Origin of the sequence: Rhodococcus sp. B10, assembly GCF_011770055.1 — a bacterium.
GTDB classification, from domain to species: domain Bacteria; phylum Actinomycetota; class Actinomycetes; order Mycobacteriales; family Mycobacteriaceae; genus Rhodococcoides; species Rhodococcoides kyotonensis_B.
On record NZ_JAAFYV010000005.1, the window covers coordinates 57,672 to 173,014 of the forward strand.

Sequence of the window (115,343 nt, forward strand, 5' to 3'; positions counted from 1 at the left end):
TTGATCGATCAGAATCCTCCCGAGCCACGCACACACAGCTCCACTTCGCTGTTGCAGACCCTGGGCGATAGGTTCGCAGCCAGTCCTAGGCTGGATGGTTTGCTTCGCGTCGAGGTCGTCGCGGTGGACTCAAACCACGCGCAACACGTGCTGTTCGACAGCGCTCAGACTCCGACAATCGAACTGCTCAGGCCTACAGAACTACTCGCGGGGCGCTTCCGTCGACCGGCGACCGACCTCACTCGCCGCGTGGAGGACGGTTTGTCCATTGTCGTGCTGCCGGGTGAGCTGGTCGATGCAGATCTTGCGGAGCGAACTTCGACGGTGAACGATGTACAGCCGCGTTTGGTATGGATCGAAGGGGCGGATAGCAGCGTAGAACTGGCACCCACTCACAGTGCCTGGTCAGCTTCACGGACGGTTGCCGAGACAGTGGCGTCCCATGTCCTCGAGTCCGTTGTCGGAAACTTCGTTGCAACCGTTGTCGAAGCGTCCAAATACACCGCTGCGGAATGGGCTGCGTCGTCGGAAGTAAGTTCACTTGTCGACGGTATGTCCTATGTCGTTGCGTAAAGCTCTGCAGCGGAGGGAAATTCGATGTGCTAGGTGCAGTAAGGCTGTATCGGGTACCTACCAGTACGTCTGGGAGGACTACTTCTGCTCCGGTTGCGCGAGAGAATCTTGCAGCAGTTGTTCGTCGTGCGGTGACCTGACGTTCTCTCGTGGCAATCTGTCGTCCAAGTCCAGCCCGGATGCCCGGAGCTGGTGCAGGCTCTGCTCCGCTTCGATTGTCGGACTTGATGTGAGTGCAGGCACCGCATTGTCCTCCTTTCGAGAAACGCTGTCGTCGACCGGTTTGAGGTTCGGCGTCAAAGGGCTCGCAGTGGATCTCGTCCCGCTCAGTCGGCAGGAACACGGGTTGTCGGACATCATCATGGGGATGACCGACAGCTCTTTCGACGGGGCGCGGTGGGACCACCGTGTCAAGATCAGCAAGTATGTTCCCAATTTTTTGTTCGGCGCTGTCCTCGCTCACGAATTGGGCCATGTCTGGATCGCAAATTCTCGGTTCGAGATTGCTCCAACTCACGAACAGTCAGAGGGCATTTGCGAGCTGTTTGCGCATATCTGGCTCCTGGCATCGGGTTTCGATGCGCAGACCGAGCGATGGATCGCCCGGGCGGTGAAACGGAGTGACGCATACGGCAACGGGTACCGGTGGGCTGCATCCGCCTTCGGTGTCCACCGCGGCCCTTCAGTGCAAGCAGATATCACCGACCACTTCGGCGCGAAAGATCGGAACAACCCACGATGACCGTCGACAAAGCATCGCTGACGATCGAAAGCACCTTGGGTGAAGGTGGTTTCGGCACGGTCTACCTGGTCAAGACATCGTCGGGATCGAATCAATTCGCGTACAAAGAGTTCAAGAAAGTCTCCGCGGACGAGCTCGCGAATCTCGACTTGCTCGTGACGTTCCGGAAGAAGCTGTCTGCACCGGAGAAGGCCGAACTCGACTCCTTCGCGGCATGGCCACTCGAGCTCGTAACCAGCAAAGGGGCGACTGTCGGATATCTGATGGAGGTTCTGTCCGATCGCTTCATCGAGCAGTCGATCGTTCAGACGTCAGGAACCGGAAGCAGCCCACGTTCGCTCGACTGGCTTGCGAAGCCGGACCATGCGGCACGTAACGGTGCTTCGCTGGTTGTGCCCGAAGACGACATCGCGACCCGAACAATGTTCGCCGCTAAGCTTGTCTACGCGTTCAATTTCTTGCACAAACGCGGCATCGTGTTCGGCGACGTAAGTCTCCGGAACATTCTCCATGCAGACGCCCCAGCCGAAATCAAGCTCATCGACCTCGACTCGGTGCGAATCGAAAGCCAGTCGCCGAACTTTCGCCAGCCCCACTCGACTGGGATGTTGCCCAAGGAATGTCGCGAAGGCCAGAAGGAACAAACCATCGCGACCGACATGTTCAAGGTCGCCTACGTCGTGTTTTCGATTCTTGCGTCCGTGGTTCAGGTCTCCAACAGCTCGGGGATCGAGAACAAGGTCGACGACGCGGGGATGACACTGTTCGGTCGAGCGCTCAATGGAAAGGCGACTGAGCGCCCTTCCGCGGCGGAGTGGTACCGGTATTTGTACGACCGTGTCGCTGCGCTGATGAACCCGCCAGAGCTTTCGAGCTTCACGGCCACGCCCCGTTATCAACTTCGTGGTGAGCCGATTCAACTCGCTTGGGAGGTCGAGGGACACCGCAGTTTGAAGCTCGAGATGCCCTCGGGGGAAGTCCGCGATCTCGGTGGAAGCGCTTCGAATACGCTGGAGGTTCTTGTAGAGGCCGGCGGGCAGTATCGGCTGACAGCGGAGAACGACAATGGAACTGTCACGGCGACGACGGCCACAGTACGAGTGTTCGATGTACCTCACGTGAAATACGTCGACGTACCGGTATTCAAGTCCGTGCATCACTGTTCGCTCGGTGTCAGTGACGCCGACATGCGCGTAATGACCGATGCCGGAACGGGATTCGATTGGGTGGACACGATGATGTCGACCACGCTGCCCGCTCCGCCTCTGCCCTTCGATCTCGTAGGCAACGTTGTCACACCGGCATTCGGACGCGACGTCGTCGACTGGTCGGGCCTCTCGCAGATGGTCGACGACGCCTTCCGTCCGCCGAAGACACCAGGACCCATTGAAAAGTGGGTCCGAGGTCTTCGACGGCGACTTGTCAGAGAGTAGTGGCAGCTCCTAGGGCTGCTGTGCCATCTTCTGGTCGTGCGCACCAGGACATCGACGCACTAAGGGCGCAGTGTGCAGTCCGTGTTCATTCGAACGAATGAACACGAGCGGGAAATCGCCAGGACACCGAAAACGCTCGCCGATTTCTCTTCGTCTTGCAAAACATGTGTCCGACTCAACCGATACATTGTCGGCAGGGACGAAGACGTCGTCCTGCGATCTGGGCACTTGGAGTTGGCGTTGGCTAGTCGAGAACACGATGCAGAGCTCAAGGGGCGCGTCAAGCGCTTGATGCAGTTCCTTCGGGAGATCGTGAAGTCTCGCACCAGCCCGGTGCAACGGGTGAACGAACATGCTCAGGTCGAATGGCTGTTTCGTGACGACCGCGTCACGCAGATCGATGCGTCGGTGGAGCAAGGTGGAATCGCTGTCCGTGCGCCGCGCGTCAGCCTCGACGATCCTCCGGCAGTGCCGGCAGCTCTTTCCGGCTGGTTGAACCCAGTCGATGTCGCGAACAGTCGAACAGCGCCGATCGCGCTCGCCGACGAGGGCCCCGTTGTCGGATACGGCACGGTACTTCGGGATTCTGTCGAGGCTGCCGCTGTCCGTCGCGAGTTCGCCGCGTGGTCGACTCAGTGGCAAGCATGGGCTGCGTCCGACCGGGTGCGTAGACCACAGGCCGAGCTCCATATGGCACTTCAGATGATGATGCAGGAGCTTGCTGCTCGCCCAGAATCCATCGAGCTCGTACTGGCGTCGGGACTGCTCACTCTGAGTGGGGCAGACCCGAAAGAAGCTGTCCGAACGCACCTCGTCACACAAAGCGCAAGCGTGGAACGAGAGGAAGCGACCGGCGACCTCGTGGTCAAGCTGACGCCGCTGAGTTCACCACGACTCGAAGACACTCAGTTACTCACAGGCCGTGAGGGATTCGATTCATCCGGGTCGCTGGGGCTGCAAGAACTTCTGCGGGAGCATGCGACGTCTCCGTTGAGCGTGGGCATTCTTCAGTTCCTGAAGGAGTGGGCGCCTCGCGCGCTCGGCCAGACGATCGACGTGAACGAGCTTGTCGAGCAACCTGCGTCGACAGCGAACCGGACCCTCACTCCGTCGCCCGCTTTGATTCTCCGTAAGCGCGGGGCATTCGCGTTGGTCGAATACTACGAGAAGATGATCGCCGACGTGGATGGCGACGACTCGCCGGTTCCGCTCGGTCTGGCACAGCTGGTCGAAGCCATCGAGCCTGACGACCGACTCGACTGGCTCGAGCGACTGGGTGCAGCTGCGTCGTCGACGCTTGCGGATGATCCGCTGTTCCCATTACCGGCCAACGCGGAACAGTCGCAAATTCTGGAACGCTTGGGCAGGGACAGCGGTGTTGTCGTCGAGGGCCCGCCGGGGACCGGCAAGACCCACACCATTGCGAACCTGGTGTCGGCTCTGCTCGCTCGTGGGCAACGAGTCCTCGTCACCAGTGAGAAGTCGCAAGCGCTCAGAGTTTTGCGTGACAAGCTGCCTGAAGAGATGCAAGAACTCTGTGTCTCGATCACCGACCTGGCGCGCGGCGGATCGCATGAGCTGAACAAGAGCGTCGCCACGATTGCCGAACGCAAGTCGTCCTTCAACGAGCGGACCGAAGAGCAGCGAATCAACGACCTTGCTGCTCGACGCCAGAAGGCGCGGCAGACTCGATCGACGGTCCTCGAACGCATCAGGTCACTTCGCGAAGCCGAAACGTACCAGCACCCGCCCGTGGCAGTCGGGTATACGGGCACGGCTGCGACGATCGTCAAAGAAGTCATGGCGCACGAAGACGAATTCGCTTGGCTGCCCGGGCCGTTGCTGGTGAACGAGCCGCCCCTCACGGGTAGTGAAGTCGACGAGTTGCGTGGGTTGATCAGGTCTGCATCGCCAACGCAGTCGGATCGGCCACCTCGCCCGCTTCCTTCTATCGACAGTCTCCTGCCTGACCGGCGGGCTCTGGAGAAGCTCTTCGCAAGGGTCAATACCGAGGTTGCGACGGACGGCGCGGAGTCTGCCCAGCTCATTCAAATTTTAGGCGGCGTCGACCCGGCGACTGCGCAGCGAGTGCGTGAGCTGTGTGAGTCGTTAAGCGGACGCGTCGACGACGTTCGTCAGCTGGCGCCACATTTCCAACAGCTTGCGGACGGCGTGATGTCCGGCGACGCGGAATATCTCTGGGCCCGTGTCGCGAACCTCCCGGCAATTCTCGATGCAGCCGTACGTGCGGATTCGCTTGTAGGACATCGTGACATCCACTGTTCGGACACATCGGCGCAAGCGCTCGTGGTCCTCGACAACTTGGCGTCGGCACTCGAATCCGGCACCGAGTGGAAGTCTGGCCGATTCTTCAAGAGTGATCAGCAGAAAGTCTTCGAACAATCCGGCATTATTGCCACGGTCGACGGGGCGCCCGCCACGAATGCCGCGACAGTGCGAGCGGTCGCGGAACATGCGAGAACTCTCGACGCAATCCGCGCTGCAGCAATACTTCTTGCTGATCTGCAGATCCCAGTGGTCACCGATGGCTCGCGTGGCTTCCAGGTCAACGCCCTGCAATCCACCACGCGGGCATTGGAACAACTGCGCGCAGTCGTCGCTGCGCGAGACGAACTCGTCGATCAGCTAAGGACGATCTCAGCGACACACCCCCGAGTGCGGTCACTGGCAGAAGCGTCGTCGATAGCGGGTGCTGCCGGCGCGATCGCGACGCGAGCAGATGTCGAGGATGCGCGGGCGGACCTCGACGCACTCGTTCGTGCAGTAGCCATCGAGTTCGACCGGTCGCCGTCGCCCGAAGGCGACACCCTCGTCCGGACATTGCAGGCGGCCGACACAGACGTATTGGCAACTGCAGTCGACCTGTACGTCTTGGCGTGCACCGAAACAGCGAATCAGCTTCGACTGGCCGAGCTCGAATCGACGCTGGCGAAGTCTGCACCAGCCCTTGCGAGACTCGTCCGCAGCACTGCGGGGGACGAGCAATGGGACGGTATCGGTTTCGGCCTCGACAAAGCATGGGCGTGGCGTCGTGCACAAGAATGGGTTATCGATCAGCACCGAACAGGTCGAGAACAGGAACTCGACGCAGAACTGGACGCAATCGACGCCGACATTGCCCAGCTGACGTCTCAGCTTGCAGCGGCGAGCGCGTGGCGGGATTCGCTGAAGCGAATGACAGCAAGCGAAGTCCAAGCGTTGCAGACGTACCGCGACCACATCGCGAATCTCGGCATGGGAACGGGAAAGTACGCCGAGAAGTACAGCAGTGCAGCACGTTCGGCAATGCTCGACGCGCAGAGTGCAGTGCCGGCATGGGTGATGCCGCTGCAGCAGGTCCTCGATTCGATTCCTGCGAAGCCGAATACGTTCGATGTTGTCATCGTCGACGAAGCCAGCCAGGCCGACATCACCAGTTTGTTCTTGTTGTGGTTGGCTCCCCGCGTGATCGTGGTCGGCGACGACAAGCAATGCACACCGAGTGAAGTGTCCAGCGGTGCACTCGACGCAATCTTCGAACGGCTCGATCTCTATCTGCATGACCTTCCGGAGCACGTACGGACGACTCTGACGCCGCGATCGAGTCTGTTTTCCATGCTGCGCACCAGGTTTGGGCAGGTCGTTCGGCTACGAGAGCACTTCCGGTGCATGCCAGAGATCATCAATTGGTCGAGCAACCAGTTCTACCGTGACTCCCCGTTAATTCCGGTCCGGCAGTTCGGCGCGGATCGACTCCCGCCGCTGGCCCACACCTATGTCGAAGGCGCCTTCAACGTCGGGAAAAGCGCTACGCTGCGGAACGAGGCTGAAGCAGAGGCGCTCGTTGGCCAGATGATCGAGTGCTTCGACGACCCTGCCTACGACGGCAAGACGTTCGGTGTTGTTGTGCTGCAGGGGCAGGCGCAGGTTGACGTTATCCGAAACTTGTTGTGGGAAAAGATCAGCACTGAGGTCTGGGACGAACGTCAGTTGAGGGTCGGTACTCCGCCAGACTTTCAGGGCGACGAGCGGCATGTCGTCATGTTGTCGATGGTTGTTGCGCCAGAACAGAACTTCGCATCATTGACGAAGAACGAGTTTCAGCGGCGGTTCAATGTCGCGGCGTCACGTGCCCAGGACCAGCTGTGGCTCTTTCACTCCGTGACACCCGACCGGCTGAAGTCGACCGACCTTCGTAAATCTCTTCTGACCTACGTCAGCTCGACGTCCCCGGCTCCGGCGGCGGCTATGCCGGAGAACGTCAGTCGGGACGTCCGCCAAGCCCCGTTCGACAGCCTTTTCGAGCAGCGTGTGTTCAACGACATCGTCGCTCGCGGTTATCACGTTAATCCACAAGTCGAGGTCAACAACCGCCGACTCGATTTGGTTGTTACCGGTGGGGCGTCACGACTTGCCGTCGAATGTGACGGCGATGCTTGGCATTCGACGCCTGACCAGGTTCGAGCCGACCTGGAACGAGAACAGGAAATCAAGCGGGTCGGATGGACGTTCTGGCGTGTTCGTGAGTCGGAGTACTACCTCGATCAAACAGCTGCGCTTGCATCCCTCTGGGACACGCTCGATCAGCTGGGAATCCCGCCGTATACCGTTGCCGCACCAGTAGCAGACGAGCCGCAATCGACGTGGGCTCCGGTTGCGTTGACCGCAGACGAATCGATCGCGGAAGAGGTTGCAGAGGAAGAAGCACTCTCTCTGGCGCCTGTGGCAGCGCCGGTTGTCGTAAACCCGGCTGTGGTCGAACGCGCACTTGCAGCTACTCCGAGTCCCGAATCCATTGTCCGAAGCCCCTCGCGTACAACGCGGACCGCCGCGCCCGCAGCGCAGCCTGTGCAAGACGAGGACCCTGTACCAGCGGGTGATTTGAGGTCGGTAGTTCTGCGGTCGCTCGAGTCGGCCGGTGCAACACAGATTGATCTCGAGCAGGCTCTGCGTCTATCACCAGGAGCGCTCGACGACCTGCTGAATGAACTGGTGCTGACTGGACGTGCTCAGGCTCAATCGACCGGTAGTGCCCTGCGCTACACGCTGCGTTCGTCCACGACGGAAGCCAAAAAGCCGACGGCGAAGACACGTACCCCAGCAACCGAGCCGAAGCGCACTGTCGTCTCGCGAAAGGACATTCGACAGGAACTGCTCGACAGGGCTCAGAAGTCGCAAGTATCGGCAACCGAAGTTGCCGACCATCTCGGTGTGGACAAAGTCATCGTCCGCGGTGTCGGTCGAGGCCTTGTCGTTGAGGGCTTGCTCGAGCAGCAAGGCGACAGCTACGGGATAGTGCGTCCCGCATCCGAAGAAATCGCTGTTGCAGAGCCGAGCAGCGCAGGGCCGCGGATATCTACTGCGCCGGAGGTTCCGAAGCCGAATAACGCTGTCGCGAAGCAGCTTCTGGTCGCAGCAGCGTGGGACTCGGGTCAGAAGCTCAACATCGCGAGGGCCTGCCGCGTGACCGGCTACAGCCCCGCTGAAGTTCAGTCGGTACTCGAAGAGCTGGAGCAGGAGCAGAAGCTCGTTCGGCAGACGGATGGGACCGCGTCGGTGTGGGTGAAGAACCGGCACCGATGAGCGCGACGCGAACAGTGCGACCGCTGCGGCAGTGGCAGGCCGAGGCGCTCATGCAGTGGCAGAGGAACGGTCGGCGCGGAATCATCGAGGCGGTCCGCGGAGCGGGGAAGGACGAGGTCGGTATCACCGCGATCTCGTCCGCGGTCGAGCAGGGGAGTAGCGCACTCGTTCTCGTACGGGATGCGGATGCGGTCGCCCGGTGGAAGCGAGCCATCGAGAGTGCGGTGCCGAAGGCTCGAGTGCACGTCGTCGGAGCAGCGTCGGATGGTCACGCGAATGTGACTGTTGCGAAGGCCGATTCGATCAACCACCTGTTTCCTGGTAGCAGGCGAGTCGCTGACTTGCTGATTGTCGACGATGCACATATGTTGCGGGAGTCGGTTGTCGCGAGTCTCGTGGCCTGTCAGTTTCGACAGACGTTGGGTTTGGCGCGCTACGGTGTCGGCTCGATCTCCTCGTCGCTGGCCCGAGCGCTGGGTGATGCCTTCGTCGCGTGTGACTACCCCCGCGCACAACGGGACGGACACCTTGCGCCGTACCGAGTCCTACTGGTTGGCGTCCCGTTCAAGGCAGAGGAAGCCAAGCGCTACAGCAAGCACGACGACGCCGCGAAACGCGCTCGTGCGGAACTGGCCCGCCGGTATCGGTGCAGACTCAACAGCGAGGACAACTTCGAACTGGATGTCCTACGGCTGGCAGACGGCCCGTCGTCCGACGCCGGAACTCAGACGGCGAGAAGGTATCTCACATCGGTGAGTGAGCGGCGCGACTCGTTGGACGAATGCATTGGAAAGACATTCGCGCTGAGGGAAATTGCGCATCGTGTCCAGCCTGCCGGACACACATTGGTGTTCACCGAATCGAAAGGGTTTGCCAGCAGGTGCGCAGAGGCGTTGTTGGAAGAGGGTCTTCTGGCTGCACCTTTCTCGCTCGACCTGGAAGCCGGAGATCGGCGCGAGCTCCAGACGACGTTCGACCGCGGAGTAATGAGCGTGCTTACCATGCCATCACACCTCGACGCGATGACTGACATCCCTGACGCGTCGACGGCCGTGCTCGTAGCGTCGAGCCGTAGTCGGCGTTCGATGTTGCACCGGATGGGCCGCGTCGTCGGCAGTCTGGGGCCAACGACACCGACGCAGGTTGTCGTGCTGTACATGGAGGACACGGTCGAAGATCCGAAGGCAGGTGGCCGAGGAACCTACCTGGACGAGCTGACATCATCGGCTACCGAGGTGGTCACGAGAGATGTTCTAGGCGCGGTCGCGCAGCTTGCCGAATGGCTACAGGCTCAACCCGCACGTAGGTCCGTCGAAGCGGGCGTGCGCGACGATCGGTCGTTGGAGGAGCTCGCGTTCCGGATGGTCGACGACGGACCGTCGACTGAGTCCGACAGGGGCGACCGAGGATCGGAAGAGATCCGAGAGTTGCTGCGGCGCGCGGAAGCAACCCCGACTATGGACGAGCTCGACGCAGTACTGCGCAGCCTTGCCGTTCTCGAGGAGCGTGAGGTGGAGATCGTCATTGCCCGCTACGGACTCGACGGCGATCCTCCTCGCACGTACCCGCAGATTGCTGCACGTGTGGGCGTAACGGCGGGACGGGTTAGTCAGGTAGATAAGAATGCAATCCAGAAGCTTCGCCTGGGGAATAGGAACTTCCAGCAATGACCTCGCAATCCGAGATCGAGATGACCGAGAAGTCTGATGTGTCAAAGACAATGGCGCTGTTCGACAAAGCCCTGGTGGCAGCGAACAAGTTGGTGGATGCGCGCGTGGACCGGCTCTACGAACGTCACCCTGAAGCCACCGCCGACCAGCTGGTCAAGAAACTGGAAACGACGTTTCTTTCGTCTGTGACAGCCACTGGAGCGGCAACCGGCGGAGCAGCAGCAGTTCCGGGTGTGGGCACCGCTGCAGCGCTAGCAATGACTGGTGGAGACGTGTCGTGGTTCATGACCGCTGCGTCGGGTCACATTCTCTCTGTCCTGAAGATACATGGAGTAGGAATAAGAGATCTGGAGCATCAGAAGGCGATTGTGCTTACGGTGCTCGTTGGTGGGGGCGGGTCGACCTTTGCCGGAAAAGCTGCTGGTCGCACGGGATCCCACCTGGGAACATTGCTCGCGAAGAATGTTCCGCTGTCGACCATCCGGTCAATCAATCGGGTACTTGGGGTCAACTTCGTAACCAAGTTCGGCACCCGCCAGGGGATCTTGGTTCTCGGTCGTGCAGCGCCATTCGGCATTGGTGCCGCGATCGGCGCGGGTGGCAATCTGTTCTTCGGTCAGGGAGTCATCAAAGCTACCCGAAAAGCGGCCGACGTCGCGCGGACACTGTAGATCGACCATTGCCACAGAAAGGAACGCTCGTGTCGGATATAGCGTGGCTGGATACCTCGCCTGACGAGGAGCGGCGGATGCGAGAACTCGTCAAGCTGTTCTCCGATTCGGGGACGCTAGATGACATTGGCATCGGTCAAATTCGAGATACTCTCTCAGACACACTTTTTCCGGCCACCTCCACCGTGCATACACGGGCGAAGTACTTCCTGTTTGTGCCCTGGATCTACGCGGAAGCCACGAAGAAACATTCGGGAACCATGGCCCGCACTAAAGCGCGGGACGCGGAGCGTAGATTCATCGAAACAATGCGAAAAGCCGATCACACCAACGGATTGATCGGGCGAGTCGCGGGTGCCAGCGTCAACACGTTGCCGTCGAATCTGTATTGGGCGGCGCTAAAGAGGCTTGGCATCCGACTCGATGGTCCGCAGAGCTCGACGTGGAACATAAGCCTCGATGCTCCAGTCGGGTTCCCTTCGCGCGTCGACTCTGGTTTCGATCTGAGTCACTCCGAGGCGAGCTGGCTTCAGGAACGAATCCTGACTGCGGCACCGACCTCATACTTGGCGCACTTGGTGCGAGATGGGCTGGACGATGATGTAACTGCAATTGCAAGGCCGTGGGACCACCCAGCACTGCACAAGGCTCCCGACGAGTTGCGTCGACTGGTGGAGCACGCGCGGTTGTTCTCCCTCACTATCAACGGCGCGGGGCTGCTGTACAACTTGTTGTTGGCTGAGAAGCACGAGCAAACCGTCACACCCGGCGACGTGAGTCGCGTCGAGCAGTACCGTGAGGCGTTGGATGACTGGGCAAACGAATTGTCGGCCGAGGCGCGTGTGGTCGGAGAATGGGATGTCTCCGCGTTTTGGGCTGGGGTTAATGCTGGTCGAAACACTCCAATTCCGCTGCCCACGAGGATGTTTGTCGATTCTTGGCTCACCGCCGTGCGGTCGGGTGCAGCGTACGACCCAGCACGGTCGAAGGATCTCCGCGGGTTGATCGCCGACCGTGAGAGAGCCAACAAGGGCGAGCAATCTCGGCTCAACAATGCCCGGCTGCTGAAGGAATGGTCCGGGGCTTCGGGCGCCGGCCGTCTGATCTACCGGTGGTCTACCGTGCAGACGCTGGTGGGCGACATCAAGGAGGGTCTCGATCGTGCTGCCGCCTGATAGTAGGGTCACCCTGCTGGACCGTCTCGAGCCGCCGCAGGGGCACGTCGTATCGCATGTTGTCGGTACGACCTACACTTTGGATCTCGACAGCGCGCTACTGCCGTCCCTGGCCCTTTCACGGAGTGCCTCTGCGGCGTCGGCGGACCCCTTGGAAACCATTGCCGCCGTCCAAGCAAGCATCGACAAGATCGATGTGTTCCATCAGCGTGGGATGATCGCAGTACCTACCAACCGCTCACGTCTTCACACCTTGTTGGAACCCGCGCTCCACGCAGTTCAGCATTCCCCGAAGTATCTGTTCCACCCCAAGTTGTGGGTGGCGCGGTACGAGTCGGAGGCGACCGGAGAGATTGTCTTTCGACTATTGGTCCTGAGCCGCAACCTTTCTCGATCACGGTCATGGGACGTCGCTATCACGCTCGACGGGGTTCTCGAGAACGGTCCGAGTGCCAAGAACAAGCCCATCGTCGACCTGCTGCGATACCTCACGACCTCGGTTCAGCCGAACCTCGAGGAGAACCGCGCGGTGCGCATTGCCGCCCTAGCAGAGGAGCTCCGAAGGGTCCGCTGGGATCTACCCACAGGCGCAACCGATCTGACGTTTCATGTCTTCGGCGTCCGGGGTTCGCGGGCTCCCGAGCCGGACTTCTCCGGCTACAAGCACCTCGTGGTGTCGCCGTTTCTCACAGACGGCGGTCTGACAGCTTTGGCAGAGTACGCCCGAGGGCCAGTGTCGGTCGTGTCGCGTCAGGAATCGTTCGACGCATTGTCCGATGACATGGTTCCATGGATAACCGATCCGTTCGTGCTATCGCCGACTGCTGGCATTCCCGCAGACGATCAAGAGTCCACAGGTGGTCCCACCCTGGCGGGTCTGCATGCCAAATTGTTCTGCGTCGAACGAGACCGAAGAGCACACCTTTTCATCGGGTCGGCGAATGCCACGGACAATGCGTTCGGTGGGAACATCGAGGTCTTGGTCGAGCTGGCTGGTAAGACAGGGATTTTCGGAGTTGACGCGCTTCTCGGCAAGGGGGGATTCGGGTCGATCCTGCAGTTGACGACCATCGAATCCGTCAACGAACCGAGCGACGATCCGCAGTTTGCACTCGACCAACAGCTTCGACAGTTGATTTTCTCGATACAGCTGAGGGCCGAACTGAGCGGGGACGAAGACAACTACGCTCTTCACGTCACCAGTGCGGAATCGATCTCGATCGCACAAGGATTGTCGCTGACAATCTCGCTTCTTTCGGACAAGGCCACGTCGGCGGCAGTGGACTCCACCGGTGCGATCGACTGTAACTTCGCTGGTTTGAGGCTGTCGGACGTGACGGCGTTTTTCGTGCTGACCGTCAGCGACGAAGACGGACGTCGAAGCTCGGCCGTGTTGATGGCGGAGCTGATCAACGACGTCGATGCCCGTATGAGCTCGATCGTGACGAGCGAGATCAGCACACCAGACGCATTCCGCCGCTTCCTCGCCCTCTTGCTGGCCTTCGGGGCGCCAAGCGTCGCTGTCGACAGTGATGGTGACGAGGCCGGCGAATTCGATGCGAGCGGCCGCTGGAACGTGTTGGAGAACGGGCTCTTCGAACAGATGCTCAGAGTGTCGACGTCGAACGAGCAAGTCTTGGAGCATTTGGCCGGTGTAGTGACAAGCATCATCAGTCAAGATGACCCGAACGGTGTTCTGCCAGAGGGGTTCCGAGAGCTGTGGTCGGCCGTCTACCACGCAGTCGAGGAAGGTATGGCAATCAATGGCTGATATGGAACGATTCGACGCGGAACACCATCTGTCCCAGTTACGTCCGTTTCAGCGGGCAACGGTCGATCACGTGTCCGATGTGCTCTACGGACAAAAATCCGGCACCCGATTCCTCGTTGCTGACGAGACGGGGTTGGGTAAAACTATGGTCGCACGGGGCGTAGTGGCGCGGGCGATCGAAGCGTTGCAGAACGAGCCGGACGTCGAGCGGATCGACGTCATCTACATCTGTTCGAATACGGATGTCGCGAGACAGAATATTCAACGTCTCGACATCCTCGGCAATAAAGTGACGATGTCGACGCGGTTGAGCCTGTTGGCGACGTCCACCGAAGCGTTGAAATCAGCGCCGGGAATTGCGGGTAAACCGATCAACCTTGTGTCGCTCACGCCTAAGACGTCCTTCGCTGACAAGGGATGGCGGTCCGGTACCGCGCGAGAACGCGCTCTGCTTTTCGTTATTTTGGCCGACCACCTGCAGCTCACGGGTGCGATGAAGACCGCGGCGTATCGGGTACTGCAGGGCACTGTGTCGAGCCTCGACAGATTCAAGCAACGCGTCGCCGATCTGGAATTTTCGCTGGGAGCATCGCCGGGCAAAGCCGTCTTGATGTTGGACGAGGACATCGTCTCGACATTCCTGCGTCAAGTCTCGGAGCCAGGACCGGACGGCAGCACAGTGCTAGAGAGCTTTCACGACCTGGTCGATAGGACTGCGGGCAAACCGGCGGTGCCAGGTGGGTATGCCGCGTCGGCAGCGGTGATCGGTGATCTCAGGAGGGTGCTGTCGCGTGCCGGTGTCGAGGCACTCGAACCGGACCTCGTCATCCTCGACGAGTTTCAGCGATTTACAGAGCTTCTCGACGTCGACAGTCCTGTGAGCGAGCTCGCGCACGACCTGTTCAACTATCGCCACGCGAAGGTATTGCTCCTCTCTGCGACGCCCTACAAACCGATCGACGACGGGTCTGACGGTGACGGGACCCATCAGTCCCAGTTCCTCGGGGTGCTCGATTTCCTGGCGCAGGGAACCAGTGGTGAGGGCTCCCGTGTGATAGCGAAGCTGCTGGAAGAGTACCGGCAAGCGGTGAAGAACCGCCAAGAGCCGGGAGAGCTGCGGGACCGAATTCGCACGGAGCTTTTGACGTTGATGTGCCGAACGGAAAGACCTCCGCGTCTCAACGAGTCGATGGTCGAGGAGCGGCGAACCGCATCTCCGCCGATCTCTGCGGCAGCCGTGCAGCAGTACAAGACTTTCGCTGAGCTCGCGCAGAGGGTGGATGCCAGGTTCTCGATGGACGTCTGGAAATCGGTTCCGGAGCTCGCGCACTTCCTGGACAGCTACCAGCTCGGTCGTCGTGTCGCGGAGAAGATCGGTGACAAGGACGTTCGGGAGTTGGTGGAGTCGCTGGATCGGCTCGATCCCACTGTCGTCGACGACTTTCAGCCGATGACTGTGTCGAATCCGCGTCTCGAGGTTCTCATGGACCAGACGACGGGTCAGGACTGGCAGAAGCTGCTGTGGTTGCCCGCGTCCCTCCCATATCTGAAGCCAGCAGGGCCGTACGCGGATGAGAGGGCGTCTCGAGTAACCAAGAAGCTTGTGTTCTCTCAGTGGACGGCAACCCCGACCGCGGTCGCGTCCCTGCTGAGCCACGACGCAAGTCGCAGAATCGCGCGGTCAGGAGTCGAGACCGGACGCGCTGTTACCGCTTCACACGAGAATGTGTCGCAACGATTGCAGTTTCGTCGCCGAGGTGACCAGCTGACTGCAATGGCTGGTTTCCTGCCGTTTTTCCCGATGCCGGGCCTGGCAGACATGGCTGACCCGCTGCGTCGTGCCGGCGCTGCGGGACGTCCGTTCGACCCAGAGTTTGCAGTGTCACGTATCGCGGCAGAACTGTCCTCCAGCCTTCCGCCGGGTGCTCGAGAGACAGGGGCCAGCGAGGTCGCCTCCTTGGTCTGGCAATGGCCGCTCGCACTCAGCGACTCCAAGCTGGATGAGGCGCTCAGCGGCAAGGTCGCAAAACTGAGCGCAGCCGACGCCATTGCCGGGCGTGGGGCTGATACGGGCGTCGAGAGTGATGACGACAGATCCGATCAGTCGACTGTCATCGATGAGTACGTGCAGGCGGCGGTCGAAGCTCATCGACGGCGCGATTCGCTGGATCTCTCGCGAATCCCGGCCGAACTGACGACTTTAACCGCTCGTCTAGCCATGCACTCACCTGCGAACTGCGCGTGGCGCGCGTTTGGACGGTTATCAGTTGACACGTCGCGTGTGACGGTCGGTGGGCAGTGGCGAGCTGCAGCGATTCTGGCCTCCGGGCTGCGGACTCTGTTCAACAGATGGGAGTCCGCGCTGATTCTCGACCACTTGTACGCGGAAGAATCCTCCTACTGGCAGCGGGTCCTGCGGTACTGCGCCGATGGCAACCTTCAGGCGGTGCTCGACGAGCACCTCTTCCATCTCGTTCAGGTGGAAGGCAATAGCGATTTCGACGATGAGAAGCTCATTGCCTTCGCCTGGCATGCAGCGAGTGCGCTCAAGCTGAAGCCCGCCGTCTACAAGGCGAAGGATCCGCTGCAGAAGGGTAACGACATCGACTTCTCGTGCCGCTTCGCGCTGCGGTACGGCGACGCGCGGCAAGAGGAGGAGTCGGCGCGGCCCGGCGAGATACGCGAAGCCTTCAATTCGCCGTTCTGGCCGTTTGTGCTGGTGTCCACGAGCGTTGGCCAGGAGGGGATCGACTTTCACCCTTGGTGCCACAACCTGGTCCACTGGAATGTGCCAGGCAGTCCGGTCGATTTCGAGCAGCGAGACGGCCGCGTCAACAGGTTCCGTGGGCACGCTGTTCGACGAAACATCGCAGATAGGCATAGTTCAGCGATGTTGGCGGCGGACAACCCGTGGCGCGAGGCGTACCGGTTGGCGGCGCAGGATGCTCCGAACGCCGAGATCGCCGGTCTGGCTCCGGACTGGATCTACCCAGGGCCACACAAGGTCGTTCGCGACGTGTTGCCTTATCAACTGAGCGTGGATACGAACAGACTCAACAGGACTCGGGAGCGGGTAGCACTGTACCGACTGACGTTCGGGCAGCCGAGGCAAGGGGACCTGCTCGAATTATTGCAGTCGTCCGGGGTTACTGATGAACAGGCGGATTCGTGGCGTATTGACCTCAGGCCGTGAGGACCGTAGTGCGTAAGTGCGGAGAGCCGAGTATTCACAGGAGGAATGAATAGTGGTGGACGGCACCGAAGGTATCGACAATGGCAGTGTTCGCGCGGAAATAGCCGCCTTATTGGAACGAGACGAGACCAGACTGGGTGACGTCTACAAACTCACCCGCGAGAACAAGTCGCCAGCGGAAATAGCTGAAGCGCTTGGCGTAGCTACGAGCGGGTTCGTGTCCAACTATCGCGCGATACTGTCAGCGCTGCTGGACGGTGAGATGCCGTCGAGTACAACCATCGCTGGCCAAATCGCGAGCCGTGTCCGCACTTGGTTGAAACGGACTGAACTCTCGGCAGAAGCGCAACAGTATCTCGACGATCTACAAAGCCGGCTGCAGTTGCGTTCTGAGGACTCGGTCGCCAGATCGATCGAGGACGAGAACGCCCGCAACCAGACGGATGTTGTTGAGCGTCAAAATATTCCAGGGATATACGTGTACACGCTCCCGCATTACCTGCGTTATCCGTTCGATGTCGATTCTGGTCGAACGCTCCTGAAGGTCGGTCGATCGGAGCGAGACACGTTCGCGCGGGTATCTGGCCAAACGAGGATCACGGCGCTCCCCGAGGATCCGATACTCCTTCGGGTGTATCAGGTCGACCCCGGGCAATCCGCTGAGGTAGAGAAGGACTTTCATGGTTGGCTCGACGACGCCAACCATGATCGAAGTCGATCTCTTCGCGGCGGAACCGAGTGGTTCCTTACGTCGACTCGATTTCTGGATCGCATTGCGCGTACGCGGTCACTCACGCAGATTGTTGTCAATGACTATGAGGCGGGCGACTTGTAGATGAGCAGCTAAAATTCGAAAGCCCTTCGCTTAGTGAATTCCTCCATGCCGTCAGCATTTTTTGTGAATTCCGGAGTTATCCGCGATTTTCAGTTCGACGGTAGATAGTCTGCTTGTATCTGTAGAAATACGCGAACTATCCGACTCGTTGGGCGGCTGGACCGAGAGGCGGAGTTGCAATAAGGCGACTGCGAATGTGACACAGCTCGGATGGTTGGGCGTATGACGAAGATCCAGAAACTTCGTTATGGCGTGCCTGTCGAGCGTCCAGCCAGGGTCGCACGTAGCATAGACTCCTTCAGATCGATCCGCCGGCTCGACTAGATTGAGAGGTGCACGTGGCAGGGGCATGGATCCTCCCTGTTAGCGCCGTCACATGCAGCAGCGGCACCGAGGGCTCATTCGACAGATGGGCGGGCAGTCATGTTTGCTCTAAGGGGCCGACCACGTGCGCACACTGTCGATCCGAGATGCTGGCAACAGGGCGCCAAGCGGTCGCGCGACGTTTCTCGCAGTTACGGAAAGGGGTCGAGTATGCGCATCTTGGATAATGTGAATGACTTACTTGGGGACGATCTCAAAACTGAGATCACGCCTCAGACGAAGGTGCGTATCGCGGCTTCCACGTTCTCGATCTTCGCGTTCGAAGCTTTGCGTGAGGAATTGGAGCAGGTTTCCGAACTAGACTTCATTTTTACGTCGCCCTCGTTCGTCACAGAAAAAGTGACAGACAAGTTGCGTAAGGAACGTCGCGAGTTCTTTATCCCAGCAGAGCGTGCAGAGTCTAGTCTCTACGGATCGGAGTTCGAGGTTCGGCTCCGGAACAAACTTACCCAGCGCGCGATCGCAAGAGAGTGTGCGGACTGGGTACGTCGAAAGGCGACATTCCGGTCCAACGCTACAGACAGTCGGATGCAACAGTTCGCGGTCGTTGATGACCGCGCCGCATACATGCCCCTGCAAGGATTCACGACAGCGGACCTCGGATACGAACGCGGCAATTCGGTATCGAATATGGTGCACCGGGTTGACGATGCGCCAATGACAACGCAGTATATCCAGCTATTTGATCAAATTTGGAACAATGCTGACCAACTTGACGATGTCACGCAGGTTGTTTATGACCACATTGCGAGTGTCTATGCGGAAAACGCCCCAGCGCGAATTTATTATTTGATTCTCTACAACTTGTTCGCTGAATTCTTGGACGACATCAGTGACGACGTGCTGCCTAACGACCGCACCGGATATCTCGACACGAGAGTATGGCAGAGTCTTTACAATTTCCAGCGCGACGCCGCGACCGGAATAATCAACAAGCTCGAGACATACAACGGCTGCATCCTTGCCGACAGCGTCGGTCTCGGTAAGACGTTCACTGCGCTGGCTGTAATTAAGTACTACGAGCTGCGTAACAGGTCGGTGCTGGTGCTATGCCCAAAAAAGCTGGCCGAAAATTGGACAAACTACAACGCGAACCTGACGACGAATATTTTCGCCGGTGACCGGTTCAATTACGACGTGCTAGCCCACACTGACCTGTCACGAACTCGCGGCGAATCCCTGGGGCTGCGGCTGGACCGGGTCAATTGGGGCAATTATGACCTGGTCGTGATCGACGAGTCTCACAACTTCCGTAATGCTGATTACGCAGAGGAAAAGGAGTCTCGTTACCAACGCCTCATGCGCCAAGTCATTCGTGAGGGCGTGAAGACGAAGGTGTTGATGCTCTCAGCCACCCCTGTTAACAACCGATTCAACGATCTAAAGAATCAACTCCAGCTCGCCTATGAGGGTGAGTCAGAGAACTTAGCTCAGCACCTGAACATGTCGACCACCGTTGAGCGGGTCTTCAAAGATGCCCAGACGGTGTTCAACGAATGGTCTAAGCTCCACCCGGACGACCGCACGTCCAGCCGCATTCTGCAGATGCTCGACTTCGATTTTTTCGAATTACTCGACGCGGTCACTATTGCCCGTTCTCGCAAGCACATTCAGGCGTTCTATGACACGAGCGAGATTGGTGCGTTCCCGAACCGGCTTCCACCGAAGTCGATCCGCGAACCGCTTACCGACTTGCCAGACGTGCCCGGCTTCAATGAGATTTTCGAGCAGCTCCAGCTGCTTACCCTCGCCGTCTACACCCCGCTCGCCTATGTCTTCCCCAGCCGGATCGGGAAGTACGACGATCTCTACAGCGTTGGCGCGCCCGGCGCCACTGCCAATCTGGGACAACGCGGACGCGAGCGTGGCCTCAAGCAGCTTATGACCGTCAACCTCCTTAAGAGGTTGGAGAGCTCGGTCGATGCCTTCCGCCTGACACTCGCCAAGATTGAGGCCACGGTCGACCGAACACTGGACCGCCTGCAGGCCCATAACAATTCCACCCCCGAGCTCGATACAGACCTGTCGGAGCTCGATCTGGATGTAGACGACGAAAATGACGTGAACCTCGAAGCACTCACTTTCGGGAAGAAGATCAAAATCGACCTCGAGGACATCGACGTCGAGTCGTGGCGGAGGGATCTGTGGAACGACCGCGAAACCCTCCGCGTATTGGTAAATGAGATGCGCAAGGTCACTCCGGATCGTGACCTCAAACTTCAAGCACTCAAGCGGCTCATCGAGGACAAAGCCGCCCACCCGATCAACCCTGGCAACCGCAAGGTTCTGGTCTTCTCCGCCTTCGCCGACACAGCGAACTTCCTCTACCGCGAACTCGCACCGACGCTTGCCACGGTCGGGCTGGATACGGCCTTGATCACCGGGGGCGGCCACGCCGCGAAGACGACATTGGGCACCGGCTTCGACTTCCAACAGGTCATGTCAATGTTCTCCCCTCGCTCGAAGCAGCGCCACCTCACAATGCCGACCGAAACACGCGAGGTCGACGTGCTCATCGGCACCGACGTCATTAGTGAGGGCCAAAACCTGCAGGACTGTGACTACCTGATCAACTACGACATCCACTGGAATCCGGTGCGGATCGTGCAGCGGTTCGGCCGCATCGACCGCATCGGCTCGATCAACACCCGCATCCAACTAGTCAACTTCTGGCCCGATATTTCCCTCGACGAGTACATCAACCTCAAAGAGCGCGTCGAGAACCGGATGGTCATCGCCGACCTCGCCGGCACCGCCGACGACAACGTTCTTACCCTCGAAGACTCCGACGCTGCGTTCCGTAAGCAGCAACTGCGCAAACTTCAGGATGAGGTCATCGAACTCGAAGACGTCCGCACCGGTGTGTCCATTACCGACCTCGGACTCAACGACTTCCGAATGGACCTGCTTGGGTACCTCACCGAATACGGCGACTTGGCCACCGCACCGAAAGGCCTTCACGCCGTCGTGCCGGCAGACCCGGACAAGGGACTCAAACCCGGTGTGATTTTCGCGCTGCACAACATCAACGCCGACGAGTCGCAGCTAACCGGACACAGCGGCAACCGTGGCAACCGACTGCACCCGCACTACCTGGTCTATCTCGACGAGCGCGGCGACGTCATCGCAGATCATACCGAGGCCAAGCGTCTGCTCGATCTCATCCGCGCAGGCTGCCGGCCCTACGACCAGCCCGTCAACGACGTGGTCCGTATCTTCAACGGCGCCACCGGCGAGGGCACGGACATGAGCCGGTACTCGCAACTCCTCACCCAGGCGATCCACTCGATGGTCGACGTCACCGAGGAACGCGACATCGACAGCCTTTTCACCGGTGGTCGGACGACCGCCCTGACCCAGACGATCGCCGGGCTCGACGACTTCGAGCTGATTGCGTTCATCGCCGTCGTCGAGTCACACCAGGCAGGTGACGGTCGATGAGTCAGCAGCTGTACCGCTGGCCGGACGCTGCGAAGTTCGGCCGGCGGGTACCCAAGGAGAAGTTCTACGAGCACGGCACCGTTTCGACCGCTCTACGCGAAAAGTTCATCGCCGAAGTGCAGCGCATCACCTGGGCATACAAGCTCGCCGAAACCACGATCAACCTGGCCGGCAGCGCCGCAGTCCCCGAGATCCAAATCTTCGAGATCGACGCGAAGGGCGAGGATGTTTCCGATCCGGTGCTGATCGCGATCGACAAAGCGATCCCGTTCCCGATTGTCCTTGAGATCAATCGCGGCGTTGGTGAGGCCAGAAGCACTCGGATGGTGGCTGCGCACAAGCAACCCAGCTCCGGTGCGCCGAAGATCGGCGCCTACTACAGCACAAATTGGCAGCCCGCCCGGAGCCCGCGCGAACGGCAGCCTCTCCCGACCGCGCTCACTCTGCCCGCCCTCTATACCGCGCTTCTCGCGCCCCTGACACCGGTGGCGGCACGACCGGGTGAGGATCTCGCGGAGGTCGCAGCGAGATTGGAATCGGTGCGCAAGATCGAGCGCGAAATTGCCGTGCTGGAACGCAAACTTCGCACCGAACCCCAGTTCAACCGCAAGGTCGAATTGCGGCGCGCATTGAAGACAAAGCAAGCTGAACTGACCGTGTTGGTCGAAAGGTAGACAGAGCAAACCCGTGGAGAAGTTACGCATGACATCGCCCGACCTGACCGACGCCAACGTCGACAAGCTCGCTGAGTTGTTCCCCAATGTTGTCACCGAGACGCTCGACGCCGAGGGTAACCCGGGGAGAGCCATCGACTTCGATCTCCTCCGCCAGGAGTTGTCGGACCATGTCGTCGAAGGTCCACAGGAGCGCTACCAGCTCGACTGGCCAGGCAAACGCGCCGCAGCCTTCACGGCCAACGCCCCCATCGCGAAAACCCTCCGTCCCGTGCGCGAGGAGTCCGTCGACTTCGACACCACCAGAAACCTTTTTATCGAAGGTGACAACCTCGACGCACTCAAGCTCCTCCAGGAGTCGTACCTCGGCAAGGTCAAGCTGATATATATCGATCCGCCGTACAACACGGGTAACGATTTCGTGTATTCAGATTCGTTCGCGCAGCGCGTCGATGAATATCTACACGCGTCCGGTCAGACCGATGATAGCGGCACTCGACTCATGGCAAACACTGAAGCAAACGGGCGATTTCATTCTGATTGGCTCAGTATGATTTATCCACGGCTCAAACTTGCGCGAAATATGTTGGCCAACGATGGCGTAATTTTTATCTCAATTGACGACAATGAAATCGGGCAGCTCCGTCGGATCTGTGATGAGGTCTTCGGTGAATCGAACTTCCTTGCTCAGATCGTATGGCAGAAGAGAACGTCTCCCGAAGCACGGAAGCGGCTCGGTGCAGGACACGAATACATAGTTGTCTATGCACGTGACTCAGCAGTCGTCGCCGATGCGCTTCTCCCGCTGCCACTTGACGAAAAAGACTGCGCAGCGTTCGGAAACCCGGACAATGACCCGCGCGGTCCATGGGTGTCGTCTGATTTTACTGCGCCCGGCTATCGCCCCAACCAGATGTACCAGATCGTGACACCTTCTGGGCTAGAGGTTGGCCCTCCGCCTGGCCGCTGCTGGATGAATGTGGAATCCGAGTACAAAGCGCAGGTTTCTGAGGGACGATTTTGGTTTGGTCCAGATGGCAAAGGAATTCCGCGCCGAAAGACCTATCTGGCCGAGCGAGATGGTAAGTCAGCTTGGACATGGTGGCCAAACGCTGAGGTTGGACACACGCAGGAAGGGACCCGGGAGGTTCGAGCGCTCTTCGACAAGGACGGACCTACGTACTTCGACTTTCCGAAGCCTGTCCGATTGATGCAGAGAATTGTTCAGCTCGCCACTCACCCTGACCGAGACGAGGTGATCCTGGACTTCTTCGCAGGGTCGGGCAGCATGGCTCATGCCACCATGGCGCAGAACGCTGCTGATGCAGGGAACCGTCGCTTTATCATGGTCCAGATCGGCGAAGTGCCATCTCCAAAATCTGATGCGGCGAAGGCCGGCTACGGGTCGATCGCAAAGATTTCGCTTGACCGCATCCGACGTGCTGCGCGGAAGATCCACGAAGAATACGGCCTAACCAGCGGTGGCTTTGATGCGGGTTTCCGTGCACTCAAAGTCGACACGACGAATATGGCCGGTGTGCTACGCACTCCTGACGAGACCGATCAGCTTTCGCTCTCGGGTCTGCAGGACAGTGTAAAGGCGGACCGCTCGGGCGAAGACCTGCTATTCCAGGTATTGCTCGACTGGGGTCTTGAGTTAACGATGCCCATCGTGGTGGAGCATATCGATGGGCATGAGGTATTCATTGTTGAGGATGGTGCGCTAATCGCCTGTTTCGACCTGGAACTCGGCCCCCAGATTGCGCATCTCATTGCTGAGCGTCAACCCCTACGCGCAGTGTTTCGCGATTCAGGTTTCGCGTCGGATGACGCCCGCATAAATGCGGAACAGGTCTTTCGTGAGGTATCCCCGACCACAGATGTGAAGGCAATCTGACGGCGATGAAGTTTCAATTCAAGGTTCAGCCGTATCAGACCATGGCCGTCGACTCAGTGGTCGACGTGTTCGCCGGTCAGCCTAGGAATGATGGCGTCTCTTATAGGATCGATCCCGGCTACCGTCGGCGGACAGGTGAGAGGGCCATCTACTCCGATTCGGGCCTGCGGAACGGCGAGATCGCGCTGACAGCGATCCAGCTGTTGGAGAACATCCATAAGGTGCAGCGTTCACGAAATATTCCGCTGGCGACCAAGGTTACAGACAGCAAAGCGGCACCGGGGGCGCCGAATTTGGATGTCGAGATGGAGACCGGTACCGGCAAGACTTACGTCTACATCAAGACAATCATGGAGTTGCATAAACGCTACGGCTGGTCGAAGTACATCATCGTCGTTCCGTCGGTCGCAATTCGCGAGGGCGTGAAGAAGTCTTTCGAGATGACGGCCGAGCATTTCCTACAGATGTACGGGACCAAGCCACGCTCGTTCATCTACAACTCGTCCCAGCTGCACGAGGTAGAGCGTTTCAGCGCCGACGCCGGTGTACAGGTGATGATCATCAACATTCAGGCGTTCAACTCATCCGGCAAGGACAACCGCCGCATTTATGACGTACTAGACGACTTCCAGTCCCGCCGCCCGATCGACGTGCTCAAGGCCAATCGACCGATCGTGATCATCGACGAGCCGCAGAAAATCGGTGCGGACAAGTCATTAGCGTCCTTATCCGAATTCAACGCGTTGATGGTGCTGCGCTACTCGGCCACACATAAGGTCGAGCACACCAAAATTTACCGACTCGACGCCCTCGACGCGTATAACCAGAAGCTGGTCAAGAAGATCGCTGTCCGTGGCATCACTGTCAAGGGGTTGGCCGGCTCGACCGCATATTTGTATCTCGATGCCATCGAGATTGCAAAGGGTGCCAAACCCAGGGCCCGGGTCGAGATCGAAGTTCAGACGAAGATCGGCATCAAACGTCAGGTCAAGCGTCTCAACAAGGGTGACAACTTGCATGAGATCTCTGGCGGTATCGAGGCCTATAGGGGCCTCTTCATCACTGACATCGACGCCAACCGGGACGTGATCGAACTCAGCAATGGTGACGTCGTCGTCGCCGGCCAGCTCGCTGACAGTGACGTTACCGAGGAAACGAAGCGCCGCATTCAGGTTCGAGAGGTGATCCGCGCGCACCTAGACAAGGAACGCGAGTTACACGCGCAGGGCATCAAGGTGCTGTCCCTATTCTTCATCGACGCGGTCGCGAAGTATCGAGACTACGACCGCGAGGACACTCTCGGCGACTACGCCCGCTGTTTTGAGGACGAGTATGCGCTGATCCGCGACGAGGTACTCGGTGAACTCGCTCTCGACGATGCCACCACGGCGTACCAAGAGTACCTGCGCCGCGATGACGTCCGTGCGGTCCACGAGGGTTATTTCTCGATCGACAAGAAGACCAATCGTCAGATCAACGGCAGGGTCAGCGGCCGGGGCGATGACAAGGGCGAGTCCACTGACACCGACGCCTACGACCTGATCCTCAAGAACAAGGAACGGCTGCTGTCGCTTGACGAACCGGTGCGTTTCCTATTCTCTCATTCGGCGTTACGCGAGGGTTGGGACAATCCCAACGTCTTCGTCATGGGTATGCTGAAAAAGAGCGAAAACACTATTTCCCGCCGCCAGGAAATTGGCCGAGGCCTGCGCCTGGCGGTCGATCAGCACGGCGTACGCATGGACAACCCGGTCATCGTGCACGACATAAACGAGCTGACCGTCGTCACTGACGAGTCCTACACCGACTTCGTCACCGGGCTCCAGCAGGAGATCGCACAATCGCTTTCGTCTCGCCCTCGCAAAGCGAACGTCGAATTCTTCTTAGGAAAAACCATTCAGACTCCAGCGGGAGAGTCCGTGGTCGAGCATGCACTTGCGCAGGAGCTGTACAAATACTTAGAGGAGAACGGCTACCTCAATGCTGACGACACCGTCTCTGACGCTTTTAAGAAAGCAAAAGACGCCGACACACTCGCGGAACCCACCTCGGAGCTACTCAAGCCGCTCATCGTCGCGGCACTCCCGCTCGTGGACGCACTATATCTGGATGTGACAGTCATCGGAGAGGACAGTCGCAAGCCGAAAAGAATTCCTCTCAACGAAGCCAACTTCGCTAAGAAGGAGTTCCAGGAACTCTGGAACAGGATCAACCACAAAGCCGTCTACCAGGTCCAGTTCAATTCTAACGAGCTAATCCACAAATGCATTCGGTCACTGGACTCACTTCTCCACGTCGCCACTATGCAGTACGTCGTTGAGGCCGGCCAGCAACGCAACGAACTCAAGGTTGGCGACCTCACGAGTGGCGCAGCGTTCGGCGCTTCGCATACGACGACGCACACAGAGACCGCTAGCGCAGGCTCCCAGGTAAGATATGACCTTCTCGGGGAGATCACCGAGAAGACACAGCTCACCCGCCGTACTGCGGCCGCAATCCTTAGAGGGGTTACACCGGCGACATTCGCGAAATTTCGGCTCAACCCGGAGCAGTTCATCACCGAAGCCGCACGGCTCATCAACGAGCAGAAGGCCACCGTGATCGTCGAGCACCTGACCTACGACTCTCTCCAAGACCGTTTCGACTCGGCAATTTTTACGGAAAACCAAACGAAGCAAGACTTCGCGCAAGCCGGCGAGGAGTTGAAGAAGCACGTTTACGACTATGTTGTCACGGACTCCAAAATAGAACGCGACTTTGTGACTGAGATCGAGACTAGCAACGAGGTCGAGGTCTATGCGAAACTACCGCGGGGTTTCTCCATCCCAACGCCGGTCGGAGATTACAACCCAGACTGGGCGATCGCCTTCACCGAGGGCAGCGTCAAACATGTGTACTTCGTAGCCGAGACAAAGGGTTCACTATCAAGCCTGCAGCTCAAAGGGATAGAGAACGCCAAGATCGAATGTGCACGTAAGTTCTTCGCCACTATCAGAGAGAAGAATGGCCAGGACGTCGCTTACGATGTCGTCACCAACTACAGCGAATTGATGCAGCTTGTGAAGAAATAGCCGAGGTGAATGGCCGCCCTCTCCTTGTGTATTGAGGCGGCCTCTCCTCGCTGGCCGCCGGGGCGTATCTGAACCCTATAGTCGCGACGGATTGAGCAGCGGTCTGCAGGCCGAGGCAGAATGTCCAAACGCACCCGGTTCGGTTGGGCGACAAAGTAACTCGATTGACTTTGACGTGGGTAGCAAGCGGCGGAGACATGCAAGATGCTCATGACAGTTTCGACCGAACAAATGCCGGCCGTGTATCGTCAGAACCGACTATCCGGTATAGACGGGTGAGTAGCGCATGAACTATTTCGAGAACTGAGGGATGCCGTTCGCCGTGCTAGGGCCAAAAGCCGCTCGCCCGAGTAGACAGTTAGCGTGAACAGCCAAGGTGCTATTCGAGACGTTCTTGGGGATCTCGCATGACACGGTGGAGTCGCGAACACGCAGGTCCTCGCGCTCGATCTGGCGGTCGCACAACTTGCTGGACCGACAGTGGGCGCCCCGACCCCCTCTACTGGCAGGTCCCCGATAGTCGGACCACCTCGTTCTAGAGCCACGGTGTGATTGGTTTCAGTCGATCTCGAAACCCTCGACCGGTTGGTGGTTGTGGGCGCATTGCGCAGCGTACGCCCCCGCAAGCGGGAGGGACCCACGCGCCGGTGTGAGGTAGCCGAGCGACGAGTGGCGATGCCGATTGCCCAAGGTCGCCTTTTAGTGGCTCTTCCGGTTTTAGAGTGCACCGAGTGCTCGGGTGAGGTTGCCGCAGTGCAGCAGTGATCGGATGCGGTAGTGGGTGAGGTTCCGGAATCCGAGGCAGTTGCGGCGTAATGCTTCTAGCCGGCCGTTGATCGCTTCGGTCGGCCCGTTCGACGCACGGTGGGTGAAGTACGCCAGGATGTCCGCGCGCCGTCTGTGCAGCGTGCGGCCGAGCTGGGCGAGCTCCTCGAGGCCGTCCGGGACGCCGATGCGGATCGTGTCGATCAATCGAGTCAGAATTCGGTATCCCCGTTTCGGGTCGGGTTGCCCGTACGCAGAAATCGACCGCTGATACACCGACCACGTCACCTCCACCGGAATATGGTTCGGATCGGCGAATGTTGCTAACAGACGGGCAGTTTGGCGCTCGGACAGCAGCGAATGCCGTGTCCGCAGGATACGCCGGGTGCGGTAGAGCGGGTCCCCTGTGCGGCCGCGGTGCCCGCACGTGTCCTGCTGCACCCGCTGGCGGCACAGGTCGAGCTTCGTCCCGGCGAGTGCGACGACGTGAAACGGGTCCATCACCGCGATCGCGTCCGGAACTGCGGTGAGAGCGGCAGTCTTGTACCCGCCGAACCCATCCATCGCCACTACTTTCACCCCGGTCCGGAACGCAGGAGTGCGCTGTCGAGCCACCCGGTGAGCGCGGCAGCAGCCCGGCCGGGCACCAGGTCCAGCAACCGCGCAGGCCCGGATCCCTCCACGACTGGAGTCAGGTCCACGATCACGGTGACGAACCCGTCGCCGGCCGCGCGGCGAGTGTGCGCCCACCGGTGCTCATCGACCCCGATCACCCGCACGTCATCGAAGCGAGCGGTGTCCGCGGCGACGAGTGCGGTGGTGGCATCGATTGCGATCGTTGACGGTGTCCCACGACAGACCCAGTTCACGGGCGATCGCAGCGACGGTGGTGTGGTCCGACATCAGCCTACGCATGACGTACTTCGCGCAACGGCGAGTTGTGGACCATCCTGGCCGAGCGAGGCGATCGGTGTTGTGACAGAACACTTCCCGTATGCACGAGGCGTCGGTGCACAGGTAGCGGGGGACGCGCACCCGCAACTGTAGTGGGTGCCCGGCGACGGGCACGTCGACGACTCTGCGTTCGATACGGTCCCGGTACCTCCCGGCGGTGCCGCACCCAGGGCACCGATCCGGTCCAGAGGTGATGAGCTCGCAGAACACGACGGTGGTGTCGCCGTCGATCGCCGCGTCGCCGATCGTGACACCCAATTCGACGGTGCGCATGATCGTGTCTGCAACGACAGAGCCGACGATGACAGTATTCTCGGACGCAGGGCTCCCCGGTGATCGAAGGTGTTCGTGTAGGAACCTTCATCTTCGGACTCCGGGGGCCCGCTTCAGCACAACGACACGCCACCCAACGGGGCCTACCGCGCCCTCACTTGCACGTCATCTCCGGAAGAGCTGGTTACCTCACGACCGCGGCGTACGCTGACCGTCTGCGGCCGTGAACCAAGGGGCTTGCCACATCGGCTTCGAGCGGAATCGGTTGCTGTGAGATCCGACAGCCAGTCCAGCACCGGTGGGTATGCGAGGCAGCGCGTTGCAATGCGCTAAGACCTATTTCATCCATACGTGAGTCGTGCCGGTGTGTCGCACCGCGTGGTCAGTTTCCCGTGACTAGAATCGCCTAGCCCAGAGTTACGTCGCAGTCAGGAGAGCGCAGTGGACTTCGAGTATCCCGACGTTGTTGATTTAACAGCTCGACTTTCTGCTGTAGCGCAGCAAGACGATCAAAAACTAGTCATCATCTTAGGGTCTGGACTGAGTGTAGAATTCATGCCCGGAGTCGAGGACCTAACTCTCCGGTTTCGTAACATGCTGTCTACCGCAGGTCGCGCTAGATTCGACGAGCGAGTAACGCCTCTAATAGGCACAGGCCTGGGGTACCAGAATGCCGCCGCAATTCTCAAAAACCAAATGGGCGACAAGGCGGTGCAGCGGGTAATTCGAGAGTCGGTGCTTGATTGTTGTACGTCGATCTCGCGCGAAGAAAAGTCCAGGGCGATTAACGACATCGGGTTCGCTAAATTGATCGAGCGGGACCATGATTGGAAAATTCCGCAGGCTACTGCAAGGTTTGCTGAATTTTATGCCGGGCTTCCCGATCTCGTAAGAGGCCCGATTGTGACTACCAATTTCGATCCGTTTATCGAAATCGCGCTGCGTCAGATTGGGGTATCTGCGGAAGCCGTTCCCATATCCTTCGACACGGTGCCGAATGCTGAGCAGCTCTCAGAAAAGACCGCATGTCAAATCTTGCATATTCATGGATTCTGGCGTTCAAACGTCTCGCTTAACACTATTTCGCAATTAACCCGAGCGCGGCCGGCCGTTTCACGCTTGGTGCGGAACATGTTTCAGAACGCTCTGATTCTGGCGGTGGGTTATGGAGGTTGGCGCGACGCGTTCATGTCTTCGCTGGAGGAATGCATCAAAGAGGACGACCTTTACGATAGCGAGCTATGCTGGGCCGCTTACGATGCAGATCCGACAAAGTCTCTTGACAATGAGATTCTAGGTTCGTTAGATGGTCGTTCTGGATTCACACTATACGTTGGAATAGATGCGCTAGAGCTGTTTAGTGGTGCGATTGCAGACAGTGGAACCAATGGCGAACCTCTTGTCGGTCCGCCAGGGTACTTTCGACTCCCCGTTAAAATCGATGGGAACGCCGATGACAATAGACTGACGTTTGCAGACGGTGGTCAACCGCAGTGGAAAGACGCCGTATTCGAAGAATGGCCATTGCTCGAAAGTGGCCAAGAATTACTTGGTGAGCTTCGTAAAGTATTAGAATCTGGTGGTGGTGGGGGCGCGGTTGCGATTGGACCAATGGGAGAGGGAAAGTCAATTGCGCTGAAACAAGTTGCGCTGCAAGCGGCTTCATTGTTTGAAGAAGAATGGACATTTTTTTGGCGGGAGGCTGGTGCGCCTCAACTCACTGCTGAATGGATTTCTGAGGCGAGGCAAAGGTACGGCAAGATATGTCTCTGCGTTGACGATGCGGATTTGGTCGCCGACAGTATCGGCTCTTCGCGCAGAGCCTGGGCTGGTACAGGGAGTGGTGTCGCGTTCTTGTTAGCGAGTCAAGATAGGCTTTGGTGGCCCAGAGCCGCATCCGTCCACACCGAGCTTGAGGTGGTCATATTCCATGGTCTGAAAGATTCCGATGCGCATGCGATTGCGTCGTCCTGGGTAGAAAAAGGGTTACTTGGCCAGATTGAGGAAGACGCGAAGAATCAAGTGGTGAGTCGTTACTCGACGCGTTTGCAAGCGTCCGCCTCAAGTTTAGACGGTGTCGCAGACGACACTCTCATGGGTGCGGTCTTGGACGTGCGTTTTACTCAGGGTCTCCGAGAGCGAATAGTCGATCTGGTCGACAAATTAATGCGAATTCCTGCGTCGAACGAGGTGGACGTTACGATTGCTGATGTATTCGGGGCGATTTGCTTGATGCAGGACATGTTCGATCGCAATGGCAACCTCTCGCGCGGATTGTCGCGTGCTGTGATCAATAAAATGATCCCGTCGGAAGACCTACTGTTTGATGCAAAAATCCTCAAAATTCTCGGTCGTGAAGCGCTTATTTCGCTGGCGGGAAATCGCGTTTATGCGAGACACCAGTCGATTGCACGAGTAGTCGTGGAAGATTTGCGAACGCGCCTGCGAATGTCGCACATATGTATGGTTGTGGCTAAAGCGGGAGCGGCGTGCAAACGCGATCGCGAAGTAAATCTTGATGAGTACCGTGACGCTTTCTTGATCGGGAAACTGCTGAAAGACGAGGCGGAGATTCGAGCGGCGGCTACCGGAGCTGTAGCTGGTTATCCTGCCTTATTGCAAGCTCGCATAAACTACGCATCGCAAACGCGTGCCTTCGCCGCAGCGGGATCCTTTGAGAACTTCGGCACTCTTGCCCAGAATCTAGACTCTTTTGATGACACTAGTAGTGTTCTGCGTATTTTCTTGAACGAGTATTCGCAGTTGGCAAGGAGGAATGATGAACCGCAGTTGGGGTTAGGGCTTTCGCTTCTCAGTTTGCTCGATGGGTTCCCGTACGAGCTAGAGTCGGAGCAAGCGGCCTACGGACTAAAAAGCTTAATAGATTGTTCACTTGCAATTCGAAAGCAGGCAGGTGGCATCGCAAAGGAACTGCCTGAAGTCGGCTTTAGCCTCCTGGTACACGTCAGAGGTCTAGCAGCCGCCAAAGTTCATATTCGAGTTGCCGATCTAGATTCGGCTATTCTGCAGTCGTGGATGGATTGCGAAATGAATAGATGTGTTCAATACTTACAGGCAAATGCTGCTAGCTTTGCGAATGAGGCTAGGATGCGGCTGAACTCTAGCCAACTGCCCAGGTCTGGCACTGCCCTACTGGGTTTGAAACGCTTGGAATCAAATGTAGCGTAGGCCAGAGCCTGGAAATCGAGTTGGGCTGTGCTGCGGGCGACGGCGACGGTTAGTTGCACATCTGCGGCCGCTGTGAAGGGATTCTAAGTGTGACCTGGTGTGCTATTATTTGATATTCCAGGCGCACTTTTCGAGTGACCGTGAGGAGTTGGCAAGGTCCGTTCGGTGGCCAAGATCAAGTTGTCGAAGCGGCGCAACTGTTAAATGACTAGAAGTTGTGCACCCAGAACCCCCACCTCGGATCACCCATCTTAATTCTCGCCCTGGCCAACTTCCACGACCCATATTTGTGGTAGTCGAAGTCCCAGGCGTCGGAGAGCTTGTGGTTCACACATCCCCAGAGTCCCCATTTAACGTCGGCGAGGAAGCTGCACACCTGGACCCGTGAGACCATGGACCACTCCGCCCGGCCGAAGAACTCCTCGATCAACTCCATGATCTGCTGCTCGCCGTAGAACATCTCGGTGACCAAGACGGCCAGCTCGTAGGCCCGGTCATTGTTCGACGCGAACTCGTAGTCCACCAACTTCATCGGAATGCCGTCACCGATGAGAATGTTCCCGGGCATCGGGTCGTTATGGCACGCAACCAGATCCAAGCCGCCCGCCAACATCGCCGCCTTGACCTGCCGGTACTCGGTCAGAATCACTTCGGCATCGCGCGGGAGTCGCACACCCAGCTCGGCGACCTGCTCAAGATGCTCGTCGATCATGTCGAAGATCGTCTTCGTCACGCTCAGCTTGCTGCCCGAATGCAACGTCCGATACACATCGATCATCCCCAGAGGAATCTCCGGCCGCTTCAGGTCACCGTTCGTGCAGGCCCGATAGCCTTCCAGGAACTCGATCACCTCGACACCGGTGACCGGATCGAACAGCACCACCTCCGGACCGATACCCAGAGCACCGGCGCGTCGGGCAGCCTCGTTCGCGAGCGAACGGTCGATGAACGAATCCGTCCCGCTACCCGGCAGTTTCATGAAGTAACGCTTCGATTTCCCCTCGACGGTGATGCGCCAGTTGCTGTTCATCAGCCCACCGGGCACGGGGGAGTAGGTCATCCCCAAGCCTTCCCACTCAGGAATGGACGCCAGAGCCTTCTCGACCTGCCGCTCGGCTTCGGTGCGGGCGGATCCGATCGCGATGTCGTTCATGGTCACCTCAGATGTTTCGGATACGGTCGTCGAAATGCGGATCGCGCAGGCCCGCTCGCGCGCGGAGGAACTGCCAGTCGGAGAACTTCGAATACTCATGCGTGCCGGGGCGAACGGCGTCGGCGTACAGGCCGATCAGCGCCCAGCGCAGCGAGTCGGCGATGCCGTAAATGCGGGCGCGGTCGAACAGCGCACTGTCGAACGACCCCCACGCCATCTCGAACACCTCGCGCGCATCGGAGTCGAACGGCCGGAGCTCCGCCAACAACACACCGATGTCCTGCAGCGGATCCATCAAAGCCGCGACATCCCAGTCGACCAACTTGAAGCTGCCGTCGTCCAGTACCAGCACGTTCGACACGTTGCCGTCGCCGTGGCAGGGGACGAGGTCGTAGCCGGCTGCCTCGATGCGCGCCTGGGCGGGCGCGAGAGTGCGCGTCATCCAGACGAAGTCGGCAGGCAACACGCCACCGACCTGGGCGATCAACGCGCGGATCGCGGCGATGTCGTCGAACACCGATGCCCGACGCGTCACACCGCCCAAACCGTGCACGGACTTGCGCAGCGCAACGAGTTTCTCGACGACCGCATCGTCGTCGAACAGATCGAGCGTTGCGGTCGAGGAGGCACCGGTGAAGTCCTCCATGACCAGCACGCCCGACTCGGCGTCAGAGATGAAGACCGTCGGCCCGATGCCGGCGTCGCCGGCTGCGGTAGCGGCTGCGAACGACGATACGAGGTCGACGTAGTCCCGCGCATGCGGCTCCATGACCTTCACGAACGCCGCAGAACCGGCGGAGGCGTTGGGCACGGTGGACCGCGCCGAGTACCGCTCGGAATCAGCACCCCACCAGCTCGGGCTTGCCATCGTTGTCGCGGGATCGAGCGACACGTCGGCGGCATTCCAGATACCCAACTGGCTCAGAGTCTCTCGTACTGTCATGCACTTGCTCCGATCTTCTCTGCCGCGACATCCGTCGGCCAAGCCATGTCGAATTCGCGTGCACCTTCGAGCCATTTCGTCAGCCGCAGCACCGCTTGGTCGGCGAAACGTGGCCCGGCGACCTGAATCCCGATGGGCATCTGCTCGGCGAAACCGAAGCAGATCGACGACGCAGGCTGCGCCGTCTGGTTGAACCACGCCGTGAAACTGCAGTGCGCCAACGGCTGTGCAGCATCGAGCCCGACCGCTTCGGCACCGAACCCGATCGTCGGAATCACCGGGCTGATCACGAAGTCGAACTCACCCGTCTTCGCCCGCACGATCTCCTGTGCACGCATCACCGCGTCGGTATCCCGAGAGAACTGCGCGGCAGTGTATTTCGCCGCCCCGGAGGCCCAGACGGCGACGGCTGGGAGCACCTCGGACCGACGCGCTTCCGGAATCGACTCCCACTCCGTCCGAGCTCGTACTTGGAACAGTCGATCGAGAGCCGGGTACGGATCCTCACCGAAGATCGGCGGCATCTCGGCGACAACGGCACCCGCTGCCTGCAGATGGCTTGCTGCAGAACGAACGACGGGGAGTACGTCGTCGGAAATGGTTGTGCCGTAGCCCATGTCGAGCATGACGCCGATGCGAAGTCCGGCAGGGCTGATAGGCGCGTGTATGTCGGCGGTGTCCTCGTAGGGCAGGCTCCAGGTGTCCCGCGGATCGGGGCGGGTGATGACGCGATACAGATCGATGAGGTCGTCGACGGTGCGGGCCATGGGTCCGGCGGACCGCATCGTCGACGGCGCGAGATGCGGGACGCGTCCCTGCGTCGGCTTCAATGCGACCAGCCCGCAATGACCGGCCGGCAACCGGACCGACCCGGCGATATCGGAACCGACAGAACCGAATCCGATGCCCGAAGCTAAGCTAGCTCCCGCGCCGGAACTCGACCCGCCGGTGTTGCGGGTGAGATCCCACGGGTTCCGCGTGATCCCGTACAGGGAGCTGACGCCTGCGGCCATCATGCCCATGTCGGGCATCGTGGTCTTGCCGACGACGACCGCGCCCGCCTCCTTAAGCCGCGCAGCCGGGGGAGCGTCGACGGTCGACATCGGCAGGTCCGCATTCGCTTGCACACCGTGCCGCCACGGCATACCGACGGCGTGAATGCTGTCTTTGATCGTGACGGGAATGCCGTCGAGATCGGACAGCGCGCGTCCGGTCCGAAGCCGGTCGGTCGCGTCCTGGGCGGCCTTCCTGGCACCGGGCTCGTCGATGTACGCGATCGCGTTGATCAACGGATTCGTCGTCGCGATGTGGTCGAGCGTGGCGTCGAGGACGTCGTTTGGGGTCGACTCGCCACTCGCGAAGCTCGCACGGAGCTCCGCGGTGGTCTTGGTCAGCAGTGGATTGGTCAACGGAAGATCCTTCTACGAACTGGTCGCGATGTCGCCACGGACCAAGCGAGCCACGGTTTCGGTGAGCATCCGCACGCCGTCGACCATGTCGTCGTCGTGCGTCAGCTCCTTCTCGCTGTGAGAGATGCCGTCGACGCTGGGGACGAACAGCATGACCGTCGGCACGATGTCCTTCATGTTCACCGAGTCGTGGCCGGCCATCGTCAGCATGCGTCGATACGACAGGCCCAGGTCGGTGGCGGCTTTCTCGGCAAGTTCGACCCCCTCGCTCTGATAGCTGGTCGACGGCCGCAGCGACGAGGTGTCGATGCTGACCTGCACCTCGGTTTCCTGCTCGATCGCGTCGAGCAGCATCGCGTGCGCCTGCTCGAGGACGTCGGGATCCGACGACCGGATGTCGATCGCCATCGTGACTTTCGACGGAACCACGATGGGCGAGTTGGGCTCAACGTCGAACTGGCCGACGGACGCGAGAAGGAGTCCGTCGTCGAACTTCGTCGTGAGTTCTCTGGCGGCGACGACGAGCTTGCTGGCACCTACTAATGCGTCGTGACGCAGTGCCATATGCGTTGCACCCGTGTGTGATTGCTCGCCGTGCACGGTGATCGTGTACTTCCGCGCCGCCCAGTTGGCCGTCACGATCCCGATCGTGGTGTCTTCCTTCTCGAGGATGGGGCCCTGTTCGATGTGAATCTCGGCGTAGAACGCGGCGGGGGGCGGAGTGCCGTCACCGTGGAAACCGATGTCGGACAGTGCCTCTCGGATGGTGACGCCAGCCCTGTCGGTGATGTTCAAGGTGTCCTCGACGTCGAACTTGCCGATGTACACCCCGCTTCCCATGACACTGGGGGAGAATCGCGAACCCTCCTCGTTGAACCAGTTGACGGCTGCAACGTTGAATTGCGGAGTCAGAGAACCTTGTTCGACGCGGTCCGCGATCTCTCGGGCGGCGTGGGCGGCGGCGAGGACACCGTAGGCGCCGTCGAACTTTCCGGCCGTCGGCTGGCTGTCGAGATGCGAGCCGACGAGCACGTACGGGGCGCCGGGTACGAACTCGATGGCCCCGTACATGTTGCCGACGGGATCGACCACGGTGGTGAGGCCGTGCCGGTCGAACCAGTCGGCGAGGAACCGCCTGGTCAGACCGTCTTCCGTGGTCGCTGCCTGCCGGTCGACGCCACCTGCTGCGGTGGCGCCGAACGAGGACATGGTCGTGAAGTCGTCGAGAAAGGTCATCAAATTTTCTCCGGTGAGGCGATTTCCTGGATCTGTCCTTCCGTGGACAGATCAGCGGGTGCGGTGCGGGTGGGGCGCTTGCCGACCTCGAACATTGCGTCGACGCGCGCCTTCTCCTCGTCCGTCGTTCCGGTCGCCTTGGAGACGATGAGGAAGACAGCGAGGTTGACGGCCATGCCGACGACGCCGCCGGTGAGGCTGCCGAGGCCGGGGATGTCGTCGGGGTAGATCGCGGTGAGGACGAGAGCGGTGACGAAGCCGCTGATCATGCCGGCGACCGCGCCCTTACCGTTGCCGCCGCGCCAGACGACGCCGAGGAACAGAGGAACGGCAAGCTGGACGACGCCCTGGTACGAGATCTGCGCGAGGAGTTGCAGCCGCGTCATGTTGAACGTGGCGTAGGCGACGATGGCGGCCAGAGCCATGAACGCGAGCATGCTTCCCTTGGCGACCTTGGTGAGCTGACTGTCGGTCAGGGGACGCTTCTCGGAGTTGACGAGGTCGTTGGCGATCTGCAGGCCGCACACCTGAACGCTGCCGTCGATGTGGCCCATGGACGCTGCGAACACCATGCAGGCGCCGAGGCCGAGAAGCCATGTGCCGCCGTAGCTTTCCATGATGGTGAACCAGCCGGTCTGTGGCGAGTCGGCGACGCCGACCATGACCGAGCCGGCGATGCCGACGAGCATGAGCAGCGAGTAGAAGACACCGGAGATCAGGACGGTGCGGATGGTGCCGGACTTCACGGCGCGGACGCTGGCGGCGGTGTAGATGCGCTGGAAGCTCGTGGGCCAGCAGAGCGATCCGACGACGCCGGTGAAGATGAGTGCGAATAGGTAGAACGGGCCGTAGGCGTCGCCGTCACCGGGGACGCGCAGGTACTCGTCGGCGACGTCCCCCAAGGTGGCGAAGCTGATCGGGCCGCCGGCGACACCGGACAGCAGGATCAGGCAGAGCGCCGCGGAGAAGACGTACGCGACGAGGCCCTGGAACATGTCGGTCATGATCAGGCCGCGCATGCCCATCTTGACGGTCCAGTACTGGCGGATGACGATGACTGCGAGTCCGACGAACAGGCACGTGGTGACGGACCATGCGCCGGCCGTCGCAACCTGGAAGACCTCGCCGAGTGCCTGCATGCCGAGGACGACCCACGGGAACAGCGAGACGATACCGATGGCGCTGGCGACGATCTTGGTGCCGCGCGAGTTGAAGCGCAGGCCCAGCAGGTCGGGCTGCGAGCGGAGGTTGTACTTCGCGCCCCAACGCCAGGCGCGGGTGGCCATGAAGTACATCATCGCGACGCCGAGGCTGGAGTAGGCGAGACCGTAGAGACCGAACACGCCTGCGCCGCTGGCCAATCCGAAGAAGGCGATGAACACCGAACCGGGCCACCACGAGTTGACGTAGCTCATCGCGACGTACCAGGGGCCGTAGCTGCGGCCGCCGACGGAATACTCGTCGAACGATGGGCTCGTCTTCTGTTGCGTGGTGTAGAGGATGAAGATGACGATGGCGTAGAAGACCGCCAGCATTCCCAGCATGATCAACATGTCATTCTCCAGACAGGGGTGCGGTAGCGGGGAGGAGGTCCTCGTCGAGTTCGCCGCGGATGTCCTCGACGATGTAGAGGCCCCAGAGGGTGAATCCGAGGACGAGCCCGTTGATCAGCCAGTACATGATGGAGAACGGAATGCCGAGGATCTCGAAACGAATTCCGCTGCCCCACATGTAGAGCGGCGGGAACAGAGCGAAGAGCAGAGCGAGTGCGTAGATGCCGCCGAAGAACGTGGTGATCGTCCTCCGGTCGAGGCCGCGAATGTACTCTTTCATGTGCGTCATCCTTGGTTGACTATTTTGAGAACCGAGTCGTGGACTGCTCCGTTGGAGGCAATGCCGTTGCCTCCGTCGAACTCTCGCACTCCGTCGAGCGAGGTGAACGTGCCGCCGGCTTCTTCGATGATGACCGGCATGGGGGCGAGATCGTAAGCCTGCGTGGTGTAGTCGACGATCGCTTCGGCCTGGCCGCTCGCGACCATCATGTAGCCGTACGCGTCGCCCCAGGTGCGGACGACAGCTCCGGCGGACTGGAGGTCGATCAGCGCGTCGGGATGCCAGTCCTCGAGCCACGTCGCCATGACGTAGGCGCCGTCGAGTTCCGTTTTGTCCGACACGTGCACTTGCCGGCCGTTTTTGAAGCAACCCTTGCCCCGCTCGGCGTGCATGAGCACCTCGGCGCTGGGTAGGTTGATGACGCCCGCGACGACGGTGCCGTTCTCTTCCAACGCGATCAGGTTGGCGTACAACGGAACTCCGTGAACGAAGGACTTGGTGCCGTCGATCGGGTCGACGATCCAGCGGTAGCCCGATGTTCCTTCTGTTTCGCCGAACTCTTCGCCGAGGAAGCTGTCGTCGGGGTAGTGCTTGGTGACTTCGGCGCGGATGTGCTGTTCGATCTCCCGATCCGCTTGCGTAACAGGGGAACCGTCCTGTTTCGCCTCGACCGTCAAGGCCGACGTATCGAACCAGCGGCGTGCGATCTCACCGGCCGAGCGGGCGAGCTCGACGCCGAGTGCGGCGCGCGCCGACCGTGAATCTTCCACAGTGGTGCCTCCCTTGTGCGGCTTCGCCGCCCGTGCGTGAATAGTTGTAGTGGGCTCGTACTTTCCGAACACGGGTAACGATCCGCGTAGACCATTTCTGGTTTTACTCATCGCGTGTGAACTGCGTGTAACACGAGTCCGGAATGAGATGACGTAAACCGCCGGCAGTGTTAATCGTGTGTAAATCTGCTGGTAGATGGTCATTTCGGGGTGTGGAGGCGGGTTAAATTGTCCTGACGTGATCGAAGGAGGTGGGCTGGTGCTGTTGAGGGAACACACCCATGCCGCTTTGCTGCGTCTTGTCGACGAGCTCGAGCAGCGATCGGTTGCCCGACTGCCGCCCGAGCGGGAGTTGGCAGAGCGTTTGGGTACCTCGCGTACGACGGTCCGCAAGGCGCTCGACCAGCTCGAACGCGACGGCGTGATTCGTCGACAGAAGGGGCGCGCAGGCGGTGCCTATCTGACGTCCGTCGCGCCGGGGTCACCGTCGCCGGAAAGCGCATGGTCGGTGTGCGAAAGCCGTCGGCTGCTCCGAAGCCTGAACACGGTCAAAGGCGTCCCACAGATGTTGCACGAGCAGGGTTTTCGCGACGGTACCAAGGTAATCTCGGCGCGAATGACGACGCCGTCGGCCGACGCAGCTCGCGTTCTCGGCGACGGGCCCGTTGTGTCGTTGCTGCGCTTACGATTTGCCGACGGGGACACGCTGTCGCTGGAGCAGATGTACCTCAGCGGGAGCATCTGTGGGCCGGTGTTGGAGACACCATTGAACTCGGTGTACGAGACGCTGCGCAGCAATCTTGGAATCTCGGTCTGCATGGCCGACGAGTCCATCGAGTTGGCCATGGTCACGCAACCGGTCGGGTCGCTGCTGGGTCAACCGGCGGGAACGCCGATCCTGAAGCTCGAGCGCATCGGGTACGACCAGCAGGAGCGGCCCGTCGAATACTCGGTGGACCTGTTCCGGGCGGATCGGACGCGGTTGAAGGTGCGCACCGCTACGCGCCTGTGAGGGGCTTCGCCCATGTGCGTGGGAATGTATAGCCCGCTACACATTCCCACTCACGGGTGACGCAGTCGCCTAACAGCAATGACCGCCGGTCCTCGGGGTTTCCGGGGCCAAGTCGAGCATCGGGTTACCGTCGAAGAATCCCGTCGGCTTCAGGTGCAGACTGACGTGACTGACCGGCATGACGGGCCAATCCTCGGGACGCACGACGTGATGCGCGGCAATCGTCGGCCAGATGACGAGGTCGGCGTCTTCCAGTGAGCGGTTCTGCTCGGTGTACTTCTCGAGACCGTCGTGCCCCGGGTTCTGCGCCACGTATTCACCGGCGGCGTAGCGCTCACGTTCGGCGTAGGGCGTCGCCCAGAGGTGCTTCGTCGCGAACCCGCCGCGGCGAGCTTGCTGTGAACCAGGCTGCGCGAGCGGCAATGCGACGGCGCCCGACGGTTCGATCTTGTACCCGATATGCCCACCGAGCTTGTTCTTCTTGTCGGCGTTGGCAATCAGCCATGTCCGCGCCTTCAACGGGTCGGCGACGCGTTGCGCCTCGGACTCGGTGGTCAACTGTCGCTTGGTCTGTCGCCACGCATTGCCGTGCGGGTTCTCCGGTCCGACGGGCACGGCCTCTGCCTCCAGCTCGTACAGGTTGTTCCGCTCCCCATCGACCTTCATGTCCAAACGAACACTGAAGAAGTGCTGGTGATGCGGCCCGTACAGACCGGGTGCGACGAGGGTGCCGAACTCCGGAATCCGGCCGGGCTCGATCGCGCCGGTGGAGATGATGCCCGTCAGTTTGATCTCGAACTCGATCGACCCGTCGAGGTAGAGGTGCCAGTAGAACCCGTAGTCGTAGTTGCCGACCGTCGCGAAGAACGAGACGACCAGGCGGCGATTGCGTCGCACCTGTCCGAGGTTGTCTCGAAAGTCGGTGTGCTTCCACCCAATGCTGTAGTCCTCTTCGTGCATGCAGATCGCGTTCGGAAGCTCGATAGGCTGCCCGTCCTGATCGTTGACATACGCGTCGAAATAGTGGATCTCGCCGAGGCAATCGCAGCCCAGCTGAAGCGAATTCGCGAGCACGCCGAGTCCGTATTCGCCCTCGTCGAAGACGTTCTTGTTCCATTGACTGTCGCCGGGATCGCCGTAGGGCACGTACATCTCGGACAGCGACGCGCGGTGGATCACCGGTCTCACGGTGCCGCGATCGACGTAGTTGACGTCGTGCAGCACGAGCCCCTCGCGGGGTGTGAAGCCCACGCGCAGGCGCCAATTCGCCCATTCGACGTAGTGGCCGTCGACCGTGAACGACGGTCCGTCCGGCTGCGTGATGTCGATGGTCTTCATCGGCGCCCGCTGCTCGGCGTAGTGCGGTACGTTGCCGGGGCGTTCGTAGAATCCGGGCAGGTAGTTGCCGGGTGACTGGGGGAGCGGCACGACGCCGGTGTCGGCTACCTCGACGACTTCCATCGTGTCCATATCGACTGTGACGACGAGGTTTTCGACGGGTCGCGCGTAGCCGTTCTCCTGTGCCTCGCTGCGGACGAACGTCAGGGGACGCGCGAGGCGTCGGCCACCGGGGTTGTCGTCGTCCATCGTGTGGCCGCTGGCCCACTTGTCGACCATCGCGAGGCTGAAGTCGGTGACGCCTCGCTTGATCATCGCCTCCTGCCAGCGCGGGTCGGCCTTGATGACGTCCTCGCACTGCAGGAACTCTTCGAGCGTGATGGGCGGTTGTGCATCGGCGATCTCGTTGTAGCTGACGACGCTGTCGGTGGTGAGGGAGACGATGGCTTCGAACGTGGCGTGGGCAGCGCGGTCACGGAGGACGATGAAGGCACGTCGGTCCGTCTCTGATTGACGAAGCTGCTCTTTGGACGGCTCGTTCAGCTCGATGTACACGAAACGCGCGGATGGCGTGAGGTTCTGCTCGCGGACCACGATGGCCGACGCCTGCGAAATCTCCTGCGGGCTCAGCGGCTCGAGCGGGTGGACGGTGGCGGGCGCGAACGTGTCGGTCATCGAAGCTCCTGCAATCTGTTGGGACGAAACTCGGCGGGGACTCGGCGGGTGCGGACGAAGACGACGAACGCCGCCAGCACGAGCTCGGCTGCAGCGATGGCCGACGCGGCCGTCATGTTCGGTTGGCTCGCGGCGTGGCCGGTGTGGTGATGGCCGGATGGGAACGACGAATGCGCCAGCAGCATCCCGGCGCTCGACGCAGCCACCATCACCCAGGTGCGGTTACCCGGTGACCTCCACAGGTCGACGGCGCAGAACAGGCACAGGACGGCCATGGCAACGATGGCGATCCCTGCGTCGTTCATCGTGAGGTGGAGGTACGCCGACAACACCGCAAGGGCAGCGGCGATGCGATTGATCCACACTGTCGGTCACCTCCCCGTCCGTCCTTCGTGTTTCCGACGGTAGGGGTAGACCATTTCTGGTTTTCGTCCCTTGTGTGAGGGGGGTGTTACTGGGATTTCTCTAGCAGCGGTCCGCGCTCATGTAGCGCTGCGTGGACATCTCGAGCACAGGGTGCTTAGTAACGCACATGAAACACCCGACGATGTGATCTACATCACTCGAAAGGATGAACAATGTCGAATCCTGACTACCCAGCTGGTCCCGGCCAAGGTGCCCAGAATTTCGATCCAAACGGCTACCAGCAGGGGCAACCTGGCTATGGACCAACACAACCCGCGTACGGCCAGCCTCAGCATGGAGGCCAGTACGGGTACGTCCAACATCAGCCGGTCAATCCCGAGAAGAACGGTTTCGGGCTGGCGTCTCTGATCCTGGCCATCGTAGGGCTGGTGTTCGGCATCATCCCGCTTACCGGCTTCATCTGTCTGATCCTGGGGATCATCGGTTTGGCGCTCGGTTTCGCCGGTCTGTCGAGAGTGAGGAAAAACAGGGCAACCAACAAGAAGACTGCGATCTCCGGGATCGTCGTGTCGGTTCTCGCCATCGCCCTTGGCATCTGGGGAATCACGATCGTCTTCGGAGCGGTTGACGACTTGGACTCCGGGCTCGACTGCATCAGCAATGCCGATACTGCCGCACAGATGGAGGCTTGCTCGGAATAGGAGGCATGTTAGTTGGGCGCGTTGCCCACGACGCAGTGGACCATGACCGGCTAGATGCACCCAACGCCGATCTAGTCGTTGCTGTCGAGTTTCGACGACAGAGAGCACAAGGCTGACTGTCATTCAAACGCAGTAACTTCCCGACGTAATGAAACATTCCGACCGCGAGGTCTTATATCCCTGCGGAACTACACCCCGACAGGAATCAGGAACACCATGACTTACCCCAATGACCCCAACCAGCCGCAGCACTTCGGCCAGCCCGGTGGTCATCCGCAGTACGCACAGCAGCCCTACGGCGCTCAGCCTCAGGGCTTTCCGCAGGGACAGCCCTACGCACAGCCGCAGCCGCCTGCTGCAAAGAAGAAGCGCAAGTGGCCGTGGGTCGTCGGTGGTGTTGTCGTCGTCCTGATCATCGCCGGAATGGCCGGCGGGAAAGACGAGGACAAATCGACGACGACGGCGCAGTCCACTTCGGCTGCTGCCCCGGCCGTGCCGGCTGCCGCTGCTGCGCCCGCAGCGCCTGTCGAACCGGTTGCCGCTGCTCCTGCTCCCGCCCCCACCAAGTCGGCTCCCGGCATCGGCGAAGAGGTGCGCGACGGCAAGTTCGGCTTCACCGTGACGGGCGTCGAGTCCGGCATCGCAACCGTCGGCGACAACCCGTACCTGCAGAAGGATGCGATGGGCCAGTTCGTGCTCGTCCACGTCACGGTCACGAATACGTCGGACAAGGCGCAGAGCTACTTCGGCTCCAACCAGAAGCTGTTCGACGCTCAGGGCCGTGAGTTCGAGAACGACACGATGGCTGCGATCAACTTCGAGTCCGAAACTGCTATCGGCGGAGACATCAACCCGGGTCTGTCACAGGACGTCACGATCGTGTTCGACATCCCGGTCGACGCCGTCCCGACGACTCTGGAGGTGCACGACTCCATGTTCTCCGGCGGCGCCGAAATCGCACTCTCGTAACAACTCTCACGTGAGATGCCCGAAAGGTCGAGGGTGCTCGGGCATCTCACGTGGATCGTTTCGAACGGTTACACTGGGTCCCCTCCATCACGTCGTTCGAAGGGGAACGTCTCGAACTCGCCGCGATCCGCCTGCTCGAGGCTTTCGATCAACCACTTGGCGTTGGCCGGAGTCGAGAAGAGGCACATCGTCTCCATTGTCGAGCGGTATTCGGCCGCCGACATCAACACGACGTCGCCCGTTTTCGATGCGATTACAACAGGGTCCTCGTTCTTCAGGATTCGAGCCGATAGCTCCTCGAATCGAGCGAACGCCTCGACAGGATCTATCGGATCCGGGTAATGGTCGCGCCAGTCCTTCATTGCTTCATCTCACTTCCGCCCACCCACTGCAGGAGAGCCGCTCAGCTTTTCACAGGTTCGAGCGTCTCGCGAGTCGTTTTACTCTCCTTATGGCCCCCGGCGTAGCCGGGGATGTTTATTCCAATGAACGAAATCTGCTCGGCGACGGCTGTTCTCGCCTCTGACGTCGGCCATTCGCGTCGGAAGGGGCACATGGATAGTGCAGAGTCACCGAGGTAAGTGCCGTCGTCGAAAGCCTGAACCCATGCGCAGTTCCCTTAGAGCTTGCGATGATCGTTGGGTTGTCGTCGATGTCGAGACCTCGGGCCTGGAAGCGAGCCGTGACGCAGTAGTGCTGAGTTCTCTCCCCGCGCGAGACGCATGAGGTCGGTATCGAAATCGACGTCTTAGGCGGTACTTTCGGCACGGGCCGCGTTACTGGCGAAGGTGTGCTGATGCCCGTGCCAGCCACTGTCGGCGATGTCCCGGCCGACGCGGCTCGCAACGAGGGCAGCGAACAACCAGGCGGAGCGGGCAGTGCTCGCACGAACGCGCACGCTGAGTGCGGCGTCGAGGAGGTCGGTGATCGGTTACTACTCGTCTACAAGTTCTCGGAGTGCGCGAGCGACGGGTGCCCATGCATGTTCGGGTAGGTCATGCCCGACTTCGGGGAGGATCAGCGTGCGTGATCCTGAAATTTTCGACGAAATCGATTGCGCGGCTTTGGTTTTGATGAGCGGATCGTCTTCGCCGTGTATCACCAGGGTCGGCCGTTGGATCTCGGTGATGGCGGGACCGCTCCACTGGGCGCCGATCTGTCTGCTCTGCGCGTCCTGGTCGTGAACCCCAGGGTCGGGATTGCTTTCCAGCGCGGCTCGCGCCGAAGCTTCGTCGAATCGGCGGCGGGGTGATGCCAGAAGTCGTGCGACTGCAAGTCCCGCTTCGATCGAACCTTCTCGGGTGTCTGGGAACTTCAGGCGCGCGAACTTCGACAGTGTTCCCAGGCGGATGTACCGGAACGTGCGGAAGCCGGTGATGTCGCCCGGAACGGACGCGATCGTGGTCAGGGAACGCACTCGGTCGGGGTGGCGGAGGGCGACGCGCTGTGCGAGGGCGCCACCTAGTGAAATTCCGAGTATGTGGGCGGTGACCCAGCCGAGTTCGTCGAGCACCGCGATGGCGTCGTCCGCCATGTCTTCGGCGGAGTATGCCTCGCCGCGTTTGGTCAGCAGTGCCGTGATGGGATTTCGTGTCGCTGTCGGCGGCAGATGCGTCGACTCGCCGCCGTCGCGCTGGTCGTAGCGCGCGACGGCAAAGCCGTGTTCAGCCAGTTGCCCACAGAATCCGTCCGGTACTGCGTGACGGTTGACGCCCAGTCCGGTTGCGATCAGTAGTGGCTCGCCGCCGAGGTGCGGCTTGAACTGATCGAAGGCGAGCCGCACCGATCCGTTGTTCGCCCATCTCCTTGGTCCCCATGCGTTGTCGTGTGTCATTTCGAGCCTCCCATTAACAGAGTTCACTGAACTCAGTTTTACCATAGGTGCGACGGAAGAGGATCGAGAGGCGGGTTACCCGAGTGGCTGAGTCCGGGAGGGAGCGACCCCTCACCACAGTGTGGGAGCGCTCGTACGGCACACGCGGACCGGCGCCGGCGCACAGCCGCGACGACGTCGCTGCCGCTGCGATCGAGCTGGCGAGTGAGAGTGGTTTGTCGGCCGTCTCCACTCGTCGGATTGCGCAGAAGCTCGGTGTGAGTCAGTCAGCGTTGTATCGCTATGTGGCGGGGCTCGACGACGTGTTCGACCTGATGGTGGATGCCGCTGTCGCCGAGATCGATCTCGATGTTCCCCTGCACGGCGATGCCGTCGGCGACCTCGTTGCGCTCGCGTCTCGCGCGAAAGCAGTGCACGTGGACAAACCGTGGTTGCTGGATGTCCCGATCGAAGCGCTGCGGATCGGGCCTCGTGGGATCGACTTTCTCGAGTATGGGGTTCGCGCACTCGAGGTCGTCGACCTGCCGGGTCCCGTAAAACTGCAGATCATTGCTGTGATGAATTCGCTTGTCCAACAGTTCGCTCGCGCCGAGGCCGGTGAGGGAGCGGCGCATCGGGGCCGCTTGTTGGCGCACGCGGCATATTTGCACAAGACGGCACTCGCGGGCAATCATCCGAATCTAGCTGCCGCTCTCGCTGATTCGCACAGCGACGGCACCGGTCCTGGTGAGATGTTCGAGCCCGTGATGCGTCGGATGCTCAGCGGTGTGCTGGGGCTGGACTGAAGTGGCGTCGCGGTCTTGCCACTCGGAACGACAAGCCCGGACCCGCCACTAGGGTGCGCCGACGCGGGGGTACGACGACGGTCTCGCGGATTTGGCTGCCGGTATGACTGGAGATCGACGACTAAAGGCGTTCGGAGTCGGCATAAACGTAGCCTGATGTCCGTATATCAAGCTTTATAACCCTAAAGTTTGTTATGATTCGTTCATGGCGAACGATCCGGCGAAGGGTGTCCCCGCCGTGGAGTTCGAATCCCGGCCGTGGCACCCGTCGGCGCATGCATCCAGAACCCACCGTCGGCTACATGGCGGCGACTATCGAGCCGCAATCCCCGCCTCGATCGGTGATGCCGAAGTTCGGCTTTCCGTTGAACTTGCGGCGGAATCCGAAGATGCCCTGCGTGAGATCGTTCGGTTCGACGAGTACGCTTCGCGAAAGCTCGGCCCATCCACCGAATTGGCGCCGATGACGTCGGTCTTGCTTCGCTCCGAGAGTGCCGCTTCGTCGCAGATCGAGAACCTCACCGTGGGCGCAAGGTCGCTCGCGCTGGCGGAGCTCGGGTCTCCCAGCAGTCGTAACGCGTCGATCGTCAGCGGCAACGTGCGTGCGATGGAGGCCGCTCTGGCGGCGAGTGCAACTGTGTCTGCAGAGTCCGTGTTGGAAATGCATCGTGCTTTGATGGAACCCGCCGGTGATCCCGACGCGGGTCGTTGGCGAACGCAGCAGGTATGGATCGGTGGTTCCGATTTCGGTCCGCACCGCGCCGAATTCGTACCGCCGCACCATGATCGGCTCGGGCAGGTGCTGGATGACTTCTTCGCATTCGCGTCGAGGACGGATCTTCCCGTATTGCCCCACATAGCGATTGCGCATGCGCAGTTCGAGACGATTCACCCGTTCACCGACGGGAACGGAAGAACCGGCAGAGCATTAGTTCACACGATGTTGCGTCGAGTCGAGGTTGTCGAACGTGTCACGGTCCCTTTGTCTGCGGGACTGCTGACAGACACTGCGTCCTACTTTTCCAGCCTGGGTGAATACCGGAGGGGGAACGTCGAGCCGATAATAAGCAGGCTGAATACTGCGACTTTCACCTCGGTAGCGAACGGACGCATGCTTGTCGAGGACTTGGCCTTTGCACGAGATCAATTCATCGACAGGATCGTTGCACGTCGCGATTCCGTCGCATGGAAACTGATCGATGCGCTGGTCGCGCAGCCGGTTATCGACAATGACTTCGTGCGAAGAACTTTCGGCGTCAGCGACATGTCTGCGCAACGTGCGATCGATCGACTCGTCGACGCAGAGATTCTGCATCAGACGTCGAAAGGACGACGCAACCGCGTCTGGCAGGCGGACGAGATTCTGGTAGCGCTTGACCGATTCGCCGAACGGACCCGACGTTTTGCGACGTAGTAGCCGTCGAGCGTCGGCGTTGCTCGTGTCAGGGTGCCTTGTCGGCGGCGAACTTTTCGCGTAGTTCGCGGCTGATCGCTCCGCGGTCGGCGACTGCGTATCCGCGTTCGCGGGCCCAGGCGCGGATTACGGTGTTCGACGGCCCTGTCTTGGCTGGCTTTTTCGCCGGAAGCGTGGCTGCTGAGTTCATGGCGTCAGCGTCATCGGAGATCCACGTCATGGCGGCGGCAAGATAGCGAAAGGTCCACTCTTCAGCGAGCTTTCGTGTCTGTGCAAACACGATCGGCACCGTCGGGTAGCGAACCTGCAATTCTGCGAGACCGTCGGCGGCATCCTTGGCCGACACGAACTTCGACGCCAGCATCGTCGAATATTGATCCTCGACGACGACCGCGGCCCTCGGGAGCGACGCCAGATCGGCCATTGCGTAACGCAATCGACCCGACGTCATGCTCGACAGCAAGTCAGCCACCGACTTCCGTTCGACCGATGCGACGATCTTGCCGTCGGACACAACCGCGTAGTCACCGCACGGAAGTGCCTGCTTCGTGGTGCGTGCGCGCTGTTGGGTGAAGCTGTACGCGTAGCGTTCGTGTGCGTCGACGACGATCTCGAGCTCCGCGATGCGCGACGCCTTGGACCGTGACGGCGCCGTCTTGGGCCTCGATTGAGTTCGGGTTCGCGGTGACTGCCAGAACACCATGTCGCGGCCGCGGGCCTTCGTGAAGACGATCTGCGATCGGTTCTCTCGACTGCGGGTGGCAACGATGTCGATCGCGGCACCGCGACGCTCGCACACCCGTAGCTCGATGCGTTCGACGATCTCGGGTTTCGTGGGCCATTCTTCGTCGGCGACGGGGTGGCAGTAGACGGCGTTGGTTCGGGGCCACACATCACGGGCCCGGAGAATCGGCGCACCGGCCAGAGGGATACGGAGTAGGTAGGGCAGCGAGGAACCCGAGTCGGGATTCTTGGCGATCAACAACTCCATTTCGGCGATACTGCCACGTTTGCCGTCGTCATCGGCTTGTTCTTGCGTCGACCGGAACCGCACCCGTCCCTGATGCGTCTAATCTGTCGACCGTCAAGACCGAGGGGGTTCGGGTGCGCAGGTGGGTGTTTGTGTTGTCTGCTGCTGCACTGCTGGTCGTCGCATGCGGTCGCGACGTCCAGCCTGAGGCCGCCGCCGAGCCGACGCGGTGGGATCCGTGCAACATCACGCCTGAACAGATCGCTGCGACGGGGTTGGACCCAGACTACAGGGACGAAGGTTGGGACGAGGGGATCAAGGCGGACGATTGGGCTCGCTGCTCCTTCAAACCGCCGGGCGTCGATGTGGCCTATCACCTGTCTGTTCGGTCGTCGCTCCTCCACACCTTTTCTAGCGTCCGCCAGGACTCCCTCGCTTACAGTCTGCGTGACGTACGGGTCGCGGACCGCGACGCGTTCGTGTACCAGAGGTCCGCAGGAGAATCTCTAAATCCCTGCAGCATTGGCCTCGATGTGCCTCCAGGTGTAGTCGTGTTTACGGTGAGCTACTTCGTGTCTTCCGGGGACAAATCTGATCCTTGTGCGCGTGTCCTGAAGCACGCATCGGATCTGCAGACTGCGCTGCCGCCCGTCGCGAAATAGGAGAATCTGGTGAGTAGTCCTGATGAGCAAATGACCCATTGGCAAATGCTCGCTGCCGCGGCTGACAGCGGACACCTGTTCTTGAACGAAGAGGCCGCGAAAAGATGCAGTGCTGCATGTACGACGTACATCGCAAAGCTGCGGGAGTATCAGATTCAGACGGAGGATCTGACCGATGTCAGGGGGCTTGGCAGTTTCGAATCCGGCAAGCATCTACGAGATAGGTTCTCTCAGAAAGCGAGTGGCGGAAAGAACAACCTCGTCGACGTTCTGCAGAGCCACATCGACGTCGTGGAACGAATGCGAGTCGTCTTCAACAAATTCTTCGACGCAACCACCCGGCAGGACGAAATGAACGCCACGGCACTGAACCAGCAAGGGCCGAGCTAGGCGGGGGCGTCAGCTGCTACTAGCGAAAATACGAACCCGATGAAAGATTTTCTGCCAGAGTCGGACCCGTCGGCTCCCAGTCGAGCAGCTTCCGCGTCTTGTCGCTAGTCGACGAAAGATCCATCCCGAAGAACGTGCCGATGAACCCGAAGTGCTCCATCGCGTTCTCCGGCGAAATCGATTGAACCGGCAGACCCAGCCCGCGCCCGATGGCCTTGGCGATCTCCTTCGACGACACACTGCTCTCACCGACCGCATGCAGACGTGAACCCGACGGTGCCTTCTCGAGCCCCAACCGAATCATCCTGGCGGCGTCGGAGCGATGTACCGCGGCCCAACCGGTCGAACCGTCGCCGACATATCCGGAGACGCCCGTCCTGCGCGCTGCGGCGACGAGGATGGAGATGAAGCCATAGTCGCCGTCGCCGTGAACGGTCGGCGAGAACCGCAGCGCAATCGGCTTCACGCCCCGATCCGCATAGTCCAGTGCCAGGTTTTCGGTACCGCCGCGTGGAGAGTCCGGACCGACGGCAGGGGAGGCGTCGTCCTCGGTGCTCGGTCGGCCCTGCGCGAGGCCGGCGATGCCCGATGCGACAAGGAACGGACGACCGGACCCGACCAACGCGTCGCCGAGTGTCTGGACAGCAGCGCGTTCTGCGCGATTCGACTCGGCCATGTTTGCCCAATCGTGTTTGTTCGCGAGGTGGATGACGGCGTCGGCCTCGATAGCGCCCTTGCGCAGGCCGTCGAGGTCGTCGAGATCGCCGCGCAGTACGGCTGCGCCCTTCTCCGCCAGCGCCTCTGCCGACGCGTCACTGCGAGCGAGCCCGGTGACGTCATAGCCGTGCGCGAGCAGCTCGTCGACTGCGGCCGAACCGATCCAACCCGACGCTCCGGTGACGAAAACACGCATGAAGTTCTCCTGTCGAAAGCTCGTCGAAAGGCGAGCGGATGATGTCAGCGACTGACGTCGGTGACTGACATCAGCGTACACGTTGGTGTCAGTCGCTGTCATCACTAGGATGCTTCCCATGGTCCGATGGGAACCGGGTGCGAAAGAACGCCTGCGCGCAGCCGCGCTCGATCTGTACGCCGAGCGCGGATTCGAACAGACGACGGCGACGGACATCGCGCAGGTCGCCGGCGTCACGGAACGGACGTTCTTTCGGCACTTCGCCGACAAACGCGAAGTGCTGTTCGACGGCCAGGAGCAGCTCCAGGCGGTCTTCGTCGAGGCGGTATCGAAGGCATCCGACGAGGCGGCAACCATCGAGGTCGTCGCGCAAGCAGTTGCGTCGGGAGGCTCGTTTTTCGACGACGACCAACGGCCGCATTCGCGTACACGACAAACCGTCATCGACGCGAATCCTGGCCTGCAGGAACGAGAGTTGCTCAAACTGGCGGCGCTGGCGCGCGCAGTGGCGTCGGCGCTCACCGACCGGGGTGTGTCGGAGCCGAAGGCCGTGTTGGCCGCGGAAATTGGCGTGGCGGTCTTCGGTGTCGCCTTTCGACAGTGGATCGCCGTCGGCGAGCGTCGATCTCTCGGGGTCATCGCAAAGGACCTGTTCCGCGACTTGACGGACCTTACGTCCAAAGCCTGAACCGCGTCGGTGCTTTCCGGTACCTTCCCCGCATGCGACCATTGCGCTACTCCATCAACGTCACGCTCGACGGCTGTATCGACCACACGGCGGTGACACCGGATCCGGAGATGCATCAGCACTCGGCGGACATCATCGCGCGTGCCGACGCGCTCATCCTCGGTCGAGTGACTTACCAGATGATGGAAGAGGCGTGGCGTGAACCCGGGCCCGAGATGCCCGACTGGACGCAGCCGTTCGCCACGGCAATCGGCGCGAAGAAGAAGTACGTCGTGTCGAACACGCTCACGAACGCCGACTGGAATTCCGAGCTGGTGCGAGAAGACTTGAAAGCGACTGTGCAGCAACTGAAACAAAAGTCCGGTGAGGGTCTGTATGTCGGCGGCGTGACTCTACCGACGGCGCTGGCTGAGATGGGATTGATCGACGAGTACGAGTTCATCGTCCATCCCCGGATCGTCGGCCACGGGCGAACGTTGTTCGAAGGGATAAAGACGCCCCTGGATCTCGTGCCCGTCGGGCGTCAGGAATTCGCGTCGGGTGCGGTGTCGCTCCGGTATGAACCGAAACTCGGGACTGGGGCCGAGTAGTGCTCCGGCCACTGCCACCGCTCGGCGTCCAACGCGGTCTACTTACGCAAGGCGGCGGGCGTCCACTCCGGCCAGTCGGCGTTGCCGATCAATCGACCGCGATCAAAACGTGCGACGGTCCGGAACGGCGCACGGGCGGTCGAATTGTCGTACACGACAGCGCGATCAACGACTGCGATTGCGGATCGCACCAGGGGCCACAGCCGGTCGTAACGCTCGCGAATCTTCGTCTCCGGAACCGCGTGGCCACCCACTCGCACGCGATTGGCCACACGAGCAACGGCAAGGTCGACTGGAATTGCGACGACATGCAAGGTCACCAGGTAACCGGCGTCGACCGCGGTTTCACTGAGACTTAGCTTGGACTCGTGCGAGAAGACGGTCTCCGTCACAAATGATTGCCGATCCGCGAGCAATTCAGCACGCCGCTCGGCGGCGATACTCGACGCGTCGTAGGCATGTGCGGCCTCAGCGCCAGGCCAGCGAGCGTGGGCGATCTCATCGGCGTTCACGAACGGTAGATGGGTTACCGGTAGCAGAACGCGAGCATAAAAGGTGCTCTTTCCCGCGCCGTTCGGACCCGCAAGCAGGTGTAGAACAGGATCGGCGCTCATGCGGGTTCGGCGCCGGGCTTCCTGTGCTGCACGTTGCCGTCTGCGTCGATTTCGACGTACGCACGTCCCTCGTCGGCGAACTCGCTCTCGAAGTTCAAAGATCCCGTCAACGCCTCGATGCGCTCGGTCCATTCAGCACGAGTGACCGCCTGCTCTCGGGCGGACAGGGAGTCGTACGCCTTCCTGCCAGCCAGGACGTCCGAGATATCGCGCGCCGACACATGGCGGGACGTTTCCATTTCCCGACCGACGAGAGCCCAATGAGCTACCTGCTGCGCGGCGCTGCGACTCGCGACTGCACCCGCCAACTTCGCCGCGGCATATAGGTCGTCGTCTATCCGCAAGGACGAGGTGGTGGCCATAATCATCTCCGATCGGGTGACAACGACCTCCACTGTAGCAATTTGCCACAGCCCTGGCCGACCGAAGTGGCCGCTACGCGACCCGTGCGCGGATAGTTGGACCCTGGCCCAACTTTCCGCGCACAGGCGGCGCAGCCGCACTAGATTTCGACGACCGTCAGCCCACCTTCCGCGTGCGTGCTCCGCAGCCGCTTCTTGTCGTACTTCCCAACGCTTGTCTTGGGCACCTCGTCGATGAACGTCCACCGCTCCGGCAACTGCCAGTGCGCGACGCGGCCGTCGAGGAATTTCTTGAGCTCGTCTGCAGTGATGCTCGCACCGTCGCGCACGACGACGGCAACCAGCGGCCGCTCGTCCCACTTTGCGTCGGGGACACCGATGACCGCAGCCTCACGTACGTCGGGATGTTCCATGACGTGGTTCTCCAACTCGACCGACGAGATCCACTCGCCGCCGGACTTGATGATGTCCTTGGCGCGGTCGGTCAGCGTCAGGTAGCCGCGTGACGAGATGGTGCCGACGTCACCTGTGCGCAGCCACCCGTCGTCGAACTTGTCCGACGCGTCGTTGCGGTAGTAGCTGCCCGTGATCCACGGCCCACGAACTTCGAGTTCACCGACGCTCGTTCCGTCCCAGGGCAGCTCGGTGCCTGCATCGTCGACGATTCTCGCCCGGACAGCAGCGATGAATCGTCCTTGTGTGCAGCGCAAGTCGAACTCTTCCTCCGGGGACAGCCCTGCGTCGGGCCTGCCCGACGTACCGACCGGCGAGGTCTCGGTCATGCCCCACGCCTGTGTGATGTGTACGCCGTACTCCTCGTGGAACGCCCGCATCAGCGACGGCGGGCAAGCACTTCCGCCGACCAACACGTCGCGCAGACACGACAGGTCTACCGGGTGCTCGGCGAGATGCGCATACAGGGCCTGCCAGATGGTCGGGACCGCAGCTGCCGCCGTCGGACGGAGCGTTTCGATCATCTGAGCGAGGGGCGCGGGCTGCAGGTACTTGTCGGGCATGATGATCGACGCACCGACCATCAGCGCCGCGTAGGGCAGACCCCACGACATAGCGTGGAACATCGGCACGATCGCGAGGACCGTGTCGGACTGCGCGAGGCCCATGCTGTCCGACATGCATGCCTGCATCGAGTGCAACCAGATCGAGCGATGCGAATACACGACGCCCTTCGGATCGCCGGTGGTGCCGGACGTATAACACATTGCGGCAGCGGATCGTTCGTCGAGCTCGGGCCAGTCGAATTCCTCGGGCTTGCCGTCGAGCAGGGCCTCGTAGTTCAGCACCTCGATGTGAGACGGCGCCTGCACGTCCGCCGGATCGGCGCCGACGACGACCAGATGCCGGACGGTCGGCATCTTCGGGAGCAACGGCGTCAGGAGGGGGAGCAGGCTGGCGTCGGCGATGATCACGCGGTCTTCGGCGTGCTCGGCGATGTAGACGAGCTGTTCGGGGAACAGTCGGATGTTGAGGGTGTGCAACACCGCCCCCATCGCGGGCACGGCCATGTAGGCCTCCATGTGTGCCGCGTTATTCCACATGAACGTGGCGACGCGTTGGTCGTCGTCGATTCCGATGGAACGTAGGCCGTGCGCGAGTTGCGCTGCGCGTCGGCCCAATTGGGCGAAAGTGACGGTACTGGGGCCGTCGTCACCCCATGTGGTGATTCGGGCGTCGGCGTGGATCGACGTCCCGAAGCGGACCAGCTGGCCGATCGACAGAGGGGTGTCCTGCATCGTGCTCTTCATGTACGTCCCGTTCCTCCAGTACTCGATGTGGTGCGCATCACAGGGTGCACACTACGGAACCGAACGAACGAGGCGGCGGTTTCAGTGGATCCGGGTGCGTAGCGTTGTGGCATGACAGCATCGTTGGAATCACTGGGCGACGAGGCCTTCGTCTCGTTGACCACCTTCCGCCGTTCGGGAGAGCCCGTCTCGACACCCGTGTGGGTCGCGCGCGACGGTGACACGCTGGTCGTCACGACGCCGGCCGAGACCGGCAAGGTCAAGCGCATCAGAAACTCGGGCCGCGTCGAGCTTCGGCCGTGCACCCGGCGCGGCAAGGTGGCCGACGACGCCGTCGCGCTGCAGGGGCATGCGGTCATCGTCACCGGCATCGCCGCCGATCGGGCCACCGAGGAGATCAAGAAGAAGTACGGTCTCGAATACCGCATCCTGCAGGTGCTCGAGCCGCTGATCGCCCGCGGACGGAAGAAACGGGTGATTTTGTCGATCACCACAGGGTGAATTGTGGCCGACCGGCGGCGGGAGGCCACGGCGTCGGACACGATGCTGCACATGACGTCGTCCGATACAGATGTCCTGGTGGTGGGGGCAGGGCCGGTGGGTTTGGTGCTGGCGGTCGAGTTGGCGCGCCGAGGGGTCGCGACCAGGATCATCGATCGCCGCACCGAACCGACCGACGAATCGCGAGCCGTGGTCGTGCATGCGCGCAGCCTGGAGATGATGGACGCGATGGGCGTCGTCGACGCGATCGTCGATTCCGGCCGCCGGACCACTGCGTTGCACTTCCACGCCGACGGGAAAATGCTGGCCGACGTCCCGCTCGATACCGTCGACAGTCCTTATCCCTTCTCGGTGACGACGGCGCAGACCGAAACCGAACGCATCCTCACCGCTCGGCTTCGGGAGCTGGGCGTCGAGATCGAGCGGGGAGTCGAGCTGATCGACTTCACGCAGGACGGCGCGTCGGTGCAGGCGTTCACGTCGACCGGCAGCATCACGTGTCGCTACCTGGCCGGGACGGACGGGGCGTCGAGCACCGTTCGGCATCATCTCGGCCAGAAGCTGGAAGGCTCCTTCAAGGGCGAGCGGTTCCTGATGGGTGACGTCGACGCGACCTACGACCTGGATCGACGGGCGATGCACATGTTCGCGTCGTCGGGTGGTGGTCCGGCGCTCATCTTCCCGATGATGGGTGATCGTGTTCGGGTGATTGCCGAAATCGACGCCGCGGATCGAGACCGTGAGGCGACGATGGAGTGGCTACAGCAGGTGTGCGACGAGCGTGGTCTCGGCGCCCAGCTCCGCTCACCGCGATGGCTGACGACGTTCGAGATCCGTCACGCGCAGGTCTCGCGGTATCGAACCGGCCGAGTGTTCCTCGCCGGCGACGCGGCACACGTGCACAGCCCAGCGGGTGGGCAAGGCATGAACACGGGCATGCAAGACGCATTCAATCTCGGTTGGAAACTTGCTGCAGCAGTGATGGATACGGCGTCGGAGAAATTGCTCGACAGCTACCACGACGAACGCCACCCCGTCGCTGCGCACGTCATCGGCGAGACGACGCTGATCACACATGGCGCCACGATGACGTCGAAAGTTGCACGGGGCGTGCGCAATCGGCTCGTGCACGTCGTCGGAGGTGAGCGATTCGCGCAGCGGCGCATTGCCGACGAGATGGAGGAATACTCGATTTCGTACGTGCACAGCCCGATCGTTCGGAAGGGCCTGCATGCGCGAGTGAAGGCGGGGGAGGCCGCGCCCGCAGTGGTGGGGACCGAGTTGTGGCCGTACCTCGTGAAAACGCGTCGAGCACGGCCGTCGGACCATGTTCTGCTCGTCGTGAAGGCTGACACGCAACCGATTTCGATACCCGGTACGACGGCAGTAGCAGTGTGGGACGACGAGATCGCCGAGCGATACGGTCTGCAGGAGCACGGCGGCATCGTCGTCATCCGACCCGACGGATACATCGCAACGGTGACGCGGGTGGATGATGTCGCGGCCATCGAGTCGGCGCTGGCGTTGTCGACGACGGAGCCCGAACCGGTCTGACGGTATTCTCGCGTGGGTGAGAAAGTTTCGGCGCAGGCTCGTTCAGGTCGTAGGCGTACTGGTTGCGCTTGCCGTTGCCGTCATCGCTGCGTCGACGGCGTGGGTCGCGCATGCGGCATCCGGACGTGTGCACGATGTGGCCGACGCGCCGGAAGCTCCGGTGGTCATCGTGCTCGGTGCCGTGGTGCACGGCGGCAAGCCGGGCGGATTCCTGTCCGGGCGACTCGACGCGGCGATCGCGTTGGTGGAGTCCGGCAAGGCCAAGGCAATTCTGGTCAGCGGGAACCGGGACGGCATATCGGGCAACGAAATCGACGCCATGACCGAGTATCTGGTCGACGCCGGAATCGACCGAGGCATCATCGTGAGTGACGACTACGGAATCGACACGTACGACTCGTGTGTCCGGGCCGCGACGACGTTCGGCGTCACCAAGGCGTTGGTCGTCAGCCAGCCGTTGCACGTGTCGCGGGCCGTCGCGCTGTGCCGCGACGTGGGAATCGACGCCGACGGAGTCACCGCCGGCTGCGAATGCGGATGGCTGCCGGAATGGCGCAACTACGCGCGAGAATTGCTGGCGCGCCCCAAAGTTGCGCTGGACCTGCTGTCGGGAAGGCCTCCGGCAGTGGTGTCGGAGCCAGACGAGTCGTTGCGCGTGGCGGTGCGCTAGAACGCTACCTCACGCGCGGTCTTGAAATCCGAGTCGCCGAGAGATGGTCAGGGCGCCGTCGACCAAAGCCTCGGCCAACTCCGTCCTACGGGGCTGCTCGAAGTTGGAGAGGAACCCTCCGAAACTCAACGCAGCGACCGGTCGCCGCGCGCGGTCGAAGATGCAGGCGCCCAGAGCCGCGACCCCCGGGGTGACGTCCTCGAGGCTGATCGCGTAGCCGCGGGCACGGGTGTCGGCGAGGATCCGGCGGAGCGTCGGTTCGTCGACGTCCTGTCCCAGCGGCGTCGTGAGTGGTCCCGATGAGAGCAGTCGCGGCAGCAACGTGTCCTCGAGTTCGGCGAGCAACGCCACGGGCGCGCCGCCGATGAACAGCGGGAGAGATCTGCCGACGGACAGCGACATGACGCGTACGGGACGACTGCTTTCGATGAGGTCCAGGCAGACCGCTCTCGTGCCGTCCGGTACGACGAGGTACACGTTCTCGTCGAAGCGCGCTGCCAGATCGGACATCACATGACTGGCTTCGGTGCGGAGGTCGAAGCTGCCGAGAACACTGGACGCGAGTTCGAAGACGCGCAGTGTCATCTTGTAGTCGCCCGTCGACGTTCGTTCGAGCCAGCCGGTGAGCTCGAGTGTCGCGAGTACCCGATGCGTCGTCGTGCGCGTGTAGCCGCACCGTTTCACCAGTTCGTTGATGGAGAGTTCGGGGGATTCGCGGTCGAACGCCTCGAGAATGCGGGTCGCTTTGACGACCGACGCAATGTGATTCTTCGGATCGATCTCGAGCTCGGGGATAGCAGGCATCGGACTTCCTCGGTGTGACCGTTGACACTTCGACGGCCCTGTGAGACCGTTCTCACGGATTCCGGACAGGCTATCCGGATTCCGGACAACATGCAAGGTCTTCCGCCCACTCCTGTGGGCGACGCTCACCGAGGAGCAACATGACAGCCGTTTCGCAGGTACCGGATTCCATGATCGAACGGGTCGACGGATGGCACATCACTGTGGGCGAGGCTGCCCAGTTCGACTGTGTCCGAGATGGATCGATCGTCGAGTCCATCGCGGGCACCGGTCTCGCGGAGTTCGATTCCGTCGTGCGGCGTTTCGCGCCGTCGAGCTACGACGATGCAAGGATTCGCAGCCTGGTCGCGGACCATCTTCGTGGAACGTCCCCGCTTTCCTACCGGGTTCCGGACGCGACTGCGCTCGGCATTCTCGTCGGGGCGTCGTACAAGACGACGATCGACGAGGTACTGGGAGCGGTGTGGGAAGCGTGCTGCCACGCCGTGATCGCCGAGGTGACGCGCTTGGGGATCGCGACGTTCACAGTGCACTGCGAGCACGTGACTGCCGGGTCCGTCGTTCGCTTTCTCGAATCCGGGGACAGGCGGCCCTTCGTGGATTCCATGCGTCCCGCTCTGGGCGATGTTGCTCAGGTGGTGTGTCGTGGGTGAGCTGTCCGCACCCACGGTGCTCATCGGAGTCGACAAGGGGACCAGTTCGATCAAGACGATTGCGGTCGACGCGTTCTCCGGTGAACTACTCGCCGAATCCGGGTGTCCGACACCGTCTGTTCGAGCGGGGAGTGACCGTCACGAAGAAGAATGTGAAAAGACATGGCAGACAACGGCGGCAACGATCGCAGACGTCGTGGGACGGCTACCTCGGGACACCCAGTACCTCGGTGTCGGTGTCACCGGGCACATGGGTGGGTTGTGGGCGTTGGACGACGAGGGTACTGCGGTCGGTAACGCCATCTGTTGGCCGGATGCGCGCGCAACGGACGTGCTCGACGATGTCATCGGCCGCGACGCCGAGGGCGTGCTCTACGCCCTGGGCGGCAACGCGATGATCCCCGGCATGCCGTACCCGCTGCTTGCGTGGATGAAGGAGCACGACCCGGAACGCTACGCACGCATCTCCACCGTGTTCATGGCGAAGGACTACATCAACTACCGTCTCACCGGGGTGATCTCCACCGAGGAATCCGACTTGTCCTTCTGGCCCTGTGACCTCGCGCGCCGCACGACGTCGGACATCATCTTCGACGCATTCGGTATTCCCGAGGCCGTGCGCTTCGTCGCGCCCGTTCGACCCAGTGCCGCCGTGCTGGGTCGAGTAACGGCCGACGCGGCTGCGCTGACAGGCCTCCCGGTCGGAACGGCCGTCGCCGCGGGATGTGGGGATGCGACCGCGAACATGATCGGAATCGGCGCACAGGGCGACGGACAGGCGACGACGACACTCGGCACCAGTCTGATGAACGGCACGTCCTGCGCGGAGCCGCTGTTCGACCCTCCCGGAATCGGGTTCAGCTTTCTCATGCCGGACGGCCGGTGGCAGCGACAGATCACCAACTCCGGCGGTGGGACTCTGTGCCTCGACTGGGTCGTGCAGACCTTCTGCGGTGACCTCTCCTCCGACATACGGAACGGAACAACAACATTCGGGTCCGTCGTCGAGCAGGCGGCAGCCGCAACGCACCCGGGCAACGGCGGCGTGATTTTTCACCCGTACCTCAACACGGCAGGTGCGACGGCGCCGTTCGTGAACGTCCAGGCGCGGGGGAGTTTCGTGGGATTCGGTCCCGAGACCACCAGCGACCAGCTGATCCGAGCGGTGCTCGAAGGCACGGCACTCGCCATTCGCGACTGCTACGAAGCAATGCCCACGGACATCACGGAGATTCGTCTGACCGGCGGCGGCGCCCGCAGTGCGGCCTGGTGCCAAGTCATCGCCGACGTCATGCAGAAGCAGATGGTCGTCCCCGACGTCGCCGAATCCGGCGCTCTCGGCGCCGCGATGCTCGCAGGCGTCGCCGTCGACCACTATCGCGACTTGACCCACGCCACGACAACACTTGTCCGCGACGGGGCTGTCTACGACCCCGATCCGACTACGGCGAGCACGTACGACGACATGTTCGCCACCTACCGCGCACTGCTGCAGCCGCTGGCACCTGCATGGGCTCGGCAGTTCGCTTTCTCACATTCCCACAAGGAGAACCAATGATCGTCAGAACCGTTCTGGGAGATATCGATCCCGCAGAACTCGGCGTCACGCTGTGTCACGAACACTTGTTCACGAAACCCCCTGCGTGGGCGACGAACGAGGACTCGGACATGGTGTTGGACAACGTGGACAACGCCGTGTCCGAGCTCGGTGACTTCGAGGCGGTCGGTGGCGGCGCGCTGATCGAGATGACCACTGCCGACTATGGTCGGAACGCGGCCAAGCTGCTCGCCGCGGCATCCCGCAGCGACGTACACGTGGTGTCGGCGTCGGGTTACCAGAAGGGCGTCTACTATCCCGATTCGGTCGAGGCCGACAGTGTCGACGATGTGGCGCAGCGGTTCATCGACGACGTCACCGTCGGCGTCGACGGCACCGATCTTCGCGCCGGCGTCATCAAGTACGGAACGTGCCGAACGGACCGCATTCGCGACGACGAGAAAAAGGTCCAGAGGGCGGTCTCGCGAGCTCATCTCGCGACGGGAGCCCCGATTTCGACGCATTGCCAGGCAGGCAAGCTCGGCACCGTCCAGGTCGCAGGTTTCGAAGAACACGGTGTCGATCCTGATCGCGTCCTGATCGGGCACGTCGACCGCAACCTCGATTACGACTACGTGCGCGAACTGGCGTCGACCGGTGTGTGGATCGGCTTCGATCACTGGACCAAACCGAAATACCCGTCCGACGACATCCGAATTTCGTTCGTGGAACGGCTTTTCGACGACGGATTCACGAAGGTCATGGTGTCCGGCGACCTCGGACGCCCCAGCTATCAACCGAGCTACGGGGGCACACCGGGTTTCGCGGGATTGACCCGCCGAGTCCAGGCGCGCATGAACGACAAGCTGATTCATCAATTGTTCGTCGTCAACCCGGCGCAGTTCTTCGCGTTCGAGCCGGTCCGGGCCAGCTGATGTCGAACGACAGCGGAATTCTGTTCGACTTCGACGGCACGTTGGTCGACTCCGGCGGTGCAATTCTCGCGGCGTATCGCCAGACCTTCGAGGAAGAACTGGGCGTACCTCTACCCGCCGAGCTCGAGGACGTTCACGTTCTCATGGCACCACGGCCCATCGAAGTGTTCGCAACGTGGTCGGACGGCGACGCTGCGGAGCTGGTCGACGCGTACGGACGTCACTACGTCGGCGGCGCGTACAAGCACGTTCGGCCTTACGACGGAACTTTCGACCTGATCTCCGAATTGGCCTCCAACGGAACGAAATTCGGTATAGTGACCAACAAGTCGCGGAAGCGATTGCTCCTCGATCTCGAATGGGTGGGCATCGACCCGGCTTTGCTCAGTTGCATTGTCACAGCGGATGATTCGGTCCAACGCAAGCCCGACCCCACGCCGATCCGAATCGGTATCGAACGATCGCACATCGATATCGCCGGATCCTGGTACGTCGGTGACGGCCCGCAGGACATTCTCGCCGGAAGAGCCGCCGGCGTGCGCACTGCGGGCGCGAACTACGGATACTACGGCGCGGAACTTCTGTCTCCGCACGCGCCCGACCTCTCGCTCGAGACACCTCTCGACGCTTTGGGCATTCTCACCTCCTCCCTTCCTCTCCACTAATCGGACACAACCGATGAGGTTGTGACAGAACGGAATCCGATATGCGATCTCTGACGATCAATTCGGTTCGGGACATCAACGATCTGATCGACCTCGAAGACATCCGAACGCGTCGCCACAAACTGCTGCTGCTTCTCGGCTTGGGTGGCATCGCGTTCGAGGCCTTCTATCTCGCGGTCCTCAGCGCCGGTACGAGCCCGATGACCGAACAGCTCGGTCTCAGTGCGAACGAAGTGGGCCTGGTCAGCTCCTACGGGTACATCGCTACTCTCATCGCCGCATTGACCTGCGGCTTTCTTGCGGACCGTTTCGGTCGGGTCAAGTTGATGGTGGTGGCCAAGATCGTTGCCGTCATAGCGCTCGCCATCATGGCCACCGCGCCGGACTTCCTGATACTCGTCCTCGGCCGATGCCTGGCCGGAGCCGCGTACGGCATCGACCTCGGCGTGGCGATGGCGTACTTGGCCGAGTTCCTTCCGAAGCTACGACGCCACCTCCTGAACTTCTGGCAGGCCCAGTGGTACATCTCCAGTTCCTTCGCGCTGCTCGTCGTACTCGGGCTCTACAACTTTGACCTGGGTCTGAACATCTGGCGCTGGTCGCTCGCAGCCGCGGCAGTGTTCGCGATCATCGTCACCGTCGGCCAGATCTTCTTCATGCCCGAGAGTCCACGCTGGCTCGCGGAGAAGAACGACCTCGGTCGGCTCGGGAAATCTCTGAATCAGGTTTACGAGATTCAACCGGTGTTCCCGTCATCGGGAGTGCTCGCGGCGGACGAACAGCGCACGGACACCGGCAAGTGGTCCGATCTGTTCAACAAGACTTATCGTCGGCGGACGATTCTGGCCAACGGCGTCACCGCGATGCAGGCGTTGCAGTACTACGCCGTTGCCTACTACTTGCCGGTCATCGCCTTGACGCTCTTCGGGGGTGGATTCGGAGAAGCAATCTTCGGATCGTTGGTGTTCAACATCTTCGGCATCATCGGCGGCATCGCATCCATCTGGGTGGCACGTAAGCTCGGCGCGCACGGCGCAGCAATGTACGGCTTCCTGGCAGTCGCGGCCATGATCCTGGTGCTCGGCGTCTTCTTCGATTCTCTGCCCACCGCGTTGATGTTCCTGGTGCCGGCGATGTTCATCTTCTTCCACTCTGCCGGACCGGGTGTATCGGGATTGACCATGGCGGCCATGGCCTATCCGAGTGATCTTCGCGGCCGCGGTGGCCAAATCGCCACCGTATCACAGAGTCTCGGCGGCATCGTCGGTCTCTATGCGTTCCCGAACATGGTCGACGCGTACGGATTGTCCACTACCATCACGATCTTCGCGATCGTGCCACTCATCGGTGTCGTCATCTGCCGAGCCATCATGTGGGAGCCGTTCGACGAGGGTGACGCCGTCGCACTCGAAGCCGAGGCCCAGATCGGCAAGCCGCTCGAAGGGCAGGCTCGATGATGCGCACCGCACTGATCACGGGAGGTGCGCAGGGACTCGGACTCTCGACCGCGACAAGGCTGGGAGAAGACGGTTTTCACGTGATCGTCGCCGATATCGTTCGAGACCGCGCCGACGAGTCCGTCGAAAAGCTCACGGCCGCGGGTATTGCCGCTACAGCGGTAGCTATCGACGTGACCGACGATTCCTCGGTGCGAGACTGTTTCGCCGTGGTCGATTCGGTCGGCGGCGGCCTGGATGTACTGGTCAACAATGCGGGCATCATTTCGAGATCCCACGCAGAGGACACCGAGTCCGATCGCTGGGAACGCGAGCTGTCCGTTCACCTCGGTGGTGCCATGCGGTGCAGCAGGGCGGCATTCCCGAGACTGCTCGAATCCTCGGCGCCTGCGATCGTCAACCTGGCGTCGGTGGGGTCGACCTTCGGATTGCCGCATCGGTTGGCGTACAGCACTGCGAAGACCGGGGTGGTCGGAATGACACGGACCTTGGCTGCGGAGTGGGGGAGACGGGGCATTCGTGTCAACGCCGTCGCTCCCGGATACATGGATACCGGCATGATGCAGTCGGGCATTGCAAGCGGCACACTCGACCGCGACCGGATCCTGATGCGAACGCCGTTGATGCGCTTCGGACGGCCCGAGGAGGTGGCGTCGGCAATTTCCTTCCTGGTGTCCGCCGATGCGTCGTTCGTGACCGGTGTCGTACTCGAAGTGGATGGTGGCATCACCATCGACGGAACATTCCACACTGACAACAGCTACAAGGACGAGGTTGCGTGACATGACAGTTCTCACGACGGCTGTTGCGCCGGAACAGTTGCGCGACAGAAGTTTTGCGCTGAGGCGTCGAATGATGCATATGGCGGCGGACAAAGGCGAGGGATACATCGCCCAGGGGTTGGGCATCGCAGATGTGCTTGCGGTCGTCTACTTCCGGCAGTTGCGGTTCGACGCGGCCGATCCCGAATGGGTGGACCGCGACCGTTTCGTGCTGTCGACCGGGCACTACTCCGTCGCGCTCTACGCAGTCTTGGCGGAACTCGGAATTCTCGACGACGACGACATCGCGACCTACGGGCTCAACGGCAGTGACCTGCCGATGAGCACATTCGACGAAACACCGGGTGTCGAGATCACCGGTGGTTCGTTGGGGCATGGTCTCGGCCAAGGCGTCGGGATGGCCCTGGGGCTCAGGCTCGACGGTCGGGATTCGAAGGTGATCGTCGAACTGTCCGACGGGGAGCTACAGGAAGGGTCGACGTGGGAGGCCGCGATGTCGGCTGCGAGCTTTCGGTGCGCGAACCTCACCGCGGTGGTCGACTGCAACGGCATACAGGCGGACGGTCCGATGGTGCTCGACATGGAACCGGTCGCGGACAAGTGGGCGTCGTTCGGTTGGGTGGTCGAGGAAGTCGACGGCAATGATGTCGATGCATTGTGCACGGCCTTCGATCGCCTCGACAGCGTCACCGACCGTCCGAAAGTGATCATCGCGCGCACCACCCCAGGGCACGGCGTACCGACATTGGTCGCCAGAGAACGCGCGCACTTCGTACGCGTCGAACCGGGTGAATGGGCGTCGCTCATCGAAGAGTTGGAGAACAACCATGCCTGATCTGCTGAACCGTGCCGGAGGCATGGGTGAAATCGCCGAGGTACAAGGGCCGTACGAGACAGCGCCGTTCGGCAACGAGCTCGTCGAACTGGCGAAGACGAATCCGTCGATCGTCGGACTCAGCGCCGACATGTCGAAGTACTCCGACATCGTCCCGTTCATGAAGGCGTACCCCGAGCGTTATTTCAATGCCGGTGTCGCCGAACAGAGTGCAGTCATGATGGCTGCCGGACTGGCGAAGGTAGGAAAGACCGCGTTCTGCGCCACCTACGCGGCGTTCCTGTCCAGACGTGCGCTGGACTTCATCGCTATCGCGTGCGCGCACAGCAAGGCAAACGTCAAAATCGTCGCGGGATCACCAGGATTGGTGAACCCGTACGGCGCGACGCACCAGTCGCTGGAGGACTTGGTCGTGATGCGCAGCGTCCCCGACCTCACGGTGATCGACCCGTGCGACGCCGTCGAATTGCGACACGCAGTGCGTGCGGCGGCGGCAACTCCTGGCACCTTCTACATCCGAAATCTGCGCGGCAAGGTGCCCGTGGTGTTCGACGAGTCCGATTTCGAGTTCGTCGTCGGCAAGGCGCGGCGGGTTCGCGAAGGAACGGATGTCGCAGTCATCAGCACCGGGTTCATGACGGAACGAGCGATGAAGGCGTCGGATACCGCCCGAGACCTCGGTGTGTCGGCCGCGGTTCTGCACGTGCCGACGATCAAGCCGTTGGACGAGCAGGCGATCGTCGACATCGCCTCGTCGGTCGGACGCGTGGTGGTGGTCGAGAACGGATTGCGCGCAGGCGGATTGGGGACTGCGGTGATCGAAGTGGTGCACGATCGCGGTATTGCTGTTCCCGTCACGCGCATCGGTCTGCACGACCGATTCCATCCCTGCGGGTCTCAGGCCTACAACGAGAAGGCCTTCGGTCTCGACCAGGATGCGATCACCGACGCCGTGGTGACGGGTAACTGGGCATTCGCATGACAGTCGACTACCGCCAGTTCGGCGCGCCCCGTCGGTACATTCAGGGACCGGATGTCATTCGTGACTTGGCGAGTTTCGTCGCCGAGCACGGGCGTCGTCCATTGGTCGTCGTCGATGAATTCGTGCTTGCGACGCTCGGTTCGGTCGTGACGGGGTCGTTCGAGGAAAGTGGCACGGACTACGAGGTGTTGACGTGTTCCGGTGATGTGACGCGGCCGAACATCGCCGAACATGCTGCCCTGGTGAGAGATCGGCGGCGTGACGTGGTGGTGGGGATCGGTGGGGGCAAGGCGCTGGATCTTGCCAAGGGGATCGCCATCGATCTGGGCGCGGAAATGGTCACCTGCCCGACCATCGCTTCCAACGACGGGCCGACCGCGCGGATCTTGGCGATATACAACGAGAGTCATGTGCTGTGCGAAGTCGGCAACCTGGAGTTCAATCCGAGTTGCGTGGTGGTCGATACCGCGCTGATCGCACGTGCTCCCGTCCAGTTCCTGATATCCGGCATCGGCGACGCCGTGGCGAAGAAGTTCGAGGCCGACGCGTGCAGACTCGGGACCGGAAACACGATGCAGGGAACCCGGCCGCTGGACATCGGAAGCATCGTCACGGCCGGCTGTTACGACATGCTCGCGACACATGCGGTCGACGCCGTGAAAGCTGTCGAGAACGACGAACTCACCCCTGCTGTCGAATCGGTGGTCGAGGCGGTCGTGTTGCTGTCCGGGATCGGGTACGAGAACGGGGGGCTGTCGATAGCGCACTGCATGACCAGGGGGCTCATGGCAGGTAGGGGAACTCGGTCGGTGCTACACGGGTATCACGTCGCCTACGGACTACTCGTACAGCTCGCGCTGGAGCGTCACCACGACGACGTGGTCGGTGAAGTGACGGACTTGTTGTCGGCAGTGCAGTTGCCGACGTCGTTGGCCGACATGGGGATGCACGACGCAACGCCCGACGAGATTCGCGAACTCGCAGTCGCCGCCATGTCTGCTCCCCACATCCGCAACACGATCGCCGAGGTTACTGTCGAGACACTCGTTGCAGCGATCGAGACCGTCGAGGCTCGTGCTCTGGAGCGTGCACCGAAAGAACCTCCCCGCGCCCGAGCGTGATGGTGGTGTGCGCCCGTTGGGCGTCGTCGAGGTCATGCGTTGCCATGACGACGACGGCGCCCCTGGCCGCCTCGTCGTCGACGACGCCGTCGATGATGTCGCGGGCCTCGGCGTCGAGACCGGTGGTGGGTTCGTCGAGCAGGACGAGATCACCTCGTTCGACGAGTGCCTGCGCGAGGAGCGCTCGTTGACGTTGGCCACCGGAGAGCGTCGACAACCGGCGTGACCGGAGTTCGGTCAACTTCAGGCGCGCGATGGCGTCGTCGACTGCTTGTCGATCTTGCTTCGTGGCCCGTCCGAGGATGCCGCGTCGCGGCCAAGTGCCCATGGCAACCACCTCGCCGACGGTGATGGCCATGCGGTCGTTCACGTCGGAGCGTTGGGGGACGTAGGCGACGGAACATCGGTGAGTGTCGACGGTGCCGTGTGAGGGCGTGACGATCCCCGCAAGTGATTGCAGCAGCGTCGATTTGCCGGATCCGTTGTGCCCGACGAGTGCGGTGACCGTGCCGGGCCCGAACGATGCGGTGACGTCGTGCAGCGCGGTGGTGTTGCCGTACCGGACGGACAGGTTGCGGACGGTCACCGATTCGTTCATGACAACCATTGTCGCATATGGTGCTGGATGTGGATTGGCTACTCGACCCCTTCGCTGTCTCGTTCGTGCAGCGCGCCCTGTGGGCAGGCATGCTCGTATCGATCTTGTGTGCGTTGGTGGGAACCTGGGTCGTGTTGCGCGGCATGGCTTTTCTCAGCGACGCGGTATCGCACGGCATGCTGCCGGGCGTCGCGATCGCGTACCTGATGAGTGCGAACCTGCTGGTCGGCGCGGCAGTGAGTGCCGTCGTCATGATCGGAGGAGTGGCGTGGGTGTCGCGACACTCGCGGCTGTCGGAGGACACGGGCATCGGGTTGCTGTTCGTCGGCATGCTCGCGCTCGGGGTCGTGATCGTGTCTCGTGCACGGTCGTTCGCGGTGGACCTGACGTCGTTCCTGTTCGGTGATGTGCTGTCGGCGACATACGCGGACCTCGTGTTTCTCGCGGATGCGGCTCTGGTTGCGCTGGTGGTGTCGGTCGTCGCCTACCGGCCGTTCGTGGCGCTGGTGTTCGACGAGCGGAAGGCCCAGACGTTCGGATTCCGACCGCGGTTGGCGCATGTGGTGCTGCTGGCGTTGGTGGTGCTGGCAGTGGTGGCGTCGTTCCGGATCGTCGGGACGTTGCTGGTCTTCGGGCTGTTGGTGGCACCGTCGGCGACGGCGTACTTGTTCGGGCGGTCGATCGTGCCGTCGATGATCCTGGCCACGTTGTTCGGATGGTCGGCAGTGGTCGTGGGGCTCCTCGTGTCGTGGCACGCCAACACCGCCGCGGGCGCCACGATCGCAGGGTTGGCCGTGTTGCAGTTCTTCCTGGTCGCGGGGGTGCGGGCGGTAGTTGGTGCGCGGGGCTCGGGTGGTGAGCGGGCGTCGGGTGGTGACCGGATGTCGGGTGGTGACCGAATGTCACAGACGGTCACTCTGAGTGACTGAGGGGCGCCTTCGCTAGTGCGTGGGCGCGGGGTGAGCGAGGGACCCATTCGGCCACTCTGAGTGAGCGAAGGACGCCCTCGGTCCGAACCGGGCCGCCGGCCGAGCTGAGCGAGGGACGCATTCGGTCACTCTGAGTGAGCGAAGGTCGCCCTCGGTCCGAACCCGGCCGCCGGCCGAGCTGAGCGAGGGACGCATTCGGTCACTCTGAGTGAGCGAAGGTCGCCCTCGGTCGAACCGGGACACCCGCATGGTTTACCGTAATGACAATCGTTGTCATATCTGTCTGGAGATTCTGTGCGGAAATTAGTTCTGGCTGTCGGCGTCGTGGCGCTGACGGTTGCTGGGTGCAGTAGTGAAGAGCCGACCGAGCCGGTTGCCGAGGAGACCGGAACCGCGCGAGCCGGTAGCGACCTGGCTGCGGAAGCCGGGTCGACCGAGGTCGAGGGGGCCGAGCCGCGACTCGTGGTAGCCGACGCCGACTCCGGTCGCATCGATGTGCTCGACCTCGCGACGGAGGAATCGCTGCATTCGTTCGACGTCGAGGACGCGTCGCGCATCACGACGATCAACGGACGTTACGTCGTCGCGACGGACGAGACGAAGGCGTCGGTGCTCGATCCGGGATCGTGGACGATCGAGCACGGCGACCACTCGCACTCGTACATCAAGGATCCCGTCGAGATCGGCACCCTGGACGGGGACGAACCTGCCCACGTCATCGCCGGCGATCGGAAGGTGTCGGTGTTCTTCGACGGCTCGGGCACGGCGGACGTCATCGACTTCGACTCCCTGAGCAAGGGCGAGTCCACAGTCGCGACGACCATCGAGAGCGCGCCGCATCACGGCATCGCTGTCCCGCTGTCGGATCACTTCGTCGTGTCGACGGGCGGAACCGAGGAAGAGTTGCCGAACGGCCTCGAATTGCGTGACGGCTCGGGCGAACTCGTGAGAGCGCTCGAGGGCACGTGCCCCGAGATGCACGGCGAGGCGGTGTTCTCGAACTACTTCGTCGTCGCATGTGAGGACGGCATTCTGAAGGTCGACGCGACGGCCGAGTTCGCGACGACCAAGTTCCCGTACCCGCAGAACGCCGAGCGTGCCTGGTCGGTGAAACATGGATCGCGTGGAGCGCTCGTCGCCGCACCGACGGCGACGGGCGTCCTCGTTCTCGACACCCGCTCGGGACAGTGGGTCGAGGCTCGGACCGCGGACGAGGCTGTGGCGTCGGGCATGTCGAGCGATGGCAAGACGGTGCTGTCGCTGCAGACCGACGGCACTTTCCGGACGTTCGATGCGGTGACCGGGGCGGAACTGTCGTCGACGCCGGTGCTGGCGGGGCCCGTCGGCGAGGACGACTCGCCGGCGATCGTCGTCGCCGGAACCCGTGCGTACGTGTCGGATCCGGCTGCGAACGCTGTCGTCGAGATCGACTACCGTGACGGCGGACGCGTCGCGCGCACGTTCGACTTCGAGTACTCGCCCGGTTCGATCGGAGTCGTCGGCGCATGAAAAAGCTGATGCTGCTGGCACTTCCGCTGCTGGCTGTTCTCGCGGGCTGTTCCGATGCCGGGGCGTCGGGCAAACCGACGATCGTGGTGACCACGAACATTCTGGGCGATATCACGTCGAATATCGTCGGGGACCAGGCCGACGTCATGGTGCTGATGCCGCCGAACTCGGATCCGCACTCGTTCGAGATCTCCGCCGCCGAGGCGGCACGCGTCGAATCTGCGGACTTGATGATCGTGAACGGACTCGGCCTGGAGGAAGGCGTCGCCAAGACCATCGATGCGGCGCGCTCGGAAGGCATCGAGGTCGTCGAGGCGGGACCAGCTGCGGATCCCATCCAGTACGTGACGGGCCAGTCGACCGGTGCCGAGGATCCGCACATCTGGACCGACCCCGAGCGCATGCGCAGCGTCGTGACGTTGATTCGTGACGCAGTGAATGCCAACGTCGACGGTGTGAATGTCGATGCGGCAGCCGCGGATTACGATGCGAAGCTCGTCGAACTCGACGTACGGATGGCCGAGAGGTTCGACGCCATTGCGCCGGACAGTCGAAAGTTGGTGACCAATCATCATGTGTTCGGGTATCTCGCGGATCGTTACGGATTCGAGGTGATCGGTGCGGTCATTCCGAGCGGCACGACATTGGCGTCGCCGAGTGCGTCGGACCTGTCGGAGCTGGCGGGGACGGTACGGGACGCCGGTGTGCGGACCATCTTCGTCGATTCGTCGCAGCCCGACCGATTGGCGCAGGTGATGGCGTCGGAAGCGGGGATCGAGATCGGCGTCGTGAAGCTGTTCACGGAGTCCCTCGGTGACGAGAACTCCGAAGCACCTACCTATCTGGAGATGATGGATTTCAACTCCGCGGCGATTGCGGAGGGGTTGGGGCGCTGACGTGCCCGTGCGCGCGAATGTACAGCCCGCTGTACATTCGCGCGCACGGGGCGCGCAGCGCCAATTCCGTTGCAACACATGCATTTGTACGCACTACACCCTTTGACATGCGTTTACGAAGCCCTGTACTTCTGATGCCATGACAATTCGCTCATCTCGTACGCTCGGCGCAGCTGTGGCGCTGGGTACCTCGGCGGCCCTGTTGGCCGCGTGCTCGTCGGAATCGACCTCCGATTCCCCCACTGAAACGACCACTGCCGCAGCGCAATCGAACTCGGCGGCAACGCCTCGCATCGCCACCAGCTACGACGGTGGCGTCCTGATCCTCGACGCGAAGACGCTCGAGACCGTCGAGGACATCTCCGGCATCGACGGCTTCACCCGGCTCAACCCCGCAGGCGACGGACGACACGTGTTCGTCAGTGGCTCGGGCGCTTTCACCGCTCTCGACGCGGGAACGTGGACCGAGGGCTCGGAGTACTACACGTCGACTCCGGCGCTCACCGACGTGAAGTTCGACGCCACCACGCCGGGTCACGTCGTCCGTCACGACGGCAAGACCGTGCTGTTCGACGACGGCACCGGCAACGTCGACGTCTTCGAATCTGCGGCGCTGCTCGAAGGCTCCAAGCCGGACTCGGAGCGCTACACGACGCCCGAGGCGCATCACGGTGTTGCCGTGGAGCTTTCGGACGGTTCGCTGCTGACGACGATCGGCAACGAGGACGAGCGCACCGGGATCGTCGTGCTCGACGCCGACCGCAAGGAAATCGTCCGCAACGAAGAGTGCCCCGGTGTCCACGGTGAGGCTGTCGCGGCGAACGAGACGGTCGTCGTCGGCTGCGAGGACGGTCTGCTGATCTACCGCGACGGCGCGATCACGAAGGTCCAGAGCCCCGACGCCTACGGACGCATCGGAAACCAGGCGGGCGACGAAGACTCGCCGGTCCTGCTCGGTGACTACAAGGTCGACCCCGACGCCGAACTCGAGCGCCCGACCCGCGTCTCGCTCACCGACACCGTCTCCGGCGAACTCACCCTCGTCGACCTCGGCACCAGCTACACCTTCCGCTCGCTCGGACGTGGACCGGCGGGCGAGGCCATCGTTCTCGGAACCGACGGCGCGCTGCACGTCATCGACGTCAACACCAAGGCGGTTACGAAGACCATCCCCGTCGTCGATGCCTGGGAAGAGCCGATGAAGTGGCAGGAGCCGCGTCCGGCGCTGTTCGTCCAGGACGGCACCGCGTACGTCTCCGAGCCCGCGACGAACGAGATCCACGCCGTCGACCTCGCCACCGGCACCGTCGCCGTGACCGGACAGCTCGATCACACACCCAACGAGCTGACCGGCGTCACCGGGTAGTGCGCAGACGCACCCGTGCGTGGTTGGTTGGCCCCTGGGCCAACCGACCACGCACGGGTGGCGAAGCCGCCCGACCTCTTCCCTCGGCAACAATGTGTGTGTAACCTCAGTTACCAGCAATGGTGCTTGTTTTCGGGTCCTAGGCCCGTGAGCACGGCAAACGCGCAATCGGGATGAGGTGCACAGCTCATGGTTACGGTTACCCGCCAGACGGGACGCACGACTCGACTGCCGGTCGAGACCTACCGAGAGATGCTCGACGTACTGTCCGAGGGGTCGGTGCGTCGCAACTTCGATCCGTATCTGGACATCGACTGGGACAGCGACGAGTTCCAGATGACGTCGGACGACCCGCGGTGGGTGCTGCCGGAGTATCACCCGCTCGGCGGGACGTCGTGGTATCGGAATCTGTCGATCGATCGGCAGATCGAAGTCGGACACCACATTCAGATCAACTCGGTGAAGGTCGGGTCTGCGTTCGAGAGCATCCTGATCCGCGGAATGATGCAGTTCATCATGAAGATGCCGAACAACTCACTCGAGTTTCGGTACTGCCTCCACGAAATCACCGAGGAGTGCAACCACATTCAGATGTTCCAGGAGTTGGTGAATCGCTCCGGCGCCGATGTGCCCGGCATGCGTACCGATTTCCGACTCGCGTCGCCCACGATGGGAATGCTGGGCGCAGCGTTCCCCGTCGTGTTCTTCATCGGCATCCTGGCGGGGGAGGAGCCGATCGATCACTGGCAGAAGTCGGTGATCCGCCAGGGTGCGGACGTCCCACCGGCGATGCTGCGCACCATGGAGATTCACATCGCGGAAGAGGCGCGGCACATCTCTTTCGCGCATCACTTCCTGCGCCAGCACTACCCGAACCTCGGGCGGTTCAACAAGTGGCTCGTCGCGGTGTCGACGCCGATCATCATGCGCTGGCTCGCCGGCGTCATCATGGCGCCGCCGCGAAAGCTGGCGTCCGACTTGGGTATTCCGCGCGCCGTCGTGAAGGAAGCGTACTGGGACGGACCGGTCGGCAGCGAGCAGTTGCAGTCGTACTTCGGTGACGTTCGCATGCTCGTCGACGACATCGGAATGACCAACCGGACCGCCAGGTATCTGTGGAAGAAGCTGCGTATCGACGGCCAGATCTCCCGGTTCCGCGGTGAGCCGGACAGGTCGGTGCACGACTGAGCCAGGAGCCTGCGGGACCGAGTCGGTGATGCAGGCCGTGCGTGGGAATGTATAGCCCGCTATACATTCCCACTCACGGGGCGCGGAGCGCCACCACCCGCCGCGCCTGACGTGCCACTGCCTCGTCGATCAGGAAGCCGCGGGAGTCGACGGCGACACCCGTTGTCGCCAGCGCTTCCAGAACGGCGTACGCATCCTGAACCTCATCGACGGTCGGCACGAAGACCTTTCGTGACGCCGCCACCTGCGCCGGATGGATGCAGGCCCGCCCGACGAATCCGAGCCCGGCGAGCTTCCGGGTATCGGATTCGAACTCGTCCAGGTCACGGAAGTTCCGCGACACCGCAGCCAGTGGCGGTTCGATGCCGGCCGCGACGGAGGCCGCGACGACCTGACTGCGCGCGAACAGCAACGAATCGTGCGAACCGTCCACACCCAGGTCGGCCGCCAGATCCACCTCGCCGATCTGCAGGAACCTGATGCGCGGCGCCCTGGCAATGGCCAACGCCTCGAACACTCCACCTGCGGTTTCGATCATGGCCGAGATAGCCGCCTCAGGACACACCTCGTCCAGGACGTCGGCGACCCGCGTGACCTCCGCCGCCGACCCGACCTTCGGCAACCACACACCGGTCAATCGGGGACCGGCGACGGCCCGAACATCGTCTAGATCGCCGGGATTGACGCGAACCCAGACCTCGACGTCGCCGGGCATGCACTGCGCCACCCACTGCGCGACGGTGCGTCGCGCAGTCTCCTTGTCGGCCAGCGCAACCGCGTCTTCGAGATCGAGTACGACGGCGTCGGCCCCCGACGCGAGCGCCTTGTCGAACCGTTCGGGCATGGTGCCCGGTACGTAGAGGTAGGTCAGCGCACCGCTCACCCGATGACTCCACTGCCGGCGACGAGGGACTTCGCGATGACCGTCCGCATGATGTCGTTGGTGCCCTCACCGATGGCCATCAGCGGTGCGTCACGGTACAGACGTTCGACGACGAACTCCGTCGAATAGCCGTAGCCGCCGTGAATACGCATCGCTTCGAGGCTTGCGGTGATCGCAGTCTCCGACGCGAAGTACTTCGCCATGCCGGCTTCCATGTCGACGCGCTTGCCCGAATCGGCCTGCGACGCAGCCCAGTACGTCATCAAGCGTGCGGCCTGCAGTTGGGTGGCGATGTCCGCGATCTTCAGCTGAATGGCCTGGAAGTCGGCGATGGGCTGACCGAATGCGGTGCGCTCGCGGGCGTACTGCAACGCCGCGTCGTAGGCCGCCTGTGCGATTCCGACGCTTCGGCCGGCGATGTTCAGGCGTCCGATCTCGAGTCCCGAGAGTGCTTGCTGCAGACCACGGCCTTCGACGCCACCGAGCAGAGCGTCGACCGGAACGCGGACGTTATCGAGCAGGATCTCGCAGGACTCGGTGCCCTTGTAGCCGAGCTTGCCCATGTCGCGCTGCACTTCGAAGCCGTCGGTGCTCGTGTCGATCAGCAGCAGGCTCATGCCCTTGTGCGGGGGAGTCGCGGTCGGATCGGTCTTCACGAGCACGGGCAGTACGTTCGCGTGGCGAGCGTTGGTGATCCACGTCTTCGCACCGTTGACGATGTAATGGTCGCCGTCGCGCTTGGCGGTGGTCTTGATGCCCTGCAGGTCGGTTCCGGCGCCGGGTTCGGTCAGGCCGACGCCGGTACGCCATTCACCGGTTGCCAACTTGGGCAACAGGTTCTGCTTCTGCTCGTCGGTGCCGTGCTTGTTGATCATCCAGCACGACAGGTTGTGGCTACCGACGATTCCTGCAATGCCCATCCAGCCCCGCGCCAACTCTTCGTACACGAGCGTGAACGACACCTTGTCGAGGTCGATGCCGCCGTACTCTTCGGGTGTGGTGATGCCGAACAGACCCATGGCCTTCATGTGGTCGACAATCTCGGTGGGGTAGCGGCCGCTCTTCTCCCACTCGTTCGCGACAGGGACGATTTCCTTGTCGACGAAGTGGCGCAATGCTTTACGGAACTCGAGCTGATCTTCGGTGTACGTGAAATCCACGGGAGGTGTCCTATCGGGAAATGTCGGCGGCCAGGTCCAGCACCGCGGTGAGGTCGGGTTCGTCGGCCAGGCCGAAGATCCGGTCGGCCAATTCCTGTGCGCGAGAGTGCGAACCGCAGTTCGCGTCGAACTTGTCCCGCAGTGCGTCGTCGTCGAGCGGGAATGCAGCGCTGCCGCGGCTACCGTCGACGCGGCCTTCGAGGATGCGGCCGTCGTCGAGAGTGATCAGTGCCCGCCCGGGTGCCGACGCGGCAGGCCCGTCGTACATCATGTCGTTGACGCGCACCTTGCGAGCGGTCTGCAGGATCTCCTCGCGCGCAATCGATTCGGGTGTGTACGTCTCGACTGTGACGGCGCCGTCGTGCAGCAGTGCGGCGACGGACCACGGCAAGTCGAACTTGCCGTCGTATGTGCTGCGCGGTGCGGCGACTCCGGCGTTGGGGCCGCAGACGATGTGCTTCGAATCGGGGTGGACGAACACCTCGATGTCGGCGACCTCGTCGGCAGACGCTCCGGCAGCTTTCACGGCGTCGAGCGTCACGTGCATCAGCTGGCAGCTGGGATACGGCTTGATGCCGATGCGCGTGGCCTCCCAGGTGCTGCCGAGGTCGTTCGTCAGAACCGTCAGATCCGCGGGGCGGTCCGAGAGTGCGGCGTACAGTCCGCGCTTGCCCTCCAGTACCGACGCAGGTCCGCTGGCGCCGGCCGCGGCGAGCCGTGCAGCGAGAATGCCGTTGAAGCTCGCCGATCCCGGATGCAGGGACTTGGTGTCGGCGTCGCTGTCGAGGAACTCGAGCAGACCGGCGCTCGACGAGCCCGCAATACCTAACGCGTGCACCAGAACCGACGGCTCGAAGTCCATCAGGCGTCCGGCGACGAGTGCCGACGACAACGTTCCGACGACGCCCGATGCGTGCATTCCACGCGCATGGAAGCCGTGCGGACTGACGGCGCCGAGGCGGCAGGCGGTTTCGAGACCGAGAGCGAAGGCGGTCAGGATCTCTGCCCCCGTCGCTCCCGTCTCCTGCCCGACAGCGAATGCCGCAGGTAGCGACACCACGGTCGGATGAACGAGGGCACCGGCGTGGGTGTCGTCGAAATCGAGGGCGTGTATCAGCACGGCCGTCGCCATGGCGGCGGCGGGTGCTGAGAGACCCGCCGAGCCGGTCAACGGCCGAGCTTCGCCTGGGCCACCGAGAGCATTCGCGACGGTCCATCCCGCGGTGCCGCTGCCGAATCGTGCTGCAGCAATGGCATTTCCGACGCCGTCGAGCATGTGCCGCGCAGCTGCGTGCCGGACGTCGTCGGGCAGATCGCCGACGCCCACTGCCCACTCGGCAAGGTCACGCGACGTCATACCCGGACACCGGCTTTCCCGAATGCACCTGCGGCATCGAGTTCGGCGACGCGGTCGGCGTCGTACCCGAGAGAGTCGAGGACTTCCTGGAAGTGCTCGTTGCGTTGCGGTGCCCGACGGTACTCCGGCTTCTCGGCTCCGAAGTTCACCGGCGAGGCAACCTGGCGGATGGTGTCGTATACCGGGTGGGAGGTCTCGACGATGAGATCCCGTGCGAGCGTGTGGGGTTCGTTCAGCGCCTGCTCGATGTTGTTGACCGGACCGGACGGAACGCCCGCCGGACGCAGCAGCGACAACCAGTGTTCGACGGTGTCGGTCACGAAGACTTCTTCGAGGATCGGGAGAAGCTCACCCTGGTTGGTGCCGCGCAGTGCGAACGACGTGAAACGCGGGTCCTCGCCGAGTTCCGGTCGCCCGATGGCGACGACGAGGCGCTCCCAGAACTTCTCCTTCGCGCAGCCGACGATGAGCCAGCCGTCGCTCGCTTCGAACGCCTGGAACGGAACCAGCGACGGGTGCGCCGAGTTCTTCGTCCGTACCGGCTCGAATCCCGCGTTCAGGTGCCACGTCGCCGGGTAGGTGAGCAGCGACATCGCCGTGTCGTAGAGCGAGACGTCGCAGTCGCCGCCGACGCCGTCGCGTCGCGCAGCATGAAGACCGGACAGCAGACTGATCGCCGCGACGAAGCCTCCCGAGTAGTCGACGAGCGACAGACCCGATTTGGTGGGCGGGCCGTCGGGATCGCCGGTGACGTCCATCCAACCGGCGAGGCCCTGCAGAATGTAGTCGTAGCCAGGCTCTTTCGCGCGCGGACCGGTCATGCCGAAGCCGGTCAGGCTGCAGCACACGATCGCGGGATTGAGGTGCTTCAGGTCGTCGTACGTGATTCCGATCTTCTTCGGAACGTCGCCGCGCAGGTTCGAGTAGACCGCGTCGGCGCCGCGCACGAGATCCTCGAACACGGCGCGACCTGCAGGCGTCGAAAGGTCGAGCGACAGGCTGCGCTTGTTGCGGTTGAAGGTCTCGAAGAACAACGAGTCCTCACCCTGGTTGTACGGGGGCACGTAGCGCCCGACGTCGCCGCCGACGTTCGGGTCTTCGATCTTGATGACGTCCGCACCGAGATCGGCGAGGTGGACGCTGCCGAACGGGCCGGCGCCGTACTGTTCGAGCGAGATGATGCGGACGTCTTCGAGTGGCCTCATGATTCGGTGCCTTTCGTCTCCGGCAGCTGCAGCGGGCCGTTCTTGGCCTGGGGGAAGTAGTTCTGGCCGATGCCGCTCTCGCGCGTCGCGACCATGACGGAGCGCTTCCACGAAATGACCTCCACGCCATCCTGATTCAGGCCGCGGGTGATCATCGAGACGATTCCCGAGTACGGCCGCGACTCGGACTTGCGCAGTCCGGTGCACAGGCTCTCGGCGTAGATGGTGTCACCGGCGTAGACCGGATGCGACATCTTGATGTCGGTGAACGCGAGGTTCGAGATCGCGTTCTGACTCATGTCGAGTACCGAAATACCCAGCACCACAGCAACAGTCAGACCCGAGTTGACGATGACGCGTCCCTCGGTGATCGGGTTCTGCGCCGCGAGGTGGGCGTTGAAATGATTCTGGTTGGTGTTCATCGACAGCAGCGTGACCCACGTGTTGTCGGTTTCGGAGATCGTCCGTCCCAGGGGGTGTTGGTACACGTCACCCACGACGTAATCCTCGAAGAAGCGCCCTAGAACGGCCGGATGGGTTGCCACCGTGTCTCCTCAGGTTGGTTCGGCGAATGCCTTCCACTGAACCATAAACATCTGATGTTTAGGGTGTCAAGGGTCACTATCGCCGCAGAACCGCGGAGAAACTGGGCGGAAAGAGCAGATATTTACTCGGCGCGCAGCCGATCCATCTGCCGGTACGAGTCGCCGAGGTGGTCGAGGTGCTTGCGCATCAGATCCATCGCGCTCATCGAATCGCCCGCGACGACGACGTCGAGAATCGCGCGGTGGTCGTGGTCGACGCACTGCCAGAACCCGTCGGGCGCATGATCGCGCCCGAAACGACTGGACAGGACACGAAACACCGGTGCCGTGATGAGCTCGAGCAGGGGATTCTGGGCGGCACGCAGCAGGACGAGGTGGAACTCCTGGTTCTGCTTGTACGTTTCCGGGCCCTGCGCACCCGAGGGGTCGAACATGGCCGCATGCAGCTGTTCGAGATGTTCGTCCGTGCGACGGAACGCTGCGATACCCGCTGCCGGAACCTCCATGAGGTTGCGGACTTCCATGAGCTGGTCGACGGTCACCGCTTCGGCGGCAGCCATCAGCGCCACGCCCGTCTCGAGGTGAGCGCTGATGTGCCCCACGCTGGGTTCGGCGACGAAGCTGCCGCCGGTGACGCCACGCGTCGTGAGAATGAGGTTCTGGCTGGCCAGCGACCGTAGGGCTTCCCGAATCGTGCTGCGGCCGACGCCGAATTCGGCGCTCAACTCGGCGTCGCCGGGAAGTCGGGCGCCGGGTTGGAGTTCGCCGGACAGGATTCGCTCGCGCAGGCGCGCGGCCAGAACGGCGTATGCCGGGCCGCTCTTCGGCGCCACGTCGGCGGTCGTATCGGTCACGTCGCGATCCTTTTCGTGCAGGGGCCGGTGCGGGCACGAGCCTATCCCGAGTGATGCGATTCGTCCTGAACATCAGCGCCGTTTAATCATCCGCCTTTTGAACGCGCACGATGTCTGGATCGGACCTTTCGGGCGCCGAAACCGAGTTTTCATGATCGAAACATCTGAGGTATTGCTTTCCTATCGGGCGACAGGCACTATGACACCAGTCACCTTCGCACGGTGAACCCGACACTTTTCGGGGTCGACGCATTGCACGTCAGCCCCTCCGCTCCACCGCGAGCGCCGGCAGAAATGGAACCTAGGATGAAACGAATCGGAGTCGACGTCGGCGGTACGTTCACCGACCTCGTGCTGTGGGACGACGACGGCACCGTGGTGGTCCACAAGACACCGTCGACCAATCACGATCCGTCGATCGGAACCATGGACGGCATTCAGGTTCTCGCCGAACGCGCCGGAATCGACCCGTCCGAGATCGACATGTTCTTCCACGGCACCACCGTCGCGACGAACATCGTGCTCGAGCACAACGGCTGCGACGTCGGCATGATCACCACCGAAGGGTTCCGCGACCTCCTGCACATCGCGCGTAAGAAGCGTCCGCTCAATTACTCGAACTACCAGGACCTACCGTGGCAGAAGTGGCAGCTCGTGCCGCGCCGCAACCGTCGGGTCGTGCCCGAACGCATCGACGCCGCGGGCAACGTCCTGACGCCGCTCGACGAGGACGCCGTCCGTGAGCAGGTGCGCCTGCTGAAAGACCGTGGCGTGCAGGCGATTGCCGTCGCATTCCTGCATTCGTACCGCAATCCGACGCACGAGCGACGCGTCAAGGAGATCATTCTCGAGGAGTTCCCCGAGGTCTTCATCTCGCTCTCCAGCGAAGTCGCGCCGCAATACCGTGAGTACGAACGCTTTTCGACGGCCGCATTGAATGCATTCATCGGCCCGAAGACTTCGAAATACATCGAGAACCTGGCGGGCAAGGCAAGTGCTGCCCAGGTCGGCGAGGACGTGCACCTGATGACGTCGGCCGGTGGCCTCGTCACCTCGCGTAGCGCCAGCGAGATTCCCGTGTCGCTGCTCACCAGTGGCGTCATCGCCGGCCTGCTCGGTGGCTGCGCCATCGGCAAGGCATCCGGATTCCCGAGCGTCATCACACTCGACGTGGGTGGCACGTCGGCCGACGTCGGCGTCGCGCCCGACGGTGCACTGCGTATGAAGCACCTGCTCGACACCCGTATCGGCGACTACCACGCGATGGTGCCGATGGCCGAGGTCGACACGATCGGCGCGGGCGGCGGCTCGATCGCCGTCGTCGACGACGGTGGCATGTTCCGCGTCGGCCCGCGGTCTGCAGGTGCCGTTCCCGGGCCCGCCTGCTACAACCGCGGAGGCACCGAGCCGACGTCGACCGACGCGATGGTCATGATGGGCTGGCTGCGGGAGAACAGCTTCCTGTCCGGCACCATGGAGGTCAAGCCGGAACTGGCGCGTGAAGCAATCCAGACCCACATCGCCGACAAGCTCGAGACCCCGGTCGACGAGGCCGCGATGGGCATCTTCAAGATCCTCGCGCACTCGATGACCGAGGCCATCAGCCTGCACTCGGTGCGCAAAGGCTATGACCCACGCGACTTCTCGCTGATCGCCGAGGGCGGCGCCGGACCGCTGTTCGCATGGCAGATCGCCGACCAGCTCGGCATTCCGCGCGTGATCGTTCCCGGCCACCCGGGCATCACGTCGGCAGTCGGCCTGTTGACCACCGACATTCGCTACGAGATGCCCACCACGGTATGGACATCGTCGGCCGACCCGAACGTCGAGCTGATCTCCGAGCAGATCGACCGCCTGTCGAAGCAGGCCATCGCGCAGCTCGAAGCGGACGGTGTTGCCCCCGAGGACATCTCGCTCGAACGCAGCGTCGACTGCCGCTACGTCGGACAGGGCTACGAGCTTCGCGTGTCCGCGCCCGACGGTGAAATCGACGACGTCTGGGTCAAGACGACCGCCGAGGCATTCCACGAGGCGCACGGCCGCACGTACTCGCAGCGGTTCGACGACAAGCCGGTGCAGCTGATCAACGTGCGCGTCACGGGTGTCGGCGCTGTCCCGCACGTCCGCATCGCCGAGATCGAGAAGGGCGGCGACGACGCGTCGGCCGCGATCAAGACCACGACGCAGGCACTGTTCTGGGCGAGCGAAACCGCGAAGCCGGAGTGGGTCGAGACCCCCGTCTTTGAACGCTCACAGTTGCTCGCGGGCAACAAGATCGACGGTCCTGCCATCGTCGAACAGTTCGACTCCACCACCATCATCGGCATGAACCAGCACGCATACGTCGACGCTGTCGGCCACATCATCATCGAGAGGAAGCCCGCATGAGCAAGGCGCTGATGCCCAAGACCGGTGTATCGCTCGCGGGCGAAGCCACGCGCACGTGGAACGACGTCGAGGTCGATCCGATCACGTTGCGCGTCATCGGTGGTGCACTCCAGTCGATGGCCAAGGAGATGGCCCAGGTTCTCTACCGCATGGCGTATTCGAGCCTCATCCGCGAGTCCGAGGACCTCGGCGCAGGCATCTTCGACGTCAACGGCCGTGAATTGTGCGAGTCGGATTCCACTCCCATGCACTGTGGTTCGATTCCCGCTTACATCCGCGGTGTGAACCGTCGACTCGCGGGGACGTACAAGCCCGGCGACGTGATTCTGCACAACCACCCGTACCACGGTGCGGCGCACTCGCCCGACTACGGCGTCATCATCCCGATCTTCTGGCAGGGTGAGCACATCGGATTCGCCGGCTGCACCGGCCACGTCTCCGACGTCGGCGGTAACTTCCCCGGCCTGTGCATGGACGTCGTCGACGTCTGGGCCGAGGGCAAGCTCATGGACTCGATGAAGATCTACGAGGCCGGAGTCCGCAACGACTACCTCATCCAGCACATCCTCGACAACGTTCGCACGCCCGAGCAGAACCGCGGTGACCTCGAAGCCCTCATCGCGTGCTCGCGCATCGGCGAGAAGCGCTTCACCGAACTGCTCGAGAAGTACGGCCTCGACACCGTCATGAGCGCAGGCGAGCGGTGGATGGACTACTCGGAGAACATGCTGCGCACCAAGATTCGGGAGATTCCCGACGGCAGCTACTCCGCGCCCATCGGTTACCTCGACGACGACGGCAAGAACCGCGGCGAGCCGTTGGCTGTGGCCGTACGTGTTCAGGTGGAGGGCGAGGACATCCTCATCGACCTCACCGGATCCAACAGCCAGGTGCCGACGGCGTTCAACGTGCCGTTCGAGGGCTCGGTGCTCCCGGTCGCCGTGTCGGCGATCCGCACGATCCTGCTCGACGAGGACATCACCGAAGAATTCGTTCCGCAGAACGACGGCTGCTTCCGCCCGGTCAAGGCCTACGCACCGGAAGGCACGATCTTCAACCCGGACTTCCCGGCGTCGTGCTTCGCTCGGTTCTCACAGGTCAACCGCGTGTTCGACTCGATCAACCTGGCGCTGGCTCCGGTGCTGCCGGATCACTCCATCGCCGGTTCCTCGGCTGCGCTGTGCGCCATCGCGTATTCGGGCATCGCGCCGGACGGTGAGTCGTACTGGGTGTACATCGAGATCAACGAGGGCTCGTACGGTGGCCGCAACGGCAAGGACGGCATGGACGCCGTCGACGCGCTGATGGCCAACACCCGTAACAACCCCATCGAGGAGCTCGAGCTCAACCACGCGATGCGGGCTCTGCGGTACGAGCTGCGTGACGAGCCGCCCGCTCCCGGTCAGTGGCGCGGCGGCATCGGTAGCGTGCGCAAGTGGCTCATGGAGACCGACACGTTCCTCGGATCCGAGGCCGACAACCGTTCCGACGCACCCGCCGGTGCGCTCGGCGGTCACGACGGTGTATCCGGCTCGTTCACGCGCAACGCGGGAACGGATCGCGAGGAAGTGTTGTACTCCAAGGTCACTCAGGAAACGATCAAGGCAGGCGACACGCTGGAGATCAAGCTGCCGTCCGGCGGTGGCTTCGGTGATCCGTTCAAGCGTGACCCGTTCCAGGTGCTCAGCGACGTCTGGGACGAGTACCTGACGGCCGAGGATGCACGACGCGACTACGGTGTCGTCGTGGATACCGAGAAGTGGGTCGTCGACGAGGACGCGACGGCGGGCCTGCGCGCAGGGAGCGCGGCCTGACCGATCTCGGCGCGGTCATCACCTGGTGTGACCGCGCCGGGAGTTCTTCGGGGCCGTTGGCGGGCATGCGGATCGGCGTCAAGGACAACATCGATGTTCAGGGCGTCGTATCGACCTGTGGGTCACGGTTTTTCGAAGACAATGTCGCGTCGGCGGATGCGGACGTCGTCACCCGGTTGATCGGGGCCGGTGCGCGAATCACGGCCAAGCTCAACATGGCGGAATTCGCCGTCGGCGTGACGTCGCAGAACACGGCCGGGCCGGTGCCGCGAAACCCGTGGGATCTCGCTCGGGTGCCGGGTGGGTCGAGTGGCGGTTCGGGATCGGCCGTCGCCGCTGGGCTCGTCGACGCGTCCCTCGGCACCGATACCGGTGGGTCCGTGCGGCTTCCGGCGTCGGCGTGCGGTGTCACGGGCCTACGTCCGACGTGGGGTGCGATCAGCAACGACGGCGTCTATCCCGTCAGCGAGGATTTCGACACCGTCGGGCCGATGGCGCGCACCGTCGACGATGTGGCGCAGCTGTTCTCGGTGCTGTCGACGACGTCGGACCTCGGAGGGACGGCGCGTCGGATCGGCGTTCCGACGGTGTTCATCACCGACGACGTCGATCCGGCGATTTCCGACGCGGTCTCCGCTGCTGCGCGTGAGTTGGCGGCTCTCGGTTACTCGCTCGTGCCGATCGAGGTGCCGGGTGCGGCGTCGGCGCAGGACATCGTCTACACGCTGATCTACTCGGATCTCGCTGCCCGCCATCGGGAGCGTCTCGAGACGTCGCCCGAGTTGTTTCAGCCGGCGACGTTGGAGCGAATTTCGTTGGGGCTGAAGATTACCGAAGAACAGCGGTTGGCGGCTCTGCGGGGCCGCGACGAGTACCGCGCCGGACTGGCAGGGTTGTTCTCGGACGTCGACGTCGTGTTGACGCCGACGATGCCGGTGGACGTGCCGCTGATCGACGGCGACAGTGGAGTGATCGAGCAGTCGCGGCGGATGGGGCAATTCAGCTACCCGTGGTCGCTGCACGACGGCCCGACGCTGGCCCTGCCCGTCGGGTTCCATCCGTCGTCGGGCATGCCCATCGGTGCGCAGTTGACCGCTGCGGCGCACCGCGAACGCATGCTGTTCGAGGTGGGTTCGCGGTTTCAGGCGGCTACGCCGCACGTGCGCGCGAATGTATAGCCCGCTATACATTCGCACGCACGACGGGGTCAGTCCTTGTAGTAGACGAGCTGGTGACTGGTGGCGAGCAGCTTTTCGTCGCTGCTCCACAGCTCGGCCGTCTGATCGAAATATCCCCGGTGGAAGCGTCGCGCATGGGCGTGGGCGAGAACGTACGAATCCGCCTGTGCTGCGACGTCTTCCGTGGTGGCGAAGAAGTGGATGGTCAGCGTGATGGTGCCCGCGGGGACGTATTTGCCGCGGCGCTGGAAGACACGTGGGTAGAAAATGTCGCCCATCGACGTCAGCGCCGCGAAATCCAGTGCGCGTGAGGGTGTATCACGAACCCACAGCGAGATGGTCGAGTCCGCGGCTTCTTCTTCGACCAACGCGCCTGCCGCGAAACGCATCTCGTAGTTTCGTGCCCAGGCGATGAAGTCCGGAAAGCCGCTCTGCTCGAGTTCGGACGGTGCAGGCACGTCCGGGGGAGTGGCTTCGTCGTCGTCCCAGGTGTCGCGACGGTGTCCGAACACCGCAGTCGCCGTCGTCGCGATCTCGCCGTTCTGGCTGACTTCCAGGTACCAGTGCTGATTGCTGCGGTTGGTGCGCACTGCCCGCGTCGAGATCTGGAACTCGCCCTCCGCGATCGGGCCCGCGAAGTTGATCGTGATCGAGAGCGGATCCCCGTGGCGGTCCGGGTGCGATTCGACGGCACGGACGAGCGTAGCTGCGGTGACGCCGCCGAAGGGGCCGACCATGTTGTTGTACGGCGCGGACGTGCGGCCCAGATAGACGCCGGGCTCGATGCTGGTCAGGGCCACTGCGTCGTCGAACGGGTGGGTCATTTCCATACCGTGTTGATATCACGAGCGATGGCAATGCCACCCGTGCGTGCGAATGTATAGCGGGCTATACATTCGCACGCACGGGGCGACGGAGTCGCCCTAATCAGCGCTGGTGGCTCCCAGCAGATCACGGACACGGTTGGCGACAGTGGTGAACTGCGGCTTCTCCATCGTCGAGCTGTAATCCCGCTTGTCCGGCAGGTCGACGTCGAGAATTTCGACGATCCGGCCCGGCCGTGGACTCATGACGACGACGCGGTTGGCAAGGTAGACGGCCTCGGCGACCGAGTGGGTCACGAGCATGACCGTCGTTCCGGTTTCACGCCAGATGCGGTGCAGCTCGACGTTCATCTTCTCGCGGGTGAGAGCGTCGAGCGCGCCGAACGGCTCGTCCATGAGCAGCACTTCGGGTTCGTGCAGCAACGCCCGGCACAGTGAGACTCGTTGCTGCATGCCACCGGACAGCTCGTGCGGCAGCGCGTTCTCGAACCCGGTGAGTCCGGTCATCTCGATCAGCTGGTCGGCCTTGGCGGCGGTCGCCTTCTTGCTCATGCCGCGCATCTCACCCTGTAGCAGAATGTTCTTGCGCACGGTGCGCCATTCGAGCAGGGCCGCCCGTTGGAAGACGTAGCCGATTCCTCGCTGTGGGCCTTTCACTTCGCGTCCGCCGAGACTCACGCTGCCCGAGCTCGCGTTGGTCAGTCCAGCAACGACTTTCAGGAGCGTCGACTTACCGCATCCCGACGGTCCGGCGATGGTGACGAATTCGCCTGTGCGTACGGCGAGATCGACGTCGCTGAGTGCGGTGACCTCGCCGCGCTTGGACGAGAAGCGGACGCTGAGGTCGTCGACGGCAACTGCAGTATCGGTCAGCGTCGTCCTCGGTCGTTCGAACGTGGCAGTCATGTCAGGCCTCACTGCTCGGTAGTGGTGGTGAAGGAGGAGTCCCAGTACTTCGACGGGTCCTCGGCGCTCTCGAGGAGGCCTGCGTCACTGAGAATGGAAATGGTGGACACCCAGTCCTCCTCGGAGTTGACTCCCGGCGCGTTGCCCTCGGTGTTCGGTGTCGTCAGCAGCGGAATGGTCTCCTGCCACTGCTGCAGCAGCACCGATTCGGGCGGTGTCTGTGGGTCCTTGCCAACCATCGATGCCACTGCCGCTTCGGGATTGGCAATGGCCGCCTCGAACGCCTCGCTGGTGGCGTCGACCATGGCTTGGACGAGTTCCGGTGAACGCTCGATGGTGGATTCGTTGGCGATGAGGCCGTTGCTGAAGAAGTTCAGGCCGGCATCCGAGTACTTCAGGTAGCGCATCTCGCGTCCACTCTTGTTCGCGATGTTGGGGCCCTGGTCGTGCGCGAAACCGATCAGACCGTCGACCTGACCGGACAGCATCGCCGCGATCTTGCCTGCCGAGTCGAGGCTCTGTTGCTGAATCGACCCTTCGTCGACGCCGACGGCAGCCAGGTAGGCAGGAAACGTCGTTGTCGGGGCATCGCCGGCGGACACGGCGATGGTCTTCCCTGCCAGGTCTGCCGTGGACTGGATGGGGCCGTCCGCGTAGACCTGAACTGCCGACGGCGTGGTCTGGAGGTAGACGCCGACGCTCTTGACGCGGACGCCCTTGTCGATGTTGCTCAGTACCGCGGCCGAGTCGGCCCATCCGAAGTCGGTCTGGTTGGACCCTGCGGCCTGTGCGGTCTTGGTCGATCCCTGGCCCGCGGTGATGGTGAGGTCGATCCCGTGCTTGGCGAAGATTCCCTCCTGCACTCCGTAGTAGAACGGCGCGTGCTCGCCGTACGGGTACCAGTTGAGCATCAGCGATGTTGCGGTGGTCTCGCCGTCGGTGCCCGGCGCCTTCTCCTCGGCTCCGGCGCCGCTGCAGCCGGCGAGGACGAGTGACGATGCGGCGGCGGCCGCGACGACGATGTTCTTGAGCTTCATTTCGTTCTCCGATGTTCAGACTGCGGCCGCGGATGCAGTGGATCGACGCGACGCGTGCCAGGGGATGAGGAATTTCTCGGCGATCTCGATGATCATGAACAGGATGATGCCGAGGGCCGACATGATGATCAGCGCGGCGAAAAGCATTGCGGTGTCGATGTTTCCGTTGGCCTGCAGGATGACGTAGCCGAGTCCTTCGTTGGCTCCGACGAATTCGCCGACGACCGCGCCCGTGACCGCAAGAGTGGCGGCGATCTTCAGACCCGACATCAACTGGGGCAGCGACGCCGGGAAACGCACCTTGGCGAACGTCTTCCACCGGCTCGCGCCCATGGTCGAGGTGAGTTCGAGAATCTCGGGATCGACCGAACGCAGTCCGGCCATTCCGGCGATCACGATGGGGAAGAACGCCATCAACACGGCGACGAGAATCTTGGGGCTGGCTCCGAATCCGAGCCACACGACGAAAAGCGGGGCGATGGCGATCTTCGGAATGACCTGCGCGAACAGGATGAGTGGGTACATCGTCTTCTCGAGGGACGACGAGTAGATCATCAACACCGCGACGGCCTCGCCGACCAGGGCGGCGATGACGAAGCCCGCGACGGTCTCGTACGTGGTGACCCACGTGTGGCCGGCGAGGTACGACGCATTTTCGAGCATCGTGTTCCACGTGTCGGCGGGGGACGGAAGGATATAGGGCGCAACCAGTTCGGATTCGGTCACCGCCCACCAGGCTGCAATCAGAACGGCCACGAGGGCCAGTGGCCGCCAGAGGCCGGACCAGGTGTTTCGGAACGATGGCACGGTGGATTTCAAGCTCCGTCGATGATGCGTCGGCGCGGGGTGGGACGCCGTCGGCTCAGCGGAACGGATCTCGACCGACGTTGTTACCGCCATGTGGAGTCCTCGCGTAGTAGTGGTGCGGGGCCACTGCATTACCGGGCACCGCGGTTGGAATGCGCTTTCCGAAGCTGCAGCCGAATGTAGTGTGACCGCGCCCACACTGTCAAGGGTGGGTAAAGATTACCTGCTCAGAGCACTGCTGGCGCGCAGAACGACGGTCCCGGGGGCGTACTCGTGGAGGCTTTGGCTCGCCGCGGAATCGCTCAGCGCCAACTGCACTGCGCGCTCACCGATCTCGACGAGCGACAGCGCAACGGTCGTCAGGCTCGGAAAGTGGTCACGTAGCGTCGGGATGTCGTCGAAGCCCGCGACACAGACGTCGTTCGGGACCTGCAGGCCGAGGCCTCGCCACGCGGCTATCGCGCCGATGGCCATGACGTCCGTGACCGCGAAGACGCACGGTGGTGTGCCGTGACTCGGATGCAGTTCCAGCGCCGCGGCGAGGCGTCGGGCAGCGCTGTATCCGCCGTCACGCGAGAAGTCGCCGGCCACTTCGATTTCGGGGGTCAGTCCGTGCCTGGCCAGCGCGTCGACGAAACCGTTGCGACGATCCACCGACGTGCGGATGTTGCCGGGCCCTCCGATGACGGCGAAACGCCGGTGTCCTTCGTCGACCAGCGCCTCCGCGAGTTGAGCTGACGCAGCGAAGTTCTCGGGTTCGACTGCCGCGCCGAACGGCAGCGGTTGTCCGATGACGACGACTTTCCCGTCGTTCTTGCGGTAGGCGGCGAACTCCTTCTCCAGGTCGCGGTCGAGGTCCCCGCTCTGCCTAGAGCCGGCCAGGATGATCGCGTCGGCGCGATGCGAGATGAATGTGCTGACCGATTGTCTTTCGATGTCGAAGTCGCGCTCGGTGCTGGCCAACAGCACCAGCTTTCCCGCGGCACGTGCCTCGTTCTGTACACCGCGCACGATCGACGAGAAGTACGGGTCGGCGACGTCGTGCACCACGAGGCCGATCAGCCCCGTCGACGAGCGGGCAAGTGCCTGGGCCTGGGCGTTCGGAACGTAGCCGAGATCGGCCGCGGCGGCTCGAACGCGATCGGCGACGCCCTCGCCGGGGATGCGAGAGGACCCGTTCAGGACTCGTGACGCGGTTGCCTGCGAGACGCCCGCAGCTGCCGCGACGTCCTGCAATCTGACTGCCGCCATGCGTTTTTCCCTCCCGGTGTTGACCGATCGACATGGACAGCATAGCGTGGAAAGCGCATTCCGAAGCTGACTTACTTGCTCGACGCGTGCTGGGCCTTCTCGTCCGCACTGCATCCGGAACCTCTTCTCAGAAAAGGCACCTCTTATGCCCAACTCCACTCGTACCCTGCGTATCGCCATGAACGGCGTCACCGGCCGCATGGGCTTCCGTCAGCACTTCCTGCGTTCCATTCTGCCGATTCGTGAGCAGGGCGGCGTTCTGCTCGAGGACGGGACGCGAGTTCAGGTCGAACCCATTCTGGTCGGACGCAACGAAGCCAAACTCCAGGAACTGTGCGCTCAGCACGGTGTCGCCGAGTACAGCACCGACTCCGCATCGGTCATCGACGACGCCAGCATCGACATCTATTTCGACGCACAGGTCACGTCGCGTCGTGCCGAGGCCCTGGCGTCGGCGATGAAGGCCGGCAAGCACATCTTCACCGAGAAGCCGACCGCGGAGACTCTGACGGAGGCCATCGAATTGGCGCGTATCGGACAGAACGCGGGCATCACGGCGGGCGTCGTGCACGACAAGCTGTATCTGCCCGGGCTCGTGAAGCTGAAGCGGCTCGTCGACGAAGGTTTCTTCGGACGCATCCTGTCGCTGCGCGGCGAGTTCGGATACTGGGTCTTCGAAGGAGACGGCCAGCCGGCGCAACGTCCCAGCTGGAATTACCGAGCCGAGGACGGCGGCGGCATCATCATCGACATGTTCTGCCACTGGAACTACGTGCTCGAAGGCATCCTCGGCAAGGTCGAGACCGTCACAGCGAAGGCCGCGACACACATCCCGACGCGGTGGGACGAGCAGGGCCGTGAATACGCCGCCACCGCCGACGATTCCGCGTACGGGATCTTCGAGCTCGAGAACGGCGTTGTCGCACAGATCAACTCGTCATGGGCCGTGCGTGTGTTCCGCGACGAGCTCGTCGAGTTCCAGATCGACGGAACGCACGGTTCGGCCGTGGCGGGCCTGCGCAACTGCGTCGCACAGCATCGTTCGCACACCCCGAAGCCGGTGTGGAACCCGGATCTGCCTGTGACGGAGCCGTTCCGCGACCAGTGGCTCGACGTGCCCGCGAACGCGGACCTGGACAACGGGTTCAAGCTGCAGTGGGAGGAGTTCCTGCGTGACGTGATCGCCGAGCGTCCGCACCGCTACGGTCTGCTGTCCGCGGCACGTGGCGTTCAGCTGGCCGAACTCGGTCTGAAGAGCTCGGCGGAAGGCCGTCGCCTCGACGTTCCGGAGATCACGCTGTGACCGCACTGTCTGCCGACCTGTCGATTGCCTTGCCGGGCAGAGGCATTCACGTACTCGGCGAGCCGGGGGACTGGACCAAGCCCACGGCTGCGTTCAGCTCGCGCATCGCGTACGCCGCCGCGCACGTCGTTCCGCGTGCGACAGCCGACAACACACCCGGCGCTCTCGCGGACATCGACTGGGATGCAACCCTGGCGTATCGGCACGAACTGTGGTCGTACGGACTCGGAGTCGCGGATGCCATGGACACCGCCCAGCGCGGCATGGGCCTGGACTGGGCGGCGACGGCCGAGCTGATCCGGAGATCGGGTGCCGAAGCGGCTCGCGTCGGCGGCCTGCTCGCCTGCGGCGCCGGTACGGATCAACTCGATCTCGCGGCGTTGCCGTCGGGCAAGGAGGGTCTTGCTGCGGTGCTGGATGCGTATCGCGAGCAGATCGCAGTCGTGACCGAAGCCGGGGCGAACGTGATCATCATGGCCTCGCGCGCGTTGGCTCGCGTCGCGACCTCGCCCGAGGACTATCTGCACGTGTACTCCACACTGCTCGACGAGGTCGACCGACCGGTCATCCTGCACTGGCTCGGAACGATGTTCGACCCCGCGCTGGAAGGGTACTGGGGCAGTGCGGACATCGACTCCGCCACTGCGACTTTCCGTGATCTGATCGCGGCGCACTCCGGCAAGGTCGACGGCGTCAAGGTCTCGTTGCTCGACGCAGGGCACGAGATCGCGTTGCGTCGCGCGCTCCCGTCGGGTGTCAGGCTCTACACCGGAGACGACTTCAACTACCCGGAACTGATCGTCGGCGACGACCTCGGTCACTCCGACGCGTTGTTGGGCATCTTCGCAGGTATCTATCCCGCGGCGTCGACGGCATTGCAGGAGCTCGATCGTGGCAATGTCGAACGCGCAGAGGAGATCCTGCGGTCCACACAGGAACTCGGGCGGCACATCTTCGCGGCACCGACGTACTACTACAAGACCGGGATCGCGTTCCTGTCGTGGCTGAACGGCAAACAGGCCGGGTTCTCGATGGTCGGGGGACTTGCGTCGGGCCGAAGCGTCGAACATCTGTCGACGCTGTTCGTTCTGGCCGACCGCGCCGGATTGCTCCTCGATCCATCGCTCGCGGTGTACCGCATGGGGCTGTTCCTGGAACTGAACGGAGCTTCGTCGTGACCCTCTCTGCCTACGATCTCGACAATCCCTACGCTGCACTGTCTCTCAACACGAAGACCGTCAACAGGTGGACGCTGAAGGAAGCGATCGACGGCGCAGCGCGGGCCGGGCTCGGGGGGATCGGGCCGTGGCGCGACCGGGTCCAGGAGGCAGGCGTCGCACGGGCAGCAAAGATGCTGTCCGCCGCGGGACTTCGCGTCTCGAGCCTGTGCCGTGGCGGCTTCCTGACGGCCATCGACGACGACGGTCTCGAGGACAACCGCCGAGCGCTCGACGAAGCCGCCGAGCTCGGCGCACCCGAGCTCGTGATGGTGATGGGCGGCATTCCCGATCGCGACTTGATCGGTGCCCGGGCCCGCGTCGAGGAGCGCCTGGCGCTACTCGTGCCGTACGCGCTCGAGCGGGGCGTGCGCATTGCGTTGGAGCCGTTGCATCCGATGTTCGCTGCCGATCGCGCCGTGATTTCGACTCTCGGACAGGCACTGTCGATGGCCGAGCCGCATCCGGTAGAAGCCGTCGGAGTCGTCGTCGACACGTTCCACGTCTGGTGGGACCCGGACCTGCGGTCGCTCATCGAGACCGCCGGGCAGCGTGGTCGCATCAGTTCGTATCAGGTGTGCGACTGGCTCGTTCCGATGGAGGCCGACCCGCTGTTGTCCCGCGGCATGATGGGCGACGGTGTCATCGACTTCGCATCGATCGGAACCTGGGTGCGCGACGCCGGATACCGCGGCGACGTCGAGGTCGAGATCTTCAACGCACAGGTGTGGGCCACGGACGGCGACCAGGTCGTCGAAACGATGAAGCAGCGGTACCGGGATCTGGTGCTACCCGCGTTGGCGCCTGCGGGCGGCTGAGCCGCCCGACCCCACGTGCGTGCGAATGTATAGCGGGCTATACATTCGCACGCACATGCGGCGAAGCCGCCCGTCGCCTACCAGGAGTTCTCGTTGAGTTGGATCCGCATGAACGACGTCGCCAAGGGATACGACGGGAGGGTCGTTCTCCGCGAGGTGTTCTTCCGGCTCGCCGACGGCGATCGCGTCGGACTCATCGGCCGCAACGGTACCGGTAAAACGACGCTGCTGAACCTGCTGTTGGGGCGCGAAGCTCCGGACTCGGGAACCGTCGACACCACCGAAGGCGCACGTATCGGCTACTTCTCGCAATTCTCCGAGCTCGACGGTGACCGCAGCATCCAGACCGAGCTCGAATCGCTCTTCGAATCCGTACACGCGATCGAGGCAGAACTCGCCGAGGTCGAAGCCGCCCTCGGCGGTGACCTCGACGAGAAGCAGATGTACAAGCTCGTCGATCGTCAAGCCGAGCTGCTCGACGCGATGGAGAACAGCGGCGGCTGGACCTACCACCAACAGATCGACACGGTCCTGTCGATGCTCGGCTTCAACGCCGAACGACGCGAGCTGCCGGTCGACCGACTGTCCGGCGGCTGGCGCAACCGAGCCGCTCTGGCCAAGATTCTGCTCGACTCGCCCGACGTGCTACTGCTCGACGAGCCGACCAACTTCCTCGACGTCGAGGGCATCGCCTGGCTCGAGCGGTGGCTGCGCGACTTCAGAGGTGGTCTGCTCGTCGTCTCGCACGATCGACAGTTTCTCGAGCAGGTCGTCACGAACATCGTCGAGATCGAGAACAACCACCTGCAGATGTACGACGGTTCCTACTCGGAATACGTTGTGCAGAAACAGTTTCGACTCAAGAACCTCGAACGTGAATTCAGCAGCGAACAGCAGCTGCTTGCCTACGAGCAGGAAGCGATCAACGACCACAAGGAAGCGCTGAAGAATCCCAGCGCGGCATTGAAGCGTCGACTCGCGAACATCAAGAAGGCGAAGAATCCGCGCCCCGTCGATACCGTCGTCACCGCGATCTACGGCGGCCTGCACGTCACGGACGATCTGGCAGAGATCACGGGGATCTCGAAAAGCTTCGGTGAGCACGCTCTGTTCTCCGACGTGTCCTTCGAGATCCACCGCGGTGACCGCATCGCGATCACCGGTCCGAACGGCTGCGGCAAGACCACGCTCGTCGACATCCTCACCGGTGTCGAGCAACCGGACAGCGGCAAGGTGAAGTGGAAGACCAAGGCGCCGTCATTCGTGCATTTCAACAAGGTGCTCGGCGATCTGGATCTGGACGACACGGTCACACATGCCGTCAATGCGATGCCAGGGAGTCTCGCGTTCAGTGCGACGAAAAAGGAGGTCAATCGCTTCCTGACACTTCTCGGATTCTCCGAACTGGACCTGAAGTCCAAGATCGGCACTCTGTCGGGAGGGCAGAAGGCCCGTGTCGCGCTGGCGCAATGCCTGTTGCTCGGCGCAGGCGTGATCGTGCTCGACGAGCCGACCAACCACCTCGACCTGGCCAGCACGCAAGTTCTCGAACGTGCACTTGCAGCTTTCCCCGGGGCGGTCGTTCTCGTCAGCCACGACCGCTTCTTCGTCGAGAACGTCGCGCTCCGGCATCTGGTCTTCGACGGCAAGGGTGGCGTGAGACAGTAGGCGGATGGCCACGCTTCTGTATTCGGCGACGATGTCGCTCGACGGCTACATCGCCGGTCCGGACGGCGACATGTCCTGGCTGTCCGAGTACATGGGTGAGCCGAACGAAACGGCGGATCGGCTGCTGGCACGAGTCGGGTCGGTCCTGTGCGGCAACGCAACCTTCGGCGGCGACGACCCAAACCGCGGTACCGAGAACGAGGGGGCGTTCGGCGGGCAGTACGACGGTCCCGTCGTGCTCCTGACCCACCGTCCGCCGGTGGAGCCGCCCGCAGGAGTCACCGTCGCGACCGATCTGCTCAGCGCCATCGACGCGGCCACGGACGCAGCGGGGGAGAAGTACGTAAACGTCCTCGGAGCCGACGTCGCACGGCAGTGCATCGAGGAGAGATTGCTCGACGAGATCCTGGTCTTCACCGTGCCGGTTCTCCTCGGCGACGGGGTGAGGCTCTTCTCGAGTCAGGGCGGACACAGAGTGCGTCTCGAACGGCTGTCGGGTGAGGTCGAGCACTGGTACCGAATCCGGTACTAGGGTTCGGGCACAGTGGACGACGTGCCGCCGCAGAATTCACGAACCGTCATAGCCCGCCTCGACGTCGTCGGCGTCGTATTCGTTCTCATGGGGTCGCTCGTGATCCTGACACTCGATCTGGTGACGGCCGTCGACAACCCGGCGCATCTGCGACGCACGATCAGTGAGTACGGCCTGGGTGCACAGCAGTGGGTGTTCGCGACCGGAGTCTCGTTGTTGGCGCTCGGTTCTGCTGCCACCCTGGTCGCGGCCGTCCGCAACGGAGTGGCGCGAGCTCGTTCGGTCGCCTCGGTGGCCATGACGGCGTGGATCGTCGGATTGATCGTCATTGTTGCTGTGCCGAAACAGGATTGGAGCAACGACGCCACCCTCGGCCTCGGCGGTGCGATTCACCGCGTCGCGGCAGCCGTCGCGTTCGTCGCCATCCCGATCGCAGTGATCGCCTTCGCAATTCCATGGGTGCGTGACGGCCGCTGGACGACGTGGGCACGTACGACGCTCACGCTCGCCTGTCTCGGCGTCGCCTCGTTGCTGCCGATCGCGTACGCACTGATCGTCGGAATGACCTCGACGACCCCGTGGTACCGCGTCGTCACGCTCGGTTACGTGGAGCGGGTACTGGTGGTCGCCGAGGTCGTCGCCCTCGTTGCGTTGGCGATGTGGGTCGTGGCAGCAACGAACGGCCGCGTCACGGATGTCGAACGCTCGCCGGTAGTTGTGCCGCGTGAGTAGGGTAACCGCATGGCACAGAACGAGCATCACCGTTTGAACTATGTCGAGTTGTCGGTCACCGATCTGTCGGCGGCGCAAGCGTTCTACTCCGCCGCCTTCGGCTGGCGCTTCAACGACTACGGTCCCGAATATGCGGGCATAGTCGGCGCGGGCGGGAGTGAAGTGGGTGGCTTGGCGAAGGTGGCCGAGCGTCCCGGACAGGGCGGGCCACTTGTGCTTCTCTATTCGGACGACCTCGACGCGACCGTCGAGGCCGTCACCGCCGCAGGCGGTTCCGTCGTGAACGGGCCGTATCCGTTCCCGGGTGGGCGGCGATTCCACTTCACAGATCCGAGCGGGAACGAGCTCGGCGTCTGGGCAACGTCCTGACGGAGTGTTCGCGCGGTCGGCTCGACCGCGCGAACACCTGAGTCCTATTCGGCGAGGATCGCGTCGATCTGGCCCATCGCCAGGCCCATGCCTTCGTCCATTCCCATCTCGATCAGCTTCTGCATCTGATCCGCGTTCTCGAACGTCGACACAGTCGTCATCCGAGTGCGACCATCTCTTTCCTCCAGTGCAACAGTCATTTTGGTGACGCCCAGGTTCTCGATCGGATCCCAGTTGTCGTCGGCGAAACCGTCGTCGAACGCGAGCCGGCGGGGTGCGTCGATCGACGTGATGCGCCACCACCCTCGGGCTTTGTCACCGTCCGGTCCGGTCATGTAGTAGTGCGCTTTGCCGCCCTCGACGAAGTCGAGTTGCTCGAACGTTGCGGGCCACGTCGGCGGTCCCCACCAGCGCTCGAGCTTCCGGGGATCTTCCCAGATCCGCCACACACGTTCGACTGTCGCGTCGAACTCGGCAACGATCGTGAAGTTCAGGTCCTGAACGCTCTTGTCTGTGCTGATGACGGTCATGGTGTGTCTCCCTCTTCCTCGTCTTCGTCGAGAATGTCGGAGATCCGGTCGACGCGTTGTCGCCAGATCAGTTCGTACTCGTCGAGCAGGCTTCGTGCTTTCCTGATGCTGTCCAGACGAATTCGCACGATCTGCTCCCGTCCGCGCTTCTCCTTCGTGACGACGGAAGCGCGTTCCAGAATCGCCACGTGCTTCTGCACGGCGGCGAAACTCATGGAGTAGTGAGCGGCCAACCCGGACACCGAGTGTTCGCCGGTGATGACCCTCGAGACGATGTCCCGACGGGTCGAGTCGGCGAATGCTTGGAACAGTCGGTCGATGTCCGCGTCTCGAACCTCATCTACAACCATGTGGTTGTACGTTAGGCGCGGAAGCAGTCGAGGTCAAGGGGTCAGCGTGTCAGTTCTCGGCATCGGGACGCCACGAAGTCTCCGAGTCGACGCGTCGACCGGTCGTCGAAGCCGACGGAGTCGAGCGTTGCCATCGAGGAGCGGACACCATCGACGACCTCGTCCAGCATGCGGGCGGTGGCGCGCTCCGGAACACCGAGGGTGTGTGCGGACGCGACGACGTGGTCGCGTGTCCATCGATTGGCTCGGCCGTAGAGGTTCAACGCCATCGGGTCTTTCCATCCCGCCTACGGCTGAGTGAACAACAGGTCGTATCCCGGTGTCACCGACCACTGTCCGGACGGGTTCAGCTGGACCGAGTAGTTCTTGCCGTGAAGGTCGCCATTGCCGATGAGGTACGAGTACGTCGTCAGGCGCAACAGTTGGAGTGTGGCCAGGCGCGCAGAGCCTCCACCCAGTTCGACTGTGCGCGAGAGGGTTCGGATGACGGACTCGGTCTCCAGTCGATACTTGGCGGCTGGGTAGACGCCGGACAGCTGACACGCATCCTCTTGTGTGAGTCGCGAGTCGCGAGTCGCGTGTCGCCGGTTCGATCGAATCGCTTCACGAGCAGGCCGGCGATACCGTTGACGACGTGCGCGTCAAGGTCCCCGCATGTCTGTCCGTTTTGTAGACGTCGGCCTCGTCGACCGTACGCATGTCGTTGGAGGTCACGGGCGCGCCTGGACCGTCGTGCCGGAACGTGTGACGAGTCGCAGGTCACAACCCAACGCGTCTGCGACAGCGCGGGAACCATCGAGTTGCACTGTGGATTTGCCCGACTCGATCGACTGGATAGTCGAGCGGCCGACGCCGGCCAGGAGCGCAAGGTCGCTTTGCGTCAGACCGAGCTGCAGTCTCCTGGCAACGAATGCGGCTGCGAGCGGGTCGTCGCTGGTTTTGGTGCTGCGCCTTGGGCTGGCCATGGCTACTCCTGAGCTTGCGTGAACATGCTTAAAGCCAGATTAGGGGTCAAGGTACCGCTTTTCCATCATTAAGCCTGTGTTCGAGAGCTTAGAGTTGTGAAGACGATCGTTTCGAAGCTGCGGCCTCACTATGCCTGCGCTCGCGAGCCTTATCGGCTAAGTGCATCGAGAGTCCGCGGATCGGCCACATCGGACAGTGCGGACCACGGGACGGTGACATCGACGAGACCGATGGCGTGTGGACCGACCTGGTAGTCGCCGAATCTGATGTTCATGCCCTCGGCGGAGGGAACCCAGTTGGCGAAATTGCTCACGGTCGGTTCGATGCCCGTTCGTTCGAAATCCGGACCCGCGGCTGTAGCCGGAAGGAGGATCGCGGACTGCTCCGACAGCCGCTGTAGCCCCGCCTGAAGATCCGGGAAGAGGTCCTGCAGCGTGACGGGAGTGGCGTCGTCGGTGTTCACCGTGACCGTCGCGACGATCGCGGTCGGATGTGCGCCAGGGGGATTGGCATCCCACGAGGTGTTGAGCACGGCCGCGACGACGCTGTCGCCCACGTACGTGGGTCCGGGGCGGGCATCGGACAAGGTAAAACTCGACGGCTCGAACCCGTCGACCTGATCCTGCAGTGCGGCGCGCATCGACTCGTTAAACTCGGAGACGACGGCGTCATCGCCTCCCGTGAGTTGTGGAATGTTCACGTCATAGTCGACGCGATCGGTCGACCCCGAGACGCGGGCGGTCGTGAACGAGTACGGGGCAGGTAGGGGAGCGGTTGAGGTGGGCTCGGCTGTGGTCGTGGCGGCGCGGGTCGTAGTGACCTGTGCGGTTGTCGGTGCTGCTTCGTCCGACGCGATAGCCGTTCCATCCGTCGAGCAACCGGCAGCCGATACCGCGATCGATACTGCTGTCACGGCCACTGCCGCTCGCCACGTCTTCATGCTTCGTGCATATCACCCGGGTCGAGCGAGCGCACGGGCTGACTGACAGTTCGTCAGTCTTCGATGCGTTCTCGCCCTCCGGTGAGGTCCGCATGCTCGGCTGCCCGTCGACCTTCGTGGACACCCGATCTGTCCGACACCGTGATCTTGACGGAGCTCAGGTCCGGGAACAGTTCTTCGAATACCGACGTGACGGCTTCGTCTCGCGCGGCGAGGATCGGTACCAATGACGACCCGTATTGCCCGCCGGCCGCTCGATCTGCCCGATCTCGTGCTTCAGCGAGGCGTTCGCGGACCCGCCACGAGTAGCCGAGAAGGAATGCCCGTCGAAACCCGCGGGAGCGTGTACGAGAATCGATACCTGCATCGGCCAACGCCCGCGCGGACTGCACCAGCAAAGAGGTGTACAGCAGTTCGCACAGATCGAGATCGACAGGCATCCCCGTGATGCCGACGAGTCCGAACTTCTTGTACCAGACAGTCCTCGCGCCGTTCGACGCGGCGACGCTGGACATCAGATGCATCTTGGCATCCGCGTACGGGTTGTCGACGAGAATGCGGCGCGTCACGACCAGGTCTGTGGGTGCGGACCCCTGGGCGGAATCGAGAACAGCGCTGTCGATCGCGTATCGCGTCATCAGTTCCTGCGCCTTGGCGGAGAACGTCTCTGCCTCCTCGGTGAACGAGGACGATTCCGCCTTCGCCAGCAACCCCCGAATCTTGTTGAGAACCTTCGTGTCTGCGCGTGTGCTCGTCATCGTGGAGTGCGCGTGCCATCGTGAGGGCGGGGGTGAGAGGGGAGTAAGAGAAGGCAGCAGCCGAAATTGAGCGAGCAGGCGGAACAGGCTGTCCCAGTACACCCGCGGAGCCACTCGTGATGTGCGCCGGTAGTGGGCGAGGTCGGTACTCGGGTCGATTCCGATGTCCCTCAGTTGCTCTCGCCAGTCGGGCGGAGCCGTGGAGAGCGCTGTGGTGGCTCGCGCATGGGCACCGAGGAGCGCCTTGATCATCGAGAAGTCCGGTTTGTCGAGCTTTCGGGCGACGACGTGGACGAGTTCGGCCGGTTGCCAACCTCGTTCGAACGTGCCTGCCAGGATCGAGTCGGCGTACGCGACGCATCGGTCGTCCAACGTTGTCGCCGTTCGTGTTTCGAAGTCGATGACATGGTCGACGAACCTGGCCAAGGCGTCGCGTGACGTGAGCGGATCGGCGGCGAGCACGATGCCCGAATTCATCAGGGTCTCGGCGTCGACGGTCCGATGCAGTGCGTGAACGTTCATGGTTCCCCTCGTCGGAGTGTTCGAGGACATCCAGTGAGGGGCCTGGTGTCGGTGTCGGTGTCGATGGATTTGTACCAAGTGGGTCCGACAGGTTCGAGATTCCCGGCGCACCCGCAGCGTGTAGATCTGCGCGTCGCGGGTACACGACGGCGAGTAATCGAATATCGAACGGAGATGACGAATCACGTGAGTGTCGTACCCAGCATCACTTTGAACAACGGTCGAACCATCCCGCAGCTCGGCTTCGGTGTGTTCCAGATCGAACCCGAGAAGACCGCCGAAGCAGTCAAGACCGCCCTCGAGGTCGGCTATCGACATATCGACACCGCCGAGATGTACGGCAACGAGAAGGAAGTCGGGCAGGGTATCCGCGACGCGGGAATCGACCGTTCGGACATCTTCGTCACGAGCAAGCTGAACAACGGTTTTCACGAACCCGACGACGCGCGTCGAGCATTCGATCGGACTCTGAACGACCTCGGAACCGACTACGTGGATCTGTTCCTCATCCATTGGCCTCTGCCCACTCGTTACGACGGCGACTTCGTGTCCACCTGGAAGACGCTGGAGGAATTCGCGAAGGACGGACGTGCACGGTCCATCGGTGTCTCGAACTTCCAGCCGGCCCATCTGGAACGCCTTGCACAGGAGACCGAGACGGTGCCTGCGGTGAACCAGATCGAAGTGCACCCGTACTTCGTGAACGAAGACGCACGCAGCCACAGCCGCAACAACGCGATTGCGGTCGAAGCATGGTCGCCCATCGCCCAGGGCAAGGTGCTCGACGACCCGACGATCGAGAAGATCGCTCAGGCCGTAGGAAAGTCGACGGCTCAGGTCGTTCTGCGGTGGCATCTGCAGCGCGGCGACATCATCTTCCCCAAGTCGGTGACACCGGACCGGGTGAAGGCGAACTTCGACATCTTCGACTTCGAGCTGAGCGATTCCGACATCGCGGACATCACTGCCCTCGATCGCGGTGAAGAAGGGCGTACCGGGCCCAACCCGGACACCTTCGACATGATCCCCGACTGACCTCGGAACGACGAAGGCCCCGCACACGGTATGTGCGGGGCCTTCTTTCCGTTTGTCTCAGACTCGGCGTGCCCGACGCCAGCGCCGAACTTCGGGCGCGACGTCGATGTCACCGAGCGTGCCGTCGTTGAAGTCGTCCACGAGATGCCGCACCGTTTCCTGGGCGCACGACTTGTTGGTTCCGATGAAGCCGGACGGGCCGCGTTTGATCCACCCGGTCACATACGAGCCAGGAACTGTTGTGCCGTCAGCAGACTCGAGCACACGGCCTCCGTCGTTGGGGATGATGCCCCGACGATCGTCGAACGGCACCCCGGGCAGAGCGACACCGCGGTAGCCGATGGAGGTGAGAACGAGCCCCGCGTCGACAGTCTCCTTCTCGCCGGTCGCGATGCTGAGTACAGCCCCGTTCTCGTCGGTGTCGAGGGTCATGCGGTCGAATTCGACGCCGGCGACGGCCGAGTCGCCGAGGATGCGCGTCGGCGACAACAGGTACCGGAGCACGATGCGCTTGTTGTCGCTGCCGGTGACGTCGTCGACCCGTCGGAGAAGCTGCAGCTTCTGGGAGACGGCGTGGGGAAGGTCGTTGGTCTCGGCGAGTTTCGTGGTGGTCGCGTCGAGCATCATCTCGTCCTTGTGGATCGAGACGTCGATGCCGGATGTGCTGAGCAGGCCGGCGAACTCGGGAACGGTGAACGCCGACTGCGCGACGCCGCGTCGTCCCACGACGAGTACTTCTTCGATGTTCGACTCGCGCAGCGCTTTCACCACATGGCTGGGCACGTTGGTGCCGACGAGGCGCTCGGGATCGATCGTCAGAATGCGTGCGACGTCGAGCGCCACGTTGCCGTTGCCGATGATGACTGCCCGCTTGTGCGACAGATCGTAGCGACGATGCGCGTGGTCGGGATGGCCGTTGTACCAGGCGACGAAGTCGGTGGCGGACGAACGGCCGGGCAGATCGGCACCGGGCACGGTCAACTCGCGATCACGGGAGGCGCCGACCGCGTAGACGACGGCGTGGTGCGATTCGAGCAGTTGCTCGTGTGAGATGTCCTTGCCGATCTCGACGCCCAAGTGGAATTCGAAGCCCGGTTGCGCCGAGATCTTGTCGAACAAACGCGAGACCTGGCGGGTCTTCTCGTGGTCGGGCGCAACACCCAGACGCGCCAAACCGTGCGGCTGCGGAAGTCGATCGTAGACGTCGACCTTCACGCCAGGCTGTGTGAGCAGTTCGTCGGCGGCGTACATCGCGGACGGACCGGACCCGACGATCGCGACTCGGAGCGGTTGCCTGTCCCTGGCGACGGCCGGTGCCGGAGACACCGGCGCGAGGAGAGGTCGCGTGGGACGTTCCTGCTTGTAGAAGTCCGAGTTGATCGTCAGGAACGGCAGCTGCTCGTCGGTCAACTTGGACTTCGGAACGATCGCGTCGACCGGGCACGCCGACACGCAGGCGCCGCAATCGACGCACGACGTGGGGTCGATGTGCAGCATCTCTGCCGTCAGGAAATCGGGCTCGTCCGGTGTCGGATGGATGCAGTTGACGGGGCATGCGTAGACGCACGATGCGTCGCTGCAACACGATTGAGTGACAACGTGGGGCATGGTGATTCCTGACGGCAGGCGCTGCTGTGGAGATAACTGGCGCTGGAGTGACGGGGGATCAGGCGGCGAACTGGTTGGAGCTGCGGTCCGGCTCGCTACGGTAACGCGAGGCCTTGCCGTCGATGCCACACGCCTTCCACATCAGCTTCGCGGGGCGGCTCATCATGCCGGTCTCGGTGGCCAACATGCGGACGTCGCCGAAGTAGTCCTGCAGCGTGTGCTGCGCCTCTTCGGATTCCCAGAAGAGGTCCTTCTTCACGTACTGAGGAATCGCGAACTTCTTCCAGAACCGCTTCGGCGGAATCACGATCGCGTCGCACAGCACGCGCATCACGATCGGGAAGGCGAGCGACAGGAAGAACCGGCCGACCTTCGACATCTTGGGAACCCGACGACGGAGAAGCTGGTGCGCGAACGAGATGTGTCGTGCTTCCTCTGCCACGTGAATGGCCATGACGCTTTCCATGATCGGGTGGATTTCCTCACCCGAACGCAGAACGGACTTCTGAATGTGGTCGATGGGCTCCTCGCCCGCGAGGACGCCGACGAAGAAGAGTTCCGGTGCGATCGACGCGAACAGCGGAATGATCGGCGACAACATCTTCATCGGACGACTCATGCCGGGCGCATCGCGATCGACGCGATTGACCATCTCCTGGAACATCAAGGTGTGGTTGCACTCTTCGATGGACTCGTGAGTGCAGTAGCGCGCCTCTGCGGATCCGTTGGGCAGCGAGAAGACGTACTGCATCATCCCTCGGATGAGGATGTTCTCGAACTGCAGCCCGACCTTCGCGACATTGGCCTGGCGCCACATGCCGATCTTGATCTGCTGGTCTTCCGGCAGGGCCTGGTACCACGGGTGGCTACCGATCGGGTCGGTCTTGGTGGGCAGGATCCACCGGCGATCGTTCTCCGGGACGGAGAACTTGGGGGATTCCCAGTCGATGTCGACGTAAGGGTCGAAGTGCTTGTGCACCGATCCCTCGGACAGAAGGCGCAGAGTCTCGTTGTACTTCTCGGTCTCCGCGTCGGGATCGATAGAGATCGTGCCGTCTTCTGACGTCAGTGTCATCGCTTCCTCCTGTGTGGTGCGAACTTGTACTTAATGTAACTCGAAGTATCAGCAAACGGAAGCCGGATCGGAGATGGATTTCGCGCCATGTGTGTGACCAGGGGTAACAGAGAAATATTTTTCGCGAATCGGGGATGCGGAGGTGCTCGAATCTCGAAGTTCGGGCGAAATCGCAGGCCGGTTGACGCTTCGAGCAAATATGCGCTAAGTTAAGCGCAGAAACGAGCTAAGGAGATCGGTATGGCGCTGACCATGGAGCAGAACGACCGCGCGGCAGGTGTACTCCTGGGGACGGCGGCCGGCGACGCGCTCGGAGCAGGGTACGAATTCACGTACCCAGCGCCCGGCATGGCCGTCGACATGATCGGCGGTGGAACGTTCGATTGGGCACCCGGTGAGTGGACCGACGACACGTCGATGGCCGCGGCGGTAGCGCTCGCGGCCCGGGACGAGGACGTCTCGTCCGTGAGAGGTCTCGACGCGATCGTTGCGAACTTCGTAGCGTGGTACGACACCGACCCGGTCGACGTCGGAACCCAGACACGGAAGGTCCTCGGTCATCGCAGCAGCACGGCGGCCGAGATGACTGCACGGGCCGCGGCACTGACCGGCCGGACCGGTGGGAACGGTTCGCTGATGCGCACCGCGCCCGTCGCGCTGGCGTTCCTGGACGACGCCGACCGGTGCGTCGCGGCCGCTCAGGCGGTCAGTGCGCTCACGCATTCGGATCCGCAGGCCGGTGAGGCCTGTGCGCTGTGGTCTTACGCAATTCGGCACGCTGTTCTGCACGGAAACTTCGACGGCCCCAGGCTGTGGTTGGACACGGCAGGCAACGCAGCGGACACGTGGAGGGCGTTGCTCGACGAGGCGGAGGCCGGCGACCCGTCGGACTTCGCGCAGAACGGCTGGGTCGTGCATGCGCTGCAGACAGCATGGAGTGCCATCACGCGCGCCGAGTCGGACGGCCCCGAACATCTCGTGCGCGCCCTCGAATCGTGCGTCCTGGCGGGCGGTGACACCGACACCACTGCAGCCATCGCGGGTGGACTGCTCGGCGCTCGGTGGGGAGCGTCCGCCGTGCCGACGAAGTGGCGCTCGATGCTGCACGGGTACCCCAGCCTGACCGGCGAGGACCTCGTCGCTCTCGCTGCCGACATCACGGGAGGACGGGCATGACCGTCATCGACGTCGTTCGCGGCGACATCACCACCATGCGCGTCGACGCGATCGTCAACGCTGCCAACTCCACTCTGCTCGGCGGCGGGGGAGTCGACGGCGCCATCCACCGCGCCGGCGGGCCCGTGATCCTCGCCGAATGTAGGACGCTGCGGAACACGAGCCTCCCGAACGGTCTCGCAGCGGGGGCCGCCGTCGTCACGACAGCGGGACGACTGCCCGCGAAGTGGGTGATCCACACGGTGGGACCGCGCTATTCCGCTCACGAGGATCGTTCTGCGATCCTCCGATCGGCGTATCTGCGGAGTCTGGCTGCTGCCGACTCGGTCGGCGCGAGAACCATTGCATTCCCGCTGATTTCGGGCGGATCCTACGGCTGGCCCGTCGACGACGCGGTGACGCAACAGGTAGCGGCTGTCACGAGCGCGTCCACGAACGTGGAGATAATAACTCTGGTCGCGTTCACCGAACGGATCGCGACACTGACGGCTCGGCTTCTGAGCTAGTTGCCGACCTGATGTCGGAAGAGTACGGACGCCGACTCCGGTAGCACCGCTGCCGCTCTCCTCCGATACAGCTCGGCCGGGCGACCGCCGCCTGCGATGGACGTGGTCCCCGTTCCTTCCAGAGCGCTCGTGACATGACGGCGGAAAGTGTCCTTGGGGATTTCGGTGTCGAACACGATCTCGTACAGCCGTCGAAGCTCGAGCAACGTGAACGTATCTCCGAGTAGGCGGCCGGGATCTATTCTCGACGCGTACCGACGGCGAAGGTCGTTCACCGACAACGTCACCATCTCTCCGTGGTCGAACGCCAAAGGCTTTGTCGCAGAACCGTGCTCGATGTCGACGAGGCCGATGGAACTCGTCAGTGCGTCGACCGCGATCGTGGCTCCGTGTGCCATCGACAGCACCCATCCGCGCTCGTCACGGTCGGGCGCATCGAACATTCCGATCTGATGAAATTCCAGACCACCGAGCCCGGCCTTGGTGCGCAAGGCTCGGTCGGCCGCGTCGGCGAGCCGTTCCCCGGGGTGCAAGAACGTTCCGGGGAGCGCGTCGCCGCGCGGAGACGGTACGACGACAACCTTCAGAACGCCGTCGTGCACCGTCAGTACTGCGACGTCGACGGCCACGGACGGCCTGGGGTAATCGGTCAGCGACCTGCCTGCGGTCTGCGGTGTCTCCACTCGGCCGAGCTTAGCGCACCCATGAGCTATCGGACTCAGAGATCGAACAGAGCTGGTTCCTCGAGTTGGTCGAACAACGAGATCTGTTGCGTCTTCGGTGGAGTCGGTGCCCGATGGAACGCGCGCCTGAGACTCTCCGCGACGTACGTCCAGCTGACGGCGAAGGCGTCGCACATGACGGCCGCGCGGATTCGACGCTCGTCGCCGAGTCGGTGGGCGTGGTCACGGAACCGTTGAGCGGAGAACTCGGCCCGCTCCGTGAGCTCGCCGATGTCCTGCTTGCGGCACATGGCTTCGACTGTGGCGGCGTCGACCGGTCCGCGCGTCAATTCGCATGCGGCGCGCAAGGTTCCGAGTGTGCCACTGTCGTCGGACCACGTCACGTGTGGTTCCGGCTCGGGGTGGCGATGCGTGGGGTCGTAGACGGAACCGCCCAGCTCTGCTGCGAATGCGGCGTCGATCGAGTCGACGAACATGCCGAGGTGATAGAGCATCGACGTGAGGTGACGGGGCACGTAGGAGTTGGTCACGATCGCGGTGTCGGCGAACAACTGGTCGCCCGCCACGACGAACGTGATGTGACGCCACCGGGTGTTGAGCCAGGACAACCGACGAGACAGCGCGGTCGACATGACGACACCGCTGACCAAAGGGGCGTGTAGCCGAACGGAATTCGCGTCCGGGCCGAAGCACACGTGGACGGGCATCGCGAAACCGTCGACGCGGATGTCGCCGTTGTCTTCTCTGGCGACCGCGATTCCGGGTGCGCTCGTGACGCTGTCGAGAATCAGTGCTCGAAGATGATCGATGTCCAACGGATGGACCGCCGTGGTGTCCGGCAGTCGTCGATCGGTCGCGGTGCGGAATTGGCGGTCGTCGCGCGTGACCGCGTCGGCGGACAGAAACGCAGGGTGGGGCACCGACCAGACCTCTCGGAACAGTCGCACGATCAGGTGCGCGAGTTCCGCGGCCTCGTCGGTGCGTCGACTCATGGTCCTGCTGATCAACGTGCCGTACGTGCTTCGCTCGCCCGGAGTCGCCCACCCCAGTTCGACGATACGATCGTCGTTTCCGATAGCGGGGTCGACGCCGTCGTACAGGTGACCCGCGAGAACTGCGGCTGACTCCAGAATGCCGTCGACCATGCACTGCACACGCACCCACGGTGAATCGCCGTCACCGCGGTCGAGTCCCGACTCCGCGGTGATGTCCAAGCCCTCGCGCGAGCGCATGCCGACGACGAACGCAGACAATTCGTCGGTGTACGAGGCCCACGCGTCGTCTATGGAACTTTGAAGTCGGTCGTTCATGTGGGTGCCCTCCCGTCGATGGGCGACTGGATCCGCCCGTCGACAAAGACAGTAGCGACGGGGTCCGACAGAAACGGCGGCTGCGCCACCCGTGCGCGGAAAGTCGGTGCAGGGGACAACTTTCGCGCACGGGTGCCGCAGGCGCATTCAGTTCTCGCAGGCCACGCCGTCGCCGTCGCGGTCGAGCTTGGAGCTGTAGCCAGCCTCACCCCGGTAGATCGGCGCGGCGCCTGCGGCGCGGACCGCCGAGCAGTTGGCGTAGTAGACGTTCGACGGCGCCTCGGCGACCACCGGCGCAGGCGGGACGTAGACGGGCTCCGGTTCCGACTCGGCCACGTAGACCGGCGCGGGAGCGGGCGCAGGGACGTACGCCTCGGTCGTCTTCGGGGGAGGTGCATAGACGGTCACGGTCTCCGGTGCCGGCGCGACGGTCGTCGGGACAACCGTGGTCGTCGTGGGAGCAATCGTTGTCGTGGTGGGGGCTGTCGTCGTCGGACGTGCCGTCGTCGTCGCGACGTCGGCGATCGCGGGTGCTGCGAACGCTGCGGCGGCGGGAGCTTCCTCCGGCTCCGGCGTCGGAGCGGTGATACCGAGTGCCACCAACGCCGGAAGGAGAGCGACGGCCGGCGTCGCCCAGATCAGTCGGCCGCGCGAGGGCGCGACGAACAAGTACAGGCCGCCTGCAGCTGCCGCACACAGTCCGACGACGAGGCCGGCGAGGGAGAAATCGACCAGAGAGGTCAGCACGAACAGGACGCCGAGCACGAGCGCGACCCATCCGATGATCTTGCCGAAACGTGGTCGTGGAGTCTTCGGGCGCTCGGCACCGGGAAAGACATAGGGCTGGGAAAATGGATCGGTCATGACGGAGTCCTCGAGAATCGGGCTGTGGATACGGCGCACGAGCACCGCGGATCGACAGACCTGACCGAGGGGCTCCGAGCAGGAATCCGGCGGCCGCGGGCTGCTTCACGACTGACATCGCCGAATTCCGAGCACCATGTCGGTCGACGCGCCCGTCTCGTTACAGACCGATCAGAACTCTTTCGAAAGGTCGTCCTCCCCGAACGGCTCGGCGAGTTCGACGCCTGCGAGAACTGCACGCCGGAGGGCCTTCGGGACCTCGAGCGAATCGTCCTCTCGAGCGAGGACTTTCTGCTCCTGCAGCGAACGCACCCGGTAGTCGATCAGCTGCGCGGTGCGGAGATCCTCGTCCTCCAACCCCTCGTAGTCCTCGTCGGCGTTGTCGAGAGGGAGGTCGTCGGTCATCGCAGCCAGCAACGTCTGCACGGCGAACGTGTTGGCGAGACCCATCGAAACGTCGTCCTCGCTCGACGTCAGCTGGTGGCGGATGTGGTGGGTGAGCAGGTCGCGGAGGGTGCCCAGCGACCGGGAGCGCAATCCGTCGACAGCAGGTCCCGGAACGACGGTCTCACCGTCGACCGCCAGAACGTCCGATGCGAACGCCACGGCCCATCGATCGAGAGCGGTGAGGTCCACGAGCTCGGTGTTCTCGTTCGAGTCGCTCAGCGCAGTTGCGAGCTCGGGAACGTCCATCATCGACAGCCCGGGCCCGACTCGGTCGACGATCTCGTCGAGGCCTGCAACCAACGGGAGAGCGGACAATGCGGCCGATTCGTCGTCCTCGGAGACGTCGGGAAGCTCGATGTCCTCCGGGGCGAGGATGTCGGGATCGTTGTCGATGAAGTCGGTGAGGTCTTCCATGACGTGCGCGAAGTCGTCGTCCGACCCGCTCCACCCGTCCGACTCGTCGAGGTAGGTCAGGAACTCGAGGACGGTCAGAATCATGTTGGATGCCGCTGCGGGGCCGTTGTCGGGATCGGAATCCTCGATGCGGGTGGCGGCGTCGACGAGGAAGTGCGCGTCGTTCGGCGTCCAGGCGGTGGGGGAGAACCCGGGGTTCGCTCGAAGCATCTGGCTGAGCGTGGTTCGTACGAGGGAGACGATTCGATCGGCGTGTTCCGCCATCTCACCTTCGTCGAGCCACACAGCGAAATCGTCGAGGACGGCGGACGGCAGGGCCGGTGTGCGCGTCGACGACGACTGCTGACGTCGTTGTCGTGCCTTGATCTTGGCTGCGCGCTTCTGTCCTCGACTTGCCGGTCCTTTGGATCCCATGACGTCGAGAGTAATCGGGTCGCTCGTCCCGTCACACATCGATGGGCCGTGGCATCCGTCTACCGGCTGCCACGGCCCATCGATGTCCGTCGAGAGAAGTTGACTACCTTGCCAATTCGACGTCCGTCGCGGTTGCGTCGTCGTCCGCGAACGGGTCGCCGTTGCGTGGGGCGTTGTACCGATCCAGGTCGAGGATGCCCTCGCGCTTGGCGACGATGGCCGGAACGAGCGCCTGGCCGGTGACGTTGACGGCCGTGCGGCCCATGTCGACGATCGGCTCGACAGCGAGGAGCAGTCCGACACCGGCGAGCGGAAGTCCGAGCGTCGACAACGTCAGGGTCAACATGACGGTGGCGCCGGTGGTGCCTGCCGTTGCGGCGGAACCGATCACGGACACGACGATGATCAACAGGTAGTCCGTGAACGTCAGTCCGACGCCGTAGAACTGAGCGACGAAGATGGCAGCGATCGCGGGATAGATTGCGGCGCAACCATCCATCTTCGTCGTGGCTCCCAGCGGCACGGCGAACGACGCGTACTCACGGGGCACGCCCAGGTTGCGCTCGGTGACGCGTTCGGTGAGCGGCAGCGTGCCGATCGACGAGCGCGAGACGAACCCGAGCTGTGTGGCAGGCCATACGCCGGAGAAGAACTGACGAACCGAAAGGCCGTGAGCACGAACGATGATCGGGTACACGACGAAGAACACGATTGCGAGCCCGACATAGATCGACACCGTGAAGACGCCGAGCGAACCGATCGCGTCCCATCCGTAGGTTGCGACGGCGTTGGCGATCAGCGCAGCGGTGCCGATCGGTGCGAGGCGGATGATCCACCACAGAACCTTCTGCACGATCGCGAGAAGCGATGCGTTGAAGGTCAGGAACGGTTCGGCCTTCTCGCCGATCTTGAGTGCGGCAATTCCGATCGCAGCGGCGATGACGAGCAACTGAAGGATGTTGAAGCTCAGGGAAGACGTTGCGGTGCTGGCGAATCCGTCACCGGCAGCCGTGGTCGTCACGGACGTCTTCGAGCCCAGAGCGAAGAAGTTGTTCGGTACGAGCCCGGTCAGAAACGACCACCACGAGCCGACACTGCTCGGATCCTTGGCCGACGACATCTCGACGCCGGTGCGTGAACCGGGTTGCGCGACGAGGCCGATCACGATGCCGATGATCACTGCGATGAACGCGGTGATCGCGAACCACAGAAGCGTCTGCACGGCCAGCCGGGCAGCGTTGGCGACCTGACGAAGATTTGCGATGGAGCTGACGATCGCAGTGAAGACCAGAGGTACGACGGCGACCGTGAGCAGCTTCACGTAACTGGAGCCGATGGTCGCGACGGTGCCGACGAGCCAGTTCTCGTTGCCGTCGGCGGCGTCGGGCATCGACCGAGCAATGAGGCCGATGACCACACCGAGCACGAGGCCGGCGACGATCTGAGGTCCGAAGGACTTCGCCCATGCGGGCACGCGAGATGGACGGGTAGCGCTGGGCGCAGACATGAACATGCCTTTCGAGAAAGAGAAAACGAGGAAAAGTCCCCGAATCAGAGAAGAAGGTGCCGAGTCGAATCGGTCACCGACAGATAGCGCTCGCCTGCAAACGGAGGTCGACGTAGCGTCGACTGGTCAGGAGGGGCATCACTTACTGGAGGTTACCCCTAGGCCCGAACGCCGCCTCCAGCGCCCGGGCCAAGGCATCACCTACGGCGGGAGATCGCGAAGGTGTCGGCGACGGTCTGCGTGCCCCATACGAACGGCGGAGGGCCACCCGTCAGTCGGCGCGCAATCTTGCGGTTGTCGTCGAAGACCCGCTGTATCCAGAGTAGGGCCGTCGCCACTGCCACCTGCACGAGGTGCGCGACCGTCTCTGCGAAGCTCTGCAGCACTGTGTGGGGAGGCTCCACATCGTAGGACTGCGCCACCAGGCTGACGTACTCGTTCAACGTCTTCGAGCATGCGTTCAAGTGGTCGATGCAGTGGTAGGTGTTGGCATACAGAACGAATGACTTCTTGCGGACACCGTCTCTGGGAATTTTCTGCCAGTGATCGGTCGTCGGAAAATCTGGACGCGAGATCGATTCCGCCGACCACGGTTTTGGTCCGATTTCCCGGATCTCGAACATGTCGAATTCGCCGTCGGGTTTCGAATGCCACTCGTCGTGCAAGTCCGCGAAATGCACGATGATCTCGCTGACATGTGTCGTGAAATCGCGGATCAGGTTCGCGGCCGTCTCGCTCACCCGGTCGGGATCGAACCGAAACATGGCCTGACCGATGTCGCTGAATGCCTCGTCGATCGACGTGGCGGCCATCGCGATTCCAGTTGCCGCGCGCCGGACGCGGTCGTAGTGCTCGTAATCGTGCTCGTCGTAGTCCCGCTGTGTAGTCATGCGCGGGAAGGTAGCGGAAGCTACCGACAAGAAAGGTCGAATGATGTTGCGCGACAGTAAAAATCAACGATTCAATAATTTACACGGAATCCGCCGATGAGGGTGATGGCGTTGCCGTCGGGGTCCTCGATCGCCGACAGTCGCACGCCCTTGCTCGCGTCGACGATGTCTGCAGCGACGATTCCACGCGTCGCGAGTTCCTCGATGTGCTTCTCGAGATCGTCGACGGCGAAGTTCAGCATCGACGAGCCGGCACGCTCGGGATCGACGGTCACCTGCACCCAGGCGCCCTCGATGACCTGCCACTCGACGAGGGTAGGCATCGGGTTGTTGTCCGCAGGTCGAGAGAAGAACGCTTCGTAGAAAGCATTCGCCTTGTCGAGGTCCGCGACGGGCACGACTGCGAGGACGTGTGCGAGAGCCATGGCTTCTCCGATCGAAGTCGAAATACGGTCGGAGAAGTCGACCGTCGTCGACCCTGAAAGTCATCGTGCGTGCGAATGTACAGCCGGCTGTACATTCGCGCGCACGTGCGGCGCAGCCGCCCGTCAGGCGAACGTCTTCTTCAGATGCGCGACCACACCCTCGACAGTGGCAGGCGATTCACGATGGCCGAGGTAGCCGTCCGGCCGAATGACCAGGGCCGACGGGCCGTCGATGCCGTACGCCTTGGCGAATTCGCCCTCGGAGTCGACGACGACGGTCAGCACTGACTCGACCGGCCTCGACGACAGCAGATAGACGTCCACCAAGCCGTGCGCGGCGGCTGTCGCGGCGTCGGCGAGATCCTCCATCTCGTCCGGTGACCCGTCGGCATAGAGCAGCAGGGTGTGATTCACCCCGCCGAACAGTTCGAACAGCCGAACGGGATAGGCCACCATGTCGCGGGTGAGACCGCGGGCGTCGGGCGCACGCTCGCCGGGCTGCACCGTCGTCGCCGACGCGTCGGCCCCGGAGATCAGGGGGCTGTCGGCGTAGGAGATCAGCAATTGAGCCTGCCTGCGCATGGCCGTCTCGACCGACGTCTCACCGGCCCCGATTCCCTCGCGCGCGCTACGTACCGTCCGACCGACCACTTCTTCGCCGACGGGCCGGCGTTCGGCGTCGTAGGTGTCGGTCAGTCCTGGAGCCGCGACGCCGCGGACGGCCAGCGCGACCTTCCACGCGATGTTCTGGGCATCCTGGATTCCGGTGTTCATACCCTGTGCGCCGGTCGGTGGATGGATGTGTGCGGCATCCCCTGCGACGAACACTCGACCACGACCGTAGGCGTCGACGATGCGGTGGCTGATGCGGAACACCGACGACCAGCGCAGGTTCGACGCGGTGGTCGGTTCGGGGGACAGCTGGTCGAGGACGGCTTGGATGTGTCGTAGCTCGGGTGTGGCGCCGCCCGCGAAGCCGTGTGCAATGCCGTCGGCTCCCGCGTCGGGTGCCGAGAGTTCCGGAGGCACGAGCATCGACATGCGGTAGCGGCGTCGACCCGGAAGCGGAATCGCGACGAGGATGCCGTCCTGGGATCCGTCGTCGGCGGTGTGCGAGATGCGAATGCCGTAGCCGGAAGGCAACGACCAGTCCACCTCGACGTCGCCGAGCATGTAGCCCTCGGCGAATGCGTCGCCCTCGAAGGTCAGGCCGAGTTGTTTGCGCACGACACTGTGTGCGCCGTCGCCGCCGATCAGATACTGCACGCGCTGGGACGTTCCGTCGCTGAGCGTCGCGGTGACGGCATCGTCGTCCTGCGTGAAACCCGCGAGAGCAACTCCGCGTTCGACGGTCCCGCCGAGTTCGGCCAACCGTTCGCGCAGGATGCGCTCGGTCTCGTACTGAGGGA

At 62.5% G+C, this 115,343-nt stretch carries 99 protein-coding genes and 1 pseudogene (2 of these 100 cut by a window edge); 53 read left to right on the forward strand and 47 right to left on the reverse strand.

The window, feature by feature from the left end; genetic code table 11:
* The 14 genes from RhoFasB10_RS04895 to RhoFasB10_RS04960 form a co-directional block, all read left to right on the forward strand.
* Positions 1-573, forward strand: the 3' portion of a protein-coding gene (locus RhoFasB10_RS04895) for a hypothetical protein (protein ID WP_167675387.1). Its footprint begins 63 nt before the window's first position; only the last 573 of its 636 coding nucleotides appear in the window; the start codon falls outside the window, past its left edge; its stop codon occupies positions 571-573.
* 229 nt (positions 574-802) lie between these two features.
* Positions 803-1,315 (forward strand): protein DA1, encoded by a 513-nt coding sequence (locus RhoFasB10_RS04900; RefSeq protein ID WP_167675389.1) that lies wholly within the window; start codon positions 803-805, stop codon positions 1,313-1,315.
* 392 nt (positions 1,316-1,707) lie between these two features.
* Entirely contained in the window at positions 1,708-2,748 is a 1,041-nt protein-coding gene (locus RhoFasB10_RS04905; protein ID WP_167675391.1) for a protein kinase family protein, read from the forward strand.
* Positions 2,749-2,988: 240 nt separating this feature from the next.
* Positions 2,989-8,331, forward strand: a complete 5,343-nt coding sequence (locus RhoFasB10_RS04910) for an AAA domain-containing protein (protein ID WP_167675392.1) — start codon at positions 2,989-2,991, stop codon at positions 8,329-8,331.
* Positions 8,328-10,001 carry a sigma factor-like helix-turn-helix DNA-binding protein gene (locus RhoFasB10_RS04915; protein ID WP_157105406.1) on the forward strand — a complete coding sequence of 558 codons (1,674 nt, stop codon included), beginning with the start codon at positions 8,328-8,330 and terminating at the stop codon, positions 9,999-10,001. Before RhoFasB10_RS04910 ends, RhoFasB10_RS04915 begins: the two co-directional genes overlap by 4 nt.
* Positions 9,998-10,672, forward strand: a complete 675-nt coding sequence (locus tag RhoFasB10_RS04920) for a hypothetical protein (RefSeq protein WP_068430391.1) — start codon at positions 9,998-10,000, stop codon at positions 10,670-10,672. Before RhoFasB10_RS04915 ends, RhoFasB10_RS04920 begins: the two co-directional genes overlap by 4 nt.
* A gap of 29 nt (positions 10,673-10,701) precedes the next feature.
* Positions 10,702-11,847: a DUF6361 family protein gene (locus RhoFasB10_RS04925; RefSeq protein ID WP_068430394.1), complete on the forward strand. Its 1,146-nt coding sequence runs from the start codon at positions 10,702-10,704 to the stop codon at positions 11,845-11,847.
* Positions 11,834-13,618, forward strand: coding sequence for a phospholipase D family protein (locus RhoFasB10_RS04930; RefSeq protein WP_068430397.1), 1,785 nt, complete (start codon positions 11,834-11,836; stop codon positions 13,616-13,618). The genes RhoFasB10_RS04925 and RhoFasB10_RS04930 overlap by 14 nt, the downstream gene beginning before the upstream one ends.
* Entirely contained in the window at positions 13,611-16,811 is a 3,201-nt protein-coding gene (locus RhoFasB10_RS04935) for a helicase-related protein (RefSeq protein ID WP_167675394.1), read from the forward strand. Before RhoFasB10_RS04930 ends, RhoFasB10_RS04935 begins: the two co-directional genes overlap by 8 nt.
* A gap of 55 nt (positions 16,812-16,866) precedes the next feature.
* On the forward strand, positions 16,867-17,646 hold the full coding sequence (locus RhoFasB10_RS04940) for a GIY-YIG nuclease family protein (RefSeq protein ID WP_068430402.1): 780 nt from the start codon (positions 16,867-16,869) through the stop codon (positions 17,644-17,646).
* Positions 17,647-18,180: 534 nt separating this feature from the next.
* Complete coding sequence (locus RhoFasB10_RS04945) at positions 18,181-21,471, forward strand: helicase-related protein (RefSeq protein WP_068430405.1); 3,291 nt, start codon at positions 18,181-18,183, stop codon at positions 21,469-21,471.
* Positions 21,468-22,145 (forward strand): DUF4391 domain-containing protein, encoded by a 678-nt coding sequence (locus tag RhoFasB10_RS04950; RefSeq protein ID WP_068430407.1) that lies wholly within the window; start codon positions 21,468-21,470, stop codon positions 22,143-22,145. The genes RhoFasB10_RS04945 and RhoFasB10_RS04950 overlap by 4 nt, the downstream gene beginning before the upstream one ends.
* A gap of 28 nt (positions 22,146-22,173) precedes the next feature.
* Positions 22,174-24,042, forward strand: coding sequence for a site-specific DNA-methyltransferase (locus tag RhoFasB10_RS04955; protein WP_206030539.1), 1,869 nt, complete (start codon positions 22,174-22,176; stop codon positions 24,040-24,042).
* Between the two features lie 5 nt (positions 24,043-24,047).
* The gene (locus tag RhoFasB10_RS04960; RefSeq protein ID WP_167675397.1) at positions 24,048-27,113 is read left to right on the forward strand and encodes a DEAD/DEAH box helicase family protein; all 3,066 of its coding nucleotides are present in this window, start codon (positions 24,048-24,050) and stop codon (positions 27,111-27,113) included.
* A gap of 717 nt (positions 27,114-27,830) precedes the next feature.
* Here RhoFasB10_RS04960 and RhoFasB10_RS04965 read toward each other — a convergent pair.
* Positions 27,831-29,105: pseudogene (locus tag RhoFasB10_RS04965) on the reverse strand (ISL3 family transposase).
* Between the two features lie 441 nt (positions 29,106-29,546).
* Here RhoFasB10_RS04965 and RhoFasB10_RS04970 point away from each other — a divergent pair.
* Complete coding sequence (locus RhoFasB10_RS04970; protein ID WP_084423935.1) at positions 29,547-32,294, forward strand: SIR2 family protein; 2,748 nt, start codon at positions 29,547-29,549, stop codon at positions 32,292-32,294.
* 208 nt (positions 32,295-32,502) lie between these two features.
* Here RhoFasB10_RS04970 and RhoFasB10_RS04975 read toward each other — a convergent pair whose 3' ends face one another.
* The 7 genes from RhoFasB10_RS04975 to RhoFasB10_RS05005 are packed head-to-tail and all read right to left on the reverse strand — an operon-like array spanning position 32,503 to position 39,638.
* On the reverse strand, positions 32,503-33,447 hold the full coding sequence (locus RhoFasB10_RS04975) for a choline/ethanolamine kinase family protein (protein ID WP_068430593.1): 945 nt from the start codon (positions 33,445-33,447) through the stop codon (positions 32,503-32,505).
* A gap of 7 nt (positions 33,448-33,454) precedes the next feature.
* Positions 33,455-34,390: a phosphotransferase gene (locus RhoFasB10_RS04980; protein WP_068430416.1), complete on the reverse strand. Its 936-nt coding sequence runs from the start codon at positions 34,388-34,390 to the stop codon at positions 33,455-33,457.
* Positions 34,387-35,799, reverse strand: coding sequence for an amidase (locus RhoFasB10_RS04985; RefSeq protein WP_167675399.1), 1,413 nt, complete (start codon positions 35,797-35,799; stop codon positions 34,387-34,389). Before RhoFasB10_RS04985 ends, RhoFasB10_RS04980 begins: the two co-directional genes overlap by 4 nt.
* 12 nt (positions 35,800-35,811) lie before the next feature.
* Positions 35,812-37,035 carry a M20 family metallo-hydrolase gene (locus tag RhoFasB10_RS04990; RefSeq protein ID WP_167675401.1) on the reverse strand — a complete coding sequence of 408 codons (1,224 nt, stop codon included), beginning with the start codon at positions 37,033-37,035 and terminating at the stop codon, positions 35,812-35,814.
* On the reverse strand, positions 37,035-38,588 hold the full coding sequence (locus RhoFasB10_RS04995) for a sodium:solute symporter family protein (RefSeq protein ID WP_167675403.1): 1,554 nt from the start codon (positions 38,586-38,588) through the stop codon (positions 37,035-37,037). Before RhoFasB10_RS04995 ends, RhoFasB10_RS04990 begins: the two co-directional genes overlap by 1 nt.
* 1 nt (position 38,589) lies before the next feature.
* Positions 38,590-38,868 carry a hypothetical protein gene (locus tag RhoFasB10_RS05000; protein ID WP_068430596.1) on the reverse strand — a complete coding sequence of 93 codons (279 nt, stop codon included), beginning with the start codon at positions 38,866-38,868 and terminating at the stop codon, positions 38,590-38,592.
* A 5-nt stretch (positions 38,869-38,873) separates the two neighbouring features.
* Positions 38,874-39,638, reverse strand: coding sequence for an inositol monophosphatase family protein (locus RhoFasB10_RS05005; RefSeq protein ID WP_167675405.1), 765 nt, complete (start codon positions 39,636-39,638; stop codon positions 38,874-38,876).
* Positions 39,639-39,876: 238 nt separating this feature from the next.
* Between RhoFasB10_RS05005 and RhoFasB10_RS05010 the strand changes: the two genes are divergently transcribed.
* Positions 39,877-40,650, forward strand: coding sequence for a GntR family transcriptional regulator (locus RhoFasB10_RS05010; protein ID WP_167675407.1), 774 nt, complete (start codon positions 39,877-39,879; stop codon positions 40,648-40,650).
* Positions 40,651-40,719: 69 nt separating this feature from the next.
* Here RhoFasB10_RS05010 and RhoFasB10_RS05015 read toward each other — a convergent pair whose 3' ends face one another.
* Together RhoFasB10_RS05015 and RhoFasB10_RS05020 are read right to left on the reverse strand one after the other, a co-directional pair.
* Entirely contained in the window at positions 40,720-42,663 is a 1,944-nt protein-coding gene (locus RhoFasB10_RS05015) for a primary-amine oxidase (protein WP_167675410.1), read from the reverse strand.
* On the reverse strand, positions 42,660-43,028 hold the full coding sequence (locus RhoFasB10_RS05020; RefSeq protein WP_167675412.1) for a hypothetical protein: 369 nt from the start codon (positions 43,026-43,028) through the stop codon (positions 42,660-42,662). The genes RhoFasB10_RS05015 and RhoFasB10_RS05020 overlap by 4 nt, the downstream gene beginning before the upstream one ends.
* 213 nt (positions 43,029-43,241) lie before the next feature.
* On the opposite strand from RhoFasB10_RS05020, the gene RhoFasB10_RS05025 reads away from it, so the two are divergent.
* Positions 43,242-43,730, forward strand: coding sequence for a DUF4190 domain-containing protein (locus RhoFasB10_RS05025; protein ID WP_167675414.1), 489 nt, complete (start codon positions 43,242-43,244; stop codon positions 43,728-43,730).
* Positions 43,731-43,946: 216 nt separating this feature from the next.
* Entirely contained in the window at positions 43,947-44,699 is a 753-nt protein-coding gene (locus RhoFasB10_RS05030; protein ID WP_167675416.1) for a DUF4352 domain-containing protein, read from the forward strand.
* Positions 44,700-44,767: 68 nt separating this feature from the next.
* Here the strand turns inward: RhoFasB10_RS05030 and RhoFasB10_RS05035 are convergent, their stop codons facing one another.
* The gene (locus RhoFasB10_RS05035; protein ID WP_167675418.1) at positions 44,768-45,061 is read right to left on the reverse strand and encodes a type II toxin-antitoxin system Phd/YefM family antitoxin; all 294 of its coding nucleotides are present in this window, start codon (positions 45,059-45,061) and stop codon (positions 44,768-44,770) included.
* 572 nt (positions 45,062-45,633) lie between these two features.
* The gene (locus RhoFasB10_RS05040; protein ID WP_167675419.1) at positions 45,634-46,533 is read right to left on the reverse strand and encodes an alpha/beta hydrolase; all 900 of its coding nucleotides are present in this window, start codon (positions 46,531-46,533) and stop codon (positions 45,634-45,636) included.
* A gap of 83 nt (positions 46,534-46,616) precedes the next feature.
* Here RhoFasB10_RS05040 and RhoFasB10_RS05045 point away from each other — a divergent pair, with 83 nt between their 5' ends.
* Together RhoFasB10_RS05045 and RhoFasB10_RS05050 are read left to right on the forward strand one after the other, a co-directional pair.
* The gene (locus tag RhoFasB10_RS05045) at positions 46,617-47,318 is read left to right on the forward strand and encodes a helix-turn-helix domain-containing protein (RefSeq protein ID WP_167675421.1); all 702 of its coding nucleotides are present in this window, start codon (positions 46,617-46,619) and stop codon (positions 47,316-47,318) included.
* 607 nt (positions 47,319-47,925) lie between these two features.
* Positions 47,926-48,732 (forward strand): Fic family protein, encoded by an 807-nt coding sequence (locus tag RhoFasB10_RS05050; RefSeq protein ID WP_346764353.1) that lies wholly within the window; start codon positions 47,926-47,928, stop codon positions 48,730-48,732.
* A 28-nt stretch (positions 48,733-48,760) separates the two neighbouring features.
* Here the strand turns inward: RhoFasB10_RS05050 and RhoFasB10_RS05055 are convergent, their stop codons facing one another.
* Complete coding sequence (locus tag RhoFasB10_RS05055; protein WP_167675425.1) at positions 48,761-49,723, reverse strand: ERCC4 domain-containing protein; 963 nt, start codon at positions 49,721-49,723, stop codon at positions 48,761-48,763.
* 671 nt (positions 49,724-50,394) lie between these two features.
* Here RhoFasB10_RS05055 and RhoFasB10_RS05065 point away from each other — a divergent pair.
* Positions 50,395-50,754: a hypothetical protein gene (locus RhoFasB10_RS05065; protein ID WP_167675429.1), complete on the forward strand. Its 360-nt coding sequence runs from the start codon at positions 50,395-50,397 to the stop codon at positions 50,752-50,754.
* Between the two features lie 19 nt (positions 50,755-50,773).
* Here the strand turns inward: RhoFasB10_RS05065 and RhoFasB10_RS05070 are convergent, their stop codons facing one another.
* Complete coding sequence (locus RhoFasB10_RS05070) at positions 50,774-51,667, reverse strand: SDR family oxidoreductase (protein ID WP_167675431.1); 894 nt, start codon at positions 51,665-51,667, stop codon at positions 50,774-50,776.
* 118 nt (positions 51,668-51,785) lie between these two features.
* On the opposite strand from RhoFasB10_RS05070, the gene RhoFasB10_RS05075 reads away from it, so the two are divergent.
* A complete protein-coding gene (locus tag RhoFasB10_RS05075) occupies positions 51,786-52,355 on the forward strand; it encodes a TetR family transcriptional regulator (protein WP_167675433.1) in 570 nt (189 codons plus the stop codon).
* Positions 52,356-52,387: 32 nt separating this feature from the next.
* A complete protein-coding gene (locus RhoFasB10_RS05080; protein ID WP_167675434.1) occupies positions 52,388-52,945 on the forward strand; it encodes a dihydrofolate reductase family protein in 558 nt (185 codons plus the stop codon).
* Between the two features lie 38 nt (positions 52,946-52,983).
* On the opposite strand, the gene RhoFasB10_RS05085 is transcribed toward RhoFasB10_RS05080, so the two are convergent.
* The 3 genes from RhoFasB10_RS05085 to RhoFasB10_RS05095 all read right to left on the reverse strand — a co-directional run bounded on the left by RhoFasB10_RS05085 (position 52,984) and on the right by RhoFasB10_RS05095 (position 55,684).
* Positions 52,984-53,559, reverse strand: coding sequence for a zeta toxin family protein (locus RhoFasB10_RS05085; protein ID WP_167675436.1), 576 nt, complete (start codon positions 53,557-53,559; stop codon positions 52,984-52,986).
* On the reverse strand, positions 53,556-53,921 hold the full coding sequence (locus RhoFasB10_RS05090) for a ParD-like family protein (RefSeq protein ID WP_240930897.1): 366 nt from the start codon (positions 53,919-53,921) through the stop codon (positions 53,556-53,558). Before RhoFasB10_RS05090 ends, RhoFasB10_RS05085 begins: the two co-directional genes overlap by 4 nt.
* A gap of 140 nt (positions 53,922-54,061) precedes the next feature.
* Positions 54,062-55,684: a long-chain fatty acid--CoA ligase gene (locus RhoFasB10_RS05095; RefSeq protein ID WP_167675438.1), complete on the reverse strand. Its 1,623-nt coding sequence runs from the start codon at positions 55,682-55,684 to the stop codon at positions 54,062-54,064.
* 111 nt (positions 55,685-55,795) lie between these two features.
* Between RhoFasB10_RS05095 and RhoFasB10_RS05100 the strand changes: the two genes are divergently transcribed.
* The 3 genes from RhoFasB10_RS05100 to RhoFasB10_RS05110 are packed head-to-tail and all read left to right on the forward strand — an operon-like array spanning position 55,796 to position 58,409.
* Positions 55,796-56,185 (forward strand): PPOX class F420-dependent oxidoreductase, encoded by a 390-nt coding sequence (locus tag RhoFasB10_RS05100; RefSeq protein ID WP_167675440.1) that lies wholly within the window; start codon positions 55,796-55,798, stop codon positions 56,183-56,185.
* 51 nt (positions 56,186-56,236) lie between these two features.
* The gene (locus RhoFasB10_RS05105; protein WP_240930898.1) at positions 56,237-57,739 is read left to right on the forward strand and encodes an FAD-dependent monooxygenase; all 1,503 of its coding nucleotides are present in this window, start codon (positions 56,237-56,239) and stop codon (positions 57,737-57,739) included.
* Positions 57,740-57,755: 16 nt separating this feature from the next.
* Positions 57,756-58,409: an ElyC/SanA/YdcF family protein gene (locus tag RhoFasB10_RS05110; RefSeq protein ID WP_068430479.1), complete on the forward strand. Its 654-nt coding sequence runs from the start codon at positions 57,756-57,758 to the stop codon at positions 58,407-58,409.
* Between the two features lie 9 nt (positions 58,410-58,418).
* Here the strand turns inward: RhoFasB10_RS05110 and RhoFasB10_RS05115 are convergent, their stop codons facing one another.
* A complete protein-coding gene (locus RhoFasB10_RS05115; protein ID WP_068430482.1) occupies positions 58,419-59,213 on the reverse strand; it encodes an IclR family transcriptional regulator in 795 nt (264 codons plus the stop codon).
* 140 nt (positions 59,214-59,353) lie between these two features.
* Between RhoFasB10_RS05115 and RhoFasB10_RS05120 the strand changes: the two genes are divergently transcribed.
* From RhoFasB10_RS05120 to RhoFasB10_RS05160, 9 genes are read left to right on the forward strand one after another with little or no spacing between them, the layout of a single operon-like run.
* Entirely contained in the window at positions 59,354-59,866 is a 513-nt protein-coding gene (locus RhoFasB10_RS05120; protein ID WP_167675442.1) for a hypothetical protein, read from the forward strand.
* A complete protein-coding gene (locus RhoFasB10_RS05125; protein ID WP_254303623.1) occupies positions 59,859-61,424 on the forward strand; it encodes an FGGY-family carbohydrate kinase in 1,566 nt (521 codons plus the stop codon). The genes RhoFasB10_RS05120 and RhoFasB10_RS05125 overlap by 8 nt, the downstream gene beginning before the upstream one ends.
* Positions 61,421-62,338, forward strand: a complete 918-nt coding sequence (locus tag RhoFasB10_RS05130; protein WP_167675444.1) for a phosphotriesterase — start codon at positions 61,421-61,423, stop codon at positions 62,336-62,338. The genes RhoFasB10_RS05125 and RhoFasB10_RS05130 overlap by 4 nt, the downstream gene beginning before the upstream one ends.
* Positions 62,338-63,003: an HAD family hydrolase gene (locus tag RhoFasB10_RS05135; protein WP_068430492.1), complete on the forward strand. Its 666-nt coding sequence runs from the start codon at positions 62,338-62,340 to the stop codon at positions 63,001-63,003. Before RhoFasB10_RS05130 ends, RhoFasB10_RS05135 begins: the two co-directional genes overlap by 1 nt.
* A 41-nt stretch (positions 63,004-63,044) precedes the next feature.
* On the forward strand, positions 63,045-64,460 hold the full coding sequence (locus RhoFasB10_RS05140; protein WP_167675446.1) for an MFS transporter: 1,416 nt from the start codon (positions 63,045-63,047) through the stop codon (positions 64,458-64,460).
* Positions 64,457-65,242, forward strand: a complete 786-nt coding sequence (locus tag RhoFasB10_RS05145) for an SDR family NAD(P)-dependent oxidoreductase (RefSeq protein ID WP_084423959.1) — start codon at positions 64,457-64,459, stop codon at positions 65,240-65,242. Before RhoFasB10_RS05140 ends, RhoFasB10_RS05145 begins: the two co-directional genes overlap by 4 nt.
* Before the next feature lies 1 nt (position 65,243).
* On the forward strand, positions 65,244-66,077 hold the full coding sequence (locus RhoFasB10_RS05150) for a transketolase (protein WP_068430496.1): 834 nt from the start codon (positions 65,244-65,246) through the stop codon (positions 66,075-66,077).
* On the forward strand, positions 66,070-67,059 hold the full coding sequence (locus RhoFasB10_RS05155; protein ID WP_068430499.1) for a transketolase C-terminal domain-containing protein: 990 nt from the start codon (positions 66,070-66,072) through the stop codon (positions 67,057-67,059). The genes RhoFasB10_RS05150 and RhoFasB10_RS05155 overlap by 8 nt, the downstream gene beginning before the upstream one ends.
* Positions 67,056-68,180 (forward strand): glycerol dehydrogenase, encoded by a 1,125-nt coding sequence (locus RhoFasB10_RS05160; RefSeq protein ID WP_068430502.1) that lies wholly within the window; start codon positions 67,056-67,058, stop codon positions 68,178-68,180. The genes RhoFasB10_RS05155 and RhoFasB10_RS05160 overlap by 4 nt, the downstream gene beginning before the upstream one ends.
* Here the strand turns inward: RhoFasB10_RS05160 and aztA are convergent.
* Positions 68,089-68,778 carry a zinc ABC transporter ATP-binding protein AztA gene (gene aztA, locus RhoFasB10_RS05165; protein ID WP_240930899.1) on the reverse strand — a complete coding sequence of 230 codons (690 nt, stop codon included), beginning with the start codon at positions 68,776-68,778 and terminating at the stop codon, positions 68,089-68,091. The genes RhoFasB10_RS05160 and aztA overlap by 92 nt on opposite strands.
* 29 nt (positions 68,779-68,807) lie before the next feature.
* Here aztA and aztB point away from each other — a divergent pair, with 29 nt between their 5' ends.
* The 5 genes from aztB (at position 68,808) to RhoFasB10_RS05190 (ending at position 74,666) form a co-directional block, all read left to right on the forward strand.
* On the forward strand, positions 68,808-69,707 hold the full coding sequence (gene aztB, locus RhoFasB10_RS05170) for a zinc ABC transporter permease AztB (RefSeq protein WP_346764354.1): 900 nt from the start codon (positions 68,808-68,810) through the stop codon (positions 69,705-69,707).
* A 294-nt stretch (positions 69,708-70,001) separates the two neighbouring features.
* Complete coding sequence (locus RhoFasB10_RS05175; RefSeq protein WP_346764355.1) at positions 70,002-71,216, forward strand: hypothetical protein; 1,215 nt, start codon at positions 70,002-70,004, stop codon at positions 71,214-71,216.
* Positions 71,213-72,112 (forward strand): zinc ABC transporter substrate-binding protein AztC, encoded by a 900-nt coding sequence (aztC, locus tag RhoFasB10_RS05180; RefSeq protein ID WP_167675448.1) that lies wholly within the window; start codon positions 71,213-71,215, stop codon positions 72,110-72,112. The genes RhoFasB10_RS05175 and aztC overlap by 4 nt, the downstream gene beginning before the upstream one ends.
* A 139-nt stretch (positions 72,113-72,251) precedes the next feature.
* Positions 72,252-73,478: a zinc metallochaperone AztD gene (aztD, locus tag RhoFasB10_RS05185; protein ID WP_167675450.1), complete on the forward strand. Its 1,227-nt coding sequence runs from the start codon at positions 72,252-72,254 to the stop codon at positions 73,476-73,478.
* 189 nt (positions 73,479-73,667) lie between these two features.
* Positions 73,668-74,666, forward strand: a complete 999-nt coding sequence (locus tag RhoFasB10_RS05190; protein WP_206030540.1) for a diiron oxygenase — start codon at positions 73,668-73,670, stop codon at positions 74,664-74,666.
* A gap of 73 nt (positions 74,667-74,739) precedes the next feature.
* On the opposite strand, the gene RhoFasB10_RS05195 is transcribed toward RhoFasB10_RS05190, so the two are convergent.
* The 6 genes from RhoFasB10_RS05195 to RhoFasB10_RS05220 all read right to left on the reverse strand — a co-directional run bounded on the left by RhoFasB10_RS05195 (position 74,740) and on the right by RhoFasB10_RS05220 (position 80,670).
* Positions 74,740-75,549 carry a CoA ester lyase gene (locus RhoFasB10_RS05195; RefSeq protein ID WP_167675452.1) on the reverse strand — a complete coding sequence of 270 codons (810 nt, stop codon included), beginning with the start codon at positions 75,547-75,549 and terminating at the stop codon, positions 74,740-74,742.
* On the reverse strand, positions 75,546-76,709 hold the full coding sequence (locus RhoFasB10_RS05200) for an acyl-CoA dehydrogenase family protein (RefSeq protein WP_068430519.1): 1,164 nt from the start codon (positions 76,707-76,709) through the stop codon (positions 75,546-75,548). The genes RhoFasB10_RS05195 and RhoFasB10_RS05200 overlap by 4 nt, the downstream gene beginning before the upstream one ends.
* A 10-nt stretch (positions 76,710-76,719) precedes the next feature.
* Positions 76,720-78,066: an MmgE/PrpD family protein gene (locus tag RhoFasB10_RS05205; RefSeq protein ID WP_167675454.1), complete on the reverse strand. Its 1,347-nt coding sequence runs from the start codon at positions 78,064-78,066 to the stop codon at positions 76,720-76,722.
* Positions 78,063-79,271, reverse strand: a complete 1,209-nt coding sequence (locus tag RhoFasB10_RS05210; protein ID WP_068430526.1) for a CoA transferase — start codon at positions 79,269-79,271, stop codon at positions 78,063-78,065. Before RhoFasB10_RS05210 ends, RhoFasB10_RS05205 begins: the two co-directional genes overlap by 4 nt.
* A complete protein-coding gene (locus tag RhoFasB10_RS05215) occupies positions 79,268-79,816 on the reverse strand; it encodes a MaoC family dehydratase (RefSeq protein ID WP_068430530.1) in 549 nt (182 codons plus the stop codon). The genes RhoFasB10_RS05210 and RhoFasB10_RS05215 overlap by 4 nt, the downstream gene beginning before the upstream one ends.
* Positions 79,817-79,938: 122 nt before the next feature.
* On the reverse strand, positions 79,939-80,670 hold the full coding sequence (locus RhoFasB10_RS05220) for an FCD domain-containing protein (RefSeq protein WP_174551487.1): 732 nt from the start codon (positions 80,668-80,670) through the stop codon (positions 79,939-79,941).
* A gap of 306 nt (positions 80,671-80,976) precedes the next feature.
* Here RhoFasB10_RS05220 and RhoFasB10_RS05225 point away from each other — a divergent pair, with 306 nt between their 5' ends.
* From RhoFasB10_RS05225 to RhoFasB10_RS05235, 3 genes are read left to right on the forward strand one after another with little or no spacing between them, the layout of a single operon-like run.
* The gene (locus tag RhoFasB10_RS05225; protein ID WP_167675456.1) at positions 80,977-83,058 is read left to right on the forward strand and encodes a hydantoinase/oxoprolinase family protein; all 2,082 of its coding nucleotides are present in this window, start codon (positions 80,977-80,979) and stop codon (positions 83,056-83,058) included.
* Complete coding sequence (locus tag RhoFasB10_RS05230; RefSeq protein WP_167675458.1) at positions 83,055-84,872, forward strand: hydantoinase B/oxoprolinase family protein; 1,818 nt, start codon at positions 83,055-83,057, stop codon at positions 84,870-84,872. Before RhoFasB10_RS05225 ends, RhoFasB10_RS05230 begins: the two co-directional genes overlap by 4 nt.
* The gene (locus tag RhoFasB10_RS05235; RefSeq protein ID WP_346764356.1) at positions 84,818-86,050 is read left to right on the forward strand and encodes an amidase; all 1,233 of its coding nucleotides are present in this window, start codon (positions 84,818-84,820) and stop codon (positions 86,048-86,050) included. The genes RhoFasB10_RS05230 and RhoFasB10_RS05235 overlap by 55 nt, the downstream gene beginning before the upstream one ends.
* A 29-nt stretch (positions 86,051-86,079) precedes the next feature.
* On the opposite strand, the gene RhoFasB10_RS05240 is transcribed toward RhoFasB10_RS05235, so the two are convergent.
* From RhoFasB10_RS05240 to RhoFasB10_RS05260, 5 genes are all read right to left on the reverse strand, one after another.
* On the reverse strand, positions 86,080-86,880 hold the full coding sequence (locus RhoFasB10_RS05240; protein ID WP_167675460.1) for a thioesterase family protein: 801 nt from the start codon (positions 86,878-86,880) through the stop codon (positions 86,080-86,082).
* Between the two features lie 93 nt (positions 86,881-86,973).
* Positions 86,974-87,780 (reverse strand): ABC transporter ATP-binding protein, encoded by an 807-nt coding sequence (locus tag RhoFasB10_RS05245; RefSeq protein WP_167675462.1) that lies wholly within the window; start codon positions 87,778-87,780, stop codon positions 86,974-86,976.
* Between the two features lie 8 nt (positions 87,781-87,788).
* Entirely contained in the window at positions 87,789-88,817 is a 1,029-nt protein-coding gene (locus RhoFasB10_RS05250) for an ABC transporter substrate-binding protein (RefSeq protein WP_167675464.1), read from the reverse strand.
* Positions 88,818-88,832: 15 nt separating this feature from the next.
* On the reverse strand, positions 88,833-89,717 hold the full coding sequence (locus tag RhoFasB10_RS05255) for an ABC transporter permease (protein WP_068427107.1): 885 nt from the start codon (positions 89,715-89,717) through the stop codon (positions 88,833-88,835).
* A 126-nt stretch (positions 89,718-89,843) separates the two neighbouring features.
* Positions 89,844-90,875 carry a LacI family DNA-binding transcriptional regulator gene (locus tag RhoFasB10_RS05260; protein ID WP_167675465.1) on the reverse strand — a complete coding sequence of 344 codons (1,032 nt, stop codon included), beginning with the start codon at positions 90,873-90,875 and terminating at the stop codon, positions 89,844-89,846.
* Positions 90,876-91,020: 145 nt separating this feature from the next.
* On the opposite strand from RhoFasB10_RS05260, the gene RhoFasB10_RS05265 reads away from it, so the two are divergent.
* The 7 genes from RhoFasB10_RS05265 (at position 91,021) to RhoFasB10_RS05295 (ending at position 97,514) form a co-directional block, all read left to right on the forward strand.
* The gene (locus tag RhoFasB10_RS05265; protein ID WP_167675467.1) at positions 91,021-92,178 is read left to right on the forward strand and encodes a Gfo/Idh/MocA family oxidoreductase; all 1,158 of its coding nucleotides are present in this window, start codon (positions 91,021-91,023) and stop codon (positions 92,176-92,178) included.
* Positions 92,175-93,356, forward strand: coding sequence for a dihydrodipicolinate synthase family protein (locus RhoFasB10_RS05270; protein ID WP_167675469.1), 1,182 nt, complete (start codon positions 92,175-92,177; stop codon positions 93,354-93,356). The genes RhoFasB10_RS05265 and RhoFasB10_RS05270 overlap by 4 nt, the downstream gene beginning before the upstream one ends.
* Entirely contained in the window at positions 93,353-94,213 is an 861-nt protein-coding gene (locus RhoFasB10_RS05275; protein WP_167675471.1) for a sugar phosphate isomerase/epimerase family protein, read from the forward strand. The genes RhoFasB10_RS05270 and RhoFasB10_RS05275 overlap by 4 nt, the downstream gene beginning before the upstream one ends.
* 93 nt (positions 94,214-94,306) lie before the next feature.
* Positions 94,307-95,881 (forward strand): ABC-F family ATP-binding cassette domain-containing protein, encoded by a 1,575-nt coding sequence (locus tag RhoFasB10_RS05280; RefSeq protein WP_240930900.1) that lies wholly within the window; start codon positions 94,307-94,309, stop codon positions 95,879-95,881.
* Positions 95,882-95,885: 4 nt separating this feature from the next.
* Complete coding sequence (locus tag RhoFasB10_RS05285) at positions 95,886-96,413, forward strand: dihydrofolate reductase family protein (RefSeq protein ID WP_167675473.1); 528 nt, start codon at positions 95,886-95,888, stop codon at positions 96,411-96,413.
* A 12-nt stretch (positions 96,414-96,425) separates the two neighbouring features.
* On the forward strand, positions 96,426-97,145 hold the full coding sequence (locus RhoFasB10_RS05290) for a DUF998 domain-containing protein (RefSeq protein WP_254303533.1): 720 nt from the start codon (positions 96,426-96,428) through the stop codon (positions 97,143-97,145).
* A 9-nt stretch (positions 97,146-97,154) separates the two neighbouring features.
* Complete coding sequence (locus RhoFasB10_RS05295) at positions 97,155-97,514, forward strand: VOC family protein (protein WP_068427119.1); 360 nt, start codon at positions 97,155-97,157, stop codon at positions 97,512-97,514.
* A gap of 44 nt (positions 97,515-97,558) precedes the next feature.
* On the opposite strand, the gene RhoFasB10_RS05300 is transcribed toward RhoFasB10_RS05295, so the two are convergent.
* The 7 genes from RhoFasB10_RS05300 to RhoFasB10_RS05325 all read right to left on the reverse strand — a co-directional run bounded on the left by RhoFasB10_RS05300 (position 97,559) and on the right by RhoFasB10_RS05325 (position 101,580).
* A complete protein-coding gene (locus RhoFasB10_RS05300) occupies positions 97,559-98,044 on the reverse strand; it encodes an SRPBCC domain-containing protein (RefSeq protein WP_068427121.1) in 486 nt (161 codons plus the stop codon).
* Positions 98,041-98,394 (reverse strand): metalloregulator ArsR/SmtB family transcription factor, encoded by a 354-nt coding sequence (locus RhoFasB10_RS05305; protein WP_167675475.1) that lies wholly within the window; start codon positions 98,392-98,394, stop codon positions 98,041-98,043. The genes RhoFasB10_RS05300 and RhoFasB10_RS05305 overlap by 4 nt, the downstream gene beginning before the upstream one ends.
* Before the next feature lie 41 nt (positions 98,395-98,435).
* The gene (locus RhoFasB10_RS26235) at positions 98,436-98,663 is read right to left on the reverse strand and encodes a hypothetical protein (RefSeq protein ID WP_240930901.1); all 228 of its coding nucleotides are present in this window, start codon (positions 98,661-98,663) and stop codon (positions 98,436-98,438) included.
* A gap of 18 nt (positions 98,664-98,681) precedes the next feature.
* On the reverse strand, positions 98,682-98,993 hold the full coding sequence (locus RhoFasB10_RS26240; RefSeq protein WP_308115257.1) for a HipA domain-containing protein: 312 nt from the start codon (positions 98,991-98,993) through the stop codon (positions 98,682-98,684).
* A 111-nt stretch (positions 98,994-99,104) separates the two neighbouring features.
* Positions 99,105-99,359, reverse strand: a complete 255-nt coding sequence (locus RhoFasB10_RS05315; RefSeq protein ID WP_114332179.1) for a helix-turn-helix domain-containing protein — start codon at positions 99,357-99,359, stop codon at positions 99,105-99,107.
* Between the two features lie 149 nt (positions 99,360-99,508).
* The gene (locus tag RhoFasB10_RS05320; RefSeq protein WP_167675477.1) at positions 99,509-100,300 is read right to left on the reverse strand and encodes an RsiV family protein; all 792 of its coding nucleotides are present in this window, start codon (positions 100,298-100,300) and stop codon (positions 99,509-99,511) included.
* 53 nt (positions 100,301-100,353) lie between these two features.
* Entirely contained in the window at positions 100,354-101,580 is a 1,227-nt protein-coding gene (locus RhoFasB10_RS05325) for a DUF2786 domain-containing protein (protein WP_240930902.1), read from the reverse strand.
* A 186-nt stretch (positions 101,581-101,766) separates the two neighbouring features.
* On the opposite strand from RhoFasB10_RS05325, the gene RhoFasB10_RS05330 reads away from it, so the two are divergent.
* The gene (locus tag RhoFasB10_RS05330; protein WP_167675481.1) at positions 101,767-102,615 is read left to right on the forward strand and encodes an aldo/keto reductase; all 849 of its coding nucleotides are present in this window, start codon (positions 101,767-101,769) and stop codon (positions 102,613-102,615) included.
* Positions 102,616-102,672: 57 nt separating this feature from the next.
* On the opposite strand, the gene RhoFasB10_RS05335 is transcribed toward RhoFasB10_RS05330, so the two are convergent.
* A complete protein-coding gene (locus RhoFasB10_RS05335; protein ID WP_206030542.1) occupies positions 102,673-104,223 on the reverse strand; it encodes an FAD-dependent oxidoreductase in 1,551 nt (516 codons plus the stop codon).
* 58 nt (positions 104,224-104,281) lie between these two features.
* Positions 104,282-105,298, reverse strand: coding sequence for a diiron oxygenase (locus tag RhoFasB10_RS05340; RefSeq protein WP_068427128.1), 1,017 nt, complete (start codon positions 105,296-105,298; stop codon positions 104,282-104,284).
* Positions 105,299-105,538: 240 nt separating this feature from the next.
* Between RhoFasB10_RS05340 and RhoFasB10_RS05345 the strand changes: the two genes are divergently transcribed.
* Positions 105,539-106,474, forward strand: coding sequence for an ADP-ribosylglycohydrolase family protein (locus RhoFasB10_RS05345; protein ID WP_068427130.1), 936 nt, complete (start codon positions 105,539-105,541; stop codon positions 106,472-106,474).
* Positions 106,471-106,980: an O-acetyl-ADP-ribose deacetylase gene (locus RhoFasB10_RS05350; protein ID WP_167675483.1), complete on the forward strand. Its 510-nt coding sequence runs from the start codon at positions 106,471-106,473 to the stop codon at positions 106,978-106,980. Before RhoFasB10_RS05345 ends, RhoFasB10_RS05350 begins: the two co-directional genes overlap by 4 nt.
* Here RhoFasB10_RS05350 and RhoFasB10_RS05355 read toward each other — a convergent pair.
* The 8 genes from RhoFasB10_RS05355 to RhoFasB10_RS05390 form a co-directional block, all read right to left on the reverse strand.
* Positions 106,977-107,663, reverse strand: coding sequence for an NUDIX hydrolase (locus RhoFasB10_RS05355; RefSeq protein WP_167675485.1), 687 nt, complete (start codon positions 107,661-107,663; stop codon positions 106,977-106,979). The two genes, RhoFasB10_RS05350 and RhoFasB10_RS05355, sit on opposite strands and share 4 nt — an antisense overlap.
* A 35-nt stretch (positions 107,664-107,698) precedes the next feature.
* Positions 107,699-108,973, reverse strand: a complete 1,275-nt coding sequence (locus RhoFasB10_RS05360; RefSeq protein WP_068427136.1) for a hypothetical protein — start codon at positions 108,971-108,973, stop codon at positions 107,699-107,701.
* Between the two features lie 147 nt (positions 108,974-109,120).
* Positions 109,121-109,837, reverse strand: coding sequence for an excalibur calcium-binding domain-containing protein (locus RhoFasB10_RS05365; RefSeq protein ID WP_068427201.1), 717 nt, complete (start codon positions 109,835-109,837; stop codon positions 109,121-109,123).
* 171 nt (positions 109,838-110,008) lie between these two features.
* Positions 110,009-111,112: a hypothetical protein gene (locus tag RhoFasB10_RS05370; RefSeq protein WP_240930903.1), complete on the reverse strand. Its 1,104-nt coding sequence runs from the start codon at positions 111,110-111,112 to the stop codon at positions 110,009-110,011.
* Positions 111,113-111,215: 103 nt separating this feature from the next.
* Entirely contained in the window at positions 111,216-112,619 is a 1,404-nt protein-coding gene (locus RhoFasB10_RS05375; protein WP_167675487.1) for a dicarboxylate/amino acid:cation symporter, read from the reverse strand.
* A gap of 197 nt (positions 112,620-112,816) precedes the next feature.
* Entirely contained in the window at positions 112,817-113,509 is a 693-nt protein-coding gene (locus tag RhoFasB10_RS05380; protein WP_167675489.1) for a hypothetical protein, read from the reverse strand.
* Between the two features lie 71 nt (positions 113,510-113,580).
* A complete protein-coding gene (locus RhoFasB10_RS05385) occupies positions 113,581-113,934 on the reverse strand; it encodes a VOC family protein (RefSeq protein WP_167675491.1) in 354 nt (117 codons plus the stop codon).
* A gap of 123 nt (positions 113,935-114,057) precedes the next feature.
* On the reverse strand, positions 114,058-115,343 hold the 3' portion of the coding sequence (locus RhoFasB10_RS05390) for an FAD-dependent monooxygenase (protein ID WP_167675532.1). Its footprint extends 298 nt past the window's final position; 1,286 of the gene's 1,584 nt are visible here — the last part of the coding sequence; its start codon lies beyond the right edge, outside the window — the gene reads right to left on this strand; it ends in the stop codon at positions 114,058-114,060.

Bases quoted from the DNA above. Each gene is read 5' to 3' on its own strand.
- RhoFasB10_RS04915 (WP_157105406.1), top strand. From the start codon at position 8,328: ATGAGCGCGACGCGAACAGTGCGACCGCTGCGGCAGTGGCAGGCCGAG.
- RhoFasB10_RS04920 (WP_068430391.1), top strand. From the start codon at position 9,998: ATGACCTCGCAATCCGAGATCGAGATGACCGAGAAGTCTGATGTGTCA.
- RhoFasB10_RS04935 (WP_167675394.1), top strand. From the start codon at position 13,611: ATGGCTGATATGGAACGATTCGACGCGGAACACCATCTGTCCCAGTTA.
- RhoFasB10_RS04945 (WP_068430405.1), top strand. From the start codon at position 18,181: ATGCGCATCTTGGATAATGTGAATGACTTACTTGGGGACGATCTCAAA.
- RhoFasB10_RS04950 (WP_068430407.1), top strand. From the start codon at position 21,468: ATGAGTCAGCAGCTGTACCGCTGGCCGGACGCTGCGAAGTTCGGCCGG.
- RhoFasB10_RS04955 (WP_206030539.1), top strand. From the start codon at position 22,174: ATGACATCGCCCGACCTGACCGACGCCAACGTCGACAAGCTCGCTGAG.
- RhoFasB10_RS04960 (WP_167675397.1), top strand. From the start codon at position 24,048: ATGAAGTTTCAATTCAAGGTTCAGCCGTATCAGACCATGGCCGTCGAC.
- RhoFasB10_RS04975 (WP_068430593.1), bottom strand. From the start codon at position 33,447: ATGAACGACATCGCGATCGGATCCGCCCGCACCGAAGCCGAGCGGCAG.
- RhoFasB10_RS04980 (WP_068430416.1), bottom strand. From the start codon at position 34,390: ATGACAGTACGAGAGACTCTGAGCCAGTTGGGTATCTGGAATGCCGCC.
- RhoFasB10_RS04990 (WP_167675401.1), bottom strand. From the start codon at position 37,035: ATGACCTTTCTCGACGACTTCACGACCATGTCCTCGTTCGGCGCCACC.
- RhoFasB10_RS04995 (WP_167675403.1), bottom strand. From the start codon at position 38,588: ATGTTGATCATGCTGGGAATGCTGGCGGTCTTCTACGCCATCGTCATC.
- RhoFasB10_RS05000 (WP_068430596.1), bottom strand. From the start codon at position 38,868: ATGAAAGAGTACATTCGCGGCCTCGACCGGAGGACGATCACCACGTTC.
- RhoFasB10_RS05015 (WP_167675410.1), bottom strand. From the start codon at position 42,663: ATGACCGACACGTTCGCGCCCGCCACCGTCCACCCGCTCGAGCCGCTG.
- RhoFasB10_RS05025 (WP_167675414.1), top strand. From the start codon at position 43,242: ATGTCGAATCCTGACTACCCAGCTGGTCCCGGCCAAGGTGCCCAGAAT.
- RhoFasB10_RS05030 (WP_167675416.1), top strand. From the start codon at position 43,947: ATGACTTACCCCAATGACCCCAACCAGCCGCAGCACTTCGGCCAGCCC.
- RhoFasB10_RS05035 (WP_167675418.1), bottom strand. From the start codon at position 45,061: ATGAAGGACTGGCGCGACCATTACCCGGATCCGATAGATCCTGTCGAG.
- RhoFasB10_RS05040 (WP_167675419.1), bottom strand. From the start codon at position 46,533: ATGACACACGACAACGCATGGGGACCAAGGAGATGGGCGAACAACGGA.
- RhoFasB10_RS05050 (WP_346764353.1), top strand. From the start codon at position 47,926: ATGGAGGCCGCTCTGGCGGCGAGTGCAACTGTGTCTGCAGAGTCCGTG.
- RhoFasB10_RS05055 (WP_167675425.1), bottom strand. From the start codon at position 49,723: ATGGAGTTGTTGATCGCCAAGAATCCCGACTCGGGTTCCTCGCTGCCC.
- RhoFasB10_RS05065 (WP_167675429.1), top strand. From the start codon at position 50,395: ATGACCCATTGGCAAATGCTCGCTGCCGCGGCTGACAGCGGACACCTG.
- RhoFasB10_RS05070 (WP_167675431.1), bottom strand. From the start codon at position 51,667: ATGCGTGTTTTCGTCACCGGAGCGTCGGGTTGGATCGGTTCGGCCGCA.
- RhoFasB10_RS05075 (WP_167675433.1), top strand. From the start codon at position 51,786: ATGGTCCGATGGGAACCGGGTGCGAAAGAACGCCTGCGCGCAGCCGCG.
- RhoFasB10_RS05080 (WP_167675434.1), top strand. From the start codon at position 52,388: ATGCGACCATTGCGCTACTCCATCAACGTCACGCTCGACGGCTGTATC.
- RhoFasB10_RS05085 (WP_167675436.1), bottom strand. From the start codon at position 53,559: ATGAGCGCCGATCCTGTTCTACACCTGCTTGCGGGTCCGAACGGCGCG.
- RhoFasB10_RS05090 (WP_240930897.1), bottom strand. From the start codon at position 53,921: ATGGCCACCACCTCGTCCTTGCGGATAGACGACGACCTATATGCCGCG.
- RhoFasB10_RS05095 (WP_167675438.1), bottom strand. From the start codon at position 55,684: ATGAAGAGCACGATGCAGGACACCCCTCTGTCGATCGGCCAGCTGGTC.
- RhoFasB10_RS05100 (WP_167675440.1), top strand. From the start codon at position 55,796: ATGACAGCATCGTTGGAATCACTGGGCGACGAGGCCTTCGTCTCGTTG.
- RhoFasB10_RS05105 (WP_240930898.1), top strand. From the start codon at position 56,237: ATGACGTCGTCCGATACAGATGTCCTGGTGGTGGGGGCAGGGCCGGTG.
- RhoFasB10_RS05115 (WP_068430482.1), bottom strand. From the start codon at position 59,213: ATGCCTGCTATCCCCGAGCTCGAGATCGATCCGAAGAATCACATTGCG.
- RhoFasB10_RS05120 (WP_167675442.1), top strand. From the start codon at position 59,354: ATGACAGCCGTTTCGCAGGTACCGGATTCCATGATCGAACGGGTCGAC.
- RhoFasB10_RS05130 (WP_167675444.1), top strand. From the start codon at position 61,421: ATGATCGTCAGAACCGTTCTGGGAGATATCGATCCCGCAGAACTCGGC.
- RhoFasB10_RS05135 (WP_068430492.1), top strand. From the start codon at position 62,338: ATGTCGAACGACAGCGGAATTCTGTTCGACTTCGACGGCACGTTGGTC.
- RhoFasB10_RS05140 (WP_167675446.1), top strand. From the start codon at position 63,045: ATGCGATCTCTGACGATCAATTCGGTTCGGGACATCAACGATCTGATC.
- RhoFasB10_RS05145 (WP_084423959.1), top strand. From the start codon at position 64,457: ATGATGCGCACCGCACTGATCACGGGAGGTGCGCAGGGACTCGGACTC.
- RhoFasB10_RS05150 (WP_068430496.1), top strand. From the start codon at position 65,244: ATGACAGTTCTCACGACGGCTGTTGCGCCGGAACAGTTGCGCGACAGA.
- RhoFasB10_RS05155 (WP_068430499.1), top strand. From the start codon at position 66,070: ATGCCTGATCTGCTGAACCGTGCCGGAGGCATGGGTGAAATCGCCGAG.
- RhoFasB10_RS05160 (WP_068430502.1), top strand. From the start codon at position 67,056: ATGACAGTCGACTACCGCCAGTTCGGCGCGCCCCGTCGGTACATTCAG.
- aztA (WP_240930899.1), bottom strand. From the start codon at position 68,778: ATGAACGAATCGGTGACCGTCCGCAACCTGTCCGTCCGGTACGGCAAC.
- aztC (WP_167675448.1), top strand. From the start codon at position 71,213: ATGAAAAAGCTGATGCTGCTGGCACTTCCGCTGCTGGCTGTTCTCGCG.
- aztD (WP_167675450.1), top strand. From the start codon at position 72,252: ATGACAATTCGCTCATCTCGTACGCTCGGCGCAGCTGTGGCGCTGGGT.
- RhoFasB10_RS05190 (WP_206030540.1), top strand. From the start codon at position 73,668: ATGGTTACGGTTACCCGCCAGACGGGACGCACGACTCGACTGCCGGTC.
- RhoFasB10_RS05205 (WP_167675454.1), bottom strand. From the start codon at position 78,066: ATGACGTCGCGTGACCTTGCCGAGTGGGCAGTGGGCGTCGGCGATCTG.
- RhoFasB10_RS05210 (WP_068430526.1), bottom strand. From the start codon at position 79,271: ATGAGGCCACTCGAAGACGTCCGCATCATCTCGCTCGAACAGTACGGC.
- RhoFasB10_RS05225 (WP_167675456.1), top strand. From the start codon at position 80,977: ATGAAACGAATCGGAGTCGACGTCGGCGGTACGTTCACCGACCTCGTG.
- RhoFasB10_RS05230 (WP_167675458.1), top strand. From the start codon at position 83,055: ATGAGCAAGGCGCTGATGCCCAAGACCGGTGTATCGCTCGCGGGCGAA.
- RhoFasB10_RS05240 (WP_167675460.1), bottom strand. From the start codon at position 86,880: ATGGAAATGACCCACCCGTTCGACGACGCAGTGGCCCTGACCAGCATC.
- RhoFasB10_RS05245 (WP_167675462.1), bottom strand. From the start codon at position 87,780: ATGACTGCCACGTTCGAACGACCGAGGACGACGCTGACCGATACTGCA.
- RhoFasB10_RS05250 (WP_167675464.1), bottom strand. From the start codon at position 88,817: ATGAAGCTCAAGAACATCGTCGTCGCGGCCGCCGCCGCATCGTCACTC.
- RhoFasB10_RS05255 (WP_068427107.1), bottom strand. From the start codon at position 89,717: ATGGCGGTAACAACGTCGGTCGAGATCCGTTCCGCTGAGCCGACGGCG.
- RhoFasB10_RS05260 (WP_167675465.1), bottom strand. From the start codon at position 90,875: ATGGCGGCAGTCAGATTGCAGGACGTCGCGGCAGCTGCGGGCGTCTCG.
- RhoFasB10_RS05265 (WP_167675467.1), top strand. From the start codon at position 91,021: ATGCCCAACTCCACTCGTACCCTGCGTATCGCCATGAACGGCGTCACC.
- RhoFasB10_RS05285 (WP_167675473.1), top strand. From the start codon at position 95,886: ATGGCCACGCTTCTGTATTCGGCGACGATGTCGCTCGACGGCTACATC.
- RhoFasB10_RS05295 (WP_068427119.1), top strand. From the start codon at position 97,155: ATGGCACAGAACGAGCATCACCGTTTGAACTATGTCGAGTTGTCGGTC.
- RhoFasB10_RS05300 (WP_068427121.1), bottom strand. From the start codon at position 98,044: ATGACCGTCATCAGCACAGACAAGAGCGTTCAGGACCTGAACTTCACG.
- RhoFasB10_RS05305 (WP_167675475.1), bottom strand. From the start codon at position 98,394: ATGGTTGTAGATGAGGTTCGAGACGCGGACATCGACCGACTGTTCCAA.
- RhoFasB10_RS26235 (WP_240930901.1), bottom strand. From the start codon at position 98,663: ATGGCGTTGAACCTCTACGGCCGAGCCAATCGATGGACACGCGACCAC.
- RhoFasB10_RS05315 (WP_114332179.1), bottom strand. From the start codon at position 99,359: ATGGCCAGCCCAAGGCGCAGCACCAAAACCAGCGACGACCCGCTCGCA.
- RhoFasB10_RS05320 (WP_167675477.1), bottom strand. From the start codon at position 100,300: ATGAAGACGTGGCGAGCGGCAGTGGCCGTGACAGCAGTATCGATCGCG.
- RhoFasB10_RS05325 (WP_240930902.1), bottom strand. From the start codon at position 101,580: ATGAACGTTCACGCACTGCATCGGACCGTCGACGCCGAGACCCTGATG.
- RhoFasB10_RS05335 (WP_206030542.1), bottom strand. From the start codon at position 104,223: ATGCCCCACGTTGTCACTCAATCGTGTTGCAGCGACGCATCGTGCGTC.
- RhoFasB10_RS05340 (WP_068427128.1), bottom strand. From the start codon at position 105,298: ATGACACTGACGTCAGAAGACGGCACGATCTCTATCGATCCCGACGCG.
- RhoFasB10_RS05345 (WP_068427130.1), top strand. From the start codon at position 105,539: ATGGCGCTGACCATGGAGCAGAACGACCGCGCGGCAGGTGTACTCCTG.
- RhoFasB10_RS05350 (WP_167675483.1), top strand. From the start codon at position 106,471: ATGACCGTCATCGACGTCGTTCGCGGCGACATCACCACCATGCGCGTC.
- RhoFasB10_RS05360 (WP_068427136.1), bottom strand. From the start codon at position 108,973: ATGAACGACCGACTTCAAAGTTCCATAGACGACGCGTGGGCCTCGTAC.
- RhoFasB10_RS05365 (WP_068427201.1), bottom strand. From the start codon at position 109,837: ATGACCGATCCATTTTCCCAGCCCTATGTCTTTCCCGGTGCCGAGCGC.
- RhoFasB10_RS05370 (WP_240930903.1), bottom strand. From the start codon at position 111,112: ATGGGATCCAAAGGACCGGCAAGTCGAGGACAGAAGCGCGCAGCCAAG.
- RhoFasB10_RS05375 (WP_167675487.1), bottom strand. From the start codon at position 112,619: ATGTCTGCGCCCAGCGCTACCCGTCCATCTCGCGTGCCCGCATGGGCG.
- RhoFasB10_RS05380 (WP_167675489.1), bottom strand. From the start codon at position 113,509: ATGACTACACAGCGGGACTACGACGAGCACGATTACGAGCACTACGAC.
- RhoFasB10_RS05385 (WP_167675491.1), bottom strand. From the start codon at position 113,934: ATGGCTCTCGCACACGTCCTCGCAGTCGTGCCCGTCGCGGACCTCGAC.